This window comes from Leptospira kmetyi serovar Malaysia str. Bejo-Iso9, assembly GCF_000243735.2.
Lineage (GTDB): Bacteria > Spirochaetota > Leptospiria > Leptospirales > Leptospiraceae > Leptospira > Leptospira kmetyi.
Genome location: NZ_AHMP02000003.1, coordinates 3,545,343 through 3,660,685 on the forward strand (window position 1 = coordinate 3,545,343; position 115,343 = coordinate 3,660,685).

Here is a 115,343-nt window from a genome sequence, read left to right on the forward strand (position 1 = left end):
TCTCGCCGGGTTTACTCCTTCTGCGAAAGGACGTCATATCGTTTCCGCAAACACATTAAAGTTTTTGGATGTAGCAAAGATCATTCGGGAGAAATACGGAAATCGTTTTCCAACGCCGAAAAGTTCTTTGCCTAAGTTTTTGACTTATATGATCGGGCCGTTTTTCGGATTAACCTGGTCCTATATTTCGCGTAACGTGGGAATTTCCTTCGAACTCGATCATTCCTACAGCAAAAAAGATCTGGGTTTGAATTACAGACCGATCGCCGAAACGTTCATCGAACATATAGAACAGATCCTTTCCTCCAAGATGCTTTCTAAAAAAAGCGCCTAAGGGAGAATGGACTTCCGAAATCGTTTCGCTTTCGACAAAGGCCGGTTCTTAGCAGGCGTCTCCGCCCGTTAAGAACATGGTCTGTAGTTGTCCGTTTTTGATTCTTGCAAATTCGTTGATATAACCGTCGTAGCCGTTGTGATGGAGAATGATTACGGGAGTTCCGTTTTCGTCCAGATCCAGCGCGTCCATAAAATGATATTGCCCGCCGTACATCGCCTGTTCGTTCATTAGAATATCAAATTTTTCGAATATTTTCTTTCCGATTTCGCCGTTGTCGAATTCGAAGATCGCCGCGTAATACGATTTTTCCTCGACTTCCAACTTAACCGCGTAACGGACGAAAAGATAATTTTTACCGGGGGATTGGATCGTGTAAAGATCGCCTCGTTTTAGGAATTTTAACTCCGCTTGTTTCGGGTGTTTCTTTTTGAAAACCGCGTTTACGGAGGAATCCAACAATTTCGAAATTTTTTCGTTCGGATTGTATTTTTCCGAGCGCACCTTGTCTCCGATTTTGGAGCCGAAGATCGCGTACACCGAGTTCTCAAGAGTATTGATTTTTTTGAATGCGTTGAAGTTTCCTTTTACGACTCGGATTTCCTGGCATCCGGTGATTTCTTTTTTTTCGGGGAAGAATTCTCCCGCGATCGAAACTCCTTCGTATGCGGTCGCTTTTTCCTTTGCTTGAATCGCTTTCTTTTCGAGGAAATAAGCTTCCGCGGAATATTCGCTCGCGGCAAACCACTGGTTTTTAATGCGAATTGCGAGGGAACGGAACCAACTTCCTTCCGTGCTCGAAGAAACGGAGCCGAAAAGTTTCGCTTCTTCCAATTCTTCCGGTCGTTTTTTGCTCAGAAACTCGGCCGAAGCGAATCCCTTTTTGCCCGAACTCGTTACGATCTCCTGCCATTCTTCGTATTGAGAGCCTTCTTTGATCGTTACCGCGTCTCCCTTTTCCAGTTGTAAGATCACTTTTCCGTCTTTCGGTTTTTCTCTTACGTTCAACTTTCCGTCGGAGGTGATCACGTATCGTATGTTTTGTTTTTCTTCCGCCGAAACGGAACGGATCGTTAAACCGGAAAGAATCAGAAGAATCGATCCGGTCCGAAGAATTTTCGAGATAATGGAGTTTTGTTTCATGTTCGTTACTTTTTAGAAGGAGGATTGTTAAGCGACATTGCTTTTTTCTGTTGGTCGTTTTCCCATTCTCCGATGAAAATGATGTTTCCGGCCTCTCCGAAAAGGGTTCCCTTGCCGTGTCTTTTGCCGTTCAACCATTCTCCCATGTATTTGCTTCCGTCGTCGTAGATATAAATTCCTTTTCCCTGATAAACGACGCCTTTTTTGTAATCTCCGATAAATTCTATTCCATTAGAAAGTCTTAATATTCCTTTTCCTTCCGGTTCTCCTTGAACGAATACCGCGCTCAATTTCGTATTATCGGGCCAGGTAAAAAGACCCAGACCTTCTTTAACGTCCTCTACGAATTGTCCTTCATAAGAACTTCCGTCCGGATAAAGATATTTTCCTTTTCCATGTTTTTTACCCAGCTTCCATTCTCCCTCGTAAGAATGGCCTTCCGGATTTCGGATCGTGCCGGTTCCGTTATAAAATCCGTTGTAGAATTCTCCCGCATAACGGGTTCCGTCTCTGAATTCTTTCGCACCGAATCCGTATTTGCAGTTGCCGTAGATACATTTAGATTTTCGTAAAGTGAAGAATAATGTGGGCAGAAGTATGGCCGTAAAAAGAAGCGAGACGGATACGATAAAAAGAATTCTTCTGGTTTTTGCGAACGTCTTCACTGCGTTATACGCTTTAACGCTCGAATTTATTAAACCGAAGTAAATTTTTCTTAAGCTTTCGAGAATTTTATGTCCCATTCATTACGCCTTGGCTTTTATTTTTAAACTTGAATGAGAATAAGTTTTAGAAGAGTTAAATTTATGAAATCATTTTTTCGAAAATTAGTTAGGAATCCAATATTCGTCTAGAATGTTGGCCAATAGGAAGATAAAAAACGAATTATGAATCAAAAAATGTTAATTATTCTTTTTGTGGTTATTTTCGGAATTTCCGCAAACTGTTTTGGAGACAGCATACCGACGATGGAAGAACAATCAAAGGCTTTCGACTTCAATCAACAAGGAGTTGCCTTGTTGGGCAAAGGCGATTTCATTCAAGCTCGTTCCTTTTTTGAAAAAGCGGTCAAACTCGATCCTCAATCTCCCGAGTATGTGAATAACGTAGGCGTTACTTATCTCAACGAAGGCAAACTCGATCAAGCAATCATATATTTTGCTAAAGCGACTGAAAGAAATCCTTCCTATGGAAGGGCTTTCTATAATCTCGGTGTCGCTTATCAAAAACAACAGAACAACGAAAAAGCGATTCAGAGCTATGTAAAAACTGTTGGAATCGACGATTCCATTTCGGAAGCGTATTTTAATTTAGGAATCGTTTATACTCGCGTAGGAAACAAAAAACAGGCGATCGAAAGTTATCAGAAGTTCATCGATCTCGCTCCCGCGGAATATGAAAAACCTAAAAAAGACGCAAAGGCTAAAATCGAAGAGTTGAAGAAGGGATAAGAATGTTACGAAACAAGTTCGGATTTTCGATTCAATTCTTCGTATTGTCTCTTTGTTTTTTCTTTTTCGTTTTTTGCGGTAAAAGTTATCCGATCGAAAAGGTCGTCGAAACGAAGTTGGATCGAAGAGAAGGCAAGCCTGAGTTGTTTCAGCTCAACGGAGCGGCCTATTCGGCAAGCGCGTTTAGGGACGAACTCGTTTTCGAAAGATCCCACTTCGAGTTGAAGCAGGAATTTCCTCCTCCCGAAGAACTTGAGAAATATCTAAACCGTTATATCGAAGATACCGTGATCTTGAAAGACGCGGTCACCGAATTGGATTTGAACAGTCCCGAAGCGGCCGCTTATCTTTGGCCGTATCTTCGAAAAGGAATCATCGCTTACTATTTGGATAAAAAATCCGGCGTTTTCGAGATCAATAATAACTTTCCGGACATCGAGATTCGGGACAAGGATATTGAGGAATTTTACAAAAAGAATAAGGGCAAACTGCCCGAGGGTCTTTCGGAAAAGGAAGCAAAGAGAAAATTGGAGAACACGGCCCGTTATCTAAAATGGAAAAAAATCTACGAAATCCGGAACGATAAAAAGAAGGAAGTAGTGGGCGCGCTGAAAAAAAATAATTCGGTTCAGATAAAATACAATGCGATCAATAAAGTCATTCAAGATTAAACAACTTTACATTTTTATAATATTTTTTTCTTTGTCGACCTTCTGCTCTTCGCAGGAAGAAGCCCTTGCTTTTTATAAGGAAGGAATTCAGGCCTATTCCGAAAGAAATCTCAAAACAGCGATCGAAAAGTTCGAGTCCGCTTCCAAAAAGGATAAAAAACTGATCTCTTCCAGGATCATGCTCGGGAAGTCGTATTATTATTCCGGAAGATTCGAGGACGCGAAAAAGACCTTCGAGGAAATCGTGGATGATTTTCCCGGAAATTCGAACGCGCATTCCTGGTTGGGAAGAATTTTGTTAAACGAAGGCAACAAAAAGGAAGAGGCGAAACAACATTTGGTTTATGCGACCCAATCGGACGACAGTCAAGTGGATGCGTTGTATTATCTCGGAAAGGCCTACGAACAGGAAGGCAAGATCAAGGAAGCATTATTAGAATATCATAAAGCCCTGGAGATTAAGAGAAAGTTCGATAAAATTCATAGGGATTTGGCGGATCTGTATAGAAAAGCCGGTCTCGAAGAAAGAGCGAACGAACACACTCAGAGCAGGGAATAGGATTCTTATGTGGAAGCGGATTTGCGCGAAAGGAATCCGTTTTTCTCTCCGAAAAACTTTTCTTTTAGCCTCACCTAAGTTGAATTGAATATGAAAACAGTATCTCCGATCTCTCGAATTCTCCCTTTGCGATTTTCCATCTGGATCAGACTCGCGTTCGGTTTATTTTTTTCCGTCGTTTTGATTTCCTGCGGTCACGACGGCGAGGATAAACTTCTCGCCCAGCTCGGTCTGGAATGGAAAAGTTATTACGCTTATCCGCAAGTGGTTGCGATCAGTCCTCCGGACAACACGTATAACGTGTCGAAGGATTCCACGATCATAATCGACTTTAACAAACCCATGGATAAGATTTTTACGGAGGCTTCGATTTCGGTTTCGGCTAACGGAGGTAATACGGCCTTTTCTCCGAGTTGGGTTTTCGATACGAGACTCATTCTTGAATTTAAAAGCGGTATTACGGAAGGCAAAAGATACGAGATCAGCATCAATAAGGGCCAAGTAAGAGATCAGGACAACAATTTTATGGCTAAGAATTTTCTAAGCCATTTTTACACCGAAGGACTCGGTCAGGTTCCGAGTGTGGTCTCTTCCTTGCCCGCTTCTACGGGAAGTATCGTTACCGGTTGGGGAGCATCCAACAGTCCGGTCATTAATTTTTCGGAACCGATGGACGAGGCTTCCGCGAACTCGGCGATTTCCATTTCGGGCGGTCCGGCCGTGTATCTTCTCGTTTGGAACGCGACTCATACGACGGCTACTTTGCAACTGAAGTCCGACTTGGAAATCGGAACCACTTATACGTTGCGTGTTTCTTCTTCCGCAAAAAGCGCTTCGGGAATTCCTCTTGCTAAAGATTATCTCGTTTCCTTCAGTGCGGGGACCGCTTCGGTCAGACCGACCGTACGTCCAAGTATGCCCGGTAACTTTCCCGCTTGGAACATATCATTCCTACCCGATCCTGCGATTAATGCCGCCGTAACCGGAAACTCTAAGAACGACACTTTTGATTTCGATTTTTCAGATCCGATGGACAAACAATCCGTTTTGAGTGCGATCACCTTTTCACCTGCGATATCGGGTCAATTTTCTTGGAACACATTGGGAACCTCGGTTAGTTTTACTCCGTCCGCTCCTTTACAATCGGAAACCACTTACCGATTGAAGATTTCGAATTCAGCAAAAAGTCTTCAAGGACAGAATCTTTTGGAAGGTTATATCATCGATTTCTTGGTGGACAATCCGAATGACAGCCGTGCCATCGCGTTTGCCGGAGCGAACGGAAATACGATCGATGTGACTTGCAGTTCGCTTTCTTTGGATATTACGGTTCCGGCCGCTCCGAACTTGAACACGGTTTATCCGATTCAACCACAACCCTTATGCACCAGTCCCCAATACGAGTTCGAACTTTTGCTCAATACATCGGGAGGAAGAGCTCTGAAGACTTTCGGAGACGGGGATATTTTCGCTCCCGGAAACATTTCGATCGATTATTTTTCGGGCGGCCCCACCACGAGCTCTCTTCGAATCGATCAGATCAATTATATACCCACTGCGAATCCGCAAAGAGTAAAGGTTCGAATCCGCGGCGTTTCCGGAAACCAGGTGAGGTATAAATTCACTTTGAGGGGCGGGGCCTCCGGTATCCAAGACATCAACGGCAATATTCTGAAGAATGATTTGGAGTTCTTATTCTATGATCCTTGAGTTTCGCTTTTTAATAAGACATTGCAATATCATTCAATTCTTATGTAAGGGATTGGTCTTCGCGTTTTTGGGTTTATTTTCGATCGGTTGTTCCCAACTTTTGGACAACGCACAAGGACCTTTCGACTTTCTTCCTGCGGTTCATCTATTGGGGGATTCCACACCTCCGAAGGTGGAGATGAGTTCTCCTGGACAAGGAATGAGCGGAGTGGATCCGAATTCGGAGATCGTCGTTCTTTTTTCAAAGAATATGAATAAACCGTATACGGAAGGCGCATTCTCCCTAAGCAACAACGGAGTTACTCAAGACGGAACCTTTCGTTGGGTAGATCGGGCTATGATTTTTAAACCGTCCAAGGCTTTGACTGCGGCCGGTCTTTACACCTATGTCGTTTCTAAGTCGAGAGCGGAAAGCGATATGGGAGTGAATCTCATCGACGACTTGCGCGTGAATTTCAGTTTTAATACGGACTTAGGAACTCCGAAGGTGATCACTACGATCCCTCAGGACGGAGCGACCGGCGTCGACCCCAATACGAAGATTACGTTAGAATTCAACAAGCCGATCGATATCGCTTCTCTTTACAGCGGAATTTCGATTCGTCCCGATGTTCCTTTGGATTTTTTGAGCGTTGCCGTTTCGAACGGAAATACTCGTTTTGTTTTTACTCCTAAGCAGTCTCTTGTGTTCGGTACGATTTATACGATCACGATCGCCAATTCGGTTCGAGACGAATCAGGAAACACTTTGGCCCAACCGGTGAACATCAGTTTTACGGTGGGGAACGATTTTCAGGTTCCGGATCTGACTCAGGTGAGTTTTCCGAATACTTCCGTTTCGAATCCTGCCGCCGCGGACATACCTGTTCCGACCGAATATACGATCACTTCCGGTTTAAATAAGGATAAGCCGATCTTTTTAGATTTTACGGAAGAGGTGAAACTTTCCTCGGTCTACGACGGGGTTCAGATTTCTCCATCCGTGCCTTTTACGGTTACGTCCGCAAACGCGACGAACACGAGATTCCGTATCGATTTTCTACAAACATTAGATGTTTATAAAGTATATACTCTGACGATCACCAATAATATCGTCGATCTTCAAAATAACAAATTGAGAAGAGGTTACGTCTACTACATCAAGGTCGATGGAAGTTACAGTCAAAAAATTCGAGTGCAGGGAATTTATTCGGAAGGCGCTTTTAGTAACCAGTTTTTCACGAATCAAATCAACTTGAATCCGGGCTCTCCGCTTATTGCAGGAACCTGCGTCGCCGATGTTCCCGTAGATCGATGTACTCAACCGATCTATGTACTTTTCTGCTACGGCGAATTTAGTACGACCGCCGCCTGTGTGACTTCTGGGAGTGTTGCAACTTTAACGGGCGACGTTCAATCGAAGATTCTTTTAAGTTCCGTTCAACTTTCCTTAACGAGAGAATTCGGAAGCGGAACCTCGGTTACCGAATACGTCAATAACCTCGTGGATGCGACCCCGATTGCCTTAGCGCCCGGAATCATAGCTTATGGAACCACCGCTTTTGGACTGGGCCGAGGAGCGACGTATTTGCTTCGAGTGAAAGGCGGCGCGTCCGGAGTAAAGGACACATACGGAAACACGATGGATAACGACTATACGATTCGGTTCCGGTTTTGATAGTATTTGAATGACCGCGTTTTTTCTTAGAAATCGGGTAACCACGTTAGTTACCTTTCTTTTGATTCTTTTGCTGGGTGGAATCAGCGTAAAGGATCTGAAGATTGATCTTTTACCCGATATATCGTATCCGACTCTCACGGTGATTACGGTTTATGAAAACGTTTCTCCTTCGGAGATCGAAACTTTAATCACAAGACCCGTCGAGGAAATCGTATCCTCCGTGAACGGAGTCGATCGAATCACTTCGGAATCCTTGGAAGGAGTTTCCATCGTTAAGATCCGTTTTCGATGGGGAACCAACATGGACACCGCGTCGATTCAAACGAGGGAGAAAGTGGATCTCGTAAAGGGAAGTCTTCCGATCGACGCCAAAAAATCGGTCGTATTAAAATTCGATCCGAACGACGCACCTCTCTTACAGATCGCGGTCGTGCCCACCGGAATCAATCCCAAAGAACTCCGTTATTTTCTAAAGAAGAACATTGCGCCCTATTTCGAAAGAGTCGACGGAATCGCCGCAGTTTCGATTACGGGCGGTTATGAAAAACAAATTCTCGTGAACATAGATCGGGGCAAGTTGAACTCATACAGTCTGAGTCCTTCCGAGATCATACAACGAATCGGAGCCAACAACTTCAACTTTCCCGCGGGCAACATCAAAAGAGAAGATCGCGAAATCTTAGTAAGAACGATGGGCGCTTACGAAAAAGTCGATAGTATCGCCGACTTGGTCATCAATCTTTCCGAAGGAGGGGCGCCCGTTTATCTGAGAAGTTTGGCGGAGGTCGTCGATTCTTATAAGGAAAGAACCAGCGCGAGTTTTTACGATTCGGAAGAATGTGTCGCCGTCGTATTAAAAAAAGAAGCGGGGAAGAACAGCGTGTTCGTTTCGGACGAAGCGAAGGAAGTCGTAAATTTCGTAAACGAAGAATTCGGTTCCAAGCTGAAACTCATCATCGTAGCGGATCAGTCCGTTTTTATCCGCGATTCCATCGGAGGAGTCGCTTCCTCGGGATTACAAGCGATCATCATATGCTTTTTCGTGTTATCGTTTTTTTTGGGAACGTTTCGAGAATCGATCATCGTAACCCTTTCGATTCCGGTATCCGTTTTGGTTACGCTCGTGTTTATGTATTTTCAGAAAATGACTTTGAACACGATGTCTCTCGGAGGACTTGCGGTCGGAGTCGGTATGATGGTGGATTCTTCCATCGTAGTTTTGGAATCGATCTTCGCGTTTAAGAAAAAATATCCGAACGATTCCTTTAAGAGTTCTATGGAAGGAACCAAAGACGTGGTAGGTTCGTTGTTTTCCTCAACGTTGACGAGTATCGTGGTATTTCTTCCGATTCTTTTTATCGAAGGGATCGCCGCTTCCGTTTTTAAGGAGTTTGCTCTTTCGATCACGTATTCTTTGATTTCGTCCTTTTTCGTTTCCGTAAGTTTTATTCCCGTTTTATGCACCTTACCTTTCTTTTCCAAAGAACAAACAGGCGGCGGACGTCTCGCATTCTTTTGGGCGTTCCGAGAGAAGTCGCTTAACATATTAGAAGAATTGTATGTATTTTCCGTAAAGTTCGTCATCTCCAATCGAAGAAAGGTCACTCTTTCCGTTTTGGGTTTGATACCATTGACTATTCTTTTGTTTAAACTTCTTCCTGTGGAGTTGATGCCTCAGGTCGAAAAGGCGGAGATGTCCGCAAAGATCGTTCTTCCCGCGGGCTCTTCTCTGGAAAGAACGACCGAAATTTCCAAACGGGTCGTCGATATTCTAAATCAATCGGGACTGGTCGCGCGAACCTTCTTAAAGGTCGGCTACGAAGAAAAGGATCTCATCATCAATCCGAAAGGCGACTTCGGATTAAACAGATCGGAACTTTTTATAGGACTTACCTCTTACGACGTCGGAGAGGATCTGATCGAAAAGTCGGAAACATCTTTGAGCAATCTGGAAAACGAAACGGGCGCTCAGGTTCTATTCTTACCCGCAAAGGATTTGTTATCCGACATTCTTCCCGAATCGGGAGAAGGACTTACGCTCGAAGTTTCCGGTCAAGATCTTGCACTACTCAAGGAAGTCTGCGAAGAGATTCGAAAAGAGTTGAGCGGTTTACCGAATTTCACGGAAGCGACTTCCTCCTTTTCCGAAGAAACTCCGGAGCTTCGCGTTTTGATCGATCGGGATAAGATGGCCGGTTTCGGTTTATCGGTCGAGAACGTCGCAAAAACTTTGAGAGCGGTGATCAAGGGAGAACAAGCGACTCGATTTAGAAGGAACGACGACGAGATTCCCGTTTTGGTAAGACATCGTTTGAGCGATCGAACGGGAACGGAATCTCTTTCCGATACGTTGTTTAAAATTCAATCGGGAGCTTTTATACGTCTGCGCGATTTTTCGAATATCGTATCGGGTTCTTCGAATAGAAAAATTCTTCGTTACGACGGAAGAAGAGTCGGTATCATCAAGGCTCAGTTCTCGGATATCAAATACAGCGAAGCGGCGTCTCTTGCGGAACCGGTGATTCAAAAATATTCGGATCGGAAAGATATTTCCATTCTTCCCGGTGAAACGCAAAAGATGATGGAGAAGTCCATAGACTCTCTAACGTTCGCGATCGCACTTTCGATTCTTTTGGTTTATATGGTCTTGGCTTCGAACATGGAGAACGTCGGTCTTCCGTTCGTGATTCTTTTTTCGATCTTCGTTTCCGGAGTAGGAGTCGCCATGGGTTTGATCGTTACCGGTAAAACGTTGAACATCATTTCCGTTATGGGAATGATTCTTCTCGCCGGAGTTGTTGTGAATAATGCGATCATTCTCATCGAGTTCTATCAGTTGCACGCGGCTGATTTTCGCACAACGGAAGAATTGGTGATCGCGGGCGGACGCAGAAGATTGAATCCGATTTTGAGTACGACCGCGACTACGATCCTCGGACTTCTGCCGTTGCTCATCACGTTCGGTCCGCCTTCTCCGCAAGGACCGATGGCCGCTTCGGTCATGGGAGGTTTGATCGTATCCACAGTGTTGACACTCGTTTTTATTCCGATGGCATACGTGACTTACGTGGAACAGATCTCCAAGTTGACTCGTAAAAAATGAATTCCCTTCTTTCCTTTTTTCTTCGAAGAAGAATCACAACGTTCATGTTGTTCTTCGGATTATTTCTCTGGGGAATGATCTCGGTTCGTCTTCTTCCCGTGTCGTTGATGCCGACGACTGAATCTCCCGCGCTGACGATCGTAACGAAATATCCGGGCGTCGCTCCTTCCCGTATCGAAGAAATTCTGACGAAGCCGATCGAAGAACAGATCGTCGGAGTCGGCGGTATCGAATCGATCTATTCCACTTCGGAAGAAGGAGAATCCAGAGTCAACGTCGTTTTTTCAGAAGTGAGGGATCTCACGTTAAAGGCGGTGGAATTAAAATCGAAGATCGATCTGATCCGCGATACGTTCCCGAGAGAAGTCGAAGAACCCGCTGTGATTCGTTACGATCCGAGCGATCGTCCCATCTTTATCGTTAAACTCGAATCTTCCAGTTATTCGTTGAAGGATCTCAGAGAAATCGCCGAGAACAAAATCAAAAAACGTCTCGAACGCGTCGATGGAGTCAGCGAGATCCGAGTCGGCGGCGGAAGATATAGGGAAATCACAGTAGAAGTAAATCGTGATATTCTAAATCACTTGGGGATTCCTCTTTCCGAAGTGATGGAAAGAATCAGAACCGCAAACGTGGATCTTCCCGCGGGAAGAATTCAATCCGGAGAACATTGGATCAACGTCCGTGTGCTCGGAAAATTCTCGGCCATGAAGATCATGGAAGAGATCACAGTTCGTTCTCCCGCTCAGGACAAACTCATCAAACTCAAGGACATCGCGAACGTTTACGACGGTCATCGGGATCGCGAAGATATTTCAAGGGAGAATGGAAACGAAAACGTAACCATTTACGTTCAAAAGGCGGGGGAAGCGAATACACTTTCCGTTTGTGAAGGTTTGCGCGAAGAGCTTTCGCAGATTTCTTTTCCGTACGTTAAAACGGAAGTCACATACGATCAATCCGAGTTCATCAAAATTTCCATCGATCGTGTTTCGAGTTCGGCGGCGACGGGCGGATTGATTGCAATTTTGGTAATGTTCTTATTTTTAAGAAACTTCAGAGCGACTCTGATCGTGGGCGCTTCGATTCCGCTATCGATCGTAATCACGTTCGCGGTGATGTTCTTAACCAAAACGGGAATCAACGTAATGACCTTGGCGGGACTCGCTTTGGGCGCGGGTTTGCTGATCGATAACTCGGTTGTGGTTTTGGATCGTATCTTTTTTCTTAGACAACAAGCCGATGCAAAGGCGGAAGCCCTTGCGAAGTTGAAAGGCGAGGTTTCGAGCGAACCCAAAGAAAAGAAAAAAAAGAAATCCAAAAAAGAAGAATCGAACACGAAGGATTCGGAGTCTCCGAAGCAAGAACCGATCGTTGATCCGGTCGATCAATCCGTGTTGGGTTTATACAAGGAACTCGCGGCGTCCACGTTAACCAACATCGCCGTATTCTTTCCTTTTTTTATCGGTTCCAAAGAATTGAAACAACTCTACGGAGGAATGTCCTATACGGTGAGTTTCTCCATTCTGATTTCCTTATGTGTTTCCCTTTTCTTTTTGCCTCAGCTCGCGAAAATATTCCTATCCAAATCCGAAAACTTTAAACCGTTTCGTTTCGATTCTTCTTACGTTTTGGGCATTCCTTGGATCGGAAAACGTCTGAATTTTTTGGTAATCATCGGAAGTAGAATCGGAGATTTTTATACTCGCTATTTTTCTAATAAATTCAATCTGCATAGACTGAGAAAATTCTATCTCGCGTTTTTAAGCGGATTGTTGCGGAAGCCTCAACTCGCTTATCTTTCTTTAATCGGGTTGATCGTTGCAGGAAGCGCGATCACTCCTTTTTTAAAACAGGAATACGTCGATCCCGTCGATGCCGGAGAAATCCGTGCCAGCGTGGAATTGGAAACGGGAACCCATTTGGAAGCGACGAGCGATCGGGTAAAACGAATCGAAGATCTGATCAAGACGGTTCCCGACGTGGAAAAGATCAATTCTAAGATCGAAAAATGGCACGCCGACTTATACATCAAATTGAAACCTCCGGATAAAAGATCCAAAAGTTCGGACGAGTTGATCGCGAGTTTCAAGGGATTGACGGAACCGCTCAAGGACGTTTTCGTTTATTACGTTGAAAACGGATCGATGGACAGCGGAAGAGAATTGGATATAGAATTTATCGGAGACGATCCTTCGAAGTTGAAGGACATCGCAAGAGAAGCCGCGGGAAAAATAAAGTCGATCACTGGAATTCAGGAAACGGTCTTACGTTTCCGAGACGGTAAACAGGAATTTCGTTTAAACGTGTTTCAAGATAAGATGGCGCTTACGGGTTTGAGTTCGCAGGAAGTGGGAAACTACGTGCGAACCGCGATCCAAGGATCCATTCCCACTAAGTTTATAGAAGAATCGAAAGAGATCGATATACGAGTCCGTTTTCGGGAAGTGGATCGAATCGACATCAATCAAGTGGCCGCATATAAGATTCCCGGAGCCAAAACTTCCATATCGATCGCCGAACTTTCCGTCCCCGAAGAAAAGGAAGGAGAAACGAAAATCTATCGAAAAAATAAACGAAGAATGGTGACGATCACCGCGAAACTCGGAAGTTTGGATCTCGGTTCCGCGGTTGTAAAGATCGGAGAGGTGTTGAAGGAAATTCAGATGCCCGATAACTATTATTTCGAGTTCGGAAGCTCCTATAAGAAGTTGGAAAAGAATAAGAAAGAAATGGGTTTTATGATCTTTCTTGCGATCTTTTTGATCTATTGTATCCTCGCTTCGCTTTTCGAATCGTTGAAGATTCCTTGGATTCTTTTGGTTTCGGTTCCTCTCGGCGTGTTTGCGGATCTTATTCTTTTGTTCGTTTTTAGAATGTCGCTTAACATTTCGGTTTATATTGGATTTATTCTTCTCGCGGGAATCGCTATCAACAACTCGATCATGCTCGTGGATCAGACGATTCATATTCTTCACGAAAGTAAGGCGGTTGATAGAAACTTCGCTTTGATTCGAGCCACGTTGAAGTCGGCTTCGGAACGATTGAGGCCGATTCTTATGACGACTCTTACGACGGTCACCGCCTTGGTTCCGACGATGTTGGATTTTGGAGAGGGAAGTCAGTTGTGGAGACCTCTCGCGATCACCGTTTTTTCGGGACTCAGCATCTCCACCGTCTTAACGTTGTTATTCGTTCCCGTGTTGTTTTTCGCGTCCGAAAGAAAGGGAAACGGAAACAAAAGAAATTGGATCCGAATGATAAAGGAAAAATTTAAGAAGCCTCAGGAATTCAAATCCCTACCTTTGAACGACTGATTTTATTTCGGAGTCGTTTCCTTTTTTAAGATCGGTTCGGGAGCTTTTTCACCTTCCTTCAAACCGGCTACGTTTCCGATCGCGACAAGTTCTCCTTCGTTTAAATCTCCGGTGATTCTCGAATTTTCTCCGCTCACACTTTCAATCTTAACCGGTTTTTTAAAGAGAAGATTGTTCTTCGATACGAAAATAAAACCCTCGTTCTTTTCCTTTCCGGGAAGAATACTCTTTGCGGGAATAAAGAATGCGGGCTCCGGATTCAAGTCCTTGATTTCCGCTCTTGCGAACATTCCCGGTCGAAGCAATTCTTCGTTGTTTTTATAAATTACCTTCACTTCCGCGGTTCTACTTTGCGGATCGATGATCGGGCTGATGATCAAAATCTTTCCGATTAATTTTTTCTTCGGCAATGCGTCGACGACGAACTCGACTTCTTGATCCGGTTTGATTCGATTGAGATCCGATTCGTTTACCGCAAACTTTAATAAGAATTCGGAATCGTCCACTACCACGTAAATCGCCTGACCTTCCTTAACCGCTTCGCCGGGGAAGATGGATCTTACCGCCACGATTCCCTTTAAAGGAGAAAGAATGGTGGATTCTCGGATCAAAAGATTTGTCGAATCGATACTCGCTTGAATACTTTTTAAATTTGCGATCGCGATATCCAGTTCGGATTTTTCTACGATCGTATTCAGATCGACGAGCGCTTCGTGCAGTTTGACTTTATCGGTGGGAACCTTAAAGCCCGCGCGTTTCAAATCCTCCGGACGATAACCGACTTGCAACGTGTCCAAATTCTTCTGCGCTTTGAAATAGTTCGTTTGAGCGGATACGATTCCGGTTTCGATTCCTTTCAATTCGGTTTCGGAAACGGCTCCGATTTTAAAAAGCTCCTTTTTGTTTTCATACGTCCTGTTGAGGTTATCGTATGTCGCTTTAGAATCTTTTAAATCCGCTCTCGCTTTTTCTATATTCGCTAATTCCCGCTCCACTCTTTGTTTGGATTGGATGTATTTCGCTCTTGTAAGTTCGATTTGTTTGTTCTGCACTTCCAAAGACGCAACGTCTTTTTTGAGTTGGATCTCCAAGTTTAAGGTTTCGACTTTCGCCAGAGGTTGTCCTTTGGCGACTCTGTTTCCTTCTTCCTTGTAAACCTTTTCGATTCTTCCCAGAACCTTGGACGTGATTTCGGCCTTGTTGTAATGCGAAACGCTTCCGAGAACGCTGATGACGGATTGTTGTTTTGTAAGCGTCAACGGGATCATTTCATACGGAGGTTTGTTGTCGTTTTTGTTTTCGTCCTTTTTCTTTTTGCCGCAGGAAACGAAAGCCAAAGTTGCAAGTATGAAAAGTCCGATTAAGAATTTATTTTTATTCATTTAATTTTTTCCGGTTTTGATTAGTTCCAAGGAGTCGAGACTGGCTCCGATCGCCATTTCCAATTGGGAAACCGCGGTTAAATACTGAACTCTGGACGAAATCATCGTGTTGATCGCTTCCAAGTAAAAAATTTCCGTTTCGGCGAGATCGGTTCTTCTCGCGTCGCCTAAGCTCACTTGTTTTTCCTTGATGAGAAGTCTTTTTTCGAAAACTTTCGCGTTTTCGTCGGCGAGTTTCAGGGATTCCCAAGTTAGTTTATAATTTTGTAATGCTTTGGAGACTTCGATGCGGATGATATCGTCGAGTTGTCTTCTCGTGATCTGAGCCTGTTCGGCGGCGATTCCCGTCTGCGCGATCTTTCTCTTATACTGCATGTTGTCCATGATTCCGACAGTCGTTGTGGAAGTAAGGGAACGGTTCGCGTCTTCGTTTCTGGAGATGAAATTCGAAGTGTCCTGAATCGAGTTCGGACCTAAGGCCATACTGAATTTGAAATTGAATCCGTATTCCCTTTGTTTCGGATCGTAACGGTCTCCGGAAGAAGCGTAGAAACCTCCCACGGATACGGTGGGAATATAGAATGATTTTGCGATTTCGTATTCCGAAGTCGTTTGGATTTCGGCGGCTCTGGTTCTTGCGAATTCGATTCTCGATTGAAACGCAAGGCCTACCAAGTTTTCGAGCGACAGTTCCTTGTATGCGAATTTGATTCCGTGAAGAATGTCCGCGCTCAACGCGAGTTTCGTCGAACTCGGTAAACGCAAAAGAATTTTAAACTCTTCGATTCCGGATTGATACGCGGTTTCGGTTCTTTTGTTTTGAAGAATGATTTCGTTCAATCTGTTTTCGATCTGTAAGAGTTGAACCTCGGTCGTTTCTCCCAGTTTTAATTCTCTTTGAGAAAAACGAAGCTGATCCTTTTGTCTTTGAATGGATCTTGCTTGAATCTCGAGTTGCGCTTTATTGCTGAGAAGCGCGTAATAGGCGTTTCTTACCTTGAGTTTGAGGTTGTTGATCGAAATCAAAAAGTCGAATTTGGAAAGATTCAAATCGTTCAACGCGGCTTGTAGAGCGAGAGATCTTCTTCCGCCGTCGAAGATCACCTGATCGACGTTCAACGCGATCCTTTGCGATCTGCTGTCCGATTCGTTTTCGACGACGTTCGTGTTTCTAAACCAGGAAACCGAAGCGGTTGGAAAGTAGGTTCTCCAACTTTCCTTTACGATTAAACTTTTGATCATCTGTTGGCTTCCCAAAAGACGAACATCGGGGCTGTTTTCCACGGCGATATCTTCCGATTTTCTCAAATCGAGAATGAGATTTTCGCCTGCGGTTCCGTTCAACGGTTTTCCGAAAGAATACAGGAACAACATGGATCCCACTGTTAGGAACGATATTTTCGGGAAAGAAAACTTCTCGAATTTCATTTTGAAACTATAATATTGAAAAATTCTTAAGTTATTCCCAAAACTTCCAGTTGAAGGATGAGGAGCGGGTTTCTCGATTGAGAATGGATCTGATTCTTTCCGAAGTCATTTCTGCGAGTAGTGCGTTGTTGTCGAAGATTTCCATCGTTACGCCGGAACTCAGTTTGATCTGGGCTATCATCGCTCCGGAAGTGTTGTAGATTCTCACGAAAATTCCGGTGGTAACGTTCTCGTCCAAAATGTTGCCCGTTTTCTTTTCGTATATATAACCGTCGATGTACACGTTGCAGTTGGAAACGTTACACGCTTTTTGAATGTTTTCTTTCGACGGTTCCATCGGCTTTTCTCCGGATTCGGTCACAAGTCCGGAACCGCCGGTGGAAAGATTTCCGTAACCGAGTAAACTCGTACTACTTTGAGGAGGACTTCCCGTTACGGGAGAATTTTCGGACGGATTCGTTTTCGGCGGATCGGGTTGAATTTCCTGAATGGAAACATCCAGACCTTCTTTGGTTAAAAAGAATCTTAGGCTGTTCGTAAAATTCTCCGCTGAAAATCCTCCGAAGTTGGAAGGTTTTGCGGTGAATCGATTGATGCTGACCTTTTTGATCGTTCCGATTTTTTCGGTTGGGCTTCGAACATCCTCAACGTTTGAAATCCAATGAACCTTGGTTCTTTGAATGATCGCGCAGTTGAAGAGTAAGAAAGGAAGAAGAATCAGCGTTAGAAAAGGTTTATTTGATGTCATTCGTCAACTGCCGTCTCGTTTTGTACTACTATCATTCATTTCGGATTAATTTTGAAATTCTACATTATAAAAATTTCAGTTTTGCCGAATTATATGGTATTATTATATTAGAATTTGAGATATTGTTTATAGAATTAGAATGAAGTTCCTTTTTGCAGTTTTTATTTCTTTAGTTTTCGTTTTGATTACTTCTTGTCAGTTTAAGAACGACAAGGATGAGAATCAGGATTTGCTTCGAAGGCTCGTAGTCGGTAGCAGCACTCCTTCTTCGGCCAACAAACCTCCCGGCGATTCTCAATATTTTAGAATCGGCGGAAGTATTACCGGCTTAACGACGGGAGCTAACTTGACTTTGGCGGTGAACGGAACCGATCAAACGATCTTTAATACGGGTGGTCCGTTTCTATTTCCGTTTCCTTACCCGGATCACACGAGTTATGTGATTACGGTTCTATCTTCTCCTCCCGGTTTGACATGTACCGTGATTGCAAACGCGAATGGTGCGATTTCCGGCGCCAATGCTACGAATGCGATCGTGAGTTGTTCTTAATTTTCTAAGAAAGGTTGTTGTAGATCGATTTTTGTCGAGAAGGTCTGTGAACTGAGGAATAGGGCTTCCTTTGTGGTAGTTCCTACATTTCCCCTTGAATCACACCGAAATTCCCAAGGCGTCCTTTGAGATTTGATCGATTTGTAAGAGTTCCCACATTTCATTCTCAGCAGATTCTTCCTCCATTTTCCGGAATTCCTCCTTTCATTCTCCCCAAATCTATATTATGTCACATAACTAAAAGGACCAAGCAAAGGGCGAAAAATGTCAAAGAGCTCGGAAGTTTTGCCTTCAAATGGAAAAAAAACTTGTCAAAGATCCGACAGAAGTTCATTTTTAGCCCAAATTGCGGACTCTTTCCAAGGGAATGCATTAAGAAGAAAGGGTTTGCAACTGAAAGGAAACGGAAGCCAAGCGAAGCGTTTATTGTCGGTAGAATTTTCCAAATCGAGAAGATTCTGGACCGCGTTCGCATTTTTGGTTACGTTAGCCGGAATTTCTCAGTCGTTTTTCGGCCTTCAAACCTCGCAATTACACGCAAACATCCGAACACAAGCCCTTAGAATCGAAAGCCCGTCTTGGGAAACGATAGACGAAACCTCTCTCAACCAAGTCGACAAGGCGAGAATTTTCAAAACGGAATTTAGAATCGACGCCATTCTCCAATCCCGGATCGAACTCGGATATCAAAGCGGCTTATCCGGATTGCCTTCGGATCAAATTTTCGAAAACGGCCACGAAGACAAAATCGTTCAACTCGTAAGACTCGGAATTTTGGAAGAAGGAATATTCGAAATATCGAATATTCAACAATCAAGCAATACTAAAACACGCTCCTTAGAGGACACGAACGCAATCCGCCTTCTTCTGCTCGCGACAAATGGCGAAGAAGCGAAGGAAAGAACGTCCGTAAAATCGAAAAGAATGACCGGATCGGTGGGAACATCGACGGCAAAACGTTCCATAGGTTTTGTGGTGGTGGAAATCCAAAGAGCGGCAAAAAGAAAAATCACACGTTATTATGCCCGGTTGACTCATAGCGATCCGGAAAATAGAGGAAACATTTAAAAATATGAAAAACTCCGTTAGCAAACTTTACTCCGCAATTTTTTCAACGACTTCCTTCTTCACCGAATTCTCCTTAAATCGCTCCAAAGAATTTCGACGCACTTGGGATAACCCGAGAAAACGAAGAAAACTTCTCAAACGATTCCGATCTTTTTTCACGAAAGCGATCAAATCGATTCTACTTTTATTTCTAATATTCGATTTCTCTCTTGCTCCTCTCATGGCGCAACCGACTCTCTTCCGCGATCTTTGGAAAAACGGATCCGATGGAAAACTGGAGCGTCAATACCAGAACGCCGAGAATTCTACAACGGAAGCGGATTGGGACAAGTCTCTCAAAAGAGGAAAGGACTTACTCAAAGCGGATTGGGAAGCGAGAGCCGATGAAGAGATCGACAGAGAACTCGCGAAAAACGGAAAGACGAACGACGCGACCGCAAAAGCAGATTTAGAAAATGAAAAACAACTGAACCTTCAACAATGGGAAACCGAAGTTCAGTCCGAAATCGATTCTCGCAAAGGAGAATGGAAGGCAAGAATCGCAAGTTCCAGTCTTACCGATTTGATTTCCAATCTGGATCGTGAAACGTTGAGACAAGCCGTGTTGGGCGCAGAGAACGCTTCCAAAACCGGAACCAATGCAACGGAGAAGGTTCAACTTTTTGATCAGTCTCTGAACGGAGTGTTGGGTGCGTTTCGCGCGAACTGGGAAGACCAACTGGATACGAGAATCGGCGGTTTGGCGGGAGCGCTTACGTTTCAAAGTGCGGCCGAGTTCAATTCTTTTCAAAAGGCTTTAGGCGCGGTTAAGAATTATTTTTTATCAGAATATTATTATGAAGAATCTTCGATCGTCGCCGGTTATCGTGCGGGCTTCGTCGCAAGAGAAAATCAAAACGACGACTTAAGCGGTCAGATCGCGCAGGAAACCGATCCTTCGAAACTAGCGTTGCTTTTGATCGATCGTGCCAAAAGAAGCATCGATCAGAATTTTGCGGGAGTGATTCCTCAAAACGGAACCGTCATCAATCAACCGAACTTAACGGTGGAAGGTGCGGATCAATTTCAGACACAGGCTCTGAAAGCGCTGGAAGACGGACAAAAACAATGGCAGAGCGCGATCGACGATCTCTTACTTGGAAAGTTAAGATTCGATCGTCAATCGGAACTGGAACGTAAAAACGGAGAAGCCGAGTGGACGGACGCGTACGGAAAACTTCTCAAGGCGAGAGAGGATTGGTCCTTAGTCGTTAAGGCGCAGATTCAAAAGGGACTCGAAGCTTGGGATACGTCCGAGAATAATCTTCAACAGAATAAACAAGCCGCTCTTGCCGAGTTGGATAGAACTCTTGCAACCGGAAAGGAACAGTGGCAGGCGCACGTACGTGGAGTGGAAAGCGTCGTATCGGGCGGCGCGGATACTCTGACCACGATCGAATCGAACAAACAATTCTTTCAAGAAGCGCTGAGTCGTGCGCAACAACCGAACAGCGGTTACAACAGTACGATCATCGCGGAATACAGTACGCAGCTAACGTATTGGACAAACTTAGAAGGAAGAGTGAGAACTCTCGTAGCGAACGCTCAAAATTCTTTGCATGATACGGACGTAAGAGGAACCGGAGTAGGTCAGGGACTTCTATACGACGCGGGCGGAGCGGATAAGTATATTTATACGAGCACGGAGCTCGAGTTAAGAATCGCTCAAGCCGAGTTGAAAGTTCTTCAGGATAAAAGAGACAGAGCGCAAAGCGTATACGACTACGCGGTACAAAACGTAGCGCAAAAAACGCAAGAGCAGTTAGCCGCGGATCTTGCTACGATGAAGACCGACTTTCAAGCGAAGGAACAGGCTTATCTGAATCTTCTGAAGGAATTGAACGGGGGCGGAACCGGAACTAGTTATTCCACTCCGGGAATGGATTCGAATTCGACCGCGTCCGCGGCCGTGGACGGTGCGGTTGCGGGAGCGAATTTGTTAAGCGACTTGGAAGCCGCAAACAAGTTGATGGAAGAAAAACGTAAGGCTCTTGAGACCGCGAGAGCCAACATGGAAACTTCCAGAGCTTCGTATGATAGCGTCGTAAAGATGCAGGTGTTGATCAACAACCCTCAGTTGCTCGGTCAAATCGGTCAGTTGAGTTCGGACGGAGAGAAAGCGGAGAATACGGGGCTTAGAAGCGATATAGCAAACGCGAACCGCGAGCTCGAAGAAAAAAGGGAAGTATTGAGACAACAAGAGCAGAAGATGTACGAGCTTACGTACGAAAAAGCGAACGCTCTTCGGACTCAGACTTTCTACAACCAGACTCTCCAGCAGGTTTTGGCGTTCGAAGCCTTAAAGGATAACAAGGCTAAGATCGAAGGAATCATCGGCGGAACGGGAACGTTAAACGACAAAATCGACTCTTTGTTGTCCGGCGATAATCTTGTGACCGTATACGGCAACGATCTCGCATTACAAATTCGTAATAATCTAACCCAGTTAAAAACGCAACTTGTCGATCTCGATACTCCCGTGATGAATTCAGCGACCGGATTCGACGCGCAAGCAACCGGAATCAAAAACGCGGCGGATCAGTTTCCAACGATCGACTACGCTCAGAAGAAGCAGGACTTGACGAATTATCTCAATCAGATGGTCGCCGCGCGTAATAATCTCGCCAATATCAACAATTTGGATACGAGTTACTTGGCGATCGATCGACTCGATCAGGGAATCGATTATTTGGAATCCCTCCTCGCGAACTGGGATGATGTTGCGGACGGAATGACGGATGGATTGGATGCGATCCGAACCAGTTCCGGAGATTATCTTACTTATTCCGCTTCTCATGCCGCGGACAAAGGAACTCTTTCTTATTCCAATCAGATGCTTTCGTTTAGCGGACAACTGCAGAACGGGGTGAATGGAGTCGGACAATTCCAAAGTTATCTCGCGGAGATCGGTCAGACGAAACAATTCTTAGATACGGCTTTATTGGATTCGATCCAAAGAGGGGGCGTACTCGTCGAGACTACTCTTACCGGCGGAGACAGGACGCTTGCTCAACAATTTTTTGCCAATATCAAAAGTGGAGCGGATCAAAACGGGAAAACGCTTCAGAATTCTTTTACGAGCGTAAACGAATCTTTCAACGGTTTGGGTGCGAGCCTCGGAACGTTCGGTGAATCTTTGAAGGGATTCAGAAACAGTTTGGAAACAAGAAACGGAAAGGTAAGCCAAGTATCCGCTGCGTTGTTGTCTTTGTATGAAAGTCTTGAATCGGAGTTTCAAGGAAGAAAAGCCCAACTTGAATTCTTATTGGATCAAAACGGAAGCGAAACGAGCTTAACTCAGATTCAGAAGAATTTAGAGAACACTCGTAATTTGGAAGGCGCGAAGATCAACGAGATAGCGATGGAGAAGTTGATCGATTATCTGAAAGATTTACCCGCGTCCGAACGAAACATCGATTCGATCTATCTGAAAGTCCTCAAGGATTCGGATGCCAGACTCGCGGATCTTAAGTTGGGTCCGAACGAATTGGAAGATAGAAAAGCGACCGAACTCGTACTTGCGTTTATTAAAAATCAAAATAGCGCTTTAGCGAGAAGTCTTGCTTCTCCCGATTACGACGACTTTATCGAAAGTTTGGAAACACAACTCGGTTCCGCGACTCAGATTCGTTCCTTCTATGAAGGCGGAGGAACGTTAACCGATACACAACGCAATGATATTCGAGAAAACGGAACGGCGGAGCAAAGAAGAACCTTAAACGAGTATTATTCTTTCGGTAGCACTTTCTTTTTTGGTCAAGAAGCGGTATCTAAAGTCGCTACTATGGATGCGACGGTCCAAGGTTTCGGATCTTTTGCGAATTCGGTAAGAACCGGTCAGGTGCTTTCCACGTTGAGAGACGATTATTTCAAAGCTCAGGAGAATAAAACCAACGGTCTTTTGAAAGAGCTTCAAACCTTGATTCCCGGTTTTAACGATTTAACCGCGTCCGCTCTTTATCAGGATTCGTTTGTGATCGGAGATCAGACCGATCATGATACTGCGGAAGAGGATCGTAGAAAGAATCTATTACAAGAATTGTTGAGCGGACTCAATACGAACGAATCTCTTTTAACCGGGCTCGGTGACTTGGACGTTTTGAGAGCGTATTACGGGGACGCGACTGCGGTTAAGATTTATGGTGAGACTTTAAACTTAAGTTCCGAGTTGGAAGCTAAGAAGGCGGATTATGCATCCGTGATCGGGAATATCGGTCCTGTATTGGATTCCGCGACTTATCCTGCGGAGGATTTGCTGAATTTTCTTACACCGTCATTGAATAGTTATTATGCGGGACAGCTAAACTCCTATTCCAGTTTGCTTGGGATGAAGAATTATATGGATCCAAGCACTTCGGTTCAGACGTTTAATGGAATTGATTTTAGCGGGATCGAACCCTACGTTGCTAGTTTACAGACGAATGTAGGCCTTTGGGATTCAAAGCGAAGTTCTTTAGACGCTAGTGTTACTGCATATACCTCTCTTAAAACAGAGCTTTCTGCTTTGACAGCGGGTACTCCCGTTTACGAGGCGAAATTATCGGAAGTAACAAACGCACTCATTTCTATGAATGCCGTTTACCAAGAGGTTAAGAGTTATTTCTCAATTGTCTCTGCGGACTCTGTACAATTGAGCGCAAAATCTCAATTGATTTTAAAAGATATGAAGACGAGTATTGGCGCGCCTAATGACAAAATCATTATTGATACGACAACATTTAATACCTTACCTCCAAGTATCCAAAGCGCTTACTATAATGATCCTAGTTCCTTTTATGTGGCGGGTGCTGCTACTTCAAACTCTGTAGGTTATGTAGTTCAGTGGGAAATGGTATTTGCTCAAAATGGAATGGCAGTTCTTCAAAATCAAGATTCTTTTAACACTGCTTTGAATGCACGTTCTAGTTCTGCCGGTCTTTTTCTAAATCAACTTGCCGCATCCAAAGCCGACTTGGACGCAACGAATACGAAAATTACGAATTTCAAAAACGGTTTAGAAAATCGGATCCAAGTTTTTATGAATCAGGGAAGTCAGAATCAGATTTCCAGAGAAACGTTAGCCGTAACGGTAGAAAATCTTAGAAATTTCTTTTTGGAAAAACAATACAACGGAGAAGAAATCAATCCGGCTATCTTGGAAGCATTGGAAAACGCCGGAGTATTCACCGATGAAATCGAAAAACTGAATTATTATAAAAACATTCCCGTCGCAGACAGAACCGAAGCCAAATTAAACGCTTCTTTAACCGATGCGAAATCGTATACAACCGCGCTCGGAGACGCGGAAAAATTGTTCCAGAGTTTGAGAAGTACGATCGGTAGCATCGAGCAAACCGGAAAGCCGCTTTCCTTATCCATCGATCAGATCAACGATTCTTTGAAAAAATACGAGGATCTAAAAACCAAGCTGGACGGAAAGGCATTCGCACTGGATTCGAACATCGTTTCCGGAATGGAATCTTTGAAAGAATTCTCATGGGAGAATCACAAATCCACTTTGGTTCAAGCGTTCTTGACTCGAACCGGAGATAGCTTTAACGTAAATCAATTCTTAAACGAGATCAAATCGGGCAAATACGTATTGCCCGGAAGCAACGGGACCACCGTACAGAAGGACGCTAAATTCTTAGGTAAGGATTTAACGGCGGCACAACTTGCGGAACTGACCGAACAACTCGATTATTATGCGGATCAATCAACGATTCAAAACGTAAGTCTTGCATCCGGACTCGACGCCTTTCTTTCCACCCAGGATCCGACTTTGAAAGCGGAGTTGCAACAGAAAGCTGTTTCCGTAGGTTATCAAAGAATTTTAGCTTCTCTCAATCAGGGAGTGTTTTCGGACGTATCTTCTCTTCCCGCAAGTCTTACCAACTTCGCGATCATTTCCAATTACAATGCGTTCTTAGCTTCCAAAACGAATTGGAACGCGAATAACGCGGCCGATAGAGATGCGGCAAAATCCGAATACCTCTTGCGAGTGGGAGGAGATCATGGAGAGGCCGCGATTCTTTCCGATTATCTTTCGAATTATTCTTCCAGAAACTCTTCGTATTATCTGCCCGATTTTTTAAAAGAAGCGGAAGTGCTTCAGTCTTATTATTCCAGACAGGCGACCGATAATCTTCAACCGGATGATTTGGCTTCGTTGACTACTTGGTTGCAGAACAAAAAATACGAACCGAGTTTAGTGCAGGCATTGAACAAGGCCGTTCGTATGGATACGATTCTTTCCAACTATTCGGGAGAGGATACCACCGAATATTTGAACTATTCAAACTCCAAGCTCGCAGGCGGTTTGAGCGATGCGGAGAAGGAAGGATTCTTTCTCAATCAATCGGGCGCTTACAATCCGTTCGGAAATTTGAATTCCGCATCCGAGATTCAAACGAATCAGCTTTTGCGCGATTTTCAATTTAAGACCGGCTTTAAAGAATTGGCGGACACGTTTGATACGGACGGTTTACGTTTAGCGAAGGCCAAGGCTCAGGCGCAAAGGGACGAGAATACTGTCAAATATTCCTACGATTTGGTAAAAGGAAACATCATTGTAGAATCTTATTTAAGTTATTTGAATATAGGTCCGAAAGGTCAGCTCGAGCCGAGCCAGGATACCCAAATCACAAATCGACTCAGAGAACTTGAGTTCCAAGCGGAACATAGACTCGGCGGGTTTATGAATCTTGTGGAAGGTTATAAGAGTTTCGCATTCGATCCGGATAAGGAAGATCAAAACCCTTCCATTCGAAGAGCCTTGGAGGATTTTTCAACCTCCGGTTATACGGTTCGAGACGAGGTTTATACCAAGGATGGTTCCGGCAACTATACGTTCATGGCGGGAATCAACAATCTCAAAGGCATCATTGATAACTATGTGGACAATAACCTTCCGGGTCGTTCTGCCAATGAAGATCCTTATTCCGAGTCGGGTAGCGCTAAGGGAAGTATGTCCGGTTCCGCAAGTGCGATCATCGATGCGGGAAAGAGTATCGGAATCATCACCAACATCAACAACACTCTTCAAGGTTTAACCGGGGATAATCTTACCAACAAACTTGCGGAACAGTTAAAGACGGTTAAGGATAATTTTTTGGCGGCTGAGAATACATTCGAAGATGCTCAGACCCAATTAAATCAACAAAAACTAAACGTGGACAACGCGCAAGCTTCGTATACGGCGAAACAAACTCAGGTTACCGCCGCATATGGGGCTTTCAATGCAGCTCAAGCCAGCCTCTCCAATCTAAGCGCGGTTTACGATTACGCGGTTCTTGCGAATTATACCCAACATCAAAGTGATGCCAATGCAGATAGTACGGTGACGGTCGGGAAACCGATCGATCTCGCCAAACAACGATTAGACGAGGCGAACGACGCCGTGAACGCGAAACTCAAAGAGGTTCAAGATTTACAAACTCGCGTAAACAACCAAACCACGCTCGCGTCCTTACAAGCGGACCCTAACGTAGCCTTGAACAAACAACAAACGGAAGAATGGGCAGAAAGAGCGCTTCGATTCAGCCAAGCAGAAACCGTGATTAAGGATCGGATGCAGGATTTGAAGAGTCAGATCGCGGCGAAACGAAGTGAATTGCAATCTGACTTAAAAGGAGTATTTGTTCCGAACGTATTATTGAATGAAAATGGTTTGGATGGTCTGATTGATCCGAATACATCAAGTTACAAGAGTTTAGAAACTAAGCTTCGCGGAGAATACTCGATTATGGAGGGGGTTCTCGGTGGGAAAATCGGTTTTTGGGATTTTGTAAACGGTGGAAGGGGAGATACAAATCCTCCACGATACGGTGGGGGATTAGCAAATCAATATCCCGAATACGATATTCTTAGCTATATCAGAAGTTTGAACGGTGGCACGTCGCTGGCTGGTAATATGAAACAAGCTCAGGACAGTTTTGACGGAATGTGGGTTTGGAACGCGGGAGTTTGGGGTGAATATTCCGCTGGCTTGCGTCTTCAGAATGGAACCTATGCAGATTATAACAATGCGATGTGGAACAAATTCAACCAAGACCAAGGGGCTCAAGCGCTTACGATCGCTCTTATGGGCTGGGGAAGTCTTGCCGTTGGTATCGCGGCAATCGGTAAAGCGACCGCATGGGCAAATGCACAGAACAGTTTGAATGCGGCAATCAACACTGCCACTGTTAAAACCAACGAACTCAAAGCGCTTCAAGAAAAACTCAATTATTATACGGACATTTCTACAGGGGATCAGTTAAAAAGTGTTCTTCTTGGAAACGGTTCTATCGATTCTTTGAATACGGGGCTCAACGCATCGGATCTTGATTATCTCGTGGGCACGGGCGGAAAGTTAACCGCCGACAGTTTGAAATGGAGTACCGGAAGCGGACAAGATCTGAACCTGGATCGGATCGCAGGTAAGAATGGAAATACCGTCGTACAAGAAAGTTATGTTCATGACGCATACGGTTTGTTGGTCCGTCAGGGACAAACTGTACCCGGCGGCGCTAGCGCATCTTCGACCACATACAATAGCAATGGAATTTTAGTTTCTTTTATGACGAGTGCGGATCAGTTTTCTTCCGCGCTTGCCGTTCTTGCAAAATCTCAATACCAAATCGAGAAGCGAGAATACTTCGCGGCTCAAGAAGCGTATGTGGGTCCGGGCGGACAGAAAGCGGATCAGAAAATGATCCTCGACGACCGTGAAGGTTTTTATTCAGGACTGATCCAAACGCTCAGTCAAAACACAGGTAAGAACATAGAGTATGAAATGTATCAAACCGTCGTCACGGATTATATGGGCGAAGGTCAAATCGTAGATCAGTTGTATGAGATCAACGGAGAACAACAAAAGCAAACTCAGTTAAAAGTCTGGGAACAAAAAGAAAAAGAATTCAATGACAAAAAGCAAGAATGGGTGCAAAACATCGAGTTCTTGCAGAATACCGGGAACGCGCGTTTTAACGATATGCTCAGTTTGATGAACAAAAACTGGGATGCGTGGAGAACGGATTTTAACGCGAAACAAAAAGAAGGCGAGCAGGCCCATATCGATGCGATTGCAAAAGCTTTGAAATCCAAAGCCGATTGGGAAAAGGATGCTATCGCGAGTCTAAAAACCCAAGGCGACGGATATGAAATCCGAAGCGCTTACGATCAGATTCAGAATATTTTAAATTCTATGTCTGCGAGCTTGCCGACCGACGTCGGAATCGCAGTAAACGCGAACACGATTCTCAACCAGGTGTTGTTAAACAGACCTGCGGAATTGGATGCGTCTCTACTTCAACAAGGTGCATATGCGAACGTTCAATTCTTTGTGGATCAACTTCAGAAAACAAAATTAGACGATTCTTCTATTAAGAATTTTGAAAGTCTTCGTAAGGAGATGGACGAATCTTCGAAGAAGGTGGTAGTTCTACAAACGTTAGATAGTTTGTGGAGTTTGCCGGTAAGTTTTGAAGAAACGATCAATGGTGCGAATAAAGCTCTATCGGATCAGTTGACTTCTCAGCTTGCGAACGATGAATTTATTCCTGCGGGAGGCGGATATATCCGTAACGTAACCGGACCGACAGGGGAAACGGAAACACAGGTTCTTCCCGGTTATAATTCGTATAAATATATAAAACCGGACAAGTTGCCGACCTTGATGGACAGCAACAATCGCGCTTGGGATTTGACCGATTACAATGCGTTAACAAAAGACGGGGGCCCCACAACGGTCGAGCTTCAGTCCATGGTAAAACTGGCTCGAGAAAAGATGACCCAGGACTTCAAGAAGACATACGATCCTGAAAACACATCCAACCGTGAAGTCGCGGCGATCGCGTTGGATCCGATGGCTCAAGCGAAGGTATTTCAATCTGCGCAGTCGGCTTTACAAAGGCTTTTTACGGATCCTCAAACTGCATTAGAATTTGCTCAAGCGGATGACGAAGGCAAGGCGGCTATGAAAGAATCCGCTATGAATTCGGGTTATTTAGTCGGTCCTACCGAAGGTGGAGCTTTCGGAGATCATCACTTCACTCAATTCTTTACCATCTTAAAGATGAAGGAAAAATACAACGAAATCAAGAACAAGGGAGAAGCTCTCCAAAAAGATCCGTTGTATAAAGGTTTTGAAGGTGTGGGTGGAGCTGGAGCCGCTAAATTCTATGTTCAGAATAAGAGCACGATCAACGCTATAGATTCTGTATTATCCACAATTCCGATCGTAAACAGAATCAATCCACTTGCGATCATGAAGAGTGTCGTGAATGGAGGAATCTTAGGACTCGTAACGAATGTCGCTTCGGTTGTGACGGAGGCAGTAAGTACGGTCGTTTCTACTATTGCTACGGCTGGAACTGCGACAACAATCGTAAGTATGGATTATTCCTATGAACAAGGTTTCGGGGCGAAAGTAGACGTCGGGGTTGGTATCGGTCCCGCGAGAATTTCGTATGCGACGATTGGTTATTCCGAGTTTGGAGGATTTGAAGCCAGCATAGGAGCTACCGGAAAGATCGGTCCTGTGGAGGTAGGTGCAAGGATTACCTACAGCGAGAAGAACGGCTTCGGTGCATCGGCCAGCGCTGGAGTCGGACCTTTTACCGCCGGGTTGAATTATTCACAACAAGGTGGATTATCCGCAGCGGTCGGTTACAAGAATTCGGATGGCGCCGTTATCGGCGTAAGATGGTCCGAGAAAGGTGGTGTTAGCGCTAGCATAGGTATGGCAGGTAAAAACGGCTACGAAGGTGGACTTACTTTTACAAAAGACGAAGGCTTTGGTGCATACGCTGCTAAGAACGAATATAATAAAAACAACCAACTCACGGGTAGCAAGGCTGTGACCTTCAATGAGAGGGATGGTCTGGGTGCTAAGATAACAATGAAAGATCCAAGCAACGCCAACAGCGCACTTGGAATTGATCCTCATACATCTTTAGCGATCTCTCAACGCGGTGGAGTCTCCTTAGACTATGAGAGCGCAAACGGTTTTGGAGCTTCTGTCAATGTAGGCTGGGATGGAAAATATTCAGGTTCAGTAACTCAGAAATATGATAGCGGCAATAAATCCAATGGAAAGGCAGTAGGCGCCAGTGCTACAGTCAGCTTTGACTCCGAAGGTAATTTCAGTGGAAGCAATAATTGGAACGGAACGAAAGCTGGTGAGGATTGGCAGAATGGAATCGCACTGGGTCAAGGTTCTTTGATGGGTGCAATGGAAAGTGTGAGTGAGAACGTTGCTAAAAACTATGCTGAAATGGATGCCGCGAAGAAAGCAGCCTTAGTTGCAGCTTCTAAAAAACCTGGTAGCAGTATCAGTCCTGAAGATTTGAAAAATTGGGACGAACTTTCTGATAAAAAGAAAGAAGAGATGGTCCAGAAAAATTTAAGTGGGAATGAAAGTGGTCAACATGAAACACGGACGGGAGTTTGGAATCGTCTGAAAGGAAGTGTAGGAGATTTTGTCGGTCAGCTATCTGGTAATTATGCAGATCATTCTGGCGAGATGATTAGGGATGACGAAACTAAACAAATGGTATTCAAGAACCGAACTTGTTTTGTGGCCGGGACGTTGGTTCATACGAAAGATGGTCTGAAAAAGATCGAGGAAATTCAGGTTGGGGATATGGTTCTTTCTAAAAGTGACGTATCTGGGGAAATGTCCTATCAAAGAGTTGCGAATACATTTGTTCGTCAAGCAGATGCAATTTACAAAGTGTCTTTCGAAGACGGGACAGAATTAAAGACCACTTGGGATCATCCATTTAGAATTCTAAAGGAAGATTCAAATAGCCAAGAATTCAAAATGGAGAATTCAAGGTGGACTCAAGTAAGAGATCTCGTTGAAGGTGATATTGCTATAACTGCTGAAGCAGCAACTCTAAAAGTAATTTCGATTCAGATTGATCAAAAAATAGAAACCGTTTACAACTTCGAGGTTGTGGTAAATCATACGTATTTTGTTGGGGAAATTGGGGTTTGGGTCCACAATAACGATACGGTGAAATATTCTGCAATAGACCCTAATGTAGGGTTAAAATACGGATTGTTTTTTCCAACGTTACGTATGGCTGCTGACGAAGAGCATATAAATAAAATGGGACAAGCTGCTGAGGCAGTAGTCGATCATTGCTCAGGTCTTTTGGGGACTATTGGCTGCGGTCTCGATGCACTAAGTCTTACAGGATTACCACCTATAGGGTCTTTATCCACGAAAACGCTAGGTTTTTTGAAGAATTCACCTAAACTACTTAATTTAGCGAATAAAATTTTAAGAAATACTGAACCTGATATAAACCCTGGTGAGCGAGAAACAGGTATTAAAATTGCAGATGTTTTTAAAGTTGGGGTTGGAGTTGATGGAAAAACTGGTAATGGTAAAGTATATTTCGGGATCGGTCAAAAAGATGCGGCTGAAGTTAAAATGAAGGTTTTTTCCTCGGGGGATGTTGAAGCAGGGTTTAAAATTGATCCCCTAAAGGCAGGCGCATCGCTTTCAACTCATGAAGGAATTAAATTCAAATTTATACCAAATAGTAATTTGGAAATGTCAGTTGTTCCAAACTTTGGACAATCGACTCCGTGGAAGCTTGAAGTGAAAGCTACAAATTCTAATAAAGGACAAGTAAAAATACCAATATCACCTTATTACGATAATGATCGACAAATGTCAGTCTATCCATATTAGATTGTTTTATGAAGTATATTTTATTAATTGTAGCAGTATGCATAGTGACATCTTGTAAAGACCAGCGTCAAAAAGCAGTGTACCTATATAATTCTGGAAATTATGAGGAGGCATTGAACCTATATGATGAGGTTGAGAAAACAAGTAAATTAGATTATATTGATTACTATCGAATTGCTGCAATATACCGTTCTTTGAAGCAAAATGAGAAGGCAATCATTTACTTTAACAAATCACTCGAATTAAATAAGGATAATCCAAATACGTTATTGGCATTAGGAAATATTTATGAAGATGATGGCTATTATCAAAGGGCAATCGATCTTTATTTAAAAGCTTTAAATACTAAAGGTAAACCATCTGATTTTGTTTTATTTTTTAGATTAGGTAGATGTTATGAGGAAACAAGGGATGTTGAAAAATCAATTGTATTTTTTACAACTTTCTTAGTACAGGCGTCTGAATTTGAAAAAGCTGGAAAGAAATTGGATGGTTATGAAAATTTGCTTGAATATGCAACGAAATATATAGAGACCAACGCTTCGAAAGTTAAGTCGTTGCACTTTGATTCGCAGATTTTTGACGAAATAAATAAAAAGAAAAAATAATGACTGCCTCTTATAGAATTGGTGTGTAGCGAATTTTAATGCAATGATGATATATTGGGAATATATAATATACAAAGAATTTGATGCATCTGCAAGCTTTTTTATTGGAATATTGAATTTAAAATTTGTTCTTAGTTGTATTCCAAGATTTAATAATCTGTCTCGTTTTATTTAATATAGAAAAGATAATTGTATGGTTTTAGAAATAAGAAACTTAGACAATCATTCCGGTTTTATACTTATGGGGCAAACTGCGTATGGTCTGGTAATCGCATTATTTGCCTGGCAATCTTTTTGATAGAGATTGACGAATCTTTTGGGCTAAACGTATAGGGCAAACGACGAACTACGGTGAAGGTCACGATTATGATTCTATAGACAAGTTGTCGATAGAGTGCTTCATATCGAGCGTATAGTGATGGTTATGCAGAGATAGAAAGTATTATAAAATTTCAAGAAACTAATGTGTTTGGAAGTCTGATACAACGCTACTGGATCCTGGGTTTAAGGTTCCTGTAATTACGGTTAATTCGGCGTTACTAAATATTCAAAAATCATATTTAAATTATATGAATGCCCGAGAGTAAAATATTCGAAACTCAAAAAAAGCAATTGTGGAGACAGGAGATATAATAGTGGCTTCCTAGGGTCCCGGTCTGTTTTAATAATTAATTTCATTTTGTTAGTAGCAAATAGTTGTTGTAATATAAAAAAGAGAGTTTAGAGCAGCCCGAAATTAGAGAGAATTTTATCGGTAATGTTGATTTTGCAAAAGCAGAGTATGATAAAGATATGCTATTTTAATTTGTTTCTTTTCGTAATATTATGTTCTCCAGCAGATACAAAAGAATGTGTTATGAAAGAAGCGGAATGGGCGGTTAATATAACTGATAGTGTTCCTCGGTGGCTAAAAGGAAAAGTCGTTAAAAAATCTACAGAACTGTTTAGATATAGAACTTCACGCGTTTCTTACTGCTATGAACCAAATAAATCAGAAGTTAAGGTCATTAACGATGGTTATGTTGCTCTTTTTACTCAAGATGAATTTCGAACCTTTTTTGCAGCTAAAGAATTAAAGTATCCCCTTGGAAATCATTATGGTTACTACGGTTACAGAGGGGCTGGAGACGATTCCGAAGATATTTTTTTCCAGCAGGATCTCTTCAAGGTTTATATTGGTGGAAATTGTATAGTAGAAAATGGAAATGTTAGCTGTAACTCAACTCGTTCAAATACCTCCGAGTATTTAGTCGGTCAATATGTTATTTCAGGCGAGCGAATTAGAGCCGTTGCTGATCATTTAATTAATGAAAGAAAGAATAAAAGAATTAAAATAAGTAATCCATTGTCATATGTATTACACCGTTGCGGGCCCCAACAACTTTGTACCGAAGGCGGTTTAATTTATCATTTTATTAAACCTTAAATTGTAAGAAATTAATCAGCTTGATTTCTTACCCCATTGTTTATTTCTATCATGAATATTCTATTTTGTTAAGGGTTCAATAACGTGAGTTTCTAAAGAATCGAGGAAATAGATCCCTTATTATCCGAGGGCTTTTGGTTTGCTTTTTCAATACGTGATAAATTCAGCCGAAATGTGTAAGAAAAATCGATACCTTAACCATTAACCACAAGTTTAAAGCTTTGCACAAATGAAAAAATTCGTAAAAATAAAAAAACCCGGTCTTTTAAACCGGGTTTTTTTATTCGAAGTAAAGTCAAAGTATCTCTTCTTAGTTTAACTGAAATAATCCAGTTCCGTTATTGGAAGTGATAATAAGAGTGTAGGCTCCTGCAACGTTAAATTTGATTTGTGCAGTACTTGTAACTGTCGAAGTTCCAGAGACAAAAGAATAGTCCACACCAGCCACGGCAAGTGTACTAGATGTAGAGAGTGGACAATTTCCTTTATACACTACGACTGAAAGCGTACCTGAATTTGCTGTAATCAATCCAAGGCTATTTACTGGTGCGGATGCAATTTGGACCGCTCCAAGACCAGTCGTTCCGCTAGTAGTAAAGCTAAGAGTCTGAACTCCGCCATTTTGAGTCGCACTAACAGACGCAATAGGAAGTGTAATTCCAGAGGCAGTGTAAGCACAAGTAGTCCCGCCGCTCAACGCAAGAAGCAGAGCAAGATTTGTGTTATCATCCTTTTCATCTTTTTTGCACGCAGACAGAAGGCTGATCAGAGCGAGACAGACTCCAATTTTTTTAACTAATTTCATTTTAAAAATCTCCATCAATTTTGAAATATTACATCGATTTGGCGAAGGCAGGTCAAGTTTTTTTAATGTCGGATCTTTGTCTTTTTTGTAGTGGGAAAATGCCGATCGTTTTTAATTCAAAGTTGAACGAAGTCGAGCGACAAGAACGGGCATCGTATAAACTCAAAGGTAAGAAATAAAAGAAACTTGGAAAATTTTGATTGTCGCTTTTGCTTATTTTTTACTAAGAAAAATTTGAATTTTATGTCCGTAGTGAAAGAAGGAAAGGATAAAACCAAAATCGTAAATTCTTAATTATTGTTCATGCTTGTTCTTGTTAAGCAACGAATCGGAGTGAATTTAGTTTTTTATAATTTAACTTTTAGAAATTTTTAACCGGCTTTCCTTTTAGTATTCTTAGATTTTATCGTCGACATACTATATTCTTTACTTTTTTCAATAGCGCCTGTGGTGGAACAAGACTTTCTCGATTCACTGTGAAGAAGATTGACTTACGCTATTATATTTTCCAATTAAATTGTTAAGCGACAAGTAAAAGTTAGATCGAGCCGAAGTGATTGAACTCGAGAGAGGGGATTTGCAAAAATTCTATTTTCTACAAATCGAGCCTTATAACTAAGTGCTTCCGGGAAAACCGAGCCTTACGAAGAAAGCGCTTAAAAAAACGAACGGCGCAGGTAAAACATTCCAAAGAAAAGTTAGGAAAGCCGAAACTTGTAATAATCCACATCAACCAAAAAGCAAACTCGCACAAGTCCCTTTGTGCTTCTCGCTTTCTAAACGAAACTCAACGTCCGTCAATCTTGAAAAATCCCTGCAGAGTTTGACTCCGAGACCGGCGCCGCTTTCGTTCAACGTGCCGGGAGAAGAATAGGATTCCTTGGAAAAAACTTTTTGGAGTTCTTCGGAGGACATGCCTACGCCTTCGTCGATGACCGAAATCAGTTGTTGATCCGAGATCACTTTCGCCTTTAAGAAAACGGTTCCGCTCGGTTTTGAAAACTTAAGGGCGTTGATAAAAAGATTTCTCACGATCACTTTGAAAATTTCACGATCACTGAATATTAGAATATTCTCATCTAAATCCATTTCAACACGGATTTGTTTCAGTTTGATGAAGTCGCTGTACAGAGCGGTCAGTTCTTCGATGATGGGAACGGGCGAAAAAGAACTTTTGCTGACGGAAATGTTTCTCGAATTCGCTTTGACCCAGTTCAAAGTGTTGTCGATCAAGTCGATCGTGAGATAGGTTTGAATGTTTAACTTGGAAAGATAGGGATAAAGATCCGTGGTGGAAATCTCTTCGTTTTTAAATAAGGAAATGAGAGAAATGATTTGTATCAAAGGAGTTCTTAGATCGTGCGCGAGAATGGAAAGAAGTTGTGACTTAGTCGAATTGTTGTGAGCCAACTCGAGATTCGAAGTTTCTAAATCGTGGATATCTTGAAAGGCAACCGCGTTCAATTCTCCGAACTCCGTGCTTCGGATGTGAAACCATCTTTCTCCGTTCGATTTGGTTCTGATCTTCGCTTTCATCGAAGTGCTGTGTCGGCCGCTGGTTCTTCCGTGACGGACTCCGGCCCACCAATCCGATCTGATTTCGCTTCTGTAAACCTCGTCCGGATATGCCTGAATAAACCAGTCGTCCAAGGTTGGAATTTCCTGGATCTTATAGCCGATCAATTCCCGAAAACTTCGATTGAGATAAAGGGTTTGAAAACGGTCTTCTTTGACCTGTGAGAGCAAGACGGGACAGGGGATAAACTCCACGAAACGTATTTTATCTCCGATGTTGTCTAAAGCTTCCTGAATCAATTCCATCTTTTAAAATCCGCATCCGATTCGAAAACATGGTTCGAATCTTTCTAATATAAAGAATGTCTAATAGTATACTCTATGAATAAGATTCTCCAAATAAAAAAATAATTTCCATCGTTAAAAACTAATTTCGAATTGTGTCAAAAGTTCGGCGCAAAATATTAAACGAACATACTTTTCGAACGAAGCGAAACGACAAGCGAACCCAACAACCCGAGTATATGCTCGCATTTGTTTCCCATTCTTCCCAAACACATTCAAAAATTATGATTCTTTTTTATTTCGGTTTCTCCGCGCGAAAAAACGAATCTTTGTAAGCGGAATATAAGTCTTTTGAAACGCAGTTCCGTTAAGATCTGCTTCGGTGAAATTCCTCGTTCGGGGAAAAGCAAAAACATAGAAAAGGTGAAACATATGAAGAGAATTTTAACGATTCTCATCGGTTCTCTCTTGTTGGGAACCGTGGGAAATCTTTACGCAAGCCGTGGCGCGGTGGTCGAAAATCCGATCGACGTTTTCGAAAAATCTTTCGAGAACAAGGTTCTTTCCATTCAAAGAAAAACCCAGGTCAACGCAAACCTTCCGGTGCATCGGGCTCTTTTTTACGGAACCCACAATTCATACAACAGCAAGTCCTATGCGGGTCCGTTTTTTTCTTACGCGTTTCCGAATCAAAAATATTCCATCGGTGAACAACTTCGTTTAGGCGCGCGTTTTATCGAACTGGACATTCATTGGACTTTGGGCACACACGCTCGCAAAGAACTTCTTCTTTGTCACGGTCAGGACAGTCACGTGGGTTGTAACGTTTTCGACAGACCTTTTTATAAAGGTTTGGAAGAGGTTCGCGATTGGGTTTCCAATTCCGCAAACCGCAACGAGGTTTTGGTTCTTTACATTGAAGATAAGATCGACGGTCATTCTTCGGAAGCTCTTCAAACGTTGAAGGACTATCTCGATCCTTGGTTGTATCGTTACTCCGGCAGTTGTTCGGACATTCCTTCGCCTGAGAATATGCCGAAGTTGGGCGACATGGTCGCTTCCAATAAAAGAATTCTTCTGATGAGCAACGGTTGTTACGATTCTCAGTGGAGCGGTTACTTCAAAAGAATTTTCTTCGGTTCCACCACGAGCAGTCCGAAGGATTTTAAAGGTTATCCGGATTGTAATTACTCGAGAGCCACTTACAATTCTACGATGGTGCGTTTCTTCAACGATACGACGAACTACTTCGGTTTTTACGACGGCGTAAAAGAAAGCGGTTCATTCACGAATTCTAATATAGCTTCCATGCTTTCCTGTGAAGTGAACGTCTTCGGAATCGATCAGTTCGATCCCGATTTCGCGAAACAGGCGATCTGGTCTTGGAACGCATCCGAACCGAACAACTGGGCGGGCAACGAGAACTGCGCCGTTCTTTGGAGCAACGGACGATGGAACGATCTCAACTGCGGCGCTTCCAATCGTTTCTCTTGTAAGGATTCATCCGGTAATTGGTATGTTACTTCCGGTAGCGGTTCTTGGGGTTCTGGTAACGCCCAGTGTTCTTCCGAAACCGCAGGTCGCTTTAAATTTTCGGCGCCGCTTACACCTTACGAAAACAAAAAACTTTTGGAAACTAAGAACTCGGTCGGAGCGGGGGATCTTTGGATTAACTTAACGGATCAGTATTCGGAAGGAAATTGGGTTCCGGGCAACTGATAAACTGCACGCCACTCTTTTAAAAATCTATTCCCGGGACGGATGAGAATCCGTCCTTTTTTTTGTTTCGAGGTTTTATCGAAATCTTTCCGCTTTTTTAAACCGAACATAAATAATTAATTTAGAGGGTAAAAATGGATGGAAATTTCCTAATTTTATGACAGTCTGATGACCTAAATTTTAGGATTTAAGCGAAATCGCTCTTCAAATAAACTCGATGATACCGGACACGATTGAAACCAAGGAGGACACTCTACGTCGTTTTAACAAGGAGCTGATGTCCTTGGCGAAAAATCCGGTGATCGACAGCGGGGATCTGAACGCCGCGTTGCACGTTCTTACCGAATCCATTTCAAGAGCGTTGAACTGCGAACGATGTAGCATCTGGTTTTATAAGGAAGTGAAGATTTCCATCCAATGCCTCGATCTTTTTATTCTCTCCGAAAATTCCCATAACTCCGGAATGGAATTGTTCCAAAAGGATTTTCCCCATTATTTCGAAGTGCTTCAAAGTCAAAGACTGATCGTCGCGGACGACGCGGTGAACGACGAAAGCACGCGGGAATTCGCCCAAAATTATCTGAAACCTTTGAACATCGTTTCGATGCTCGACGCTCCGATCCTGATGGACGGCAAACTTCTCGGAATCATCTGCAACGAACAAGTCAGCGACAAACGCGCTTGGACTTTGGAGGAACAAACCTTCGTCGGTTCGCTCGCAGATATGATCCCGAGAATCTTTCAAGCCGTGGAAAGAAAAAAGGCGCAGGAAGAATTAAAAAAAGCGAACGAACGTCTCGAACAAACCGTTAAGGCAAGAACGAGAATCATCCTGAATCAAAAGGAAGAATTGGAACATCAGATCAAGATGGCCAAAAAAATCCAAGGCGCGCTTCTTCCTTCCGTTCTTCCGAAATCCGAATACGTGGATCTGCAGTATCTTTATACTCCGATGATGGAACTCGGCGGCGACTTCGTTGATTTTCTTTACGACGAGGAGAATCACACGCTCGGCTTTTTTATCTGCGACGTTTCCGGTCACGGAGTTTCGGCGGCGCTTCTCGCTTCCATGGTCAAGATGTCTTATCCCAATTGGAGATCGTATATTCAAAATCCGGAATATGGTTTGACTCAAATCTACGAATCCCTTTGCGGAAAATTCGCGGGTCATTTTATCACGGCCATTCTCGGGACGCTCAACGTCAAAACGGGCGAGGGGAGAATGACGAACGCGGGTCATTGCCCTCCCGTGTTGTTGAAAAACGGCAAAAAGCCCCAGGTTTTCAATCGAACCGGCGCCTTGCTTACGGATCTGATCGCTCTGAAACTCGAAACGATTCCGTTTCATTTGGACGAAGGCGACAGGCTCGTGTTGTACACGGACGGAATCATAGAAGCGTTTAGCGAACGTAAGGAGATGTTCACCGAAGAACGTCTTCTCGCTCTTTTGGATTCCAGCGAAAACAAAACATTAAGCGAACTCTGTCAAAACGTATTCTCCGAAGTGAACCGATTTATGGGAACCGCCCACGACGGATTTATGGACGATCTTACCATTCTCGCTCTCGAAAGAAGAATTCCTTTTTCCTAATAAACCGAAACGTGTTTTTCGGTTTATTTCCGGCGCTGGGCCGCCAAGCAAAACCCTCCGATCGATTCTTAAAATAAATTGTCAAAAAAAATAGTTCGGATAGAAGTGTAAACGTCATTCACGGGAGATTATTATCTTATGAAAGTCGCAGCGACTTATTCTTTGTTATTGGCCGAAGACGACGAAAGCAACGCGGAACTTTTGATCCGTCATTTGGAACGATACAACTTCGACGTGGATCACGTCGTCGACGGAATCGCCGCGGAAATCAAACTGAGAAAGACGCGTTATGACCTCATTCTAACGGACAACCGTATGCCGAAGTTGAGCGGTTTGGATCTTTTGGAAAGAATTCCCGAAACCAACCGTACGACTCCGATCATTTTCCTGACCGTAAGCAACGAAAGAGATACGATCATACAAGCGGCGCATAATAAAAGACTTGTGGCTTATCTTTTAAAACCGATCGACACTCAGGTTCTGATCGAAAAAATCTGCAGCGCACTCGGAGTTCGAGTGGATTCCCTGATCGATAAGAAGGAGTATCCCTTCGAAATTCTTCCGTTTACGAACACGGATCAAGGAATCGGAGTGGGAATCGAACTGAAAGGTTGTCCTTACGGAAGAAGTATCGAAAAACTCGTTCAGGAAATTTCTTTTTTCCTAAAGGAGCTTCCTTCTTTACGAAGCATCTTAATCAAAGTGAATCCCGAATTCTTTTATTTTAAGAACGGGGGACAATTACTTTCTTCCCTTCGCGATCGTTTAGCGATCAAATACGAAATCAGAAAAGAAGACATCATCATTCAGGCGGAACATTAATCCGAACTTCCTTTCGAACTTCCGTGAAAAAAATGGAACCTCGTTTATCGCTTTTGGTCAGAGGTTTAGAAAATGGGAGGAATCCAATGAAAGGATTTTTAAAAGTTTCCGGTCTGATTCTTGTAGCGGCCGCATTGTTTGCGGGAGGTTGTAGATATTACAAGTCTCCCGAAAAAAGAGCGGAGTTTGTGGTTAAGAAGATCACTTCGGAATTGGATCTGAACGATTCTCAAAAGCAAGTTCTCAACCGCATCAAGGACGAGATTCTTACCAAGAGAAAAGATCTGAAATTGCAAGGACCGAGAATTCCGGCCGAAGCGCTTGCAGAATTTCGTCAGCCCGCTTTGGACGAGAAAAAAATAAACAAGTCGTTCGAACTTGAGATGAACAAGATGACCGAGATGAGAAGTTTCATGACTAAAAAGGCGATCGAGTTTCATGCGGTTCTCACTCCGGAACAAAGAAATAAACTAGTGGATTTGATTACAGAGTTTCAACAGAAACACCGTCATCATGATGACTGAATCTGAGTTTACAGAAATCGTAAGTTCCACAAGGGACATTGTCCTCTCTGCGATAGAAAAAAATCTCGCAGAGAGGTTTTCTTATGCCATAGACGACGTGGCGCAAGAAACCTATTTTCGCGCGTACAAAGCCTTAAAGAAGGATCAGTTTCGCAAAGAATCAAAACTGAGTACCTGGTTGTACGCGATCGCCAGAAACGAATCCCTTAGAATGAACGATAAACTGCGAAGAGAGGAAGAGAGAGCTGAGAAACTGGCCAAGTCGAAAAAAGAGGAAGACTTCCTCACGGGCCATTCTAACCTGAACGGGAATTCGAAATATTCCGAACAGAATTCTCAGGAAGTGATCGGGATGTTGCGCTCTCTTTTGGTAAAAATTCCCGATAAATACAGAAGGGTTCTCGAATTCTATCTTGCGGGCTATTCCGAAAAACAAATCGCGGAAACGATGGGCGTAAAACCCGGAACCGTCAAGTCGAGAGCGGCCAGAGGAAAAGAGATGATGAAACGAGTTGGAGCAAAGGAGAAATTTTATGACTAATAAGAACACTTCTCCTATGGAGGGAGAAATCCTGAAAAGAAAAAAGGATCAGGATTGGGTGAACAACATCACTTCGAACGTGATTCGAAGAGATAAAAAAGAGACGAGAAACAAACGCATGTTAGGCGCTTCTCTCGTTTTGTTTTTGGGACTGAGCGCTTACGCGGGTTTTTGGTTCCAGGATTCCGATATGGATATGCGGGACTCCGATCTTTTGAGCATCGGGGTTTTTGAGGAGTTGGAAAGCGCACTGAATAAATGATCGGTGCGTTTTTGTAAGATTACTTTTCGAAATTTCCGGAAGGATCTCGGATGATTTTTTCCTTCGGCCATACGCTTGGGAACGTATAACCGGGGCCTTTGACGTATTTGAATTTCCCGGATTTTCTTTCCTTGAGAATCGAAATAGACGCGGTGTTCCATCCACGATCCGTTCACCGCTCCACCTTCCGCAAAAATAAAAAGTAACTTTAACGTATTTGCACTCCTTCCGTGATCCCTTCTCCGGGAAACAAGACTACCTCGTCGCCTTCTCCGAGTCCTTCCCGGATCAACGCGTTCTCTCCGCTTCTCGATTCTAATATTACTTTTGTCTTATGAACCTTGTTCTTCGACACTCGAAACACGAACCAATCCTCTCCCTCTCGAAACAAGGCCGCGGTCGGCGCGATGATTTGATTCTCCTTTTTTTCGCTTACGATTTTGCACCGGACTTGAAACCCTTCTCCCATTTCCGAAGGAGGATTAAAATCCACGATGGCTCTGACTCTTTGTTCTTCCACGCCTAAGGAGGAAACTTTCGTAAACGCGGCGGGTTCCACGAGTTTGAGTTTGCCTTCGAGTTTTTCTCCGCCCCATCCTTCGATTTCTACGACGTTGCCCGGATGAAGATGAACCGCTTCTTGTGTGAGAACTTCCACGGCGATTTCCATCTGATCGGTGTTGCCCACTTCGAGAAGAGGACCTCCCATTTCGATCGGACCTTCGCTTTCTCTGAGAACTTTCAGCACCTTACCGTTGATAGGCGACGTCACGGTCCGATCGTAATCCCATTTTACGACCGCAAGAATTTCTCCTTTTGTAACGGATTCTCCCGCGTGTTTGTGGATTCTTTTTAGAACTCCGTTTACGGGAGAATAGATCGTAAACTTTTCACGAACCCTCGTGATCCCTTCCTCTTCCACGATCTGTTGATACGTTCCTCGGATCACTTTTGCGGTTTCCGAAACGACCGGTTTGGGTCTGAGCAAAAACCACAGGAACAAGATCACAATCAAAACGATCGCGCCGATTCTGAATCTTCGATCCGAAAGAATTTTATCCAATGTCTGCTTTAAGTCCATGATTATTCCCTGATCTTCAATACGCTGAGAAGATCCATCGTTTTTATCTTAGAATACAATATGAAGTAACTGAGAACCGCGGTTCCCAAGGTCGTAAAAATCGCGATGACATAGGTTCGATAGGATATGATCAAAGGAATTTTAAAACCTTCCGTTTCGACCGTGTTCATCAGAAGATAAGCGCACGAATAACCCAATACACATCCGATCGGTAAGGACGCGAGAATTTCGAAACCCAATTCTCCGGCGAGGATCCGAAACACTTCTTCTTTAGTAAAACCTAATATTCTTAAACTGCCGAGTTCGAAAATTCTTTCCGAAAGAGAGATCATCGCCGTATTGTAGACGACCCCGATCGAGATGACCGCCGCGAATACGAATAGAATCACCGTGGTTGCGAGCGTGCTTCTCGCCATCGTATCGGAAAAAACTTTTAGACTTCCTTCTCTTGTGGAGATGCCCGAGATTTTCGGAACTTCCTTCAGTCTGGAAAGAAGATTCGATTCTTCCTTTGCGTCCGTTCGGAGCGCGATGAGGTTTATACTTTCGCCTTCTCCGAGAAGTCGGTTGACCGCGAGGAGATCCATGTAAGCGCCTTGACCCAATAATTCTTCCACGAGTCCGTCCACGCGAACGACGATCTTCTTTCGATTTCCTTCGAGGACTTCCATTTGGATCTGTGAGCCGGTTTTGATTCCGAGTTTTTGGGCCACGTTCTCGTTTAAGAAAATTCCGGAACTTGGCGGCGTTAATATGTTTCTTTTTTTTCCAACGAGTCTTCTGAGTTTTGCGTCGCTCGGAATTCCTTGTAAGGAAATTTCTTTCGAAAGATGACCGACTCGGATTCGGATCGGAATCATTCTATAACCTTCGGCGGAAAGAACACCCGGATCGTTTTTGAATTCGTCCACCGCAGTTTTGGAAACCGGCCCTAAAAAGGAAACGGTGACCGATTCTCTTTGCAAAAGATTGAATTGAATTTCGATCATCGCGTTGACCGCGTCCGTGGAAAACATTCCCAATACCATGATCATAACGGATGTGGAAATTCCCAGGATCGAAATCAAGGTTCTCGCGGGACGTCTCGTCAGGTTTCTAAGAATCATCCTGGATTGTGTGGAAAGAAATTTCGTATAGGTTTCGATCGGATTCTTTTTAAAACTCGCCGGAACGGGAGGTCGCATCGCTTGCGCGGGATCTAATTTAAGAATTTTGAATATGGAATACGAGGTTCCCAAGGCGCCGGAAAAAATTCCGATTGCGATTCCGATCAACGCCAAACTGGGATCGAATCGAAAATCCAAATGCGGAAATCGGTAATACTCCGAATAAAGATTCGTCATCGCTCCTCCGAGCCAAAATCCGATCACCACACCGAGAACGGAACCGAGTCCGCTGATTACGGATATGATCTTCAGATAATGACCCGCGATTTCCATATCAGAATATCCTAATGCTTTGAGCGTCGCGATCTGTTCGCGTTCCTGCGCGATGATCCGAGTGGAAACGATATGCAAAAGAAATGCGGCGACTCCCAAAAAAATCATGGGAAGAGTATAGGCCATGGTTCTCAGTTGTTTGAACTCGTCCCTCAAAAAAGAATGGGAAGGAAGTTTGTCCCGATCATACGCTCCGAATCCTCCATAGGGTTCGAGAATTTGATCCATTCTTTTCAAGACGGAGGTTCTTTTCGCTTCGGGTGCGAACGTAAACACAACGTCGTTGAACGCGCCGATCATCCCGAAGGCGTTTTCCATTCCTTTGCGATCCATCCAAAGAATTCCGAAGTGTTTGTCGTCGGGAAGAGGATTGGTTCCTCGAAAGATATAAACGTATTCGGGTGACAAAGCGATTCCGACCACGGTGAGAATTCTTTTTTCTCCTTCCAAAATTCCGACGATCTTGTTTCCGGGCACGAGTTTGTTGGAGATCGCAAAGGCTTCGCTTAACAAAACCTCCGATTCTCCTTTCGGAAGTCTGCCCGATCGAAGATAAGGAACGTTGATTCCTTCGGTCAGAGAAACGAACCTTCCCGAAGTGGGCAAGGTTTCATTCGGAATATCTAATACGGCTTCCTGAACGATTCTCGTGCGCGCCGCGCCGATTCCGGGAATGTCGGAAAGATCTTTCAGGATCGATTCGGGAGCGCGCTTTAAGGAAACGAATCCTTGTGCGAAATAAGAGGAGGCGTAGAATTTTTCCCGCGCGGAAAACAAAGAATCATACGCGCTTCTCGAAGCGATAAAAATTCCCACACCGGCCGCGACGACCAACGCGATCGTGATCCCTTGCGTCTTTAAGGTTCTCATTTCCCGAAACACTTTTCGATCGAGAATTTTCACCAGTTCAATTCTCCCGATCTTTTTTTACGGGAATTTTTTTTGTTCGAGATCACGGAACCGTCCCGCATCTCGACGACTCGATCGGCCATCTGCGCGATGATCGCGTTATGCGTGATTACCACGGTCGTCGTCCCGAGCTCCGAGTTCACTTTTGAAATCGCGTCGAGTACGATTCTCCCCGTTTTAAAATCCAAGGCGCCCGTGGGTTCGTCGCAAAGAAGAACGTCCGGTTTTTTCGCGATGGCTCTTGCGATCGCGACCCTTTGTTGTTCTCCTCCGGATAACTGAGCGGGAAAATGATCCTTTCTTTCCAAAAGATCCACGAGCCCCAACGCCTCTTCGGCGTTCATCGGATCGGAACTCAACTCGGTCACGAGGGAAACGTTTTCCAAAGCGGTTAGACTCGGAATTAGATTATAAAATTGGAATACGAATCCGATATGATTTCTCCGGTAAAGAGTGAGGTTCGTATCGTCCGAAGAGAATAGGTCTTGATTTTGGAATTTTACCGTTCCCGACGTGGGCGTGTCCAATCCGCCGAGAATATTCAAAAGAGTGGATTTACCCGAACCGGAAGGCCCTAAAAGAACGACGAATTCTCCCGAATTCAATTCCAGATCCACGGAGTGAAGCGCGGGAACTTCGACTTCGCCCATCTTGTATATCTTTCCGATGTTGCGGGCTTGAAACACGATCTCGGATTTTTTCCGTTTCTGGGTCATCGTCGGGGCCAAGTTGATCCTTTTTCGGAAAGAGAAAAGAAAAATAATTTCTTTCAAAATTGATTTCGATCATAAGAATTTTGTTTTGTAATCCTGGATTTGGTTAAAATATTCTTTCCTTATGCCGCCGATCGGTCCTCCTCATCATCCGGGTCTGCCCATTCCCGAGATTTCGTTTACGATCACTTTTTTTTCCATCTGCATTCTTTGGTTTAAAAGAAACCGATTTTCCTTCGATCGATGGTTCGTCTTTTTTCTTTTGGCCCTGAGTTGTCTTCACTTGGCGCATCTGCTTCGAAGAGGTTTCGGTAAGGCCTATTTCGATTTCTTTCATATTCCGCAACTTTTGTTCGGGCCTTTGTTCTTTTTATATCTCAAGGACATTTTAGGAATCGGGGTCAAAAAGAAGGTCTGGATTCATTTTATTCCGTATCTGTTTTTTACGGTTTTGTTTTTGATTTTGAAAATTCTCCCCGATACGGACGGCGCCTATTCGTTGTTTTTCGGACCGGAAGGTTGGGGTTTGAAAATCTCCACGTTCGTTTCTTTGATCGGTTATTCTATATTCAGTTATTGGAATGTTTCTCGCGTCGAACGGGAGAATGTGGACCCGGTTTTGGAATCTCTGCAATGGACTTGGCTCAAGATTTTGATCGTCCTAGTTCTGGGAATCGTTACGTATCACGGTTTGACTTTTTTCTGGAACGATTCTCGTCCGTCTCCGCCTTTGTCCCCGCAGGGATCGGGATGGGATGGATCTCCGCTTCCACCGCAGGGCGCGGGACCGGAAGGACATCTTTCCGGATTTCCGCCGGGTCTTGGGTCGGGAGGACCGCCGCGGGGAGGAATTCCTTCGATCCGAGGTTGGGACGTTCTTGTGTTTACGATTCTATTCTCCCTTTTTGGAATCCGTCAGAGTATGATTCATTCCGCGTGGTTGCTCGGACAAAATCTCTCTTCCGATCTTGTCAAAAAAAGAAAGTATGAACGTTCCGGTTTGGAAGAAGGAAGGCTTAAGAATTACGTTCAAATCGTTCAGGAACATATGAAGACGGACAAACCCTATCTCGACAGCGAATTCTCCCTCGATCATTTGGCGGATCGTTTGAATTTTCCGAGGGCGCATATCACCCAGGCTCTGAGCGAGATTTTGGAAACAAATTTCTACAACTTCGTGAACGAATACAGAGTGAACGAATTCATTCGGCTCGTGGATTCTTCCCCGGAAGAAAAAATCGCGGTTCTCAGTTTGGCTTTTGACGCGGGGTTTAATTCCAAATCCACGTTCAATCAATCCTTTAAAAGAATTATGGGAACGACGCCTTCTCTGTATTTGACCGAAAAAAGACAAAAAAAAGAGTCTTAGCCGATTTGTTCGGTCGACGATTTTCGTCCCTTGCCTTATACTCAAGTGCCATTGAAAAGGGCGTTCGCATGTCCGGACGTTCAAAAAAAAGGAGAAAACATGATTCAAAAAGCGATTCTAATATTACTGATCACGGCTTCTTTCGTAGTCTGCAAAAAGGATTCCAACAGCAACGACGATCTTACGATCGCGACCTTAGGAGTGATTGCGGCTACCGGATTCTGTAACGGAAATCTTGCAACGACGGGAACGACCGTTTCCAAAAGTAGCGCGACCGTGGATTCCACTTCCGGTTGTGTGACCGGCGTGACGACTTGTATGGATACCGCTCTTCCGTCTTGGATCAAGGATAACTTCAAATGTTCCACGGCTTTCGTTTCCGGTTCGAGTTACGTATTCAAATCTCAGAATGTTCCGAATACGAAAAGTTATTACTATGGCACGACTTCCCCTTTGTTCGAGGCCCTTCCTTCCGGTAACACTCCCGCAGGAAACAATTCCATCAGCGCTCAAAAATTGGTTTATGTGATTCCTTCCTCTCCGACAAAAGGAACGGGAACCGTGAGCACACAAGGCGGACTTGTGGCGATCGGAATCACCGTGAACGGTCTTGCAATCTTCAACAACGCCGCGGCTCCTCCCGATAATCTTTCCGTAGAAGCGATGACGTTCGACAATTTCGGCGGTCACCCGCAAAACCAAGGTGTTTATCACCACCACGCGGCCGTTACGAAAGTTAGTAACAACGACGCGAATCTGATCGGAATCATCTTAGACGGTTATGCGGTTTACGGCGAAAAATGCGACAACGGAACCGCTGCGACGGGAGACGATTTCTTTCCTAATGATTTGGACTCTTTACACGGCCACACAAAAGTTACGACTCACTTTTCGACTCCGACCTATCACTATCATTACGTATTGGATTCGACCGCAACGATCAAGACTCTGATGGGTTCTTATTTTTACGGTGTCATCGGAAGTGTTTCCAACTAAATCTCTTTTCGTTCTTTCGATTTTCTTGACTGTCGTTTTCACGAGCGGCTGTCAAGAAGGGGAAACGATCGATCAAACCGACCCGAACCTGATCGAATATCAGGATCGGGTTTTTTATAAACAAAAACCGTTCACCGGTTTTCTCAAAAACGAAATCCCCGCGTTAGGAGAAATCCAAACGACCCAGTTTCGAAACGGATTCGCCGATGGAGAATTTATTTCCAAGAACAGGGAAGGTTTCGTTTTAGAAAAAAGATATTTCAAAAAAGGTCTTAAGGAAGGAATTCACAGATCCTGGTTTCCGAACGGAAACAACCGGATGTATTCCGAATTTCGTTCCGGTAAATACGTAAACGATCGTTGGGAATGGTACGATACGGGCAAACCCTATCTTTACGAGAAGTTCGACGAAAACGGAAAGTTGATCGTCGCCAAAAAATGGAATCGAAACGGACAGATTTATATGAACACCGTGATCGCGGTGGACGGAAGTTCCGTGGGTTTGCCGGGAAGTAAAATCTGCGAACCGATCCGAAAGACGGAATGATTTCTATGAAACAAATTATAAAATTAGTATATTCTATTTTTTTGTTATTCTTTGCGGTTTCCTGCGGAGATCAACAGGAGAAATTCTATCCCGAGTTGACGTATTCGTCCGCGCCGAAGGCGGGAATTCTCCCTTATTTTAAAAGCGAAGTCATGGACCCTTTTTGGCCCGAAGAGAACGGAAAACTTCCCGAGGATCTCAAAAAGGTTCCCGAGTTCTCGCTCGTTTCCCACGAAAACCGGGAATTCAACAATCGAAATTTCAAGGATAAATACACGTTAGTCACATTCTTCTACGCGAAGTGTAAGGGGATCTGCCCGATGATTACCCGAAACATGATGAATTTTATTCCGAAGATCGAGGATCAATCGGATCTTCAGATCGTTTCGATTTCGGTGAACCCGGAACTCGACACCGTGGAGGTTCTTAAAAAATTCAGAAACCAATATAGAATCCGTCAGGAGAATTGGGTTTTTCTCACGGGTGCAAAGAAAACGATCTACAACATGGCGCGGAACCAATTCGGCGCGGACATAAAAGTCATCCAAGGAAAGGACGATCTCAACGACTTCGTTCATACGGAGAACGTTTATCTTCTCGATAAGAAGAATTATCTGCGCGGAGTTTATCGCGCCAAGGGTTCGGGGGATTTGGAAAGACTCAAAATCGAACTGAATACTTTGCGGGAATCCGATCGGAAAAATCTTTCGATGTTGTAGTCGGGGTTTTGCCGCCTGCGTTCTTTCGTTTCTTTGCGGTTTCGAACTTGGAACGTTCGACAAGGTTCTCAGTGAAAAATAAAATTCTTTCCGTTCTTTTTCCATTCTTCCGAAAAAAAATCTTAAAAAACGTTCCGTGCGATTCTTCCCCGGAACCGTTTCCAGCGAGGGAGAGTTTTCCCCTCGCAGGAGTAAGAAGAATGAAAAACTTAGCGCATATCATTCTGGACGGAAATCTCACTTCCGATCCGGAAATCAAAACTCTCGGCAACGGCAAAAGCGTCGCGACCTTTACTTTAGCGGTCAATCACGACTATCGATCCACGCCGGAAGATCCCGGCGATGTTTCCTTTGTGGATATAGAAATTTGGGAGCGTCAGGCGGTGAACGCATTCCCCGTTTTTATTCCCCAAACGAAAAAATCCCACTCCCCAACACGTTTCTTCGAAACGTCCTTGGCTCGTCGATTTTTTCCCATGTCCATAAAAACGGGGAATGCGTTGACCGCCTGACACCAACTAAAGAGCCTTCGCCAAAAGTATCCTCCACCAAAAACAAATCTTCTAAACTAAAACCTTTCACAGCTAAAGATCGTTTTAACTCTAAGTTCCCTCATATTAACATTAACTACTATACTAATCTTACAAAGTCTCTATTAACTAACTTCTACCCAAAGACTTGTCCTACCTGTAATGTTCTCTTAACTAAAGATATCTCTACTAGAGAGAATGCGATTCTTTGTCCTGAATGTAACTATCATGGATCGAGAACTGTTGGAACACCATTACATCATCTGAAAGTACCTTTATGGACTTTCTCTTATATATTAATAGAAGCTATCCAAAGATTTCCATTAGGTTTATCTTCTGCTGAGATACAAAGGAAATTGTGTGTAAGTAATACAACTGCACTTCTTTTAAAACGACGCTTACAAGTGTTTCTTTCCGAAATGATTCCTTCGGTAAAAGCTCTTATGGTAGAGGATATTAAGAAAGCCTGGAAAGGTAAAAATCTGCCAGAATCAGGCGATTTAAGCAAGTTTATCGAAGGTAAACCAGTTGTTCACACCGATACTTTAGCTCTGTTTAGCGCAACACAACGTAGTAATGGTTATTTAGCTAGAAGGAAGCACAATGGACAAACAGCTAGTATCTATTTAACAGACAAGGTAGCTGAGAAGAAAGGTGTTTATCAAATTGGAAGTTTAATCAACACGATCGCTATTAAAGGAAGAGGTATTATTTTAAATTCTGTTCCTGATCAGAAACAAGCGACTCTACATCCTCTCTTTGATTTTCTTCCTGAGAATACTCCTTTGTTCGCTGATGAAGGTTATCCTTGGATGAATCGATACAATAGAAACTTCAGATCAATTAACCATTCTGCTAGAGCTAAAGACGGTAAGAGAAGTATATGGGCTAAGAATCGTTGGAGTAAAGATGGGATTAATAACCAAACGTCAGAGGGTACACAACGTTCCATCAAATATTCTTTCTTAGCATCATACAGTTATTTTAAACCTGAGAACAGTCAGCTTTATTTAAATGAATATTCAGCATTAAAAGCTATTCGAGTGTATGGTTTAGATGAGCTAATTCGGGTTTATGGTAAATCAAAATCAAAACCTCGCTCCCTTAGACTACAGAAATTGGGGAATGTAGAAGAGAGATGTGAACGCGCACGAATACTTAAAAAAAGGGAAGAAGGCGACCGTCATCGGAGAACTTCGTCAGGATCGTTGGAAGGCTCAGGACGGAAGCAATCGAAGCAGAATGAAAGTGGTGGGTCATACGGTTCGGTTCGACGGTCTTCCGAGCAGAAAGGAAAGGGAGGCCGCGTAGAAAACGGCAAATCGATCGTAAGGGGAGAATCGGATTCTCCCCTTGTTCGTATGTGCGCCTGCGCGTTCGTATGTTTGCACTCGAGCTTCGGTGTTCCGATATATTATAAAATCGGAATTCTTTTCCAACGGCTCCAAAATAAGGAAGCCGGAAATGCGATCAAATACATGATAAAACCGTAAAGTAAAATCGAAATCAAAACCTTCGGATCCCCGGATTGTTCCTGCGCAAGCAAAAGCGCCAGGGAAAGATTTCGAATTCCGCTTACGATTCCGATACTCCTTCTGTCCTCGGATTTTTCCCGAAAGAGATAAAGTCCGCTCGTAAAAGAAATTCCGATCAAAAGAAAAAGAACGATCCAAACCGGGATTCCGAATTCCAGAATTTCCCGCCAATATTTGAATCCGAGATAAAAAATGGAAACGGCCAGAGATATATTACTGATTCTTAATAGATAGGGAAGAATCTTCAGCGCTTGTTTTTCCTTTTTTCTACGAAGCCAAATTCCGACCCCGAGCGGAAATCCGAAAAAAACAAGACCGATCGTCAATAGTTTCGGTAGAGAAGAAAAGGTTTGTCCGAGTTCCGAAAACGAACTTCCGGAATAAAGGGTCAATAAAAGCGGCGCTGTAAAAAGACTTATAAAATTCAATAGGCTGAGTAGAACGGCTCCGGTCGCGGGAGCTCCTTTCGCTTTGAGAATAAAAAGTCCCGCCGAAGCTCCTCCGCCGGAACTGGCGCTGAGAAAAATTCCCAAGCTGACCGAGTAAGAAAGCGAGAATATTTTACAAAGAAAAAACGCAAGAATCGGGAGCGCGATTAAGTTGAGCAGACAAACTCCGAAGCCGGTGAGCGCGGTTTTCCGAATCGAATCCAAGGATTCCGGGATCAATTCCAATCCGAGAGAACTCATGGAGGAAAGCGCCAATACGATGAGTGCGGCTTCTAACATGTTTTTGTAAGATTCTTATGTTCCTTAAAAAAGCAATCAAAGATGATCTTTGGACCGATTCGGTAGTCCAAGAAAGTGGGAGTTCCTACATTTTCGAAGAGGCTGGGGAGCCTTTGTGGTAATTGTTAAAAACGAAGGAGTTCCTACACCGGTTGGAACGACAAATTCTCCATTTCCAATGGACTGGAGTCGAATTTCAAAAACCTTGGTTCTAGGAGTTCCCACATTTTCCGGTAAGGCGACAACTTCGGTTGTATTCCGGCTGTTCTTCCCGAAAACGAAGGAGTTTCTACATTTTCAAAAACGCTATGAGTTCTCGCAAAATTACGATCCTACAAATCCAAGAGCCGAGCCGCTCGATTTCTTCCTTAACCCGAATTCCAGAAGAAGAATTGTCCGGGTACAGAAGCCGACTTCCACAAGGATCCAAAGAAGAAGTGGACTGCGACGAGGATACGGTTTTGTTTGTTCACCCCGGATTCAAACCTTTGAACTTTGAAAAAACGCGGGAACTCCTCGAACTCCCCGAAAACGAAATGATTCCCGTGGTCGCCGTCGACGCCCAAGGACAAATTCTCATGCAGGCGTTCGGAAACAAAGAAAGTCAAAGGCTTACTTTGGAAACCGGATTCGCCCATTACTTCAGCCGATCCAGAAATCAACTCTGGAAAAAAGGGGATACCTCGGGACATACTCAAAAAATTCTCGGGATTCTCACCCCGCCGGATCGCAGTTTTTTGGTCTATCAAGTGGAACAGGAAGTGGCGGCCTGTCACGAAGGATACTACAGTTGTTTTTTTAGGGAAAGAACTTCCGGAGGAGAATGGAAACCGCTTCCGGTTCCCAGAAATTTTCTTCCAGAAAAGAATTAAAATTACATTCTGACCCTGGATCGTTTTGAAAACCTGTCGAAGGAATAAATGGAATTATGAATCTTAAGAAACTTTTGATTTTCTCCGGACTTACGCTCGGAGTTTTACTTTTGATCGGGATCACCACCTTCTTCGTCGTAGACGAACTCAAAGGAGGAGCGGTCGGATCCGGTCAGACCAAAATCGATCTTCTCATCGAATCCGGCGACACCCCCGGAAAGATCGTGGAAACTCTTTCCACACACGGGATGATCAAGTCCACGAAATACTTTCTTTACTTGGTGCGTTTTACCCGAAGCGCGGGAAAGATCAAACAAGGTCTTTACGAGATCAACGACGGAATGGATTCGAGAAAAATTCTTCAGGTGATTACCGAAGGAAAAGTCAAACTCGTAAACTTCACCATTCCCGAAGGTTATAACAACCGTCAGATCGGAGATCTTCTCGCATCCAAAAAGATCATATCCAAACGTCAGGATTTTCTTTTGGCCGCGAGCGAACCGGAACTCTTAAGAGAATTTAAAATCCCCGCTTCTTCCGCGGAAGGATATTTATTTCCGGAAACTTACAGCGTTCCGATCAATTTTCCCGTGGATAAAATCGTAAGAATGATGATCAAAAGATTCTATGTTAGATCCTCCAAGATCGACAAAGCAAAGAATCTTTCCCCTGCGGAACTTCATAAATTCGTAATTCTCGCTTCGGTCGTAGAAAGAGAAGCGAAACGAAACGAGGAAAGACCTTTGATGGCGGGAGTATTCAACAACCGTCTGAAACGCGATATGCCCCTCGAATCCTGCGCGACGATTCAATATCTTTTTGACAAACCTCATAGCCGTATTTTCGAAAAGGACCTAAAGATCGTTTCTCCGTACAATACGTATTTAAACAAGGGATTCCCGCCCGGACCGATTTCCAATCCCGGATTTCCCGCGCTCGAAGCCGCGTTTTATCCGAAAGAATCCGAATATCTATTCTTCCTTTTGAAAGGGGACGGGTATCACTACTTCGCAAAAACCCTCAAGGAACATTTGGAAGCGAAGAAGAAATACATAGACGTTCTTTACGACTGAAATCGGAAATCTTATACCAAGCCTGAGATTCCGAAAATTCTTCTGTACAGAAAAGGGATTTTATGACCGAATTTCAAATTGAGAGTACAATACGATGAATTCGGATCTTGAAATCAAAAACGTCACTCAAGAATTGATGGAAGTCCAAAGGGCTCTGAACGTGTTTCGAGAGAAACAGAAAAACAGGGAATCCTTGGACGACGCGGCGATCGAGTTCGTGACCAAGGCGGACTTGGTCATTCAAAGAGCCGAAAGAAACGAAATCTTTCTTTCGGACGATCAAAAGAGAAGAATCAAAAACAATCTTCTCCGAATCCGCGCTTCCTTGGTACGCAATCAAGCCTCCTAAATCCTTTTTGACACCGTAGGCCCGTAAAAATAGCGTATCTCCAGTGGAAAAGATTGAAGTTGGAGTGATCGCGGCCGCGGGAAAAGGGACGAGAGCCTATCCCAGAACTACCTTCATTCCCAAACCCTTATTCGAATTTCAGGGCAAAACGATCCTAGAACGCAACGTCGAGCTGATGCAGAGCACGTTCAAGGTCAAAAAGATTTACGTTTTAGTCGGTCACCTCAAAGAGATGGTGATTTCCGAAATCGAAAAAATCCAAAACAAATATAAGAACATAGAAATCATTCCATCCCCTTGGACCACAAAAGGGCTCGCGAGCGATATCGCCAGTCTCGAATCTCAAATCCATTCTCCGTTTATCACCATTCTCGGGGACGAGTTTTACTTTCATCCCGATCATAAAAAGTTCACGGATACGTTCCGCAAATATCCGAAGCTCGTCGCTTCCATCGGAGTTCAAAAGACTTCTCTTCTTTCGAGAATCAGAAAGAATTATTCCGTGGAACTCAAAGGGGATCGAATTCTCGAACTCGTGGAAAAACCTTCCGATCCTCCGAACGATCTTTTGGGTTTGGGAAGTTATCTTTTTACTCCGGCCTTTTTCGAATATTTCAAGAAGACTCCGCCTTCCGCAAAAAGCGGAGTGATCGAAATCACCGACGTGATCGATCATATGGCAAAGGACAGCGGAAAGGTCTACGCGACTTCTTTGAACGTGGAATACTTCAACATCAACTCGATGCAGGATTATCACCACGCGGTGTATGAGATCCGTAACGAGGAATTCGCCCGTTTTAAAACGACTTTGATCGTTCCTACCAAGAACAACGAAAGATCGATCGCGGACGTGATCGTGGATTTTCAGGGAAAGGTGGACGAGATCATCGTGGTCGACGCGGGTTCGACGGACAAAACATTAGAAATTTCTAAAAAAGAAAAAGCTAAAGTGATTTCCTATCGACCCGAAAAGGAATCGGCGGAAAACGCGGATCTTTTCGGCGACCAGATACGTCGAGGGATCGACGCCGCGTCGGGGGATATCACGATCGTCGTCACTCCGGACGGTTCTTACCGATCCAAGGATTATCCGAAACTTCTGGAATACTTAAAAGACTCGGACATGGTGATCGGGACGAGAACCACAAGACAGATGATCGAACAAGGTTCCAATCTTCTGCCCGGAGTCCGCGTAATCAATTTGATTCTCGGCAAACTCATCGAGGTTTTTTGGTGGGGAATGGAGCCGCGTTTTACGGACGCGATGTGTTCTTACTTTGCGATCTGGAAAGATTCTTATAAAAAGATCGAGCCGGATCTGGAAATGAAGGATCAGAGAATCATTCCCGAGTTGATGATGGAAACGGTTCGTTCCTATATGCGTTGTATCGAAATTCCGATTTCGTATTATCGCCCGATCGAATCGGTGAAAAAGAACATGACCCGGGAATTCTTTTCCGTAGTTCGTCTGATGCTCAAGAAAAAATGGTTCTGAAATTGAACCGCAAATCGATTTAGAATTTCGTAATTTTAGAATATAGAAAAGGGATATTTATGGCAAAGAAAGTTTTAGTAACCGGCGGTTGCGGATTTTTAGGATCTCACGTTTGCGAAACGTTTCGTAAACAGGGTTGGGACGTAATCAGCTACGATAGTATGACCAAATACGAACTGAAAAGAACCGGTTACGGCACCGAAGCCACGAGAGAATACAACTGGAATTATCTTCAGGCGCTCGGAGTCACAATGGTCAAGGGCGACATTCGAAATCTGGAACACCTTTTGGACCGCACCACCGGTTGCGACTTTATCGTTCACACCGCGGCGCAACCCGCGATGACGATTTCCTGGGAAGACCCCGAACTCGACTTCAGCACAAACGTATTAGGAACTTTTAATGTTCTTGAGGTCGCTCGTAAAAGAAACATTCCCGTAGTAAACACGAGCTCCATTCATGTTTACGGAAATTCCATCAACGACACTTTGAAAGAAGGCGCGACTTCTTACGAAAGAACTCCCGTCGCGATCGGCGAGGATCAACCCGTGATGGTCGGAGAGATTTCTCCTCTGCACGCTTCCAAGATGAGCGCGGAACATTACGTGAGAACGTATGTAGACATGTATAAGGTTAAGGCGGCTTCTTTCCGTTTTACCGGAATCTACGGCGAACGCCAGTTCGGCGGAGAGGATCACGGTTGGGTCGCGAACTTCGCGATTCGTTCCGTGTTCGGTTGGCCTCTTCGAATTTTCGGAACCGGTAAACAGGCTCGCGATATTCTTTACGCGGCGGACGGAGCGGAAAGTTATCTTCGTTGGTTTGAAAATCCGACTCCGGGCGTTTTTAACATCGGAGGCGGTCCGGATCACAAGATTTCTTTATTAGAATGCATTCATATGATCGGAGACATTCTCGGCAAAAAACAGGAGATCCAATTCGACGTGGAAAGACCGGGAGATATGCGCTACTTTATCTGCGATATCACTCGTGCGAAGAAGTTCGGATTCGATCCTAAGTTTAAACCGAAAGAAGGCGTGGAAAGATTGATTCGTTGGATCGAAGCCGATAAGTCCGTATTCGAAGTTAAAAAATGAAGAATCTGGTCGTAATTCCGGCTTACAACGAAGAAGAAACCATTCAAGAAGTCGTGGAGAGGGCGCTCGTTCATTCGGACGTCCTCGTCGTCGACGACGCGTCCAAGGACAAAACTCCGGACATCCTAAAGAAGCTGATCAAAAAACATCCTAAGAAGTTGTTTACGATTCGCCACGAGAAGAACACCCATATCCCCGGCGGTATTCAAGACGGGATGAAGTTCGCCGTCGAAAAAAAATACGATTCGGTCGTTACGATGGACGCGGGTCTTTCGCACGATCCTTCCAAACTTCCGGAGTTCATTCAAACCGAAGCGGATCTTGTGATCGGAAGCCGAGTAACTTCGGACGGGGTTCCGCTTTACAGAAAGCTAATCTCTTTTCTCGCCGCAAAGGTGATGAACTATTGTATCTCTCCCGGTCTTTTCGATATTTTCGGTTATCGTCTCAAGGATTGTACATCCGGTTATCGAAAGTATTCCAAAAGGGCTTTTACTTGGATCGCACAATCCAAACTCGAGTCCATCGCTTTCGATTTTCACATGGAAGCGCTTTCGATCGTCGCCAAAAACAAAGGAACCATACGCGAAATCGGAATTCATTACGTGTTTTCCAATTCTTCCTTCAATCGAAGAGTTTTGAAACAGGCGATCGGATTCGCGCTCAAACTTCTCCGTAGAAAACTCGGTTTAGCAGGTTAGAATATGCAGAAATTTGAATCTTTGCTTAAAAAGGTCGATTCTCCCTTAAAGGGTTTGATTCTTCTTTTGGGTCTTTACGGTTTCGTGACGTTGTCCCTTTGGTCCCGTTACGAATGGAATCCTTCTTCGATGGTCAACTTCGGGGAAGAATTCATCAAAAAGAACGAAGCGGAATCTCCGGGCGGGGTGATCGCTTTTAAAGGCAAAGAAGGCGATCTCGGCGCCGGTTACGACGGTCAGATTTTTTATTACTATTCGAGATCGATTTCAAATTTCAGTTTTCAATGGCCCGAAGGTTTCGACGCGACTTACCGCGCCCCTCGGGTCGGTTATCCTTTGCTCATTTCCGTTTGGGGAATTTTCGGCAAATGGGGAAATATCGCGGGGATGTATATTCTCAGCATCGCTCTTTTGTATCTTTCTTATTTGGCGCTTCGCGTTTTGTTGAAGGACAAATCGCATTGGGCGATTTTATATCTGATTTCTCCGTTTACGTTGGCGAGTTATTCCGTTCTTGTCAGCGACACGATTATGGTTTCTCTGATCGTTCTCGCGATTTATTTTTACGAGAAGGAAAGTTATATTCCGTTTTATCTTCTTTCCGGTTTGGCCTTGGTTACGAAGGAACCCGCGTTATTTTATCTTTTCTCTTTAGGGCTCGCCGCGCTTTCGAGAAAGGACGTTAAGAAGATGTTGATCGTAGGTTCCACTTTGCTCGTTCCCGTTCTTTGGCAGATCTATCTCAAATACACTTTGCCGAACTGGACTCCGACGAGACTTGCGGTTTTTATGATTCCTTTCGAAGGAATTTTCAAATATCTTTTGGAGTTGGCCGGAAGTTTTACGAGCGGAGGAGGAATCAAACAAATCGTCCGTTCCTTTTCCAAGTTTCCGCTCGTACTTCAGTTTATTACGATGTTCTTAATTCCTTTTACGGGTTCCTGGAAAAAAGGAACGTTCTACAAGGTCGGTTTTTCCCTGGTGATTCTGATGATCGCGATCGCGAACCACTATCACTTCTGGTCCGAATACATCAACACGATCCGTCTTTTTACGTTTTCGATTCCTTTATATCTTTTCATCAAGGCCGAAGACGAGAACATCGTCGATCGTCCGTTTTTGATTTTGTTTTTGATCAATTTGGCTCTGATCTTGGCGAGACTTACGGTCCTGTATAAGGTTCAGGATTACGTGGTTCGTTAAAACCGAATTATAGAATTTTTTTGACAAACAAATCCATAACGTAAAACTAAGGCCCGAAAAGGAAGGGCCGTATGACGTTCAAATCGAGAATCCTATTCTTAATTATACTTTTCTGTTTTTCCACTTTTTCCGTGGGATCGGAACCGGAAGCCAATAAAGAATCTTCCAAAAAAAAGGATCAATGCGGCGATCTTTATAACCAGAAAAAATTCGAACAGGCTTTGGATCTCTGTAGCCAAGCGATCAAGCTAAACCCGAAGGACGATAACGCGATCGATTTCAGAGGTTGGATCAAGGTAAATCTATATAAATACGCGGATGCGATCGTAGATTTCAACGAAGCCATTCGTTTAAATGCAAATAACAGCCAAGCGATTTTCCACAGAGGATATACGTATTACTATATGGGAGAATACAAGAAGGCTTTAACGGACATCAACGAATCCATTCGTCTCAATCCCGAATTCAATCGTTCTTATTTGATGAGAGGAAAAATCGGTAACGAACTTCAGGCTTATTCTGAGGCAATCGAGGACTTAAATCGTTGTATCGAAGTCGATCCGAATTGGGTGGAGGCTTTGGTGGAACGCGGAGCAGTTTCGATCCGAATGAGTAAATTAGGGGACGCTTATCAAGACTTCGATAAGGTCATTCAACTCGATCCTAAAAATCCCCGTGCGTATTACAACAGAGGAATCATTTTGGTTTCGGTCAATTCTACCGAAAATCCTGATTTTAAAAAGAACGGTTGTAAGGATTTGTATCAGGCCTATACCTTAGGACACGATAAAGCCGCCAAAGCATTGGATCATTTTTGTTCCGAATTCTTAAAGAAGTAACCGTCATTTCGACATAATCCATCGAATTCTTCGCTGAGAATGCCCCTCAAAAAGCAAATGACACGGGGACAAGCACTGATTTTGTAGGTTTCAGATTCGAATTTTTTACTTCAGGATTAAAAACCCATGAGCGCAACCAAGACCGCCGTTGATCAAGCAACCGCGAAAAAAGCACTTTCTGTTTCCGCAGGAGTGATCGAGGAAGTTACTAAAGCACTTGCTGCACGTTGCAGCGTAAACGGAAAAGTTTCCGTAGAAAAAATGGACGAAAACCAACTCGTTCAGTACCAAATCGCTTGGCTTACATCCGAACAAAAAATCGCAGAGAAGTTCATTGAATACGCTTGGGATGCTTCTCGTGGAACGGGTGATCTCGAGCAGGAAATGGCGATCGTATTCGCGGCAGAAACCGTGAACCACGTTCGTTCCGAAATCAGTTCCCGTCCTTCCGAATACGGAATCAAAGCTTCCGATCTCGTTTCCAAAATCTACAACGATGAAATCAATCAATTCTTAGAAAACGCGATGGCGATTCAAAATTACAATGAGATCGCCGACAAGATCGTTGCAAAAGGTCATTTCGGAGCCTACGGCCTGGACGACGATCACGAGATGTTCCGCGAGACTTTCAAAAAGTTTGCGGAAGACGTGGTGATGCCTCATGCGGAACACGTTCACAGACACGACGATATCATTCCCGAAGACATCATCGGCGGACTCAAGGACATGGGATGTTTCGGTCTTTGTATTCCTGAGTCTTACGGTGGAATTCAACCGAACGATAAACCCGATAACCTTTCCATGCTCGTCGTAACCGAAGAACTTTCCAGAGGCGGTTTGGGAATCGCGGGATCTTTGATCACAAGACCCGAGATCATGTCCAAGGCTCTTCTCAAAGGCGGAACTCAGGAACAAAAAGACAAGTGGCTTCCACTTCTTGCAAGCGGGGAAAAAATGGCGGGCATCATGGTGACCGAGCCGAATTACGGTTCCGATGTTGCCGGAGTTTCCGTTACCGCAAAACCGGCGAACGGCGGTTGGGTAATCAACGGAGTAAAAACTTGGTGTACGTTTGCGGGTTATGCGAATCTTCTTTTGATTCTTTGCAGAACCGAATCCGATCCTTCTTTGAAACACAAAGGTCTTTCGATTCTTCTCGCTGAGAAGCCGAGCTTTCCGGGTCATGAATTTACTTATACGCAGCCCGAAGGCGGAAAGATCGAAGGAAAAGCGATCGGAACCATCGGTTATCGCGGTATGCATTCTTTCGAAGTCTCCTTCGACAACTACTTCGTTCCCGCAGAGAACCTGTTAGGCGGAGAAGCGGGAAGAGGAAAAGGTTTCTACTTCCAGATGGAAGGTTTCGCGGGAGGAAGAATTCAGACCGCGGCGCGCGCTCACGGCGTGATGCAAGCCGCTCTGGAAGCCGCTCTTCGTTACGCACAAGAAAGAGCCGTGTTCCAAAAACCGATCTACGAATACAACTTAACGAAATACAAAATCGCGAGAATGGCGGTGATCTTACAAGCGTCCCGTCAGTTCGCAAATCACGTTGCGAATCTTCTCGACGATCACAAAGGTCAGATGGAAGCGACTTTGATTAAATTCTACGCTTCTAAAGTTGCAGAGTGGGTAACTCGCGAAGCGATGCAGATTCACGGCGGTATGGGATACGCGGAAGAATATGCCGTTTCCCGTTACTTCGTGGACGCGCGCGTATTCTCCATCTTTGAAGGAGCGGAAGAAGTTATGGCTCTCAGAGTAATCGCGAAATCTCTGATGGATCAATACGCGGCGGGTTGATCGAAGAAAACGAGCGCAGTTCGACGTCTTAATTCAAAAAGTTGAATGCCGATGTCGGGCTCGCGCGAAGCGACTCGTGCGAACGACTGCGTAAATTAGGTATATTCAAAAGACTGAATATTTTTGGGAATTAGAAAAAGTCCCTCTCTGCAATACGACCTGCCGTTCGTGAACTCCATACTCTAACTCAGCTTCCGAAAATGATTCAAAAAAGTTAGAAAGAATCGGAAGATTGAATCGATGAGTATATTCAAAATATATATTAGATTACTTATTTTCTCGATCTTCGTTATTTTAATGTATCTAATGGCAATGTAAGTCGTAGGTAGAGATACTTGCGGAAAAAGTCTTCAAAGACTTTGGTATTCTTTCTACAAAGAATCGTTGCGTTCTTGCTAACGAATTTTTTTATTTCAGAAACGGTTTGTCGGCGTCAGATGCAGCTGATTACTGCGAAAGATTGTTGATCGGCGAAGAGAAGAAATATGTATATTTACAGTTGGGAATGCCCACAAGAGTAACGAATCAGACTGAATGTTTTAACGGGGGCGCGATGGCTATTCGGGAAATATCCGTTGAATTCAATCATGATCTGTTGGTAAAGAAAAACTGCCGATCAAAGGAATAGCTTATCCCATTTGTATATGAATGGATGGCATGATTTACCGAGTGGAGGCACTGTTGAAATTAAGGCAGGAATTCCGTTTCAGGTTTCGGACAAAGGATTCTGGAATCTGGAAGAAACGCAGATTCTTACGGAGGCAGCGACGTTCACAAATACGCGACTTGAATGGGCTACTGCTGAACGTTCGAGTCGCTGGAAGAGCGCGTCGATTTGGGCCCCATTTAAAACTCCTTATGAACAACGCCACTGGGCCTTTGCCAAAGTACTTCGTGCTGGATGCGAGAAGTGCGGAAATGAAGTAGGTGTGCGCTTTCATACGTCTCGTTTGGGTGAAAATGTCGAATGGGTTTGCGACAAATGCTGGAAAAGAGTAACGGAAATTTTTTCGAATGAGTCGGATTCGATCTAAGTTTGTGAAATCCGAATTACGCAGATTCTTTTCAAAAATTTGGTTTTCGACTGTGAATTATCAAAGGTCCCGTAACAACTCGGGTCGAATTCAGAACGTATTCAGAAAAAATGAACCCTATTCCAGCGGACAAAATCACAGTACGAAAAAACGAAATCGAATCGTATATTCCTACGATCGCTTTCGATTTTCTTCTCTTTTGGGAATCCTTCTATCTCTTTTAATGATGGGATCGCTTTCGATCGATTTTCTGAAATACGATCTATCTTTTTTCACGCTTATCAAAATGTTATCCTTGTTCGTTCCGGGTTTTATATTGTATTATCTGATTATAGATTCGTTCAATTCTACGAACATTCGGATCGATGTCTGGCACATTGCGGTTTACGATCTTCCGATTCCGATCTACGGAAGAAAGTTGATTCGGAAAGGCGACGTCAAATTCGTAAAGACGGAAACGGAAGATCATTCCTATAGGCGCGACTCCAAGAAGTTACATTCCGTTATCGTGATATTGAACGACAATAAGCGGGTTAAGGTGATCCAACATGTCGCCGATTTCTCGGATGCAAAAGAGATTGAAAGAATGATCCGAGATAATTTACAAACTCCGCGGACTTCGGTTTAAATTCCATTCTTGATTTAGAGCGGGGATCAATTCATGAAGGGGTTGTCGGAACTCCGACGTCTTCCGTAAAACGAGCGCCCCACCCTGATTTTGGGTGGAGGGGAGAGGCGGTGGGAGAACTCGGACGATCTTTCTCTATCGGAAAATTCTGTTTTTGTAAAGTAAAATCCCGATTATAGATGCTGTCGGAACTCCGACAATTTTGCGATTTCATTCTTCTTTTTAAAATTCTTCCGTCCTTTCAGTTCCGAGGAGAATAGATATTTCTTTCTCCCGTGATTCCTTTGAGTTGTCGCGCCCCGAGAAGTTCGAAATTTTCCATTCCGGTTTTGTTCGCGAATTCTTCCGTTGTCAGAATATTCTCCCCGAAATCCTTACACAAAGATTCCACACGGAACGCCTGGTTGACCGCGTTTCCGATCACGGTAAAGTCGAGTCTGTCTTTGGCGCCCACGTTCCCGTAAACGACGTCTCCCACGTTCAACGCCATACCCAAATGAATCTGAGAATCGGGATGTTCCGTATTCCACTGTATTACGGAATTCTTAATCTTACGCGCCGCGCTCAACGCCGCCAAACACGCCTTATGCGAATCTTCTTCCGCGGGAAAAACCGCGAGGATCGCGTCCCCGATAAACTTGAGAATTTCTCCCTTCTCTTCCTGAATCGGTTGGGCCGTGAGTTCGAAATAGTTGTCCAAGACTTCCACGATTCTTTTCGGAGAATTGTTTTCGCTTAAAGAGGAAAAGTCTCTTAGATCCGCGCAAAGAATCGCGGCGTAGATGGTTTCTCCGGTTCCTCTTCTGAATTCTCCCGATAAAACGCGTTTGGATGCGTTCGGTCCGAGATAGACTTCGAGCAATTCGTTGACCGCGAACTTTCTGGATTCCAAATCCAAACGCAAAGAAAGAACGCTTCGAATCGAATTCAAGGATTCGATTTGTTCTTCGGTAAATCCGCCGGGCGCATCGGTCGTCCAAGAAATCGCGCTTCGTATATCGGTGCCGAAAACGGAAACGAAGATACAATAATCGGTTCCGCCTTTCTCTTGTAAGTCGACGCAGATAGGATAGGATAAGTCCGCGTCGGGTCCGGTCAACTTGCAGCGGATAAAATCCTTTTGCCCTTCCCGAATCAAAAAGATGGGACTGTCCTTATATTGCTGTTGTTGTAAACCGTCGTGAGGAATTAATACGACTTGAGTTTCTTCTCCTCTCGTCCAGATGATCGATCGCACCATCACTTCGGGATGCATCGTGGGGATGCTCGTAAAAAATCTCCAGACTGGAATTCCGGCTTCTATGATTTTTTGATTGAGGGTTTCGATCAGTTCCTTGGCTTCCAAGGCTCTCGACGGCGGGCTGGACAACCAGTTTAGAATTTCTTTCATTCCTTCTCTTCGTTCCGATATTGTATTTTGTGTTAGACGATTCACGTTCTATCTCTTACGTTATTTGATTCCCGGAGAAGAGGAAACGTATTCGATCCTAACGTCCGGAAAACCGGTGACAAACTGTATCTTCGTATCGGCGAAAGATTCAACCATTTTCCATCTTCCGCACGAGTCCGGGAAAGAATCCACGACCTTGACTCTTAGATCGGGAAATGAATTGACCACTTGCACTTTGACGTCCGGAAAACTCGTAACGACTTTTATTTTTCCGAATAATTTTTTTCCTTTGAAAGTGCAGTCGACTCCGAGGTTTTTATTCTTCGCTTCGATTCCGTTTTCGATCGCTAAAAAGAAAAGTAACAAAGAGAATATAATATATTTCATACGCGAGGGCTCCGGGGCGTAATTCGGGAAATATACGTTGGAACGATCCAAACCCGAAGCGGTTCCATAAGTTTCAGAACGAATCGAATCGTGTTTCTTTTGTCGAAGGGAGAACGGATTTTGAGAGAGGATTTTGTTTTGATCTTAGGTTTGAATTCCGATTTACAAAAAATGATTTCTTGTAAATCGAATTTCATTTTTCCAAACGATGGACTTAATTTTCTCCCGGAAAACTAGTCACGTATTGGATTTTTATATCCGGAAAGCTGGTTACGAACTGAACCTTCGTATCCGGAAAGGAATCCACGATCTCCCATTTACCGCAAGAGTCGGGGAACGAAGTTACTTTTTGAACTTTGAGATCCGGAAAGGAAGTGACTTCCTGAACTTTTACGTCCGGGAAACTCGTTACGATCTGAATCTTTCCGTAAAGTTTTTTACCTTTGAATGTACAACCGGATTGAACGTTTCCGGCGTACGTCGTTCCGACCGTGATCAACATGATGATCGAAAAAATCATCAGCAATACTTTTCTTGTCATTCGATTCTCCTTTGGCATTCGAATATAACCTGGAAATTAATTATTGAAACTAATTTTTGACGAACGATATCAAAATGGCAATGAACGGATTATAATCGGGATGATTCTTTAGGAACGGATATCGGACGGATTCCGCGATCGGTTCGTCGTTCTTCGTCCATCGCATCGGCTTTTTGTTTCGAAATTGAGTTGCTCAATCGACTCTTTTTTTCGGTATAGTGGATCGAGGGAAAACGATCGAAACCCGAAACGGGAATCGTCGACGACGTCTATGAGCGATTCTTCAAAGAACGGAAAAAACAAACTGACCATCGAAGAGATTCAGGAATGCCTTCGATTTCTGGAATCGCTGACCGAAAATCCGGAACTTCTTACTTCCATTCCCGAAAAAGAAAGAATCGCATTGATGATCGTCGCCGGAAAAATTTCCCGTCCCGATCGAAACGAAATTAGAATCCGTAATAAAACGATCAAACATTCCAGAAAAAAAGAAATCGTAACTCTGGAAAAAAAGGCCCGCGCGTTGACCGGAATCCGCGCCGCAAGAACCGCCACGGTATTCAAAGCTCCTTTGCAAATCGCAGATCAAACCGATATATGGAGAAGCGAAAACGCGCCGGAACTTTCTTCTCCGCGTAATTGTTACGTATGTAAAAAAGAATACACGCGTCTTCATTTCTTTTACGATGCGATGTGCCCCGAATGCGGGGAATTGAATTACAAAAAAAGATTTCAAACCGCGTCTTTGCACGGCCAAGTCGCGTTGATCACCGGATCGAGATTGAAGATCGGTTATCAGGCGACTTTGATGTTGTTGAGAGCGGGCGCGACCGTGATCGCGACTACCCGTTTCCCCGTCGACGCCGCATTACGTTTTTCTAAAGAAGACGATTTTAAACATTGGTCCGATCGACTTCAGATATTCGGGTTGGATCTGAGACATACTCCGAGCGTTGAACTTTTCGCGAGTTATATAGAAGAAACCGTGGATCGTCTCGATATTCTCATCAACAACGCCGCACAAACGGTAAGAAGACCGCCCGGATTCTATTCTCACTTGATGAAGTCCGAAGCATTAGAATATCATGATTTACCGAAAGAAGCCGCTTCTCTTTTGAAACTCCACAAGGATTGTAAGGATCGTCTTACTTCTTTCGGAGGAGTCAATCTCGCCAACGAAGCCGCGTTGCCGGTCAGTTGGAACGGAAAGGTTCCCGGAGTGGGAATCCGTTCCTCCGCACAACTTTCTCAAATTCCGTATTCTCACGATAATTCTTTCGAATTGGAAACCGTGTTTCCCGAAGGTCAGATGGACGCGGATCTTCAACAAGTCGATCTCAGAAAGACGAACAGCTGGAGACTCAAACTCGGAGAGATTCAAACCTCGGAGATGTTGGAAGTTCAACTCGTAAACGCGGTCGCGCCTTTCGTTCTTTGCAATCGTCTTGTCGGCGTTATGCGAAGGGAGAATACGGGACAAAAACATATCGTAAACGTTTCCGCGATGGAAGGAAAGTTTCATCGTTTCAAAAAAGAGGACAGGCACCCGCACACGAATATGGCGAAGGCCGCGTTGAATATGCTCACTCATACGTCGGCGAGCGACTTCGCTAAAGACGGAATTTATATGAACGCGGTCGATACGGGTTGGGTGACCGACGAGGATCCGATCGAGTTGTCTCAGAAAAAGCAGGATCTGCACGATTTTCAACCGCCATTGGATATCGTGGACGGGGCCGCAAGGGTTTGTGATCCGTTCTTTGACGGAATTCTAACCGGAAAACATTGGTGCGGAAAATTTCTAAAGGATTACTTTCCGATCGATTGGTGAGAATGGATCGCCGCCGATCTTTTTGCGTCCGACTTTAAAGTCGTAGTAAATTTTACAAGCCCGGGTCGCCGCAGGTTTTTTGTATCGCGTTCAATGTCGACGCCGTTTTCTCGAGCTCGCAACGAGCTACGTCTTTTTATATATAAATTTTTTAGAATATCATTCCAGATCCTCCGCTTCCACGTTTCGAATCCGTTTGAAATAACGAAAGAATTCGTTTTCGATCGTTTCTCTTCTCGAATTCTTAGCCGCTCCTAAAATCAACAAACGATCCTCCGCTCTTGATAAACCGACATAGAGAATTCTTCTTTCTTCTTCGATCGTTTCCTGCGGAGAATCGGGTCTTGCGTTCCAACCGTCCGCGAGATCGACGAACACGGTGTGAAATTCCAAACCCTTGCTCGCGTGGATCGTCATCAGAAAATCTTCCGGAATCCCCGCTCGTATATATTCGCTAATTCTAAAGTTCGATCTGCACAGAATTTTTACGTCGCCTTGAGAAGAAGGAATGGCGCGTGCAAGATAGGGAATCAGATCCGCTGCTTCTTCCATCAAGATCCTGCCCACGAAACCTTTTCCTTTGCGGGAAGGCAGAACTTCCTTTTCGATTTTTTCGGAATTCTTTTCGATGGGGATTGCGGAAGCTCGAATGATCTCGGGTAGGGAACGGTAGTTCGTGCTTAAAAAATGAATCGTACAAGGATCGAATAACTTTTGAAAATTCAAAAACGCTTTGGGAGCCGCGCCACGAAAACTGTATATACTTTGATAATCGTCCCCTACGACTACGATCGAAGCGCTCTTCGATAATAATTGGAGAAACTTGAGTTGTTCCAGGTCCGTGTCCTGAAATTCGTCCACGATGATTTTTTGAACGGAACGTTTGGCCTCGTAAGTCCATTCTTCCTCGTTTTGCAGACCTTCCAAAAATCCGCTTACCAGGTCCTCGAAGTCGAGATAACCTTCGTTTTTCTTATACTTTTGATAAGCGACATCGAGATCCTTTTTGATTTCGAAAAAATGTTCCTGGATATAAGGCACGTTCTCCGCCCAAAAAAGTTCGTAAGGAATTCCTCCGATCTCGTCCCGTTTTCGTTTTAGATATTCCTTATAAAAACGATTCTTTTCCTCGGGTGGAAGAATTTTCGGTTTTTGTTTTTTGAACTCAGGATGCCAACGTGTGAGCGCATACAAACAATACGCGTGAAACGTTTGAACGCGGATCGAATCGTTGCCGGTCGTGTTTCGGATTCTATCCGAAATTTCTGCGGCCGCCTTTTTCGAAAACGTCAGCACAAGGATCGATTCTTCCGGAAATAAGTTTTCGACTAAGATTCTTTCGATGATCCCGACCATCGTGCTCGTTTTTCCGGAACCCGCGGCGGCCACGACCTGAACGAATCTCGTATTCTCCTCGATCACGGCTTTCTGCGCCTGACTGTAACGGACTTTCTTTTTCATTCTTTCTCCTCGTTCGAGTACGGTTCCGGCTTGCGTTTCGAAACGAGGGAGAATTCAATTTTTTTGATGTTTGAAAGGGATGAAGAAAGGGGAAAAATGCTGTACTTTTACGAAACAAAATCGGAAGTTAGGAGATAGGATGATGACTCAAAATCCGGTCCATATTCTTCCCAGAAAACGAACCCGTTTCCGTGCGACGGTCGCGTCCGTTCATCATCACAAAAATCCGGAACAATCGAGAATTCTTCTCCAGGACATTTGTCTTTTGATTTCGGGAAAATCGGTGATTCAATCCCAGTTGTTTTACTTATCTCGAAAATTCCAATCCATGAATCTCAAGGCGGGCGACGAAGTGGAGTTCGACGCGAGAATCAAACCGGATCGAAAAGGACTTTCATCGAATTCGATCCGACTGAATTATCCCACGAAAATATTTCGTTATAATCCGGGAAAAGAACGTCTTCTTTTTTAGCCTTTTACGCGTTTGACTTGCCCGCTCGTCGGTAAATTCTATCCTAAATTGAATTTATCATAGAACCTCGCTCGTCGGAGCAGGGGAGGCACTTTGGAAACCCTTAAGTTTTTTCTCGATTTTTTTCTCAACTTGGAAACGCATTTGGATACGATCATTCAAACGTATCAAAGCGGAACTTACGTTATTCTATTCTTGATCATCTTTGCCGAAACCGGTCTCGTTGTGACTCCTTTTCTTCCGGGAGATTCTCTTCTTTTTGCGGTCGGCGCGTTTATCGCAAGAGGTTCTTTGGATTTGGGAAGCACGCTGATTCTTCTCATCATCGCGGCGATTTTGGGCGATACGGTGAATTATTCCGTGGGGAATTTTACCGGGGAAAAGATATTAGAAAAAGAGAAAATACCTTTGATCAAAAAGGAACACTTACAAAAAGCCCATAGTTTTTACGAGACCTACGGCGGAAAAACGATCATCATTGCGAGATTTATTCCCATCGTGCGCACTTTTGCTCCCTTTGTGGCCGGAATCGGGACGATGACTTATGTTAAATTTATTGCATATAATGTGATAGGTGGAATTCTTTGGATTTCAATTTTCATTCTCGGCGGGTATTATTTCGGGAACCTGGAATTCGTAAAAAGGAATTTTAAAATCGTAATATTCGCGATTATTATTATATCCGTTTTGCCGGCGGTGATCGAATACCTTAAGGAAAGAAGAAAGAGCAGAGCTTAAAAATTTTTCCGAATCAAAAAAGCTCGCTCGGGTTGTTGCAAAACGATGAACTTAAGAGAAAGTTTTATTTCCAAATTCGCAGCGAGCTTCGTGAAACCCAGATTCGAAATCTGGTTCGCGGCCATTCTCATTCCCGAAAACGATCAGGCTTTTTGGGTAAGATATTCCACTCTCAATCCGAGGAACAACCGCGATCTCTTTCCTACGGGCGCGCTTTGGGCTTCTTTGTTCGATCGTAAAAATCCGAAAAATCATAGAACCGCAGTACAATGTTTTCCTTATGAAAACGTTTCCATCGGGGAGAATGCGATCGAATTTCCGGACGCTTCGGTCGGTCCGGATCATATGCGCGGTTCGATCCGGACTTCCCAATCGGAAACCTTGTCTTGGGATTTGGAATTCAGACACAAACTGGAACCCGCGGGACATCTTCCCCGTTGGTTGGAAAAAACTCCGATCCCGAAAACGAGAAGTATCGTTTCCTCTCCGTTCACCGAAGTCGCGGGTGAAATTCAACTCGCAAAGAAGAAATTCACATTCCAAAAGGCGAATGGACATTTCAATCATATCTGGGGAACCAATCGTGTTGCGGAACTGTTTTGGATTTTTGTGCCTAAGTTCGACAAAGACCCGGATAATTGGTCTTTGGAAATCGTTACCGTTCGTCCTCAACCTCTTTCACCCACTTTGACCTTCGTCACCCTTTTGAAGGACGGAGTTCCGATTCATCAACATTCCATCTTTCGTTCCTTACGAAGCAAAACCAAGGTATTATATCCGAAACTTTCCTTTCAAACCCGTCTCGACGATTACGAAATTACCGTGGAAGGGGAAATGGATCGGGATCAAATCGCGGGTTATATTTATCGAGATCCGGACGGAAGCCCTCGATTTATCGAACAAAGCGATATAGGAACGGTTCGTTGCGTTATACGACACAGTGGAAAGGAAATCGTTCTCAACGCGAAACAGGCCGCGGGCGTGGAGTTTCACGGAATGCGTCCTTGGAGAGCGGATCATAAGTATCTGGACCCGTATCAAACAAAATTTTAGAATATTCTAATATTCATTCCTGGTTTTTCCAAGTCGGTTGGTCTGCGCTCATTAGGGTCGAACTCGGTTTTCAAATCGGCGTTTGATTACAGTTGACCCTTGCTCAAAAGGTTGATGTTCGATTCGTATCTCGCTCTTTCTCCGGGTAGGTCCGATTTTCCGGTCAATTCTATCCCGAGAATGAGGTGATTGTTCGCGTCCTTCGTAAACCAACGAATCAATCCGTGCACCGTAAACGGCGCCTGCATTCTAAAGAAAATATCGAACACAAAACCGTCCTGTTTCGGAAGAGTTTCGATCAAATGCGGATGATCGATTTTTACTTTGATTCCCCCTTTGGAGGCTTCCAAAATCTGAAACCGCTCGGGCGTTTTCATGGTGTTCGATTCCTTGATTCTTTCCACCATGTCCTTTGCCAATACCTGAAGTTCTTGCGCGTATTTTTCGGTAAGAGCCTGATCTTTGCTTTGAACCGAAAAGTAGCCGATCGGAATCCGCTCCTCTGCGTGGTTCACGTAAATGATCGGAACGATCAACTCGGAAACGATTTTTTGATCCTTGTATTTTCGTATGCAGGAAGACAGATCGTCGTCCACTTCCTTTTCGTAATTGATTCTTTCCTGTCCGTTGTTTTTATAAGAATTCGGATCCTGCGTGTTTTCGATGAGAAGATATTTGAAAGTCTTTTTGACGATTTCGAATTTACGATCCAAGCCGGGACGGAACGTGTCGATGTTTACGATGTCCTTTGTTCTTTGTTTGAGTCTGTTTTTATAATCTTCGAAGTTCACCTTAACCAAGGTGGGAATGTTGAACATATTCGCTTCGATGATCGTTTTCGAAGAGATCACGTTGGTCATATAAACGGCGCCGGGTTTGACCGGAAATCTTTGGTTGTCCCGATTCTTTCTCGCGATCGCGAGTTTTTCTACCTTAAGTGCAAAGACGGATTTTTCCAATTTTTGAAGGAGAATACATTCGAGCTGAATGTATTTCGCTAAGATCATATAAAGAATGAATCTGTTTCCTTCGGGAGATTCTTCCACGTTCGGAAGTTGGACGAGAATTTGTTCTCCGCCCTCGAGAATCTTTTTGATGACCGCTTTTCGATCGAAAGGATCGATCTTGAAAGTGAGTTCTTTTTCCAGTAAATACTTCGTAATGACGTGATTCTTTTGTTCGATGGATGTGATGACGTCCATCTCCCGTTTCACTTTCTGCAGATATTCCATTGCGTAATGCGTTCTTTCAGGAGGATTTTTATGTGAGAATTTGCTCCGGGAATAATTCAGTAAACGAAAAATTGAACATGCAAATTATAAAAAGATAATGCTTCTTATAATGTTGAGGAAAAGGCAAAGAATTGTCATAAAATAATTTACTGACCCTCTTTCGAGTTCTTGAGCGAAGTTACAACGGGTCTGCGGAAGGGCAAATATTGAATTCGTGAAAAAATTCCATTCTTCCGATACAATTCGAACGGATTCCTTGCTGAAAAAATGAGCAAATCCCGAAATGAAATCGGTCTAAGAAAAAGATTCGATCCAGTTATAACGAGAATTGATTTGCCTGGAGAAGCCCTCTCATTTTGAGTTTCCTACGGGCGCTTGAGACACTTTCAATTCTCCGGAAACGAGATCGAATCAGAGCGACCTAATTCGAAAAATTATGAACTTTCTTTCTTACTTTGAGCGTAAACTCTTCATTCTCTGTAATTCGTTTTTGATTCTCCTTTGTTCGGTCGTTTTGATTCAACCCAGCGGATTCTTTAAAAACGATTCCCCGGTCGCGGCCGCCGCCACAAACGAATCCTCCGAAACTCCCGAGGCGGGAACGGAAAAGGAAAAATCGGCCGAACTGAAATTGGAGGATCTCGCTTCTCAAGAAGATGGATTCTCCCTTTGTTACGATTTGGAAGCCGCGTTTTACGGCGACTCTTCCGAATGGATCGTCATTCAACATTTCTCCGAAGTAGAAAACCCCCCACCGGAACTCCGCATTTCGATTTAACGTTTCGAAATTTTCGGGCCTCGGCCCGCAGGAGTTATCATGAATATCTTTCATTCCTTTCCTCGTGTCTCTTGGGACGACCTGAGACACGATTTGTCTTCCAGTTTGGTCGTCTTTTTAATTGCGTTGCCTCTTTGTATCGGCATCGCGTTCGCTTCGGGCGCTCCGATCATCGCCGGTTTGATCGGCGGAATCGTGGGCGGAACGATCGTTTCCTTGATCAGTAAATCTCCCTTGTCGGTCAGCGGTCCCGCCGCGGGTCTTACCGTGATCGTTTTTGATTCCATTAGAACATTAGGAAGTTTTAATGTTTTTCTGTTTGCGCTTTGTATTGCCGCGGTTCTTCAAATCCTTTTGGGTTTCGTAAGGGCGGGAATTCTGAGCAATTTTTTTCCCTCCTCGGTGGTAAAGGGAATGCTCGCGGCGATCGGAGTCGTTCTGATTTTGAAACAGATTCCGCACGCGATCGGTTACGATATGGATTACGAAGGGGACATGGACTTTTTCCAAAGGGACAGGGAAAACACGTTCTCCGAGATTTTAACCGCGTTCTATCGTTTTACTCCGGGAGCCGTGGTCATTTTTGTCGTTTCGATGGTTTTGATTTTGGTTTGGGAAAAACTGAAATTACATAAGAAATTTATAATACACGGTTCGTTGGTCGCCATTCTCGCGAGCGTTTTGTTAAACGAAGTGTTTATGACTTTCGGTTTCGGAATCGCGGTGGGTCCGGAACATTTGATCCAACCGATTCAATTAAACGGTTTTCAGGATCTGTTTTTGGACGATTATTTCCCGAGTTTCTCCCAATGGAAGAATCAAGCGGTTTATATCGTCGCGATTAAATTGTGTCTTGTCATGAGTTTGGAAACTCTTTTGAATTTGGACGCGATCGAAAAATCCGATCCTCAAAGACGAATCGCATCCAAAAACCGCGAGTTGATCGCACAAGGCACCGGTAATTTATTTTCCGCGATTCTCGGCGGTCTTCCGATTACTTCGGTGATCATTCGAAGTTCCGCAAACCTGCAAGCGGGCGCAAGAACGAAACTCTCCGCTTTTCTTCACGGTTTGTTCATCTTGTTTTCCTTGATTTTGATTCCGAGTTGGATCGCTAAAATTCCTTTGTCTTCTCTCGCGGCCGTTTTGCTCGTCGTCGGTTACAAACTTACGGATTATAAAATTCTCAAGGCGCAGTTTAAAAAGGGAACCGATCAGTTTCTTCCGTTTATCGCGACCTTGATCGGAATCGTTTTCTCCGATATTCTCATCGGAATCGGGATCGGTTGTTTGTTTTCGATTTTCTTTATCATGAGAAGAAACGTTCTCAATCCGTACGAGTTCAACAAAAAGGACAAGGCGTACGGCGTCGAAGTAAGAATCGATCTTTCCGAGGACGTTTCCTTTTTGAATAAGTCGAGTATGTTGTATAAACTCGATAGGGTTCCGGATAACGCGCATCTGATCATCGACGGTTCCAAGTCCAAGTATATCGATCCGGACGTTTTGGAGATCATCGAGGATTTTAAGATCAGCGCGGAGTCGCGTAATATCAAACTCGAGATCATCGACGTGACCGCTTCGTATGAGAAGATTAAGAACAAGCCTTTCGACTTGGTCGCTCAACAGGATTACAAAAGACTGTTTGAAAACAATCGTATCTGGGTTGAGGAGAAACTTCTTAAAGATCCGGATTACTTTAAGAATCTTGCATTGGGTCAAGCTCCTCAGTATCTATTGATCTCCTGTTCGGACAGTAGAATTTCCGTGAATGAAATGACCGGAACCAGCGCGGGAGAACTTTTCGTTCATAGAAACATCGCGAACCTCGTCATCGACACGGATATGAATCTGATGTCCGTGCTTCAATATTCCGTCGAAGTATTGAAGGTGCGTCATATCGTCGTCTGCGGACATTACGGTTGCGGAGGAGTGAAGGCCGCGATCGACGGTAAGTATCACGGTTTGATCGACGCTTGGTTGAGAAACATCAAACAGGTTTATCGAATGAATCGAAAGGAACTTTCCGGGATTTTGGACGAGGACGAAAAACACGAACGTCTTGTCGAACTCAACGTGAGAGAACAGGTTTACAATCTTTGTATGACCACGATCGTTCAAAACTCTTGGAGTCAGGGAAGCGATCTGCAACTGCACGGTTGGGTTTACGATATCAAAGAAGGAAAAATTATCGATCTAAACATAGACATCGATAAGGATTTTCACGATTATGATATCTTCCGTTATCAGTTCGAAACGCATTAGAAAAATTTAAACCGTTTTCAGGGAACCGGACGTCCCGCTCCGGCTTCCCAGATACGGAACCATTCTTCCCGTGTCAATGCAACGTCGATCGAGGACGCCGCGGAGCGGATTCTTTCCAAGTCGTTTGTGCCCAATACGGGAATCAATCCCACGGGGTGTTTTAAAAACCACGCATAGAGAATTTGGTCCGCGCTTTTTTGTTTTTCGGAGCCGATTTCGTTTAACGTTTTTAGAAGTTGAATTTGATTTTCCGTTTTCGGTTGGAATATTCTTCCGCCTGCGGTCGGCGACCAAACCATCGGTTTGTATCGATATGCGAAGGCTTGATCGATCGTTCCGTCCAGAAACAGTTCGAGACGAAGAGGGTTTAATTCGATTTGATTGGTGGCGAGAGGAAAGTCCAAACGACTTTGCAGAAGTTCGAATTGCGAAGTCGTATAATTGGAAACCCCGAAGGAAAGAACCTTTCCTTCTCGTTTTAATTTGGAAAACGCACTCGCGATTTCGTCCGGATCCGAAAAAGGATCGGGTCTGTGAATCAACAATAGATCGATTTTTTGAATATTCAGTTTTTTTAATGAGTTTTCCGCGGAACGGACGACGTAATCGGTCGATGTATCGTAGTGTTTTACGGAAACTCCGGGTCGGTTTGGGCCGGGAAGTTGGATTCCGCATTTCGTTATGATCTTGATCTCGTCTTTGAGGTTCGGTTTGAGTTTAAGGGCGAGTCCGAATCTTTCCTCGTTTCCGTAATCTCCGTAGATATCCGCGTGATCGAAGGAATCGATTCCGAGTTCGAGACAGGTCGTGATCTTCGCGAGAATTCTTTCGGGAGAATTTCCTTGCGGGTCCTCGTGCATTCTCCAGCAGCCGTATACGAGCCGAGATAAGGTCGGACCTTGGGAAGTCAGCGAAACGGACGGAACTCGAGAACTCATTTTCTTTCTCCCGTTGTCAAAGGAGTTACCGGCGTTCGATCGGGGATTCTTCCCTGCGCTTTCGGAAGGGAAATCGTATTCAAAAACGGTAATACTTTTTCGGCGAAAATTTTGCATTCTTCCATCAGCGGATATCCGGAAAAGATAAAGGCGCGGATTCCCATGTCGATATAACGGTGGATTTTTTCGATCACCTGCTCCGGCGTTCCGACGATCGCAGAACCGCAACCCGATCTCGCGAGTCCGATTCCTGACCAGATAAACGGTTCGATAAAAAGATCGGAATCGGCTTGTTTTCTAAGTTCGTCCTGACGTAAAACACCGGCGGATTTTGAATCGAGCGCTCTGTGTTTGAGTTCTTCCGCGACCTTGAGATCGAGTCTGGAGATCAGACGTTTGGCCGCGTCCTTCGCTTCTTGTTCGGTGTCTCGTACGATGACGTGGATTCTCAATCCGAAGTCGATCGTTCTTCCCACGTTAGACGCTCTTTTGCTCAGGTCGGCCATGGTCTCGGAAAGTTTTTCCTCGGTTTCGGGCCACATTAAAAACACGTCGCAAAATTCCGCGCAGAGTTGTCTTGCGTCCTCGGAAATTCCTCCGAAGTAAAGAAGCGGTCCTCCGTTGACTTGATAGGATTTGGAAGGTTCCGTAGATAGATCGAAGTTGTAAAATTCTCCCTTATGATCGATTTTTTCTCCGTTCCAGCATTGTTGTAGAATTTGAATCACTTCCTTCGATATGCGATAACGTTCTTTGGAATCGCGGACGTTTCCCGGTAGATCCGAAGAGATGATATTGATATTAAGACGTCCTTTTAACATGTGATCTAACGTGGAGATTGTTCTTGCGAGCATCGGAGGATGAATCTCTCCGCATCGAATCGCTGTTAACAAGGAAATATTTTTCGTAAACTGCGAAGCCGCGGCCGCGAACGTCAGCGTGTCCTGTCCGACTTGATACGAAGAAGGAAGAAGAATATTCTGATAGCCGAGTTGATCCGCGAGGCGGATGATATCGGAACAATGTTCGAAGCTGGATCGAAGTTCGCCGTCGGGTACGCCTAAGAATTCGTAGTCGCCGTTGCATAGATCGCAGAACCATGCGACTTCGATTTTGGGATCTTCGGAACGGATCGCGATATCGGATATGCTCATGATCTTCTATTGCGTTTCGGATTCTTTCCGAGACAAGAGAATTTTTATAATACTCATAATTACTTGTATGATGAAGCGGGGCGTTTATGGATGACTTCTCGAGAATGAAAAGATGTTCACTTTGATAGATGCATTGTTCTTTTTGATTACTATCTTACTCGTTTTAGGAATCGGCATCTACGCCGGACGAAAGGAAGAAACGGGCGAAGATTATTTTTTAGGAGGGCGGAGTCTTCCTTGGTGGGGAGTTGCCGGCTCTCTTTTCGGCACGAATGTTTCCGCGAATCATATCGTGGGCATGTTGGGGATAGGATATTCGGTAGGCTTCGCGCAAAGTCATTATATGTTCGGAGCGATTCCCGCGTTGTTGTTGCTCGGGTACGTTCTACTTCCGATCTATCGCCGAAAAAGAATCTTTACGCTTTCGCAATTTTTAGAATATAGATACGGTCCGAACTCGCGCCTCTTATATTCGGGAATCGTTCTCGTTCTGATTTCGATTCAACTCGCGGCAGGTTTGTATATCGGTTCCCGATCTTTGCTTCCCTTCTTTAGAGATTTGGGTTGGCCCATCGGATATGTGGAAGGGGTTTTGTTGCTCGCAATCGTATCCACGGTTTATACATGGTTCGGAGGTTTGAAAGCGGTCGTTTATACGGACGTGATTCAGTCCGTCTTTATCTTGTTAGCCGGTCTGATTCTCGCGTATCTGACGCTCAATCATCCGGCCGTGGGAGGTTGGGAAGGATTGTTGCAAAAGGAAGCGATCTTATCGCCGACCGATCGGAGAATGACTTTTTTTCTTCCGAGCGATCATACTTCTTTGCCTTGGACGGGGGCGCTCGGAGGTTTGTTTTTGTTGCACGCGTTTTACTGGGGAACCAATCAATACGTGGTTCAAAGAACGTTAGGCGCTTCTTCCTTGCGATCGGCTCGCGCGGGAATTTTAGGAGACGGATTTTTAACCTTAACGATTCCTTTTTTTACCGTGTTGACCGGAGTCGCGGCGTATCATCTTTTTCGTAATTTAGGAGAATCGAATCCGATCGATCCGGACGAAGCGTTTTCGAAGTTGGTCGCTTTCGTAATTCCGGGCGGTTACGGTTTTGGTGGAATCGTTCTTGCGGGTTTACTCGGAGCGATTTTTTCCTCCGTGGATTCGATGTTGAATTCTGCGTCCACGTTGTTCACCATCGACTATTATTCTAAATTTAGAAAAACGGAATATGCGAAACGTTTCTTTTCGACGAGTGAAATGCAGGAAGCGGAATCCGTGAGCGTGGGCCGCGCGTTTTTACTTTTGTTTTCCGCGTTCACCGTATTTCTCGCGTTAGTCGCCTATGACCCTTCTTCGAAAGGAAATTTCTTTTTGGAATTATCGGCTCAGAGTTCGCATCTGACTCCGGGACTTTTGGTCGTGTTCTTAACGGGAATTTTGTGGAAAAAAGCGAACTCCTTATCCGCGACCTGGACGATTTTGATTTGTCCTTTCGTTTCCTGGGCGCTTCCTTACGGTTACGAGTTTTGGATCGGAATTCATCCGCAAACGATTTCGATTTTCGGAGCCAAGCTCAACTTTTTACACAGAGTGTTTTTGGTTTTTCTTTTCGGTTTGATCTTTCATATAACGTTGAGTCGCAGATTCTTTTCCGAGGGAGAATGGAACCGTAAGACCTTAAACGTGCGCGTTCGAGTTTTTTGGAAAACGAAGCTACGGATCGCGATCGGAATTCTTTGGATTCTTTTTTGCGTAGCATTGTCGTATTATGATGTTACGGATAACGTGACTGGAGCCGCGTTTTGCGGAGGCGGGACGTTTTTGTCGTTTTTAACCGTGTCGATTGCAAAGACGCTCCGGTTTTCCGCTTCGAAAAGGATCAAAGCGTTTCTTAAAACGGACGAATGGGCTTTCGGTTTGCTTCTGGGAATTACGATCGGACTCTATTTTTATTTTTCCTAATCCGGTTCTTATCTCTTAAGGGCCGGATTGCATTCAAAATATTGAATGTGTTTTGCGGTTTTTCGTCTTGTATTGGATCGATACTGCGAAGCACTCTCAGTCTAATTAAAACGAACGATCCGATTCGTTTTTGTTTTCGATCTGCGGTGGTCTTTTTGATAAGTAAGTTTCAATAGATGAGAGCCAACGAATCGAGCTCGGTTTTCGAAAACGGTTTTTCCGTTGACAAAGCCTGAGACGCATTAAGCTGGACTTATGGGTTCTGCACTTTTCAAAACTTGGATCGGATGCACTTTGTTGTCCGTTCTGATATTGACTTTGAATTGCGGACCGATCTGTTGTCTTCAAACCGAGTTTGAAAAACACGATTCCGTTTCGACAAATCCGATTCCCTGTCAACAGGAACAAAATTCTCAAGGAACTCCGAGTTGTGATTGGGACCCGGGCTCGCTCGCGTTGTCCGAAAACGATTCTCCGGTTTCGAAACTCATACGGATCTTTCTTCCGTCTCATTTTTATTCCGCAAACGTATTCTTTTCATTTTTGATTTCCATAGAACGGGTCGAATTCGTTTCTCAAATCGTCTTCCCGGTTTCCGACTTTACGGATTCACTCGAAACGATCCGACTTCTGATTTAAAATCGCCTCCGAATTTCTCGAATTCGTTCGATCACGGATCGGAACGAACCGTAGTTCTTACCTTTTGAACTACGGAGAATTTTCGTTTTAAGGAGGTTTTATGCGATTGAAACGAAAACTTGCGCTTGAACGTTGCGCGAGTATATTCATTATTTATAAAGTATTTGCGGGAGCGAAAAGCTGGATTTTCCGTTCCGCGATTTTTGCGACCTGTGTATTCTTGTTTCTTTTTTCGGATTTTGTTAAGCGAACTCAGGCTCAGTCTCGTTCCGAGTTGGACGTACAAGGCATCGTGGGTCTGGCGGAAAAAAATTCTCCCTTGCTTCTTTCGTTGAACGCGGATCTGGAATCCCTTTTTTATCAGCGCAAACAACAGGGTAAGACGCAGAATCCTTTGATGACTTTGGATTACGGACAAAGAAGCGCCGCGAATCAAATCGGTTCCGAATACGCGCTTCAATTCGAACAACCCGTGTATTTTCCGGGAAGAAAGGAACTCCGTCAACTTCTCGTGGATAACGATTCGAGAATTAAGGAGATTCAACTTGCGGAAGCGAGTAACTCGATTCGGTTTAACGCGGTCAAGTTCGCGTATCGTTATTTGGTTTCCGCCGGTAAAAAAAATCACGTTAAGGAACGTCTGAGAAGATTGTCGATCTTGGAAAGTTATATCCGGGCGCGACCGTTTATCACTCCTCAGGCGAAGACGGATCTGTTCATCATTCAGAGAAGAGTGTTGGCTCTTCGAAAACATTTCAACGATCTTGAATTGGATGCGAACAAACAATACGAAGCGATGAATTTGTATCTGATGTTGGAAGCGGTGCCTTCTTTGAGGATCCCTTTTTTTTCCGAGGGAGTTAAGTTCGATTTTAACGAACTTCAAACCAAGGCCGTATCCCAAAACCTAACGTTGATGGCCGCGAAAGGTGAGATCGAAAAGGCAAAGACCGAACTCAATCTTGCGAACTTGGAAAAATATCCGGACTATTCCATCATCAGTCAGGTGGGAGAGGATAGATCGGGGGTTGCCAACCGATTTTACGACGTCGGATTAAAATTTAGGATTCCGGTATGGGATCAGTTTCAGAATAAGATTTCCGCCGCCGAAGTGAACGTAAAATCCAAACAGGGAATTCTTCATCATCAGGAGAATCTCGTTAAGACCGCGTTCAAACAGGCCTATCTGGATTACGAACAATCGAAGACTAATCTTAAACTGTTCAACCTTTCCAAGTTAGACGACATCGAGAACGATCTGATCTACGCGGACGTTGAATTTAAAAAGGGAAGAATTCTGATGATGAGTTATCTCGAACTGGAGAATCAGCTTCACGAAACGCATCACGCGATTTTGGACGCGCAGATCGCACATATCGAGGCTCTGCTCAACCTTCTCCATATCACCAACGAAAAAGAAATCATAGGAACTTTTAAACATGCTGTCCAGACTTTTGAATATCAGCTTAAATAATCCGATTCTCTCCGCGGGAATCGTTTTTTCTCTGTTCGTTTATTCCTTCTTCACCTTGAAGGAGGTTCCTATCGACGCGGTTCCGGACATCACGAATACGCAGGTGATCGTGATCGCCAAGACCGGTTCCTTGGATCCCGAGCAAGTGGAGAAGGTGGTCACCTTTCCTCTCGAAACCGAGTTGATGGGAATGCCTAATCTGATCGACGTTCGTTCCGTATCTAAATTCGGATTATCTAATATTTCTTTGATCTTTAAGGAGAACACCGATATATATCAGGCTCGAAGTATGGTCTTGGAAAGAATCGCAAGCGCAAAGGAAAAACTTCCGAAAGGAATCGCGCCCACGATCGTACCGAACACGACCGGACTCGGAGAGATTTTCTTTTATACGGTCGAAGCGAAACCGGGAAGCAAACTCGCATCGGTTCCCGAAAAGGATCGTTTGCTTTATCTGAGAACGATTCAGGATTATACGGTTCGTCCGCAGTTGAAGGCGCTCGTTCCCGGAATCGTGGAGGTGGATTCCAACGGAGGATACGAAAAGGAAATTCATATCGATCTGAATCCTTCCAAGATGAAGACCTGGGGAATCACGATCGATCAGTTGATCGGAGAATTGTCCACGATCGGAGAAAGTTTCGGCGGAGGTTTTATCGAAAACGAGGGAAAGGTCGCGATCGTTCGAGCCTATGGAATCAAAAAGAATCTAAATTCCCTTTCCGAAGTAACGGTACGAAGAACGTTGACGGGCGCTCCGATCCGGGTCGGGGACATCGCCGAAGTAAAGGAACACGGCAAACAACGATTAGGCGGCGCAAGTTCCGAAGGAAAGGAAATCGTCTTGGGAACCGCGATGATGTTGCGCGGAGAAAACAGTTATCAAGTCAACGCGGATTTGAACAAGGCCGTTTCCAATCTGAATTTACCCGAAGACGTTCAGGTTCGGGTCTTACTCGAAAGATCCTTTCTGATTCATTCCACAATCCGGACCGTACTTCGAAATCTTTCCGAAGGCGCGATCTTGGTCGTGCTTACCTTGTTTTTTATTCTCTTCAACATAAAGGCTTCGATCATCGTCGCGATGATCATACCGGGATCGATGTTGTTGACCGCGATCTTTATGAAAATTTTCGGCATCTCCGCCAATCTCATGAGTTTGGGAGCGATCGACTTCGGTCTTCTCGTGGATGCGTCGATCGTGATCACCGAAAACGTTCTGACTCGATTCGAAAGGGAGAATATTATCGGCAAAGAAGAGAAGATCAAAACGATTCTAAGCGCGTCCTTGGAGGTATTAAAACCGGTTTCGTTCGGGGTCGTCGTGATTATGCTCGTTTATGTTCCGATTTTAACGTTAGACGGAATACCGGGGAAGATGTTTCGTCCTATGGCCGAAACAGTTTTGTTGGCTCTCGGGTTCAGCCTTTTGTTGGCCGTGTTTTTTCTACCTCCGCTTTTGTATTTTTTTATCAGGCCGACAAACGGTCATAAGGCGAACGAAAAGATCAAAAAGGGAAAAATCGTCGCGTTGTATGAAACCTATCTTCCGACTTTGCTCGACAAACCGAAACCGATCATACTCGGATCTCTCGCGTTTTTTATTCTTACCTTGTTAATCTATTTGAGAATGGGAACCGTCTTTCTTCCCAAGTTGATGGAAGGCGATTTGATGCTCGTAGTCGTACGGGAAGGCGACATCAGCACGGAAGAGAGTTTGAAGGAACAAAAGGAAGTCGAAACTCTTTTGATGGGAATGCCCGAGGTCAAAAGCGTTTTTTCGAGAATCGGAACGAGCTCCGTCGCGAACGATCCGATGGGGACGTTTAACGCGGATACGTTTATCGTTTTAAAAAAAGAATCGTTAAACGACTTGATGAAACCGGACCAATGGGAGAATTTTTTAAACCGAATTCATCAAAAGGTTCAGGATCGATTTCCGAGTTCGGAGCTGACTCTCAGCCAACCTTTGGAAGCGAGATTCAACGAACTTCTCGAAGGAAGTCGAGCGGATATCAGCGTACGAATTCTCGGTAAAAACCTAAACACTCTTTTGGATCTCCAAGGAGCCTTAAAGGAAACCCTACACAAAATTCCCGGCGCTGCCGAGGTGGAACTCGATCCGATCATGGCTCTGAGAAAGTCGACTGTGATCGACATATCCCCCGATCCGAGTAAATTAAAATATTATAATGTATCTCTTCCGTTGTTCAACAGCGTGGTCGAGGCTTCCATGAGCGGGTTCGAACTCGGAGGATATTACGAGGAAGAGGTTCGATTTCCGATTAAAATATGGCTCTCCGAGGACTTTAGAAACAGAGAATCCGAAATATCGAACATAGGAGTTGGAACCGCGGACGGAGGAATGATTCCCATCAAGTTACTCGCGTCGATCGAAAAAAAAGACAAGGTCATGACGATCTCCAGGAATAAGTCCAGAAGATTCGTCGCCGTTTCGGTCAATCTTCGCGGAAGAGATCTCGAAGGTTTTTATTCCGAAGCCAAGGAAAAAATCTCGGGCATTCATATTCCGAACGGTTATTCGGTTTTCTGGGGAGGACAAATCGAAAACTTAGCGAAGGCGAAGGAAAAACTATCCGTGATTCTTCCCGCTACGTTTTTGATGATCTTCGTGGTTTTATATCTCGGACTTCGATCGGTTCGACAAGCCTTACTCGTGTTCTTCTGCGTTCCGTTCGCATTAACGGGAGGGATTTGGTTTGTCTTTTTAAGAGGAATGGATCTAAGCGTTTCCGCTTTCGTCGGATGTATCGCGTTATCCGGAATCGCGGTTTTAAACGGACTCGTGAAACTCGATACGATTCATAGAATCCGAGAGGAAAAAAATCTTTCGGTACGAGACGCGGTGTTGGAAGGGGCGACGAGCAGGATTCGACCCGTGATCATGACGGCTTTGGTGGCCTCTTTCGGTTTTATACCGATGGCTTTCGGAAGCGGACTCGGATCGGAAGTGCAGAAACCGTTGGCGACGGTGGTGATCGGAGGAATCGTCTCGTCCACGATCTTGACTCTGGTGATTCTTCCGGTTTTTTACTATTGGATAGAAAAGAATTCAGAAAATTAGAATATTCTAATATTTAAGCGACGATCCACGAAACTTCCCGAAACCGAAGCCGTTCTCGGGAAGTTTTAAACGGATTACTGATTCGATTTTGCGTTGGACGCCATTTTCAAAAAGTAAGCGTTCGTGTCATACCAGAGTTGACCTAGATACAGCGCGTTTGTCGCTTCGAGGTGATCGATCCCCGTCGTCAAAAGAGGAATCGAAGGTCCACCTTTCCAAGTTCCCCATCTTTGAGAAGAATCGGGAACCACACCGTCGTTCGCAACGCTCATTCCGTAGAAAGGAGCTCCGATCGCGCAGATCGGTTGTAACAATCCCATCGCTGGATGTTGAATCAGATCGGCCACGGTGATGGTTGAACCGTAAGAAAAATACTTCACTCCGGAAACGTTCGGCACGGAAGCGTTAAACGTCTTTGCTCCGTCGGTTGTGAGCAATTTTAAAGCTGCCGTTGCGTTTTGGCTGGAATCCCCGTAAACCACACCCGCAATCGCTTCTATAATCGTGGAAACGTAGGGAAGAGCCCAGCTTGGAATCACCGTCAAAACGATGTTCGCAATCGGACTTCCGTAGTGCGGAGTGTTGAGAGTAGTCACGGTCGCAACCTTGCTACCCATGGAAAGGTTGGAAACCATATAACGTGCATCCAGTCCGCCTTGAGAATGCCCGATGACGTGAACCTTTCCGGTATAATTGTTCGCGGCCATCGCCGTAAGAATTGCGGTTTTTAATTGTGCGGCTCTGCTTGCACTTGAGTTCAAAGCAGTAACGGACGGAGTTAAAACGACCGCACCTTGACCGGTCAGATACGCCGCGTTTCCGCCCCAATAGTCGATCACGGTAGAATTGTTTCCCCAACCAAACAGGCCGTGAGCCAGAACGATCGGATAACTACCGGAAAGAGGTTTGCTGGAAGAACCTCCACCCGATGCGGACAACACACTTGTTAACAGAAAAACAAGCGAAACACTTAATATTCTCATCACACTTTTCATTTGTATTTACCTCATGCGCTCCTTATGAGCGCAGAAAGCAAAATACAAAAGAACGAACGGCGTTCAAGAATAAAATGTAAAGCGACATGATTTTGCGTATAAATTTTATTCGATAACGTACGTCCGTTATATAAAATAGATTTAGAATATTCTTAGAGCTGTATATTCTAAAAGTAAAATATGCTTTCTAATCAATGTCGAAGTCGTGGATTGACGGGGACGTATGCGCGGATTCTTTTTAAGAGGAAGAATTTTTTCTTTGCGGTAGTGCGGATTCGAAAACATCCGAAAAGACGTCCCGTGGCATTCGGAACCACGGGCGCGAAAAATCAGAGGAATTGATCTACGTTTTCTCTCGGAAGAACCAGGTCATCGATTGAGGATTGAGGACGACGCCATTCTCCCTTGAGTGCAAATTCTGAAATGCGAATGCTATTGATTACTGATTCGATTTTGCGTTGGACGCCATTTTCAAGAAATAAGCGTTGGAATCATACCAGAGTTGACCCAGATAAAGCGTGTTAGGCGCTTCGAGGTGATCGATCCCGGTTGTCAAAAGAGGAATCGAAGGGCCACCTTTCCAAGTTCCCCATCTTTGGGAAGAATCGGGAACCACACCGTCGTTCGCAATGCTCAATCCGTAGAAAGGTCCTCCGATCGCGCAGATCGGTTGCAACAATCCCATCAGAGGATGTTGGATCAGATCCGGAATCGAAATCGTGGAACCGTACGAGAAATACTTCACGGAACCGTTGTTCGGAGTGTTTGCGTTGAAGGTTTGAAGATTAGCCGTAGTAAACATCTTCAAAGCCGCCGCGGCGTTTTGATTGGATTGTCCGAGAACGACTTGAACTACGGTTCCAACGATCGTGGAAACGTAAGGCAAAGCCCAACTTGGAATTACGGAATACATAATGTTCGCAATCGGACTTCCGTAGTGCGGAGTATTCAGAGTGGTCAAGGAAGCGATCTTGCTCGCCATTCCGAGGTTTGCGATCATATAACGGGAATCCAATCCACCTTGAGAATGTCCGATGAGATGGATCTTTCCGGTGTAATTGTTTGCTGCAAGTCCCGCTAAGATTTGAGTTTTGAGCTGAGTCGCTCTTGCAGAGCTGGATTCAAGCGAAGTAACCGTCGGAGTAAAAACGGTTGCACCTTGGTTTCTTAAGTAAGCGGCATTTCCACCCCAATAGTCGGTGATCGTGGAGCCGTTTCCCCAACCCAGAGTCCCGTGAGCCAGGACGATCGGATAACTGCCGGAAAGAGGTTTGCTGGAAGACCCTCCACCGGAAGCATACGTAACGTTCGTTATTAAAAACGTCAACGCTAACAAAATTCTTAAATTCACTTTTCTCATTTTCTTCACCTTATTTATTTTCAATTCGAAACGCAGTGGAACGTAACGCGAGGGAGGAATCGATCAAGTAAAAAAATAAAAATGAACGGCACTTATACGGAAATTATTTTCCGTTTATATAATATTATATCGAACGTTCGTGATGTGAAAGGTGCGTTTGCACGCAAATTCTAAAATTACAAGGCTCCTGAAACGAAGATATATTAGAATCATCTAAAATTCTAATGGACTGTTTCGTCTTATTTGCCGCTGCAATCCCGGATTTGCCGGACGTTTTTGGTTTTGGGAGAATCGGAAAAGGTTTTTTGAGGATTCTTTTCCATTGGAGAAGGGCTTTCGTCGGACGGGCTGATTCCGACGGGACCGAAAGAGGTCGCGGGAGTAAAACAAACCGGGAACTCGGTCGCTTTTTCCAAACGATTCTTTTCTTTGGAAAGAACGAAAACGGATTCAGAAACTTGAATATAGATTTTGTCCGATTTGGAAGCCCATCTGATTTTATGAACCGGCGTTTCCTTCCACTCGGGAAGATCGGTTTTTGAAGTCGCTTTAAATTCCGAATCTCCATTCTTACTCAACCATAGAAGTTGGGGTTTTAAAAATTCAAGATCGTTGTCCAGAACCGCCGCCACAAGCGCCAAAGAATTTCCATCCGGGGAAGGAATCAGTTGAATTGCGATCTGACCGGGTTCGAGATAAGAAGACAAAACGAATTCTTTTTGATGGATCGTGTTGATCCCGGATGGAATCCGAGAATAACTTCCGTATTCGTCGTCCTTTCCGCCGATCCAATAAACGGACTTCGTATCGGAATGGTAATAAACCGTACCGGGTAAGATCCAGGATGAAAACCGAATTTGTTCCACGGGTTGCGAGGATCGAATCGGATCGAAGATTCGAATTACGGAATGATAATTTCTTTTGAGAGTGGTTCCCATGAGAGGATTCCAAGAATCCTTTTCTTCGTAGAGGGTTTCCAATTGTACCACTTCCTTTCCGGAGGAAGACCAGCCCCTTTCCAAGGACAGGGAAGAATTCTTCCACGTCAAAAACGAACAAGAGGATAAGGAGAATGCGGCGATCGTCGCGAAACCGCAAAAACTCGTAGAAAGGAATGTATTTGCAAATTTCATAATATAGTTGTAAACGTTCCGACTTGAGGAGGGTTTTAGGAAATAGACGCCAACGAATTCTTTTTCGTTCCGATCAGGGCAACCCCGCTCGGGCTGGAGCGGAATTGCGCGTATCGATCGAAAGCGGATTATCTCCAGCCTTCGTTTTTTAACTCACTGTGGTTGAGATACAATCCTGAAGTTCCAACGGAAGGAGCTCTTGTATGTCCCTGAAACTGAGTGTAAGTTACATTCGAGTTAAAGGGCCAGATTCCTTCGCTCTGTGTCAGGGAAGACTGGCATTTACTCACGCCGCCCGCCTTGTTGTAAGCGCAGGAAGAATGAAAAGCAACCGCGTAGTCGTCTTCACCGGGAAGAATTGCAGAAGCTCCGATCATTCCCTTATATCCAGGAACCTGGTATACGGTAACACCCGCAGTGTTGTTGTGATTGTATGCTCCTCTTGCAGTAGAAACGATCAGGGATTTATCCATCGCGTTTCCACCAAACCCGAAAGTGATTCCGTTCAGAGCCGAAGCAAGTTCGGATCCTCCGGACGCGGCAGCCAGAGCGGTAACTTTTGTGAAGTTATATCCGCGGCTGGAAGCGCTCGCTCCCAAGTTAGCAAGCCAATACTCGGTTACGTAACAACCCGCGCTATGGCAAACGATCTTGCAAGAGTTTGAACCTTTGCAATATGTGTTCACCACGGTCGTAAAGTTGGTTTGCGCTCTCGCGCTTCCGTAACTTCTTGGATCGGAAGTTCCGTCGTAACCCACAAACGCCTTAGCTCCTGAAACAGAATTTACGCTGCTTCCCCAGTAATTATTCACATCCACAGTTCCGGTTCCGTTGTGGTTCTTGTCAGACTTTCCGTGAACGAACACGGTATAAGTTTGAGCGGAAAGAGCTCCCGCAAAAAGAAACACACAGAGGGCCAGTCCCATCATTCGCTTTGTTTTCCAATTTCTCATCATTTTTCACTATTCTCCATTTCTTTGGAGAGAAGAGATCTTCTCCCGCTCTAAAGATTTGACTCTTTTGATTTTAAGTCAAGTGCAAGTAGCGAATTTTATAAATAACGGACAAAATAAAATAATTAATTTAAAAAAACGCTAATTATAAATAAAGACAAATGTGATTGCCCTTGCTTGGGGAGAATTTACCCTGTTCTCCCAAAAATGAGAATTGAAATGCGTTAGTCGCTCTTTTCTGGGAGTAAAGGAAGAAGAATTCATGAAAACGGGAAATAAATATGTGATCTATGGGCTGATTGTGTCAGTGATCTTAATTCTAACGGTGTTCGTTTTCTGGCCGGAAGAAAGAGGGGGATCTTGGTTCGAGTCGGAATCGGAAAAGAAAGAAAGAGCGGAAAGAATGGCGAAGAATTCTCCGCCGGGCGGTTCGGGCAGCGCCTTTGATTCCGGAGGTTCGGGGGGCACCTTACAGGACATAGACGATTCCGTTCCCATAGAAAGAATATTAGAAGATTATAAAGAATGGTCTCAATATCCTCCAAACTCGAGACCTCTCACCAAATACAACGAGGATTTGATCAAACCATTCTACATACAAACGTCCGCGATTCCGATGGCGGATTCCGCGGACTCGAAAGAAGCGAACGGTTATACCTGTCAATTACAACCTCTTACTTGGGCTGTGATCGGATCTCAGGATCAAATGCGCATAACGTTCGAATGCAGAGGGCCCGAAGGAAAACGGATTCCTGTCGACATCAAAGGCGCCCGTATTTGGAGAGAGTTCGACGGCGAAAAATTCGGAGCCTTAAGTCCGGACTACGGAGACAACGGAGTAAACGGGGACGATCTCGCCAAGGATTTGCTTTATACCTTTCAATGGAAACCGACCGGGAAGGATTGGGGCGATATGATTTTGGAAGTGGAATTCAGATACGCTTCCGGCTTTAAGAAAACGGGAAAGCTGAACATTTCGTTCTATTCTTCTCCGGGAAAACCGGCCGAGTTGAGCGGAGCGTTTTCGGATACGACCAGCGACGGTTCGCTCGTAGTTCGTGTAGGCGTGAACGTTTATAAGGCGGGGAATTATCATCTCGAAGGAAATTTAAAACACGCGGAAACCGGAGAATACATCGCCTGGGCTTCCTTCGATTCCAAACTTCCATCGGGTTACGGAGAGGCGGAATTCTTATTTTACGGAAAGCTAATACGCGATTCCGGTTTGGACGGGCCTTACGTATTGACGGACGTAAGAGGTCATCGGGTAAATCTTGCGATCGATCCGGAATGGTTCAGTCAGGGAGAAGCGGGTTTGAAAAAGATTCAAGCGGCTAAAACGGTGGAACCCGATCGGGAATTGATTCTTCCTTATAAGGATTTTTTTAAAACGAAGTTCTACGACGTGAAACAATTCACTTCCAAACTCTGGGACAGCAACGAAAAACAGAGAAGGATCAAGGAATTGGAAAGTATGGAAAGATAAGAATATTCTAAAATTGGAATGTTTAGTTTGACCGGGTTTCGGTCGAGAGGCAATCCCGCTCGTAGGAGCGGGATTTTTTTTCTTAAAAAACGAATCGGAGAATTATCTCCAGCCCTCGTTTTTAAGTTCGCTGTGATTCAGATACAAACCGGAAGCTCCAACGGAAGGCGCTCTGGTATGTCCTTGAAACTGCGTGTAGGTTACGTTCGAGTTGAACGGCCAAACTCCTTCGCTTTGAGTCAAAGTGGACTGGCACTGGCTGAGTCCGCCCGACTTGTTGTAAGCGCAGGAAGAATGGAACGCAACCGCGTAATCGTCTTCGCCCGGAAGAATCAAAGAAGCTCCCGCCATTCCCTTATAACCCGGAACTTGGTAGAACGTAATTCCGCCCGTGTTGTTGTGGTTGTAAGCTCCTCTTGCGGTGGAAACGATCAGAGATTTGTCCATCGCGTTTCCTGCAAATCCGAAAGTCGCTCCGTTCAGCGCGGAAGCAAGTTCCGATCCGCCGGAAGCCGCCGCTAATGCGGTTACTTTCGTGATGTTATAACCTTTGCTTGAAGCGGTCGCTCCGAGGTTTGCCAACCAGTACTCGGTTACGTAACAACCCGCGCTATGACAAACGATTTTGCAGGAATTGGATCCCTTGCAATACGTGTTCATCACGGTCGTAAAGTTGGTTTGCGCACGAGCGGTTCCGTAAGTTCTCGGATCGGAGGTTCCGTCGTATCCGACGAATACCTTAGCTCCGGAAACGGAATTTACACTTGTTCCCCAGTAGTTGTTCACGTCGGTTGTTCCTGTGCCGTTGTGATTCTGATCGGACTTTCCGTGAACGAACACGGTGTAAGTCTGAGCAGAAAGCGATCCTGCCGTAAACAATAGGGCGCATAAAATCAACCCTATGCTCTTCGTTCTTTTGTTTTTCATTCTCTTCACTATTCTCCTGATATATAATTTAGGAAGGAGTTCCGCAGCATTGTTCAAAACTTACGCGAGTTTAGTCAAGTCCAACTGAAATCTTTTTTAAATAACGGGTAGAATAAAAAATAACTCCTCGATTTTACAAATCATCAGCTAAGACGAGGCGAGTTTCTATAAAACGTTGTTAGTTATCTTTGTTTTTCCGAAAATTGTTAAGCGAAGTGGATGGGGAGCAGGTTCAGAACAAAGTTTTTGTCAAAGAATTAGAAAGAATTCTTTATCTATGTCACCCGAGTCCCGGAATCAGGGATTCTCCCTTTGTTAAGCGAATTCGATAAATGTCCGGAATACGGAAAAGATTTTTGTTCAGAGACATTCTGTCCTCCAGCTCGAGGCGCTTTCGCGCGGTTAAAAAACGTTTCCAAAGCATTTCGGCGTAATTTCCGCTTCCGATCATCCGGGTTTTATAATCGGAATCGTAGAGTTTTCCGCCTCGGGCTTGTCGTATTAAATTTTCAACCTTGTCCTTTTTCAGGGGATAATTCTTTTCCAGCCAATCGATAAACAAAGGCGCGACCTCGTAGGGAAGTCTTAAAAAAACCATCCCGGCGCTTCTTGCCCCCGATGCTTTAGAATTTTCTAATATTCTTTCCAGTTCTATATCGTTCAGTCCGGGGATCATCGGAGCGGCCATCACTCCGGTCGGAACTCCGATTTCGGAAAGTTTTCGAATCGCTTCGAGTCTTCTTTCGGGACTTGCGGTTCTGGGTTCCATTCTTTTCCACAACTCGGAATCGAGGGTTGTGACGCTTATGAAAACCTTCACTAAATTTTCGGATGCGAGTTTTTCCAAAAGATCCAAGTCGCGCGTGACCAAATAGGATTTGGTGATCATCGCGACCGGTTGTTTGAACTCGAGAAACACTTTCAAAAGTTCTCTCGTGATTTCCAATTTTCTTTCCGCAGGTTGATAAATATCAGTAACGCCCGCGAGCTGAATTGTATGGACTTCTCCCTTTTGTTTGGAAAGATATTTTCGTAAAAGTTCGGGTGCGTTTTTCTTCGCGAAGATTTTGGTTTCGAAGTCGATTCCGGGTGAAAGATCCACGTACGCGTGATTCGGTCTCGCGTAACAATAGATACATCCGTGTTCGCATCCTCGATATGGATTGATGGATTTCGTAAAATACAAATCGGGGACGTCGTTTTCGGAAACGATCGTTTTGGCCTTTTCTTCCATCAGAACGGTTTGAGGCGACATTCTATCCTCTTCGAATTCCGGATCGGCTTCTCTGGTTCTGGATTCGAAACGTCCCGGGATTTTGGATTGGGTTCCCCGGTTGATTTTGGGTTTTTCGATCATATTCTTACCAAGGTAAGAATATGCTAAATATAAAAATAGTAAACAAAAAATAAGTATATGAATTCAAAATCGAAACGTTTTTTATTAAAAAAAGAATTTCTCGGAATCCGATTTCGTTTTAAAAAGTCTATAGTATAGGGGGGTATGGTAATGACAAAACCGAAACACAAACTTCATTCGGATCCGAAGGTTAAGGAGAATCTGATTCTCCGGTTGAAAAAAATCGAAGGGCAGGTCCGAGGAATCCAAGGAATGATCGAAAGGGAAGAATACTGCGACGACGTTTTGAATCAGTTGTCTTCCACGAAGTCGGCGTTGGACGGCGTTTCGAAAACCCTTCTCAAAAGCCATATCCAAACCTGCGTTGTCGAAAGATTTCAGCAGAACGATTCCAAGATTCTGGACGAGTTTATGACGACCGTGGATCGCATTCTTAAATAAATCGGAGGAAAACTATGAAAGAGATTAAATTATCCGTGGAAGGTATGACCTGCGCGCACTGTTTGAAAACGGTGGAATCCGCTCTTAAGGAAGTCGGATTAACGGGGAAGGCAAGTTTGGAAAACAAGGAAGTCGTTTATCAAGGGGAGGGAACTTCGGAGGAATTGTCCAAGGTTAAGGCCGCGATTCTCGAAGAAGGTTATACTCCGGGCGAAGTCAAATGAGTTCCGTGAAAGATTCTCCGTCGGAAGGCGTTACGCTCGATCTGATCGGTATGACCTGCGCGAACTGCGCGCTTCGAATCGAAAAAGGTCTTAAAAAAGTTCCGGGTGTTAAGGACGCGAGGGTCAACTTCGCGATGGAGACCGCAAAGGTGGAGTTCGATTCTTCCGTAGACGAACAGATCCTTTTGGATAAGGTGGATTCTCTCGGTTATCGCGCTCTCGTTCACGAAGAGTTGGAGCTTCACGGCGAAACGGAAAAGGCGCACGAAAAAGAATTCAAAAACTTGAAAGTTCGTCTCGCGGTTTCCGCGGTTTTGTCCCTTCCTCTCCTTTTGAGTATGATCGGACACTTCGGGAAGAATCAACTTTCCGAATATATGACTTTTCTAATGAACCCTTGGCTTCAATTCGCGTTGGCGACTCCGGTTCAATTTTGGATCGGAGCTTCCTTTTACAAAGGCGCGTTTCGAGCCTTAAAAAACGGAAGCGCGAACATGGACGTTCTCGTTGCGTTGGGAACTTCGGCGGCGTATTTTTACAGCGCGTATCAATCGATTCTTACCTTCGGCGCGCATCATCACGGGGACGTTTCGCTTTATTACGAAACTTCTTCCGTTTTGATCACTTTGATTCTTTTCGGAAAATTTTTGGAACATATCGCAAAGGGAAAGTCTTCGAAAGCGATTCAATCCCTCGTCGGTTTGCAACCGAAAAACGCGAATATCATCCGCGACGGAGAAATCCAAGAGATTCCTTTGCTCGCGGTGAGACCTGGCGATCTTCTTTTGGTTAAGGCGGGTGAAACCGTTCCAGTGGACGGAATCGTGGAAGAAGGAAACTCGTCCGTCGACGAATCGATGTTAACCGGTGAAAGTATTCCCGTGGAAAAAACGATTTCGAGTTCTTTATTCGGCGGTTCTCTCAACCAAAACGGAATTTTAAAACTTAGAGCCTCCAAAGTAGGAAAGGACACTTTACTTTCGGGAATCATTCGAGTCGTTCAAGAGGCGCAAGGTTCCAGAGCTCCGATCCAGAGGATCGCGGATCGGATTTCCGGAATCTTTGTTCCCGTTGTGATTTTGTTTTCGATCGTCACTTGGGTTCTTTGGTACGTTTGGTTGGATCCTTCGAACTTTGCGGGAGCTTTGGAAAAGGCGATCGCGGTTCTTGTGATCGCTTGTCCGTGCGCCTTGGGTTTGGCGACCCCGGTTTCCATTCTCGCGGGTTCGGGCAAGGCGGCAACGTTAGGCGTTTTGTTTAGAACCGCGGAAGCATTAGAAATTGCTCATAGAGTGAAAACGATCGTTTTCGATAAAACGGGAACTCTGACTTACGGAAAACCGGTTCTGAAACGTTTGGAAAGTTTAAACTCGACGGAGGAGAATTCTTATCTGGCTCTGGCCGCATCTGCGGAACAAAACTCGGAACATCCTCTTTCCAAGGCGATCGTTGCGTTCGCAAAAACAAAAGGAATTTCCCTTTCGATTCCGGAACGTTTTGAAACGATTCCCGGTGGAGGAGTTTCCGCGATCGTCGACGGAAAAAATATTTTGATCGGAACGGATCGTTTGTTTCGGGAAAGAGGAATCGATTTAAAACCGGAACTGCTCGAACTAAAACAAAAAAGGGAATCGGAAGGTTCGACCGTGGTTCATCTGAGCGTAAACGGAATCCATTCCGCGATTCTTTCTTTGGCGGATACGATCAAGGATTCCACTCCGATCGCGATCGAAAAATTAAAATCCCTCGGTATGGAAATTTATATGATCACCGGAGACAATCGAAGAACCGCGAATTCGGTCGCGAAGAGTTGCGGCATTAAACACGTGTTAGCCGAAGTTCTTCCCGAAGGAAAATCGAACGAGGTTAAGAATCTGATGAACTCGGGTAAGGTTGTCGCGATGGTCGGAGACGGAATCAACGACGCTCCCGCTTTAGCCGTCGCGGATCTCGGAATTTCGATGGGAACCGGAACCGACGTCGCGATGGAATCTTCGGACGTGGTCATCATGAACGGGGATTTGATTTCGATCGCGCACGCTTTTGCGATGAGTCGAAAGACCGTTTACAATATCCGTCAGAATTTGTTTTGGGCCTTGTTCTACAATGCTCTCGGAATTCCGATCGCGGCCGCGGGTTTTTTGGCGCCTTGGATCGCGGGAGGAGCGATGGCTCTCAGTTCGGTTTCGGTCGTTTTAAACGCGCTCCGACTGCAGAGAAAATAAACGATACAAAATAAAAAGAAAAACGGAAGATTAGAAAATTAAAAAATTCTAATCTTCTGATTCGTTATTTTTTTAAGGCTCCGTCCACCCATTCTTTGTAAGAATAAAGATTGCTGATCTTGGAAATATAACCGGAGGCTTCGGGGCCGAGTTCGATTCCGTATGTGAGAAATCTCCCCACAACGGGCGCGTAGAAAGCGTCCGCGATCGAAAATTCTTTCCCGAAAAGAAAAGGTCCTTTGTAAACGGTCAGACATTCCTTCCAGATGGATTCGATTCTTCGTATATCTTTCCACGCTTCGTCCGGAAACGTTTTGCCGTGGAGTTTTTCCACGATGTTCATCGATAAATTCTTTCTTAGATCGGAAAAACCGGAATGCATTTCCGCAGCGATGGAACGAGCCAAAGCCCTCGCGGCCTTGTCTTTCGGCCAGAGATTTTTTTCGGGAAAGGTTTCCGCCAAATATTCAACGATGCTCAGAGTGTCCCAGACCTTGACGTCGCCGTCGATTAGAACCGGAACCTTGCCCGCGTTCGAATAGAGTTTTATCTTTTCGTAAAACTCGGGTGTGTTCAACGTTAGAGAAATTTCGGTAAAAGGTATTTTACTTTCTTTTAATAGAATCCAAGGCCGCAAGGACCAAGAGGAGAATTTTTTATCTCCGATCACCAGTTGAAGGTCTGCCATAGGACCAATTTCGCTTAACGATTGGATCTTGAAAATTGAAATTCAAAATTCTTCGGTTCAAAAAGAACGCTTCAAGTCCGTCGACGAACCCGAAGCGTTCCGCCGATCGGGTTTATCTTTTTTCGGAAAGATATAACTTCACTTGTGTTTCCGGAGTCGCGGTGAAATCCATCGGATAGATTTCGTAGTCCACCGCAAAGGCGCGTTTGTTTTTCAGATCTTGGTTCGCCCATACTTCCTGCCAAAGTTGAATCACGATATCGGGGCTTTTTCCCGATGCGGTGTTCAGTTCCAAATAATTTCCTTCCGGTAATTGAAACGTTTCAAAGGAACCTTTTTCGTCCGATGGAATTCCGATAAAGTAAGAATATTCTCCGTTCTCGTCGCTTTCGTAATTCGAATATACCGCGTAGATGGAATCTCCCGCGTTCTGAACCTTTGGTAATACTTCTTGAAAGAATTTTCCCCAGACTTCCGGGATTTTTCCGTCGGCTCCCATCTCGTCCGCGTTTTTAGTGCGGCTTCCGACTCCTATGAGATTCTTTTTCGGCATCGTACATTCTTTCATCGTTTCCTCTCGATTTGGCCGAATATCGGCGGTCCTAAAAAATCGTCTATTACCTAACTAATCCGTTTTCCTGATTTTTATCAATCCTCGAAAGGACATTCGGAGGCCGCTTAGGTTTGACGGATCCAAGACTTGGTATGAATACTTAGGTATGTTTATGACGGTTCTTTACGAAGGAGAATCGTTTATCTCTTAAGGGATAGGGAGAATCTTTATGTGTGTTGAAAATCAAAACGGAGAAGGCGCGGGGAAAACGAATCTTTCCTCGATATTAACTTCTTACTTTTATCAATATCCTCACGCGATGTTCATCACGGATCGGGACGGAACGATCGAATATATCAATCCGGTTTTCGAGAATCTTTCCGGTTATAAACGAAACGAATTGATCGGAAAAAATCCGAAAGTATTTCAATCGGGAACGCACGGTTCCGAATTTTACGAAGAGCTTTGGAAAACCATTCTTTCCGGAAAGGAATACGAAGGAGATTTTTTAAACCGAAATGGTTCGGGGGAAACGATTTCCTGGAAGGAAAGAATCACTCCGCTTCGCGACGAGACCGGGAATATTTCAAATTTCTTATGTAGAGTGGATCTACCTTCGAACGGATCGGCGACGGCGATTTCTTCCCAAGGAAGTTTCGTTTCGACCGAGGCGGTTCAAAGCGGTAAAATCAGAGAATCCCTTTTCCCGAAACTTCAAAAAGAATACGGTCTTACCTATCAGGAAGCGAAGATCTGCGAACTTCTCGTTGCCGGCCAGACGAGGGACAATCTCGTCCGTCAGTTGGGCGTACATTCAGGAACTCTAAAGAACCACCTCAAGGCGATTTACAGAAAAACGATCGAAAAGGATTTGGAGGAACCGGGTCAGGGCAGGGACAAACTGCAAAGGCTTACGATGTTTTTGATTCGTCTTTGTTAAGCGACATTCTTAAATATTAGAATTTTATAAAGAACGGATCGGGTCCGAAAGGATTCCGGTCCGTTTTATTTTAAACGGTCGCGGATCGCGCGTAAAATCCGGAATCCGTTCTCCTTTTCATGCGTTGTGAACGGCGCGGAGAAACAAAGTCGCCCGACTTTTGTCAGTGTTTGCCCCAGAGATTTTCGAGATACGCTTCCCTTCCCGAACCTTTACGATACGCCTTATAATGATCGGGGTTCGTTTTGTAGTAGTTTTGATGATAACCTTCGGCCGGATAAAACGCGGTAAAAGGAATGATTTCCACCACGATCGGAGCGGAGAATTTTCCGGATTGTGCGATCTCTTGTTTGGATTCTTCCGCCGCTTTTTTCTGAGAATCGTTGTGATAAAAAATTCCGGTTCTGTATTGATTGCCTCGATCCGCGAACTGACCTCCGTTGTCCGTGGGATTGATCTGTTTCCAAAAAACTTTTAAGAGATCCGCGTAACGAATCTTGGACGGATCGAATTCGATCTGAACGCTTTCTCTGTGACCGGTTCTTCCGTAACCTACGTCTTCGTATGTCGGATTCACTTCCTTTCCGCCGGAATAACCAGATGTTACGGAGATCACGCCGGGAAGAGATTCGAAGGGACCCTCCATACACCAAAAACAACCGCCCGCAAACGTGGCCTTTTCCGTTTTAGGAACCGCGAACAAAGAGGAAAAAAAGAACAACGAAAGGAAAAATGAAAACAAAACTTTAGAGTGGAACATTCCGACCCTCCCGGAATGAAATTCGATCCCTTAACGGATCGGTTACACTAGGAATACGAAACAAACTCTTGTTTATATGTTTTTCATTTCGAAAGAAAAAAATTCCTATGTTTTCTTTCGGAGAATCTAATTCTAAGAAACGAAATATGAAAATCGCAATCTTAGGAAGTGGAATCGCGGGACTCAGCGCTTGCTGGTATCTGAGTAAAGAACACGAAGTGGTTTTGATCGAACGTCATTCTCTTCCGGGAATGGACGCGCACGGAACGGATGTCGCGTTAAAGGATAAGATCTTTCGATTCGACGTTCCTTTCCGAGCTTTCAAACAAAATTATTATCCTTGTCTGATCGAAATGTACAACGAAGCGGGAATCGAATTCAGACCCGTGGATTATTCCTTTTCACTCAGCGAAAGGGACGGCTCGACTTACTTTCAATTCTCCACATTCGGACTCGGCGGAAATTTTTATCCGTTCGTTTCTCCGGTTTGTTTTCAAAGCGGAGAATCCAGAAAAATCTTTTCGGATTCGATTCGGTTTTACGGAGAATCCGCAAATCAATGGGAATCTCTCAAAGGAGAACAACTTACGATCTCCGCGTTTCTGCAAAGGTTCGGATATTCGAAAGCCTTCGAGGAAAAATATCTGATTCCGATGTTTGCGACGATCAACACCTGCACTCTCAAAAGCGCCAAAAATTATCCGGCGGAAGCGGTGATCCGTTATCACGCGCGGGGTTTGAAGTTTCTTCGTTTTTTAACCGCGAGCCACGGAACGAGGGACATCACCGAAAGACTTTCCGTCAAAGCCAAAGAGGTTCGATTGAAATCCAATCCCAGAAAAATCGAACTCAACGGTAAAAAAGTTTTTGTTTCCTTCGACCAAGGTAGGGAAGAATTCGATCGGGTCGTGGTCGCAACTCCGGCCAACCAGGCGATCGAACTTTTACCGGACGAGATGCAAAGGGAAAAGGAACTTCTCGCAGCCTTTCGTTACGAAGAATCGGAAATTCTGATGCACACGGATTCTTCCTTTATGCCCAACAAAAAAAGACATTGGGCGCCTCTTTGTTTTACTCTTTCGCCCGAAACGGACAAACCATCGGCTACGATCCGTCTGAACAAGGTTCTTCCCGAAATCGGGAAGGCCGAAATCTTTCAAACCTGGAATCCATTGGAAGAACCGAAACAAGGAACCCTGATTTCAAGATCCAGATTCGAAAGACCGATCATCGATCTCAAAAATCAAAGGACCATCGACGAACTCAAGTCGCTTCAGGAACAACCGGGAAGAAAGGTTTGGTTCTGCGGATCGTATGCAAGATATGGAATTCCTCTTTTGGAAGCGGGCGTTTCCACCTCTTTGGATGTGACTCGTTGGGTTGAGAATTCGTTACGCTCGTAAGAATCTAATTCGTCTTCGGCTTCACGGCCGCATACAAAACGAACTGAAAGTAGCGGCTCATCCTCGGGCCGCCGAGAAAATCCGCGAAGGCCGCGTACTTACGCGCGATTTTTTTGGGAATCTTCGCATCCTTCGTCTTGTGTTTCAGAAAATTCGAAAACCCCGAGAACATTTCCGTTTCTAAAAAATCGAAACCGTCTACGACAAACCCGGAAGACTTTAAGATTTGAGAAAGAGAATCAGTTGTGACCCGATTTTTTTTCGGGATGGAACTTAACGCGCAGATCCGATCCCTCAACCAAGAATCGAACAAACCGAGTTTGGAATTCTTCAAGATCAACTCGGCGGAGATCAAAGCCCCGCCGGGTTTCAAAATTCGAAAGGCTTGTTCGCAAAATTCTTTTCGGTCCGTAAAGAAAACAGTGCTGTCCAGACAAAGAATCTTATCAAAGGACTGATGCGTAAATGAGACGATCGTTTTCTCGATCGGAGCGCAGATCAGTTTCGGGGAAGAATCCGCCCGCAAGTCTATCAGATTTTTTGCAAATTCCACTTGGACCGCGGACGAGTTGACTCCGGTAAGATCGGAAAAGTCCACGGAGAATTCTTCCTTCCATACGAAGAATTGATCTCCGCAACCGAAGCCCAAGTCCAAAACCTTAAGACCCGGTTCGAGTTTCGCCTTCTTGCCGAGAAGAATCGCTAACGTTTTACAAGCCTCGGGATAATCGTTCGTGTTCTTCCAATAACCGAAGTTGGCCCAGGAGGAATTCTCCGGATTGAGATAAAGATGTGCGATCGTATCGGGGGCTTCTTCTTGTTTTTGATTTTTAAAGAAAGACATCGCTGAAAATTCTCCCTTGGAAAGTGTTAAAATTCTTAACCGAATCGCCAATTCGAGGCGTTTTACAAAAACCCGTTCCCTTTTCAAAAAGGGTTTCGTCTTAAAAAATTAAGTTGTGGTTCCGATGTCGCATTAATAAATAGCTAAACATACATTAAGTTCCGCCGATAGGTATTTTAGAACCCGCACTCGGATTCGGAAAACGGAAACGTCGAAATCGATCATGTTGATAATCACACTTTTAGATCCGACCCAAGCAAAGAGCAACTTGTTGTTGCGTTGGAAAAAGAAACTCAATCGTAAGAAGGTCTATCCCGTTCTTATCTTTCCCGAAGCTTCGATCCATCTTGAGAGGCTTCACACTCTCGCAAAAATTTCTTCCAAACAGAAAATTTCAACCTCGACTCCTGTTTTCTTTCATACGGACTCCGTTTTGAAGGCGGGGGACTTTCTTCTTTCGGATAGAATTCCCAAGGGAGAAAAAATTCTTCCGATCTTCGTGGACTTCGGATCTTCTCCCAAGGATAAGAAGGGAAGGGACTTCGAAGAACAAGTGGAACTTCTCAAAGGAAGAATCGGAGATCGATTCTCGGTCTTGTGTTTTTTAGAGACCGGCAAAGCGCAGTCTAACCTCGAAAGATCCGGAAATCGGAACTGGCTCTTTCACAAGTCTTCTTTGGTCGTGGAGATGGGCGGAAAGAACTTTAAGGTTTTAAGAAAGGATTTGCCTCAAGCGGAAGAAGGAGATTCTCCTTTGGAGACTTGGATTCCCGGAGGTTTGCTCGAAGGCCGGTCTTAGGAAATTTATTTACGTTTTCGGAATGGGATTTTTTTTTCAAGGACCGCTAGCGGAGACTCGCATTAAATATTACTCGAATTTAGTATTTTAATTGAAGTTTTTTTTATACCATTCTTGATAGATAAAAATTTTGCCATTGGCGATAAACGCAGGGATCTTCTGCATGATCGAGAAACGAATCAACAAATTCGGGGAGAACGGAACCTTCGCAACGAAGAACATCCCCAAAGGAACTTTGCTGTTCAGCTACAGCGAGTGGATCGAGGACGAAGAATTTGGCTGGAAAGTTCTGACGGTCGACGAAGCCGAGTCGCTTCCCGATTCCGAAAAGGACATCTTCATGAAATACGGATACGACGTGGACTTCGGTTTAGTAACCGGACCTACCAGCGATCAGTTCGTAATCAACCATTCCAACTTCATGAATCATTCCTGTGATCCGAATATGTGGTACGATCAGGACGACAACATCGTAGCGAAACGTGAAATCCGTGAAGGCGAGGAACTTACCATCGACTACGCGAATTTTATCGTGAACTTCGATCAAACCTTCGAGTGCGGTTGCGGATCGGCGAGCTGCAGAAAATTCATCCGGAAAGACGATTGGAAACTTCTGATCAACGAGTATCAGATGAACTTTCCGAAATTCATCCAAAAAGAAATCAAAAAACTCTACGTTAAAATTCCAGTATAGAACGACCTTAAACGAAAATCCTACTTTCTAACCTTGAGAATTCTTTCCAGGATTCCTCTTCGGAGAAGTCCTGGGGAATCTTCGGACACCGACGTATTTGTGCTTCGGGCGTTTTCGATCGAATAGAAAACGTCCGGCTCCACATTCTTGACGATTTTCATCGCGTGAAGAATCTTCTTTCTTTTTAAAACCGTAAAAACGATTTTCACGGGGCCGCGGCTTCCTTGTCCGTCCATCGTCGTGACCCGATAACCCGCTTCGGAAAGTTTGTTCGCGATCTCTTGTCCGTTTTGAGGAGAGATGATTCTCAAAAGAGAAAAGCCGATGGCCAATTTTTCTTCGAGAAACATTCCGATAAAAGTTCCCGTCGCAAAACCGCCCGCGTATGCGAGATAACAAAACACGTTGTTGAGATTTTTAATGACCTGAGTGATTACGATCACCCAAAGAAGAACTTCCAAAAATCCGAGAGAAGCCGCGATGGCTTTTTTTTCTCGGGTAAGAAGAATGACGCGGATCGTTCCGATCGATACGTCGGTCACTCTCGAAAGAAAAATAAAACAAGGAAGAAGAACGTAATCGAAGATAGGATTTCCGGGAGAAGGAAAGCTCAGTTCCATACAAGACAAGAATTATCGAAAGAATCAAACTCGTCGAGGAGAATTGATCCGTTCGTGTTTACTCGGCGAACCTTGTTCGATTTTTTATGCAAGCGGAATTTTAAGAGGAACGTTTGTCGGAAGAATCTTTAAATCCTCCGAAAACGAAAAAACGCCTTACCCCGAGGGCATGATAAACCACTTATAAACGGATTAAAAAGCGGGAATAGATGTGAAAAAATAAATTTTAGATTTCGTTTAACGTTCCTGTTTTTATTTCAAAATTTCGATTTGCGATTTCTTTTTAATACGAAGACGAGAGAATCCCTCTTCATGAAAAAGTCCGCGTTATTTCTTCTTTCGATTTGCGTCTTCGTTCAACAAAACTGCGGGACGAACGATTCCGAACAAAATCAGATTCTTCCGTTTCTTTCCAACGGATCGAACGTTTCCATATCGGTTCAAAATTCTCAAAGCACGAATGTAACGTTTCTAAGCGACACAAGCTTCGGAATTTCTCACAGTTTCGATTATAGAAATCTTCCGGAAGCGAGAAGGATCGTGATCGGAGAAAAAACGTATCTCACGAAAACGGATCCGATTTTTTTGGACGCGCTTGGAAGAGAGGCGACCTTTCGAGGTTTTAACATTTCCGGAAACACGAAGTTGGTTCAACACGGATTTAAACCGTTTCAAAACGAATCCGACGCGGAGATCGCGTTTGCAAGACTCGGTAAAACCACCGGTTCGAATCTGATCCGATTTACGATCGCTTGGGAAGGAGTTCACACCGCGGTCGATACGATCGATTATTCTTATCTGGATGCGGTGATCGCGCAGATGAAGAAGGCGATCGCTTTGAAGATGTATGTTCTGGTCGACTATCATCAGGATTTGTTTTCGAGAAATCTTTTTAATAAGAGTTCCTGGTACACGGGAAACGGCGCGCCTCGTTGGGTGACGCCTTCGGGAACTTATCCGAACGAATACTGCGGGATCATTTGTGCGAATTGGAGTCAGAACAATCTCACCAACGAAGCGATCCGAAAGGCCTTTCGGAATTTTTGGAACGACGCTTCGTTTAACACTTCTGCCGGCCCGAGAAACATGCAGACTGAGTTTTTGTGGCAACTGGGAAAGGCCGCAAAGTATATTCAAGAAAGATTAAGTACCGAAGAGTTCGATTACGTTTTGGGAATGGATCCGTTTAACGAGCCGGTCGACGGAGGAATGGAAGGACTTTCCGCGGCGCAATGGGACAATCAGAAGTTATGGCCTTTTTATAGAAGGGTTCGTCAGACTTTGAGCGCGAACGGATGGGAAGCAAAATCCGTATATGCGGAACCTCTTGTATTCTGGAATACGAATGTAGGAAGCGCGATCGTACCTCCGACGGGAGGAGGACATTTGACGACGTTGCCCGGAGCGGGTTTCGTTTTTAATTCTCATTTTTACGACGCGGGGAGAATGGGAACCGATCTTACCGGAATCGACAATGCGACCTACTTTAAATACTTGGACGAGATCCGCAAAGAAACACGATTTCTAAAAATTCCAGCGTTCTTAAGCGAGTTCGGAATGTGGTTGAACGGAACCGGAGCCAAGGACACTCCGAGAATGATCTCCGCCGTTTATCAGGCGATGGAAATTTCAGACGTGGAACAACCGACTAAGACGCGTTATGCGGACTTTTATTCTCTTTTGGTTTCGGGGACTCAGTGGCATTGGGATTATTACTATGACAATCATTCCGAATTTATGAACGGGAACACTTCCAAGTTGATCACGAAAAAGGACGCTTGGAACGACGAGAACTTTTCCGTGATCGGAAACTACGGAACGACCTGGAACGTGGACTCGAAGGCGATTCAACGCGCGTATCCGAGGAGATCTCAGGGAAGAATTCTCAGCTTTTATTACAATACGTTAGGCGCCGATTCCTGGAACAACGCGTATTCCTGGGGTGGAATTCGTCCTAAAACCGGAGGAAACGTTTACTTCGGAGATAGACGGTTTGCGATTTTAATTTGGAAAGGAAGAAGTTCGGAAGCGCCGAGCGAGATTTTTCTTCCTCCGCACTTTTCGAGTTCCAATCTGATCGTGGTTTCCGATTCCAAGATTTATAATAAGAATTTGTCTTCGACGATCCAAAACGTTTCGAACGAATCGGTTTTGATTTCCGATCCGGATCGTGTCGCCGATTCCGGTTCGCTCTTCGTTTCTTGGGACGATCCGGATGCGGGAGAAGATTCCGAAAAAATACATTACGTTTTGATTGTGGACGGAAACGGCGTTTCCTACTCGGACGATTTTCTTGCGAGTCTGCAGTTCGATTTGAATCAGAGAATTCTCGCGGAGAAAAAAAGCCCCGTGTATCTGATCGGGAAAATGACGTACGGCGGTTATCCCGCGCAGTGAAAGCGGAGCGGATCGGCGGGTCGTGAAGGGAGAATAGAATGAAAATGGAATGTTTTCGGGTGTGGATTTGTCGGAGTTCCGACGAGTTTGAGCTGAGGAATTTTGTTGTAAAGTTTGTGATTTTCTGATATGAGGGATTTGTCCGTGATTTCCCACGAAGCCCACCACCGCCACCCTAACTCGGGTGGGGGCTTTTTCGTTTTACTGCGGACTTTGTCGGAACTCCTTGCGCGCTCGAACTACGAGATTTTTTACTTCTATAAAAACTCTTCACAGTCCAAACACCGACTAACGCAAGCGCGATGCGACATCGGCGCATTCTTGTTTAAGAATTTCGATTCGGCTTTTCTGCATTTGGTAAAAGATTTGACAAATTGAAACACTTTGGTGATGAATTCTTTATCCATGTTTAGGAAAGGAAATCGAATTTTGAAATCAAAATTAAATTGGCTATATGTATTTTTTCTAATGTTCTTTCTGCAAAATTGCTCTACGCATTATTTCGTAATTCCGAAAGAACAAGTTCAAGCGGAGATAAAAAAGGTCCTCGTATTACCCGTATATGTAAATTCCGATTTTACACCTTCCATAGCGAATGTGAGTCCAAATTTCCAATTAGATTCAAAAGAGGCAAATGAACTTGCTAGTGTTTTCAGAAAGAGGGGAATTTTTCTTACGAAATTCATAGATACAATTCTTAAAGAAGGCGAATATAAATTTGAAACGGTTCCGTTTACGGAAGATTTAAACGGTTACGATAAAAAGTTTACAAAGGTAGAATTGTTCACGACTCAAAAAGGGAATAACGGAATTCGGACCTTCGTTTATAGGCCTAAAAAGGAGCTTATCGTCGAACTATCTAAAAAGTATCAAGTGGATGCAGTGTTTTATCATACGATCTACGGCGTTTTAGATAAAAGCGTAAGAATGGGCGTAGCATATAGGAAATACGCTTTTCTACCTTCAATCAAAACGCTTTACGAGCCTTCAATTTATAGGGCCTCCGGAGAGCCGATTTACAATGATAAATTCTTATCTTCGCATTTTGCGTTTTTGCATAAAGGAGAGTTGATTCCTGAAAATCCGAGTGCAGCGAAAAGTGTTAAAGCGACTCCTAATGAAATATTGGAAGCTTTATCAAAACAAAATTTGATGTACACGATGTTTGCGCTCTTTGAGAATCCGGATTTTCCCGAAGAAAGGGAAAGGGTTGTCGTTAACCTTTGTAGCGGCAGATTTTCCTGCGAAATGTCCTACTTCGGCACGAAGGACGAAAATTAAGAATTCTTTAGGGCGGCGTTCGTATTACGCCGTCCTTATTATCGTAAAAAGGATCGATTGCTCGATTTTTTAAGTACTTATTCGACTCAAAAACTTTTGCCGACCCAAACTCCAAATAAAGCCAATCCGATTCCTCCCAAGACGCTAATTACAATATATGCAAAAAATAGAATATAATTTCCCGTTCTAAACATCTGTAAGGTTTCGTAAGAGAATGTGGAAAAGGTGGTAAACCCTCCGCACAAACCGGAAGCAAGAAAGAATTTCAACTGCGGATCGAATGCGGGAAAACGATCGAACATCGCGTAGACGATTCCGATCAAAAAAGAACCGAAAAGATTGGCGGTCAACGTTCCCCAGGGAAGAGTAAAACCCAAAACGGTTCCGAACCAGTATTGCAAAAGATAACGAAACACACTTCCGAGCGCACCGCCGAGACCGATCCACAATAAGGTTCTTTCTAAACTCATAAATGATTTTGAATATAATTCGATTCTAAAGTAGAATCGAGGCGGACTCGACGCTTTCTAAGTTCAAGAAGGGCTGTCCGAATTACCGGGCGCTGAGCCGTGATTCTCCGTTTCTTTTTCCGGCTTTCGTTCCTGAAAATAACGATAGATCTGATAGATCCCGACTCCAAGCGTAACGATCGAATCGTCCACCGGTCCTGGAAGCAAATTCGGCGCGATCCAATAGACGATGATGATCAAAACCGGCCAAAAGATTCTAAGCGTTTCGATCGGTTTGGAATCCTTGATTGCAAACCAAAGCCCGAGAATCATCGCGAGTGAAACGGCGATTACGATCCCGCCGAACAAAAGAATATGTTTTCCGGCGAGTAAGGTCCAATCGGTAAACGACTGAGCCCGACCGTAATCGTCCTTTAGAACGAAAATCGTAATTCCTACGGCGAGAAACAGAGTCAGAAAGGGGGTCAACATTCCCCACAAACAACCGTATTTGATTTTTCCAGAAGTTTCTGACATATTCCGTTTTTCTAATGTTTCGCTCGAATCGAAATCGATTCGAGTTGAACGATCCTATATAGGGCGATTTACAACGTTTTCAAAAAAGCGAGAATAAACGGTTCGATATCTCCGTCCATCACCGCCGCGACGTTTCCGGTTTCATGATCGGTTCTATGATCTTTGACGAGGTTGTAAGGATGAAAAACGTAACTTCGGATCTGAGAACCCCAAGAGATGTCTTTTTTCTCGCCGGATTTCTTTTCCAATTCTTCCTTTGCTTTTTCCTGTTCCAACTCGTAGAGTCTCGCCTTTAACATCTTAAACGCGGTATCCCTGTTTTTGATCTGGGATCTTTCGTTCTGACAAGCCACCACGATCCCGGTCGGCATGTGAGTGATACGAACTGCGGAGTCGGTCGTGTTGACGTGCTGACCGCCCGCGCCGGAGGAACGATAAACGTCGACTCGGATGTCCTTCTCTTCGATTTTGATGTCGATATCGTCGTCGATTTCAGGACTTACGTGAACCGATACGAAGGATGTATGTCTTCTTTTGTTCGCGTCAAACGGAGAAATCCGAACGAGTCTGTGAACTCCATTCTCCCCTTTCAAAAAGCCGAAAGCGAAATCGCCTATCACGTGTAAGGTGGCGTTCTTAATTCCCGCACCGTCCCCGGCTTGGATGTCTATTAGAGAATATTGATATCCTTTCTTCTCGAAATAACGCATATACATTCTGAGAAGCATTTCCGCCCAGTCCTGACTTTCGGTTCCGCCCGCTCCCGGATGGATGTTTAAGAACGCGGGTTTTAAGTCTTCCGGATTTTTAAGAGCGCCTAAAAGTTCCAGTTCTTCGAACTTTTCCTGAAGACGGTTGTATTCCGTGGAAAGTTCGCCGACTCCGTTTTCGCCTTTTTCATCCAGAGTCAGATCGACTAAATCAGGAAAATCTAATATATCTTGTTGGATCGTAAACCAAGGAGTTAGTTTTTTTTCCAGTTCGTTTTTCTTTTGACTGACGATTCTCGCTTCCTCCGGATTGTTCCAGAGGTCGGGATCTTCCGCCTTTTCGCTGAGCGCTTTCAGGCGATCCTTGTCCTGTTCGAGGTTTAAAAGTTTCCAACGATTGAGAAAATTCTCCTGTAATTCTTTGGAGACTCTTTTGAGTTCTTTTGCTGACTTTACTTCCATAATCTTTGCTTATAACCGAATTTGATAGGTTCCGAACGTATAGAACGAGCGGACTCATTGAAAAAGAAAATCTTCTTTATTCTCTCTTTCTTGTTCCCAGGAAAAAACCGTGTCCCTGAGTTGCGGAGTATTGCCTTCCACGGTGGCTACTAAGATGTATTCTTCTTTTTTTCTGAATTCTTCCGGATTCTTTTTGAGTATCAATTTGCCGGAACGGATTAGATCGAGAATATGAAGTAAAAACGGATCTTTTTCCGTTCTGGAAAGTTCTTTCATCGCGGAATAGAACGGTGTGATTCCCTTGTGAAACCAATCCACGATTTCTTTCTTACCGCTCGGCCAAAGTTGATTCAACTGAATCGTTTCCTCTCGGAGCAGGGACTTTCCTTGAAACGGTTTTTGAAGATGTCTGCACTGAAAATAAAGCTCGTGATTGATCTCTCTCGGAAACGTTTTTCCGTAACCGGAGCCGATCCATTCGATCCACGCTTTTTTTTCTTTGGCGGGTAGGGAAGGGATAAGAGCGAAAAGATAATTCTGATTTTTGAATATTCGAGAAGTTGAAAGATGATCCAGCACTTCGTACGGAATCATATATTGTCCCTTTTGCCATTCCAAAACCAAGGGAATTTTTTCGACGTCCAGATATTCCACTGGAGTTTCGGCGCTAACGACGTCCCCGAATTGCGTAAGAATGTAAATAAAGGAAAGAAGTTCCTGACGATTCATCTTTCGGATCAACGTATCGGGATCCAAGTTACGATGCAGAGCGTGTCTGAGTAGATTGTATTGTTCTACGGGAAATTGTACGGGAGAAAGAATGATCCCAAGAAATTTTTCCATTTTCTTGAGGCTATGTCTCTCCACGAGATCCAAATTTCCGGAAATCAAAAATGGCATAAGTTAAAGGGCTCTGTGTCCGATGTCTTTTCTATAAAACGTTTTGGGAGCCTGGATTTTTTCCAGGAAGGAATAAGCCTGGTCTACCGAACTCTTTAGATCGGTTCCTTGAGCTACTACTCCGAGAATTCTGCCCCCGGATGAAAAAACTTTTCCATCTTTTTTTAACGTTCCCGCATGAAAAAGATAAACGTTTTGACCAGACGTTTCCGGAAGGTTTAACGGAATATTTTTTTCGTAAGAATCGGGATATCCTTTCGCCGCAAGCACCACTACCGTCGACGCGCCGCTTTTTACCGCCGCTTTTACGTTTTCGATTTTGCCTGTGGAAGCTGTATAAAGAAGTTCTAATAGATCTCCGTCCAGCATCGCGAGTACACACTGCGTTTCGGGATCTCCGAATCTGCAGTTGAACTCCACGACTCTCGGTTCGCCGTCCGAAGAGATCATCAAACCCGCGTAAAGAAGTCCTCTGTAAGGATGTCCCTTTTTGCGGAAAGTCTCGAACATACGATCGAATACGCGTTCTTTCACTTTTTCTAATATAGTTTCGGTGACCACCGGCGCGGGACAATACGCTCCCATTCCTCCGGTGTTCGGTCCTTGATCTCCGTCGAAAGCCCTTTTGTGATCCTGAGCCGCGGGAAGAAGAAAGTAGGAATCTCCGTCCGAAACGGCGAAGATGGACGCTTCTTGTCCGTCCATAAATTCTTCGATAACGACTTGGTTGCCGCTCTCGCCGAATTTTTTGTCCTCGAAAATTTCCTTGAGCGCGTTGACCGCCATCTCCTTGGTCGTCGCCACGGTCACGCCTTTGCCCGCGGCCAAGCCGTCCGCTTTGATGACGATCGGAATCGACTTGGATTCCAAGTATTTTAAAGAAGATGAATATTCAGTAAACGTTTTATACTCCGCGGTGGGGACGTTCGCTTCCACCATCAGGGATTTTGCGAAATCCTTGGAGCCTTCCACTTGAGCGCAATAAGAATCGGGTCCAAACGTGGGGATTTTCAATTCCGCGGCCCAATCCGCAAAACCCGCGACCAGCGGATCTTCCGGTCCGACCACGATGAAGTCGAAAGGATTTTGTTTCAGATAGGATTGAACCGATTGTTTATCCAAAACTTGAAACGAATTCGAGGGAAGAATCTCCGAATCCGGAAAACCGCCGTTTCCCGGAAACACCTTCAATTCGCTTAACAACGGGGATTTACGAAGATGAAACGCGATCGCGCTTTCTCTTCCGCCGGAACCGATCAGAAGGACTTTCAACTTAGCTTGCAAGATTTTGAATCCCCTTTTTGAGAACTTCCACTTTGTCCACGAGCGTATTTAGTTTTTCCCTTTCTTTCTCGACCACGTCGGGAGCGGCTTTCGAAAGAAATCCTGGATTGGCCAGTTTCGCTTCGAGCTTTTCCTTTTCGACTTCGGATTTTTGAAGTTCCTTTTCAAGACGCGCTTTTTCCTTTTCGACGTCGATCAGTCCTTCCAAAGGAAGAATGATTTCTCCCTTTGCGAAGTGCGAAACAGAATCCGTTTTTTGAATCTCGTAGGATTCTTCGATTCGAATCGATTCGAGACGCGCGAGTTGTAAAAGAGAAACCTCGTTTTCGCGGATCGAAGAGATCGCAAGATCGTCTCCCGATTTTACGATCGCCTTACACTTCTTATCCGGTGTGACCCCGTTTTCGGAGCGCATAACGCGGATTTTGGTTACGATTTCCTGAAGAAGATTCAGCTTCTGAACGCCTAACGCGTCCGATGCGATCGGATAAGCGCTCGGATACGGAGTTGTTGCGATAAACTGATCCGAAAAAACGGAGTGAACTTCTTCGGTTAAAAACGGCATAAACGGATGCAAAAGTCCTAATGCACGAGTGAGCACGTCCACGAGAACCTGTTTGGCGACTTCCGCAGAACGCGGAGAAACTTTTCCATAGGCTCTCGGTTTAACGAGTTCGATATACCAATCGCAGAAATCTCCCCAAACAAATTCGTAGATCGCCGCGGCCATTTCGTAAAAATGAAATTTAGAATGCGCCTTGTCGTATTCTTCCAAACAACGATTGAATCTGGAAAGAATCCATTGGTCCATCGGTTCGAGATCTTTTTGGATTTCAGGAGTGATTCCGGTCGGTACGAAGGATTCTTCCAGGTTCATAAGAATGAATCGGGACGAGTTCCAGATCTTGTTGCAGAAGGAGCGATAACCGTCTAACCGCGATTCGTCGAAGAGGATATCCTTTCCTTCGGGAAGTGTGGCCGCGAGGAAGAATCGAAACGAATCCGTTCCGTATTTTTCCATCATCACGAGAGGGTCGATCACGTTGCCCACGGACTTGGAGAATTTTTTTCCGTCCTTATCCCGCACCAAACCGTGTATGAGTACTTTATGAAATGGTGGAGCTTGCATGAACTTCATTCCCATCATGATCATTCTGGAAACCCAAAAGAAGATGATGTCGAAGCCGGTCACAAGAACGGAAGTAGGGTAGTATTTTTTTAAGTCCTCCGTTTGATCCGGCCAACCCATCGTCGAGAACGGCCAGAGCTGCGAAGAAAACCAAGTGTCCAAAACGTCCGGATCCGGTTGCACTTCCTTAGAACCGCAGGAAGGACAAACGGTCACGGGAGTTTCGGAAACCTCGATGTGTTTGCAAGTTTTACAATGATACGCGGGAATTCTATGACCCCACCAAAGTTGTCTGGAGATACACCAATCTCGAATGTTGTTCATCCATTCGAAAAAAGTTTTTTCCCACATTCTCGGGACGAATTCCACCTGACCGCTTTGAACCGCTTGCACCGCGAGGTCCGCAAGAGGTTTGATTTTTACGAACCACTGAGTGGAAAGATACGGTTCGATCACCGCTCCTCCTCTCGAGTTGTGACCGACCGCGTGCACGTGGTCTTCGATTTTTTCGATCAGACCTTTCGCTTCCAGATCGGCCACTACCTTTTTGCGGGCGTCGAAACGATCGAGACCCTTGTAAGCGCCCGCGTTTTCGTTCATCGTTCCGTCCGGGTTCATCACGAGCAAAGGTTTGAGTCCGAGTCTTTGGCCCGCTTCGAAGTCGTTCGCGTCGTGAGCCGGAGTGATCTTAACAAGACCGGAACCGAATTCCTTATCCACGAAAGAATCGAACAAAAGAGGGATTTGTCTGTTCGTCAATGGAAGATCCAACATCACGTCCTTAAAGGACGCATAACGTGCGTCTTCCGGGTTCGCACAGACCGCGACGTCTCCGAGCATGGTTTCCGGTCTTGTCGTCGCAACGACTAAGAACTGATTCGGTTTTCCGTGAATCGGATATTTGATATGATAGAGCTTGCCTTTTGTTTCTCTGAACTCGACTTCGAGATCGGAGATCGCCGTTTGAGACGCGGGGCACCAGTTGATGATTCTTTCGCCGCGATAGATCAAACCTTCGTCGTATAGGGATTTAAAAACTTTGAACACGGCCTTGGAAAGACCTTCGTCGAACGTGAATCTTTCTCTGGACCAATCGACGGATTCTCCCAAAAGTTTTTGTTGGCGGGTGATCATACCACCGGAATGGTCTTTCCATTCCCAGACCTTGTTTACGAATTCTTCTCTCGTAAAATCGGTTCTCTTTTTTCCTTCTTTGGCGAGTTCTCTTTCGACGACCATCTGCGTTGCGATTCCGGCGTGATCCATACCGGGAAGCCAAAGAGTCGACTTGCCTTTTTTACGTTCGATTCGAACGAGAATATCTTGAATCGTATGATTGAGCGCGTGACCGATGTGCAACGATCCCGTAACGTTGGGAGGAGGGATTACGATGGAGAAAGATTCTTTCGAATTCGGATTCGGTACAAAGGACTTCTTTTCTTCCCAGAGTGAAATCCATTTACTCTCGACTTCTTTCGGTTCGTAGCGATCGCCTATTTGCTTTTTCATGGCCGTTAAAAAACAGGTTTTCCTGCTTTTTCCCGGGGTCAAGAGGATTCAAACGGAACCGTCTATCGGAAGCGAAAAATTGACCCCGAACCTAGTTTTTAAGCGAACGAGTATTTTGTCTCAAAGCGCTTTTTTTAGAGGGAGAATTTCTTTTAATCGCGATTCTTTCCTTTCCGTTTAAGGACTTCGTTTTAGATTTTAGAATGGAACGGATCGAACTTCGAATTTCCTTCCAAGGAATCGGGTTCTCGTCTCGAATCGTAAAACGGAATTTGGCGTCCACAAGGCTTGGAAATTTCTTTCTGATTTCGGTCAATGGAGCGGATTTACAGATATGAATCGAAATCGAATTCTTTTGCGCGCCGATCGCGATCCAGTTTTCGTTCAGATGATACGTGGGAATTTTCTGGTCCATAGATTCCAGAATTTCGGGAAAGGATTCGATGATCCACGCGCGGATCGAAAGGATTCTTTCCTTTTTGATTTCCGCCTGAGAATCTATATAACGCGAAATCCCGGAGGACATAACGAACGTTGGAACGGGGATGAATGAAAAAAAACACATAGCGAATCGGTCAAAAAATAAATTCCAAAACGAATTTCTATTTTGCCTTTCCTCCTTTAGAGTTTGAAGACTTTAGAGGATTCCGTTTCGCGTTGTTTTTATTCGATTGTTGTTTTTCAAATTCACGGGAAAACTTTCGAAGGTTTTCCACGGAGGCCATCAATTCTTCCTTGGGAAAGGGAAAATCGATCGGCACTTTGATTCCGAGTATGGACGAGAATAGTTCGTGCGAATTCTTTTCGTTTTCGTAGATCAGATCGGGGTCGGCGTCGCTCAGGCCCAACATGTAAAGTGCGAACTTTTCGTTCTGCACGTTGCTCATCGCGATGATGGCTTCCGCCAAAAAAACGGGAGGCATCTTGTTCGAAAACGATCCGTCCTCTTGTCCTTCGCGAATCAGATCGGTGAGAAAAGCGATGTCCCTTTTGATGACTTCCTTTTCCAGATTCGATTTGAGGATCAGGTTTTCGGGTAGATAAATCGCCTTTAAAAAAAAGAATATCATTTCCGGATTTTTTTGAATCCAATCGAAATGAAGTTCGTGAATCAGTTTCAATTTATCTAATGTGTTTTTCGGTTTTCTCGCGGCCACCGATTCGAGCAGATCGCGGGTCAGTTCGTCGGAAAGCGTTTTGATCAGTTCCATCAGAAGTTCTTCTTTGGAGCTGAAGTGATGATAGAACGTGCCTTTGGCGATTCCGAGTTCGTCGATGATGTCGTGAATCGAAGTGC

General features: G+C 44.4%; 91 protein-coding genes and 2 pseudogenes (2 of these 93 cut by a window edge). 56 read left to right on the forward strand and 37 right to left on the reverse strand.

Features of this window, described 5'->3' with window-relative positions; genetic code table 11:
• A protein-coding gene (locus LEP1GSC052_RS19110) for an NAD-dependent epimerase/dehydratase family protein (protein WP_010572657.1) crosses the window boundary here: on the forward strand, window positions 1–334 show its 3' end. Its footprint begins 743 nt before the window's first position; 334 of the gene's 1,077 nt are visible here — the last part of the coding sequence; the start codon falls outside the window, past its left edge; it ends in the stop codon at window positions 332–334.
• A 48-nt stretch (window positions 335–382) separates the two neighbouring features.
• On the opposite strand, the gene LEP1GSC052_RS19115 is transcribed toward LEP1GSC052_RS19110, so the two are convergent.
• A complete protein-coding gene (locus LEP1GSC052_RS19115) occupies window positions 383–1,477 on the reverse strand; it encodes an SH3 domain-containing protein (protein WP_020986751.1) in 1,095 nt (364 codons plus the stop codon).
• Between the two features lie 5 nt (window positions 1,478–1,482).
• A complete protein-coding gene (locus LEP1GSC052_RS19120) occupies window positions 1,483–2,220 on the reverse strand; it encodes an MORN repeat-containing protein (protein ID WP_010572656.1) in 738 nt (245 codons plus the stop codon).
• Between the two features lie 144 nt (window positions 2,221–2,364).
• On the opposite strand from LEP1GSC052_RS19120, the gene LEP1GSC052_RS19125 reads away from it, so the two are divergent.
• From LEP1GSC052_RS19125 to LEP1GSC052_RS19155, 7 genes are all read left to right on the forward strand, one after another.
• The gene (locus LEP1GSC052_RS19125; RefSeq protein WP_010572655.1) at window positions 2,365–2,928 is read left to right on the forward strand and encodes a tetratricopeptide repeat protein; all 564 of its coding nucleotides are present in this window, start codon (window positions 2,365–2,367) and stop codon (window positions 2,926–2,928) included.
• 2 nt (window positions 2,929–2,930) lie between these two features.
• Window positions 2,931–3,599, forward strand: coding sequence for a hypothetical protein (locus tag LEP1GSC052_RS19130; RefSeq protein ID WP_020985875.1), 669 nt, complete (start codon window positions 2,931–2,933; stop codon window positions 3,597–3,599).
• A gap of 31 nt (window positions 3,600–3,630) precedes the next feature.
• Window positions 3,631–4,158 carry a tetratricopeptide repeat protein gene (locus LEP1GSC052_RS19135; protein ID WP_020986497.1) on the forward strand — a complete coding sequence of 176 codons (528 nt, stop codon included), beginning with the start codon at window positions 3,631–3,633 and terminating at the stop codon, window positions 4,156–4,158.
• A 90-nt stretch (window positions 4,159–4,248) separates the two neighbouring features.
• The gene (locus LEP1GSC052_RS19140) at window positions 4,249–5,868 is read left to right on the forward strand and encodes an Ig-like domain-containing domain (RefSeq protein WP_010572652.1); all 1,620 of its coding nucleotides are present in this window, start codon (window positions 4,249–4,251) and stop codon (window positions 5,866–5,868) included.
• On the forward strand, window positions 5,858–7,525 hold the full coding sequence (locus LEP1GSC052_RS19145; protein WP_020986494.1) for an Ig-like domain-containing domain: 1,668 nt from the start codon (window positions 5,858–5,860) through the stop codon (window positions 7,523–7,525). The genes LEP1GSC052_RS19140 and LEP1GSC052_RS19145 overlap by 11 nt, the downstream gene beginning before the upstream one ends.
• Window positions 7,526–7,535: 10 nt before the next feature.
• A complete protein-coding gene (locus LEP1GSC052_RS19150; RefSeq protein ID WP_020986066.1) occupies window positions 7,536–10,631 on the forward strand; it encodes an efflux RND transporter permease subunit in 3,096 nt (1,031 codons plus the stop codon).
• Window positions 10,628–13,948 (forward strand): efflux RND transporter permease subunit, encoded by a 3,321-nt coding sequence (locus LEP1GSC052_RS19155; protein ID WP_010572648.1) that lies wholly within the window; start codon window positions 10,628–10,630, stop codon window positions 13,946–13,948. Before LEP1GSC052_RS19150 ends, LEP1GSC052_RS19155 begins: the two co-directional genes overlap by 4 nt.
• 2 nt (window positions 13,949–13,950) lie before the next feature.
• Here the strand turns inward: LEP1GSC052_RS19155 and LEP1GSC052_RS19160 are convergent, their stop codons facing one another.
• The 3 genes from LEP1GSC052_RS19160 to LEP1GSC052_RS19170 form a co-directional block, all read right to left on the reverse strand.
• Window positions 13,951–15,330, reverse strand: a complete 1,380-nt coding sequence (locus LEP1GSC052_RS19160; RefSeq protein WP_020986821.1) for an efflux RND transporter periplasmic adaptor subunit — start codon at window positions 15,328–15,330, stop codon at window positions 13,951–13,953.
• Window positions 15,331–16,704 (reverse strand): TolC family protein, encoded by a 1,374-nt coding sequence (locus LEP1GSC052_RS19165; protein WP_051185375.1) that lies wholly within the window; start codon window positions 16,702–16,704, stop codon window positions 15,331–15,333.
• 85 nt (window positions 16,705–16,789) lie between these two features.
• Window positions 16,790–17,506 carry a lipoprotein gene (locus LEP1GSC052_RS19170; protein WP_010572646.1) on the reverse strand — a complete coding sequence of 239 codons (717 nt, stop codon included), beginning with the start codon at window positions 17,504–17,506 and terminating at the stop codon, window positions 16,790–16,792.
• 139 nt (window positions 17,507–17,645) lie between these two features.
• Here LEP1GSC052_RS19170 and LEP1GSC052_RS19175 point away from each other — a divergent pair, with 139 nt between their 5' ends.
• From LEP1GSC052_RS19175 to LEP1GSC052_RS19195, 5 genes are all read left to right on the forward strand, one after another.
• Entirely contained in the window at window positions 17,646–18,056 is a 411-nt protein-coding gene (locus LEP1GSC052_RS19175) for a hypothetical protein (protein ID WP_010572645.1), read from the forward strand.
• Window positions 18,057–18,482: 426 nt separating this feature from the next.
• Window positions 18,483–19,124 carry a hypothetical protein gene (locus LEP1GSC052_RS19180; protein ID WP_167593885.1) on the forward strand — a complete coding sequence of 214 codons (642 nt, stop codon included), beginning with the start codon at window positions 18,483–18,485 and terminating at the stop codon, window positions 19,122–19,124.
• Window positions 19,125–19,128: 4 nt separating this feature from the next.
• A complete protein-coding gene (locus LEP1GSC052_RS19185; RefSeq protein ID WP_010572643.1) occupies window positions 19,129–31,830 on the forward strand; it encodes a polymorphic toxin-type HINT domain-containing protein in 12,702 nt (4,233 codons plus the stop codon).
• An 8-nt stretch (window positions 31,831–31,838) separates the two neighbouring features.
• A complete protein-coding gene (locus LEP1GSC052_RS19190) occupies window positions 31,839–32,438 on the forward strand; it encodes a tetratricopeptide repeat protein (protein ID WP_010572642.1) in 600 nt (199 codons plus the stop codon).
• Between the two features lie 856 nt (window positions 32,439–33,294).
• Window positions 33,295–33,864, forward strand: a complete 570-nt coding sequence (locus LEP1GSC052_RS19195) for a hypothetical protein (protein WP_156892134.1) — start codon at window positions 33,295–33,297, stop codon at window positions 33,862–33,864.
• Window positions 33,865–34,174: 310 nt separating this feature from the next.
• On the opposite strand, the gene LEP1GSC052_RS19200 is transcribed toward LEP1GSC052_RS19195, so the two are convergent.
• Entirely contained in the window at window positions 34,175–34,669 is a 495-nt protein-coding gene (locus tag LEP1GSC052_RS19200) for a hypothetical protein (RefSeq protein WP_040913212.1), read from the reverse strand.
• Window positions 34,670–35,398: 729 nt separating this feature from the next.
• Complete coding sequence (locus LEP1GSC052_RS19205) at window positions 35,399–36,490, reverse strand: PAS domain-containing sensor histidine kinase (RefSeq protein ID WP_010572639.1); 1,092 nt, start codon at window positions 36,488–36,490, stop codon at window positions 35,399–35,401.
• Window positions 36,491–36,901: 411 nt separating this feature from the next.
• On the opposite strand from LEP1GSC052_RS19205, the gene LEP1GSC052_RS19210 reads away from it, so the two are divergent.
• From LEP1GSC052_RS19210 to LEP1GSC052_RS19235, 6 genes are all read left to right on the forward strand, one after another.
• Window positions 36,902–38,188, forward strand: a complete 1,287-nt coding sequence (locus tag LEP1GSC052_RS19210; protein ID WP_040913735.1) for a phosphoinositide-specific phospholipase C-related protein — start codon at window positions 36,902–36,904, stop codon at window positions 38,186–38,188.
• 277 nt (window positions 38,189–38,465) lie between these two features.
• A complete protein-coding gene (locus LEP1GSC052_RS19215; RefSeq protein WP_020985559.1) occupies window positions 38,466–39,779 on the forward strand; it encodes a GAF domain-containing SpoIIE family protein phosphatase in 1,314 nt (437 codons plus the stop codon).
• Window positions 39,780–39,917: 138 nt separating this feature from the next.
• Entirely contained in the window at window positions 39,918–40,601 is a 684-nt protein-coding gene (locus LEP1GSC052_RS19220) for a response regulator (protein ID WP_010572635.1), read from the forward strand.
• A gap of 86 nt (window positions 40,602–40,687) precedes the next feature.
• The gene (locus LEP1GSC052_RS19225) at window positions 40,688–41,125 is read left to right on the forward strand and encodes a Spy/CpxP family protein refolding chaperone (protein ID WP_010572634.1); all 438 of its coding nucleotides are present in this window, start codon (window positions 40,688–40,690) and stop codon (window positions 41,123–41,125) included.
• Window positions 41,115–41,666, forward strand: coding sequence for an RNA polymerase sigma factor (locus LEP1GSC052_RS19230; protein ID WP_010572633.1), 552 nt, complete (start codon window positions 41,115–41,117; stop codon window positions 41,664–41,666). Before LEP1GSC052_RS19225 ends, LEP1GSC052_RS19230 begins: the two co-directional genes overlap by 11 nt.
• Entirely contained in the window at window positions 41,659–41,928 is a 270-nt protein-coding gene (locus tag LEP1GSC052_RS19235) for a hypothetical protein (RefSeq protein ID WP_010572632.1), read from the forward strand. The genes LEP1GSC052_RS19230 and LEP1GSC052_RS19235 overlap by 8 nt, the downstream gene beginning before the upstream one ends.
• Before the next feature lie 208 nt (window positions 41,929–42,136).
• Here the strand turns inward: LEP1GSC052_RS19235 and LEP1GSC052_RS19240 are convergent, their stop codons facing one another.
• From LEP1GSC052_RS19240 to LEP1GSC052_RS19250, 3 genes are read right to left on the reverse strand one after another with little or no spacing between them, the layout of a single operon-like run.
• Window positions 42,137–43,009, reverse strand: coding sequence for an efflux RND transporter periplasmic adaptor subunit (locus LEP1GSC052_RS19240; RefSeq protein ID WP_010572631.1), 873 nt, complete (start codon window positions 43,007–43,009; stop codon window positions 42,137–42,139).
• Window positions 43,010–43,011: 2 nt separating this feature from the next.
• Window positions 43,012–45,351 carry an ABC transporter permease gene (locus tag LEP1GSC052_RS19245; RefSeq protein WP_020986566.1) on the reverse strand — a complete coding sequence of 780 codons (2,340 nt, stop codon included), beginning with the start codon at window positions 45,349–45,351 and terminating at the stop codon, window positions 43,012–43,014.
• Window positions 45,348–46,073: an ABC transporter ATP-binding protein gene (locus LEP1GSC052_RS19250; protein WP_040913737.1), complete on the reverse strand. Its 726-nt coding sequence runs from the start codon at window positions 46,071–46,073 to the stop codon at window positions 45,348–45,350. The genes LEP1GSC052_RS19245 and LEP1GSC052_RS19250 overlap by 4 nt, the downstream gene beginning before the upstream one ends.
• Window positions 46,074–46,194: 121 nt before the next feature.
• On the opposite strand from LEP1GSC052_RS19250, the gene LEP1GSC052_RS19255 reads away from it, so the two are divergent.
• From LEP1GSC052_RS19255 to LEP1GSC052_RS19280, 6 genes and pseudogenes are all read left to right on the forward strand, one after another.
• Window positions 46,195–47,439 carry a helix-turn-helix domain-containing protein gene (locus LEP1GSC052_RS19255; protein ID WP_020985565.1) on the forward strand — a complete coding sequence of 415 codons (1,245 nt, stop codon included), beginning with the start codon at window positions 46,195–46,197 and terminating at the stop codon, window positions 47,437–47,439.
• Window positions 47,440–47,538: 99 nt separating this feature from the next.
• Window positions 47,539–48,435, forward strand: a complete 897-nt coding sequence (locus LEP1GSC052_RS19260) for a YHYH protein (protein ID WP_020985914.1) — start codon at window positions 47,539–47,541, stop codon at window positions 48,433–48,435.
• Window positions 48,422–48,982 (forward strand): toxin-antitoxin system YwqK family antitoxin, encoded by a 561-nt coding sequence (locus tag LEP1GSC052_RS19265; RefSeq protein WP_010572625.1) that lies wholly within the window; start codon window positions 48,422–48,424, stop codon window positions 48,980–48,982. Before LEP1GSC052_RS19260 ends, LEP1GSC052_RS19265 begins: the two co-directional genes overlap by 14 nt.
• Window positions 48,979–49,701: an SCO family protein gene (locus LEP1GSC052_RS19270; protein ID WP_010572624.1), complete on the forward strand. Its 723-nt coding sequence runs from the start codon at window positions 48,979–48,981 to the stop codon at window positions 49,699–49,701. Before LEP1GSC052_RS19265 ends, LEP1GSC052_RS19270 begins: the two co-directional genes overlap by 4 nt.
• A gap of 200 nt (window positions 49,702–49,901) precedes the next feature.
• Window positions 49,902–50,213 (forward strand): single-stranded DNA-binding protein, encoded by a 312-nt coding sequence (locus LEP1GSC052_RS21755; RefSeq protein WP_084492279.1) that lies wholly within the window; start codon window positions 49,902–49,904, stop codon window positions 50,211–50,213.
• Window positions 50,214–51,362: 1,149 nt separating this feature from the next.
• A pseudogene (locus LEP1GSC052_RS19280) lies at window positions 51,363–51,542 on the forward strand (single-stranded DNA-binding protein); the annotation flags it as partial.
• 103 nt (window positions 51,543–51,645) lie between these two features.
• On the opposite strand, the gene LEP1GSC052_RS19285 reads toward LEP1GSC052_RS19280, so the two are convergent.
• Window positions 51,646–52,494, reverse strand: coding sequence for a bile acid:sodium symporter family protein (locus LEP1GSC052_RS19285; RefSeq protein ID WP_010576034.1), 849 nt, complete (start codon window positions 52,492–52,494; stop codon window positions 51,646–51,648).
• 308 nt (window positions 52,495–52,802) lie between these two features.
• Between LEP1GSC052_RS19285 and LEP1GSC052_RS19290 the strand changes: the two genes are divergently transcribed.
• The 11 genes and pseudogenes from LEP1GSC052_RS19290 (at window position 52,803) to LEP1GSC052_RS19345 (ending at window position 63,588) form a co-directional block, all read left to right on the forward strand.
• The gene (locus LEP1GSC052_RS19290; RefSeq protein ID WP_040913741.1) at window positions 52,803–53,366 is read left to right on the forward strand and encodes a phosphoribosyl-AMP cyclohydrolase; all 564 of its coding nucleotides are present in this window, start codon (window positions 52,803–52,805) and stop codon (window positions 53,364–53,366) included.
• A 56-nt stretch (window positions 53,367–53,422) separates the two neighbouring features.
• On the forward strand, window positions 53,423–54,439 hold the full coding sequence (gene mltG / locus LEP1GSC052_RS19295) for an endolytic transglycosylase MltG (protein ID WP_010576032.1): 1,017 nt from the start codon (window positions 53,423–53,425) through the stop codon (window positions 54,437–54,439).
• Between the two features lie 94 nt (window positions 54,440–54,533).
• Window positions 54,534–54,788, forward strand: a complete 255-nt coding sequence (locus LEP1GSC052_RS19300) for a hypothetical protein (protein ID WP_010576031.1) — start codon at window positions 54,534–54,536, stop codon at window positions 54,786–54,788.
• A 64-nt stretch (window positions 54,789–54,852) separates the two neighbouring features.
• Window positions 54,853–56,283: a sugar phosphate nucleotidyltransferase gene (locus LEP1GSC052_RS19305; RefSeq protein WP_040913215.1), complete on the forward strand. Its 1,431-nt coding sequence runs from the start codon at window positions 54,853–54,855 to the stop codon at window positions 56,281–56,283.
• 59 nt (window positions 56,284–56,342) lie between these two features.
• Window positions 56,343–57,380 carry an NAD-dependent epimerase/dehydratase family protein gene (locus tag LEP1GSC052_RS19310; protein WP_010576029.1) on the forward strand — a complete coding sequence of 346 codons (1,038 nt, stop codon included), beginning with the start codon at window positions 56,343–56,345 and terminating at the stop codon, window positions 57,378–57,380.
• Window positions 57,377–58,081, forward strand: coding sequence for a glycosyltransferase (locus LEP1GSC052_RS19315; RefSeq protein ID WP_010576028.1), 705 nt, complete (start codon window positions 57,377–57,379; stop codon window positions 58,079–58,081). The genes LEP1GSC052_RS19310 and LEP1GSC052_RS19315 overlap by 4 nt, the downstream gene beginning before the upstream one ends.
• Before the next feature lie 3 nt (window positions 58,082–58,084).
• Window positions 58,085–59,284: an AZOBR_p60025 family cell surface glycopolymer formation protein gene (locus LEP1GSC052_RS19320; RefSeq protein WP_010576027.1), complete on the forward strand. Its 1,200-nt coding sequence runs from the start codon at window positions 58,085–58,087 to the stop codon at window positions 59,282–59,284.
• Between the two features lie 71 nt (window positions 59,285–59,355).
• On the forward strand, window positions 59,356–60,123 hold the full coding sequence (locus tag LEP1GSC052_RS19325; protein ID WP_020986434.1) for a tetratricopeptide repeat protein: 768 nt from the start codon (window positions 59,356–59,358) through the stop codon (window positions 60,121–60,123).
• Window positions 60,124–60,249: 126 nt separating this feature from the next.
• The gene (locus LEP1GSC052_RS19330) at window positions 60,250–61,926 is read left to right on the forward strand and encodes an acyl-CoA dehydrogenase family protein (RefSeq protein WP_010576025.1); all 1,677 of its coding nucleotides are present in this window, start codon (window positions 60,250–60,252) and stop codon (window positions 61,924–61,926) included.
• Between the two features lie 297 nt (window positions 61,927–62,223).
• Window positions 62,224–62,554, forward strand: a pseudogene (locus LEP1GSC052_RS21760) (hypothetical protein).
• Window positions 62,555–62,964: 410 nt separating this feature from the next.
• Window positions 62,965–63,588, forward strand: coding sequence for a hypothetical protein (locus LEP1GSC052_RS19345; RefSeq protein ID WP_156892135.1), 624 nt, complete (start codon window positions 62,965–62,967; stop codon window positions 63,586–63,588).
• 241 nt (window positions 63,589–63,829) lie between these two features.
• On the opposite strand, the gene LEP1GSC052_RS19350 is transcribed toward LEP1GSC052_RS19345, so the two are convergent.
• The 3 genes from LEP1GSC052_RS19350 to LEP1GSC052_RS19365 form a co-directional block, all read right to left on the reverse strand.
• Window positions 63,830–64,978 carry an adenylate/guanylate cyclase domain-containing protein gene (locus tag LEP1GSC052_RS19350; RefSeq protein ID WP_010576021.1) on the reverse strand — a complete coding sequence of 383 codons (1,149 nt, stop codon included), beginning with the start codon at window positions 64,976–64,978 and terminating at the stop codon, window positions 63,830–63,832.
• A gap of 60 nt (window positions 64,979–65,038) precedes the next feature.
• Window positions 65,039–65,365 (reverse strand): 7(1) septoil knot domain-containing protein, encoded by a 327-nt coding sequence (locus LEP1GSC052_RS19355; protein ID WP_010576020.1) that lies wholly within the window; start codon window positions 65,363–65,365, stop codon window positions 65,039–65,041.
• Window positions 65,366–65,579: 214 nt separating this feature from the next.
• Window positions 65,580–65,906, reverse strand: coding sequence for a 7(1) septoil knot domain-containing protein (locus LEP1GSC052_RS19365; protein ID WP_010576018.1), 327 nt, complete (start codon window positions 65,904–65,906; stop codon window positions 65,580–65,582).
• A 271-nt stretch (window positions 65,907–66,177) separates the two neighbouring features.
• Here LEP1GSC052_RS19365 and LEP1GSC052_RS19370 point away from each other — a divergent pair, with 271 nt between their 5' ends.
• Window positions 66,178–67,737 (forward strand): SDR family NAD(P)-dependent oxidoreductase, encoded by a 1,560-nt coding sequence (locus LEP1GSC052_RS19370; RefSeq protein ID WP_010576017.1) that lies wholly within the window; start codon window positions 66,178–66,180, stop codon window positions 67,735–67,737.
• 159 nt (window positions 67,738–67,896) lie between these two features.
• Here the strand turns inward: LEP1GSC052_RS19370 and LEP1GSC052_RS19375 are convergent, their stop codons facing one another.
• Window positions 67,897–69,198 (reverse strand): UvrD-helicase domain-containing protein, encoded by a 1,302-nt coding sequence (locus tag LEP1GSC052_RS19375; protein WP_020985822.1) that lies wholly within the window; start codon window positions 69,196–69,198, stop codon window positions 67,897–67,899.
• A 139-nt stretch (window positions 69,199–69,337) separates the two neighbouring features.
• On the opposite strand from LEP1GSC052_RS19375, the gene LEP1GSC052_RS19380 reads away from it, so the two are divergent.
• From LEP1GSC052_RS19380 to LEP1GSC052_RS19390, 3 genes are all read left to right on the forward strand, one after another.
• Window positions 69,338–69,670, forward strand: coding sequence for a TOBE domain-containing protein (locus LEP1GSC052_RS19380; protein WP_020985626.1), 333 nt, complete (start codon window positions 69,338–69,340; stop codon window positions 69,668–69,670).
• A gap of 93 nt (window positions 69,671–69,763) precedes the next feature.
• Complete coding sequence (locus LEP1GSC052_RS19385) at window positions 69,764–70,408, forward strand: DedA family protein (protein WP_010576013.1); 645 nt, start codon at window positions 69,764–69,766, stop codon at window positions 70,406–70,408.
• A gap of 45 nt (window positions 70,409–70,453) precedes the next feature.
• Window positions 70,454–71,461: a hypothetical protein gene (locus LEP1GSC052_RS19390; RefSeq protein ID WP_010576012.1), complete on the forward strand. Its 1,008-nt coding sequence runs from the start codon at window positions 70,454–70,456 to the stop codon at window positions 71,459–71,461.
• An 86-nt stretch (window positions 71,462–71,547) separates the two neighbouring features.
• Here LEP1GSC052_RS19390 and LEP1GSC052_RS19395 read toward each other — a convergent pair whose 3' ends face one another.
• Window positions 71,548–72,693, reverse strand: a complete 1,146-nt coding sequence (locus tag LEP1GSC052_RS19395; protein WP_010576011.1) for a DUF1577 domain-containing protein — start codon at window positions 72,691–72,693, stop codon at window positions 71,548–71,550.
• 436 nt (window positions 72,694–73,129) lie between these two features.
• On the opposite strand from LEP1GSC052_RS19395, the gene LEP1GSC052_RS19400 reads away from it, so the two are divergent.
• Both LEP1GSC052_RS19400 and LEP1GSC052_RS19405 read left to right on the forward strand, forming a co-directional pair.
• Complete coding sequence (locus LEP1GSC052_RS19400; protein WP_010576010.1) at window positions 73,130–73,471, forward strand: hypothetical protein; 342 nt, start codon at window positions 73,130–73,132, stop codon at window positions 73,469–73,471.
• Window positions 73,472–73,510: 39 nt separating this feature from the next.
• Window positions 73,511–75,736 carry a carbonic anhydrase gene (locus tag LEP1GSC052_RS19405; RefSeq protein WP_010576009.1) on the forward strand — a complete coding sequence of 742 codons (2,226 nt, stop codon included), beginning with the start codon at window positions 73,511–73,513 and terminating at the stop codon, window positions 75,734–75,736.
• A gap of 17 nt (window positions 75,737–75,753) precedes the next feature.
• On the opposite strand, the gene LEP1GSC052_RS19410 is transcribed toward LEP1GSC052_RS19405, so the two are convergent.
• On the reverse strand, window positions 75,754–76,674 hold the full coding sequence (locus tag LEP1GSC052_RS19410) for an aldo/keto reductase (RefSeq protein WP_010576008.1): 921 nt from the start codon (window positions 76,672–76,674) through the stop codon (window positions 75,754–75,756).
• Window positions 76,671–77,828, reverse strand: a complete 1,158-nt coding sequence (locus LEP1GSC052_RS19415; RefSeq protein WP_010576007.1) for an LLM class flavin-dependent oxidoreductase — start codon at window positions 77,826–77,828, stop codon at window positions 76,671–76,673. Before LEP1GSC052_RS19415 ends, LEP1GSC052_RS19410 begins: the two co-directional genes overlap by 4 nt.
• Before the next feature lie 112 nt (window positions 77,829–77,940).
• Here LEP1GSC052_RS19415 and LEP1GSC052_RS19420 point away from each other — a divergent pair, with 112 nt between their 5' ends.
• The 4 genes from LEP1GSC052_RS19420 (at window position 77,941) to LEP1GSC052_RS19435 (ending at window position 84,986) form a co-directional block, all read left to right on the forward strand.
• The gene (locus tag LEP1GSC052_RS19420) at window positions 77,941–79,788 is read left to right on the forward strand and encodes an SLC5 family protein (RefSeq protein ID WP_040913217.1); all 1,848 of its coding nucleotides are present in this window, start codon (window positions 77,941–77,943) and stop codon (window positions 79,786–79,788) included.
• A gap of 297 nt (window positions 79,789–80,085) precedes the next feature.
• Complete coding sequence (locus LEP1GSC052_RS19425; RefSeq protein WP_244265287.1) at window positions 80,086–80,427, forward strand: hypothetical protein; 342 nt, start codon at window positions 80,086–80,088, stop codon at window positions 80,425–80,427.
• 220 nt (window positions 80,428–80,647) lie between these two features.
• Window positions 80,648–81,901 (forward strand): TolC family protein, encoded by a 1,254-nt coding sequence (locus LEP1GSC052_RS19430; protein WP_425268413.1) that lies wholly within the window; start codon window positions 80,648–80,650, stop codon window positions 81,899–81,901.
• Window positions 81,867–84,986: an efflux RND transporter permease subunit gene (locus LEP1GSC052_RS19435; RefSeq protein WP_020986323.1), complete on the forward strand. Its 3,120-nt coding sequence runs from the start codon at window positions 81,867–81,869 to the stop codon at window positions 84,984–84,986. Before LEP1GSC052_RS19430 ends, LEP1GSC052_RS19435 begins: the two co-directional genes overlap by 35 nt.
• Window positions 84,987–85,060: 74 nt before the next feature.
• On the opposite strand, the gene LEP1GSC052_RS19440 is transcribed toward LEP1GSC052_RS19435, so the two are convergent.
• The 4 genes from LEP1GSC052_RS19440 to LEP1GSC052_RS19455 all read right to left on the reverse strand — a co-directional run bounded on the left by LEP1GSC052_RS19440 (window position 85,061) and on the right by LEP1GSC052_RS19455 (window position 89,427).
• Window positions 85,061–85,981 carry a lipase family alpha/beta hydrolase gene (locus LEP1GSC052_RS19440; RefSeq protein WP_010576004.1) on the reverse strand — a complete coding sequence of 307 codons (921 nt, stop codon included), beginning with the start codon at window positions 85,979–85,981 and terminating at the stop codon, window positions 85,061–85,063.
• A gap of 439 nt (window positions 85,982–86,420) precedes the next feature.
• Complete coding sequence (locus LEP1GSC052_RS19445; RefSeq protein ID WP_010576003.1) at window positions 86,421–87,341, reverse strand: lipase family alpha/beta hydrolase; 921 nt, start codon at window positions 87,339–87,341, stop codon at window positions 86,421–86,423.
• Window positions 87,342–87,580: 239 nt separating this feature from the next.
• On the reverse strand, window positions 87,581–88,474 hold the full coding sequence (locus tag LEP1GSC052_RS19450; protein ID WP_010576002.1) for a hypothetical protein: 894 nt from the start codon (window positions 88,472–88,474) through the stop codon (window positions 87,581–87,583).
• A 128-nt stretch (window positions 88,475–88,602) separates the two neighbouring features.
• Window positions 88,603–89,427 carry a hypothetical protein gene (locus LEP1GSC052_RS19455; RefSeq protein WP_040913748.1) on the reverse strand — a complete coding sequence of 275 codons (825 nt, stop codon included), beginning with the start codon at window positions 89,425–89,427 and terminating at the stop codon, window positions 88,603–88,605.
• Window positions 89,428–89,689: 262 nt separating this feature from the next.
• Between LEP1GSC052_RS19455 and LEP1GSC052_RS19460 the strand changes: the two genes are divergently transcribed.
• On the forward strand, window positions 89,690–90,913 hold the full coding sequence (locus LEP1GSC052_RS19460) for a hypothetical protein (protein WP_020986788.1): 1,224 nt from the start codon (window positions 89,690–89,692) through the stop codon (window positions 90,911–90,913).
• Between the two features lie 102 nt (window positions 90,914–91,015).
• Here the strand turns inward: LEP1GSC052_RS19460 and LEP1GSC052_RS19465 are convergent, their stop codons facing one another.
• Window positions 91,016–91,840 carry a hypothetical protein gene (locus LEP1GSC052_RS19465; protein ID WP_010575999.1) on the reverse strand — a complete coding sequence of 275 codons (825 nt, stop codon included), beginning with the start codon at window positions 91,838–91,840 and terminating at the stop codon, window positions 91,016–91,018.
• A gap of 280 nt (window positions 91,841–92,120) precedes the next feature.
• Complete coding sequence (locus tag LEP1GSC052_RS19470) at window positions 92,121–93,197, reverse strand: PA0069 family radical SAM protein (RefSeq protein WP_010575998.1); 1,077 nt, start codon at window positions 93,195–93,197, stop codon at window positions 92,121–92,123.
• Between the two features lie 150 nt (window positions 93,198–93,347).
• On the opposite strand from LEP1GSC052_RS19470, the gene LEP1GSC052_RS19475 reads away from it, so the two are divergent.
• Genes LEP1GSC052_RS19475 through LEP1GSC052_RS19485 form a run of 3 tightly spaced genes read left to right on the forward strand, consistent with a single transcriptional unit; the run spans window position 93,348 to window position 96,087 of the window.
• Window positions 93,348–93,638, forward strand: coding sequence for a metal-sensitive transcriptional regulator (locus LEP1GSC052_RS19475; protein WP_010575997.1), 291 nt, complete (start codon window positions 93,348–93,350; stop codon window positions 93,636–93,638).
• A 14-nt stretch (window positions 93,639–93,652) separates the two neighbouring features.
• The gene (locus LEP1GSC052_RS19480) at window positions 93,653–93,862 is read left to right on the forward strand and encodes a heavy-metal-associated domain-containing protein (protein WP_010575996.1); all 210 of its coding nucleotides are present in this window, start codon (window positions 93,653–93,655) and stop codon (window positions 93,860–93,862) included.
• Window positions 93,859–96,087, forward strand: a complete 2,229-nt coding sequence (locus tag LEP1GSC052_RS19485; RefSeq protein ID WP_010575995.1) for a heavy metal translocating P-type ATPase — start codon at window positions 93,859–93,861, stop codon at window positions 96,085–96,087. Before LEP1GSC052_RS19480 ends, LEP1GSC052_RS19485 begins: the two co-directional genes overlap by 4 nt.
• Before the next feature lie 64 nt (window positions 96,088–96,151).
• Here LEP1GSC052_RS19485 and LEP1GSC052_RS19490 read toward each other — a convergent pair whose 3' ends face one another.
• Both LEP1GSC052_RS19490 and LEP1GSC052_RS19495 read right to left on the reverse strand, forming a co-directional pair.
• Window positions 96,152–96,775, reverse strand: coding sequence for a glutathione S-transferase family protein (locus LEP1GSC052_RS19490; protein WP_010575994.1), 624 nt, complete (start codon window positions 96,773–96,775; stop codon window positions 96,152–96,154).
• A 112-nt stretch (window positions 96,776–96,887) separates the two neighbouring features.
• Window positions 96,888–97,343 carry a GyrI-like domain-containing protein gene (locus LEP1GSC052_RS19495; RefSeq protein WP_020985606.1) on the reverse strand — a complete coding sequence of 152 codons (456 nt, stop codon included), beginning with the start codon at window positions 97,341–97,343 and terminating at the stop codon, window positions 96,888–96,890.
• 214 nt (window positions 97,344–97,557) lie between these two features.
• Between LEP1GSC052_RS19495 and LEP1GSC052_RS19500 the strand changes: the two genes are divergently transcribed.
• Window positions 97,558–98,268, forward strand: coding sequence for a PAS domain-containing protein (locus LEP1GSC052_RS19500; protein WP_010575992.1), 711 nt, complete (start codon window positions 97,558–97,560; stop codon window positions 98,266–98,268).
• A gap of 163 nt (window positions 98,269–98,431) precedes the next feature.
• On the opposite strand, the gene msrA is transcribed toward LEP1GSC052_RS19500, so the two are convergent.
• Window positions 98,432–99,028, reverse strand: a complete 597-nt coding sequence (gene msrA / locus LEP1GSC052_RS19505; protein WP_020986195.1) for a peptide-methionine (S)-S-oxide reductase MsrA — start codon at window positions 99,026–99,028, stop codon at window positions 98,432–98,434.
• Between the two features lie 146 nt (window positions 99,029–99,174).
• On the opposite strand from msrA, the gene LEP1GSC052_RS19510 reads away from it, so the two are divergent.
• A complete protein-coding gene (locus LEP1GSC052_RS19510) occupies window positions 99,175–100,431 on the forward strand; it encodes an NAD(P)-binding protein (RefSeq protein ID WP_040913750.1) in 1,257 nt (418 codons plus the stop codon).
• 4 nt (window positions 100,432–100,435) lie between these two features.
• On the opposite strand, the gene LEP1GSC052_RS19515 is transcribed toward LEP1GSC052_RS19510, so the two are convergent.
• A complete protein-coding gene (locus LEP1GSC052_RS19515) occupies window positions 100,436–101,275 on the reverse strand; it encodes a class I SAM-dependent methyltransferase (RefSeq protein WP_040913751.1) in 840 nt (279 codons plus the stop codon).
• A 223-nt stretch (window positions 101,276–101,498) separates the two neighbouring features.
• Between LEP1GSC052_RS19515 and LEP1GSC052_RS19520 the strand changes: the two genes are divergently transcribed.
• A complete protein-coding gene (locus tag LEP1GSC052_RS19520; RefSeq protein ID WP_010575989.1) occupies window positions 101,499–102,074 on the forward strand; it encodes a hypothetical protein in 576 nt (191 codons plus the stop codon).
• Between the two features lie 163 nt (window positions 102,075–102,237).
• The gene (locus tag LEP1GSC052_RS19525) at window positions 102,238–102,768 is read left to right on the forward strand and encodes an SET domain-containing protein (protein ID WP_010575988.1); all 531 of its coding nucleotides are present in this window, start codon (window positions 102,238–102,240) and stop codon (window positions 102,766–102,768) included.
• A gap of 20 nt (window positions 102,769–102,788) precedes the next feature.
• Here LEP1GSC052_RS19525 and LEP1GSC052_RS19530 read toward each other — a convergent pair whose 3' ends face one another.
• A complete protein-coding gene (locus LEP1GSC052_RS19530) occupies window positions 102,789–103,388 on the reverse strand; it encodes a DUF2179 domain-containing protein (protein ID WP_020986047.1) in 600 nt (199 codons plus the stop codon).
• A gap of 312 nt (window positions 103,389–103,700) precedes the next feature.
• Between LEP1GSC052_RS19530 and LEP1GSC052_RS19535 the strand changes: the two genes are divergently transcribed.
• Together LEP1GSC052_RS19535 and LEP1GSC052_RS20790 are read left to right on the forward strand one after the other, a co-directional pair.
• Window positions 103,701–105,785 (forward strand): cellulase family glycosylhydrolase, encoded by a 2,085-nt coding sequence (locus tag LEP1GSC052_RS19535; RefSeq protein ID WP_010575986.1) that lies wholly within the window; start codon window positions 103,701–103,703, stop codon window positions 105,783–105,785.
• Window positions 105,786–106,214: 429 nt separating this feature from the next.
• On the forward strand, window positions 106,215–107,066 hold the full coding sequence (locus LEP1GSC052_RS20790) for a hypothetical protein (RefSeq protein ID WP_010575985.1): 852 nt from the start codon (window positions 106,215–106,217) through the stop codon (window positions 107,064–107,066).
• Between the two features lie 86 nt (window positions 107,067–107,152).
• Here LEP1GSC052_RS20790 and crcB read toward each other — a convergent pair whose 3' ends face one another.
• The 8 genes from crcB to LEP1GSC052_RS19580 all read right to left on the reverse strand — a co-directional run.
• Complete coding sequence (gene crcB, locus LEP1GSC052_RS19545; protein WP_010575984.1) at window positions 107,153–107,536, reverse strand: fluoride efflux transporter CrcB; 384 nt, start codon at window positions 107,534–107,536, stop codon at window positions 107,153–107,155.
• Window positions 107,537–107,599: 63 nt separating this feature from the next.
• Window positions 107,600–108,052 carry a hypothetical protein gene (locus LEP1GSC052_RS21710; protein ID WP_010575983.1) on the reverse strand — a complete coding sequence of 151 codons (453 nt, stop codon included), beginning with the start codon at window positions 108,050–108,052 and terminating at the stop codon, window positions 107,600–107,602.
• Window positions 108,053–108,120: 68 nt separating this feature from the next.
• A complete protein-coding gene (gene prfB / locus LEP1GSC052_RS19555) occupies window positions 108,121–109,224 on the reverse strand; it encodes a peptide chain release factor 2 (protein WP_010575982.1) in 1,104 nt (367 codons plus the stop codon).
• 54 nt (window positions 109,225–109,278) lie between these two features.
• Window positions 109,279–110,124, reverse strand: coding sequence for a hypothetical protein (locus LEP1GSC052_RS19560; RefSeq protein ID WP_020985705.1), 846 nt, complete (start codon window positions 110,122–110,124; stop codon window positions 109,279–109,281).
• A 3-nt stretch (window positions 110,125–110,127) separates the two neighbouring features.
• On the reverse strand, window positions 110,128–111,408 hold the full coding sequence (gene purD, locus LEP1GSC052_RS19565) for a phosphoribosylamine--glycine ligase (protein ID WP_020986830.1): 1,281 nt from the start codon (window positions 111,406–111,408) through the stop codon (window positions 110,128–110,130).
• A complete protein-coding gene (locus LEP1GSC052_RS19570; RefSeq protein ID WP_010575981.1) occupies window positions 111,398–114,046 on the reverse strand; it encodes a valine--tRNA ligase in 2,649 nt (882 codons plus the stop codon). The genes purD and LEP1GSC052_RS19570 overlap by 11 nt, the downstream gene beginning before the upstream one ends.
• Before the next feature lie 91 nt (window positions 114,047–114,137).
• Window positions 114,138–114,572 (reverse strand): DUF1801 domain-containing protein, encoded by a 435-nt coding sequence (locus LEP1GSC052_RS19575; protein ID WP_010575980.1) that lies wholly within the window; start codon window positions 114,570–114,572, stop codon window positions 114,138–114,140.
• Window positions 114,573–114,648: 76 nt separating this feature from the next.
• A protein-coding gene (locus LEP1GSC052_RS19580) for a TetR/AcrR family transcriptional regulator (RefSeq protein ID WP_020985744.1) crosses the window boundary here: on the reverse strand, window positions 114,649–115,343 show its 3' portion. 97 nt of this gene lie beyond the right edge of the window; only the last 695 of its 792 coding nucleotides appear in the window; its start codon lies beyond the right edge, outside the window; it ends in the stop codon at window positions 114,649–114,651.

Coding starts and splice junctions, on each gene's coding strand:
- LEP1GSC052_RS19115 (WP_020986751.1), bottom strand. CDS start 1,477: ATGAAACAAAACTCCATTATCTCGAAAATTCTTCGGACCGGATCGATT.
- LEP1GSC052_RS19120 (WP_010572656.1), bottom strand. CDS start 2,220: ATGGGACATAAAATTCTCGAAAGCTTAAGAAAAATTTACTTCGGTTTA.
- LEP1GSC052_RS19125 (WP_010572655.1), top strand. CDS start 2,365: ATGAATCAAAAAATGTTAATTATTCTTTTTGTGGTTATTTTCGGAATT.
- LEP1GSC052_RS19130 (WP_020985875.1), top strand. CDS start 2,931: ATGTTACGAAACAAGTTCGGATTTTCGATTCAATTCTTCGTATTGTCT.
- LEP1GSC052_RS19140 (WP_010572652.1), top strand. CDS start 4,249: ATGAAAACAGTATCTCCGATCTCTCGAATTCTCCCTTTGCGATTTTCC.
- LEP1GSC052_RS19145 (WP_020986494.1), top strand. CDS start 5,858: ATGATCCTTGAGTTTCGCTTTTTAATAAGACATTGCAATATCATTCAA.
- LEP1GSC052_RS19150 (WP_020986066.1), top strand. CDS start 7,536: ATGACCGCGTTTTTTCTTAGAAATCGGGTAACCACGTTAGTTACCTTT.
- LEP1GSC052_RS19155 (WP_010572648.1), top strand. CDS start 10,628: ATGAATTCCCTTCTTTCCTTTTTTCTTCGAAGAAGAATCACAACGTTC.
- LEP1GSC052_RS19160 (WP_020986821.1), bottom strand. CDS start 15,330: ATGAATAAAAATAAATTCTTAATCGGACTTTTCATACTTGCAACTTTG.
- LEP1GSC052_RS19165 (WP_051185375.1), bottom strand. CDS start 16,704: ATGTTGTTCCTGTATTCTTTCGGAAAACCGTTGAACGGAACCGCAGGC.
- LEP1GSC052_RS19170 (WP_010572646.1), bottom strand. CDS start 17,506: ATGACATCAAATAAACCTTTTCTAACGCTGATTCTTCTTCCTTTCTTA.
- LEP1GSC052_RS19175 (WP_010572645.1), top strand. CDS start 17,646: ATGAAGTTCCTTTTTGCAGTTTTTATTTCTTTAGTTTTCGTTTTGATT.
- LEP1GSC052_RS19185 (WP_010572643.1), top strand. CDS start 19,129: ATGAAAAACTCCGTTAGCAAACTTTACTCCGCAATTTTTTCAACGACT.
- LEP1GSC052_RS19190 (WP_010572642.1), top strand. CDS start 31,839: ATGAAGTATATTTTATTAATTGTAGCAGTATGCATAGTGACATCTTGT.
- LEP1GSC052_RS19195 (WP_156892134.1), top strand. CDS start 33,295: ATGAAAGAAGCGGAATGGGCGGTTAATATAACTGATAGTGTTCCTCGG.
- LEP1GSC052_RS19200 (WP_040913212.1), bottom strand. CDS start 34,669: ATGAAATTAGTTAAAAAAATTGGAGTCTGTCTCGCTCTGATCAGCCTT.
- LEP1GSC052_RS19205 (WP_010572639.1), bottom strand. CDS start 36,490: ATGGAATTGATTCAGGAAGCTTTAGACAACATCGGAGATAAAATACGT.
- LEP1GSC052_RS19210 (WP_040913735.1), top strand. CDS start 36,902: ATGAAGAGAATTTTAACGATTCTCATCGGTTCTCTCTTGTTGGGAACC.
- LEP1GSC052_RS19215 (WP_020985559.1), top strand. CDS start 38,466: ATGTCCTTGGCGAAAAATCCGGTGATCGACAGCGGGGATCTGAACGCC.
- LEP1GSC052_RS19220 (WP_010572635.1), top strand. CDS start 39,918: ATGAAAGTCGCAGCGACTTATTCTTTGTTATTGGCCGAAGACGACGAA.
- LEP1GSC052_RS19225 (WP_010572634.1), top strand. CDS start 40,688: ATGAAAGGATTTTTAAAAGTTTCCGGTCTGATTCTTGTAGCGGCCGCA.
- LEP1GSC052_RS19230 (WP_010572633.1), top strand. CDS start 41,115: ATGATGACTGAATCTGAGTTTACAGAAATCGTAAGTTCCACAAGGGAC.
- LEP1GSC052_RS19235 (WP_010572632.1), top strand. CDS start 41,659: ATGACTAATAAGAACACTTCTCCTATGGAGGGAGAAATCCTGAAAAGA.
- LEP1GSC052_RS19240 (WP_010572631.1), bottom strand. CDS start 43,009: ATGGACTTAAAGCAGACATTGGATAAAATTCTTTCGGATCGAAGATTC.
- LEP1GSC052_RS19250 (WP_040913737.1), bottom strand. CDS start 46,073: ATGACCCAGAAACGGAAAAAATCCGAGATCGTGTTTCAAGCCCGCAAC.
- LEP1GSC052_RS19255 (WP_020985565.1), top strand. CDS start 46,195: ATGCCGCCGATCGGTCCTCCTCATCATCCGGGTCTGCCCATTCCCGAG.
- LEP1GSC052_RS19260 (WP_020985914.1), top strand. CDS start 47,539: ATGATTCAAAAAGCGATTCTAATATTACTGATCACGGCTTCTTTCGTA.
- LEP1GSC052_RS19270 (WP_010572624.1), top strand. CDS start 48,979: ATGATTTCTATGAAACAAATTATAAAATTAGTATATTCTATTTTTTTG.
- LEP1GSC052_RS21755 (WP_084492279.1), top strand. CDS start 49,902: ATGAAAAACTTAGCGCATATCATTCTGGACGGAAATCTCACTTCCGAT.
- LEP1GSC052_RS19285 (WP_010576034.1), bottom strand. CDS start 52,494: ATGTTAGAAGCCGCACTCATCGTATTGGCGCTTTCCTCCATGAGTTCT.
- LEP1GSC052_RS19290 (WP_040913741.1), top strand. CDS start 52,803: ATGAGTTCTCGCAAAATTACGATCCTACAAATCCAAGAGCCGAGCCGC.
- mltG (WP_010576032.1), top strand. CDS start 53,423: ATGAATCTTAAGAAACTTTTGATTTTCTCCGGACTTACGCTCGGAGTT.
- LEP1GSC052_RS19300 (WP_010576031.1), top strand. CDS start 54,534: ATGAATTCGGATCTTGAAATCAAAAACGTCACTCAAGAATTGATGGAA.
- LEP1GSC052_RS19310 (WP_010576029.1), top strand. CDS start 56,343: ATGGCAAAGAAAGTTTTAGTAACCGGCGGTTGCGGATTTTTAGGATCT.
- LEP1GSC052_RS19315 (WP_010576028.1), top strand. CDS start 57,377: ATGAAGAATCTGGTCGTAATTCCGGCTTACAACGAAGAAGAAACCATT.
- LEP1GSC052_RS19320 (WP_010576027.1), top strand. CDS start 58,085: ATGCAGAAATTTGAATCTTTGCTTAAAAAGGTCGATTCTCCCTTAAAG.
- LEP1GSC052_RS19325 (WP_020986434.1), top strand. CDS start 59,356: ATGACGTTCAAATCGAGAATCCTATTCTTAATTATACTTTTCTGTTTT.
- LEP1GSC052_RS19330 (WP_010576025.1), top strand. CDS start 60,250: ATGAGCGCAACCAAGACCGCCGTTGATCAAGCAACCGCGAAAAAAGCA.
- LEP1GSC052_RS19350 (WP_010576021.1), bottom strand. CDS start 64,978: ATGAAAGAAATTCTAAACTGGTTGTCCAGCCCGCCGTCGAGAGCCTTG.
- LEP1GSC052_RS19355 (WP_010576020.1), bottom strand. CDS start 65,365: ATGAAATATATTATATTCTCTTTGTTACTTTTCTTTTTAGCGATCGAA.
- LEP1GSC052_RS19365 (WP_010576018.1), bottom strand. CDS start 65,906: ATGACAAGAAAAGTATTGCTGATGATTTTTTCGATCATCATGTTGATC.
- LEP1GSC052_RS19370 (WP_010576017.1), top strand. CDS start 66,178: ATGAGCGATTCTTCAAAGAACGGAAAAAACAAACTGACCATCGAAGAG.
- LEP1GSC052_RS19375 (WP_020985822.1), bottom strand. CDS start 69,198: ATGAAAAAGAAAGTCCGTTACAGTCAGGCGCAGAAAGCCGTGATCGAG.
- LEP1GSC052_RS19380 (WP_020985626.1), top strand. CDS start 69,338: ATGATGACTCAAAATCCGGTCCATATTCTTCCCAGAAAACGAACCCGT.
- LEP1GSC052_RS19390 (WP_010576012.1), top strand. CDS start 70,454: ATGAACTTAAGAGAAAGTTTTATTTCCAAATTCGCAGCGAGCTTCGTG.
- LEP1GSC052_RS19395 (WP_010576011.1), bottom strand. CDS start 72,693: ATGGAATATCTGCAGAAAGTGAAACGGGAGATGGACGTCATCACATCC.
- LEP1GSC052_RS19400 (WP_010576010.1), top strand. CDS start 73,130: ATGAACTTTCTTTCTTACTTTGAGCGTAAACTCTTCATTCTCTGTAAT.
- LEP1GSC052_RS19405 (WP_010576009.1), top strand. CDS start 73,511: ATGAATATCTTTCATTCCTTTCCTCGTGTCTCTTGGGACGACCTGAGA.
- LEP1GSC052_RS19410 (WP_010576008.1), bottom strand. CDS start 76,674: ATGAGTTCTCGAGTTCCGTCCGTTTCGCTGACTTCCCAAGGTCCGACC.
- LEP1GSC052_RS19415 (WP_010576007.1), bottom strand. CDS start 77,828: ATGAGCATATCCGATATCGCGATCCGTTCCGAAGATCCCAAAATCGAA.
- LEP1GSC052_RS19420 (WP_040913217.1), top strand. CDS start 77,941: ATGTTCACTTTGATAGATGCATTGTTCTTTTTGATTACTATCTTACTC.
- LEP1GSC052_RS19435 (WP_020986323.1), top strand. CDS start 81,867: ATGCTGTCCAGACTTTTGAATATCAGCTTAAATAATCCGATTCTCTCC.
- LEP1GSC052_RS19440 (WP_010576004.1), bottom strand. CDS start 85,981: ATGAAAAGTGTGATGAGAATATTAAGTGTTTCGCTTGTTTTTCTGTTA.
- LEP1GSC052_RS19445 (WP_010576003.1), bottom strand. CDS start 87,341: ATGAGAAAAGTGAATTTAAGAATTTTGTTAGCGTTGACGTTTTTAATA.
- LEP1GSC052_RS19450 (WP_010576002.1), bottom strand. CDS start 88,474: ATGAAATTTGCAAATACATTCCTTTCTACGAGTTTTTGCGGTTTCGCG.
- LEP1GSC052_RS19455 (WP_040913748.1), bottom strand. CDS start 89,427: ATGAGAAATTGGAAAACAAAGCGAATGATGGGACTGGCCCTCTGTGTG.
- LEP1GSC052_RS19460 (WP_020986788.1), top strand. CDS start 89,690: ATGAAAACGGGAAATAAATATGTGATCTATGGGCTGATTGTGTCAGTG.
- LEP1GSC052_RS19465 (WP_010575999.1), bottom strand. CDS start 91,840: ATGAAAAACAAAAGAACGAAGAGCATAGGGTTGATTTTATGCGCCCTA.
- LEP1GSC052_RS19470 (WP_010575998.1), bottom strand. CDS start 93,197: ATGATCGAAAAACCCAAAATCAACCGGGGAACCCAATCCAAAATCCCG.
- LEP1GSC052_RS19475 (WP_010575997.1), top strand. CDS start 93,348: ATGACAAAACCGAAACACAAACTTCATTCGGATCCGAAGGTTAAGGAG.
- LEP1GSC052_RS19480 (WP_010575996.1), top strand. CDS start 93,653: ATGAAAGAGATTAAATTATCCGTGGAAGGTATGACCTGCGCGCACTGT.
- LEP1GSC052_RS19485 (WP_010575995.1), top strand. CDS start 93,859: ATGAGTTCCGTGAAAGATTCTCCGTCGGAAGGCGTTACGCTCGATCTG.
- LEP1GSC052_RS19490 (WP_010575994.1), bottom strand. CDS start 96,775: ATGGCAGACCTTCAACTGGTGATCGGAGATAAAAAATTCTCCTCTTGG.
- LEP1GSC052_RS19495 (WP_020985606.1), bottom strand. CDS start 97,343: ATGAAAGAATGTACGATGCCGAAAAAGAATCTCATAGGAGTCGGAAGC.
- LEP1GSC052_RS19500 (WP_010575992.1), top strand. CDS start 97,558: ATGTGTGTTGAAAATCAAAACGGAGAAGGCGCGGGGAAAACGAATCTT.
- msrA (WP_020986195.1), bottom strand. CDS start 99,028: ATGTTCCACTCTAAAGTTTTGTTTTCATTTTTCCTTTCGTTGTTCTTT.
- LEP1GSC052_RS19510 (WP_040913750.1), top strand. CDS start 99,175: ATGAAAATCGCAATCTTAGGAAGTGGAATCGCGGGACTCAGCGCTTGC.
- LEP1GSC052_RS19515 (WP_040913751.1), bottom strand. CDS start 101,275: ATGTCTTTCTTTAAAAATCAAAAACAAGAAGAAGCCCCCGATACGATC.
- LEP1GSC052_RS19520 (WP_010575989.1), top strand. CDS start 101,499: ATGTTGATAATCACACTTTTAGATCCGACCCAAGCAAAGAGCAACTTG.
- LEP1GSC052_RS19525 (WP_010575988.1), top strand. CDS start 102,238: ATGATCGAGAAACGAATCAACAAATTCGGGGAGAACGGAACCTTCGCA.
- LEP1GSC052_RS19530 (WP_020986047.1), bottom strand. CDS start 103,388: ATGGAACTGAGCTTTCCTTCTCCCGGAAATCCTATCTTCGATTACGTT.
- LEP1GSC052_RS19535 (WP_010575986.1), top strand. CDS start 103,701: ATGAAAAAGTCCGCGTTATTTCTTCTTTCGATTTGCGTCTTCGTTCAA.
- crcB (WP_010575984.1), bottom strand. CDS start 107,536: ATGAGTTTAGAAAGAACCTTATTGTGGATCGGTCTCGGCGGTGCGCTC.
- LEP1GSC052_RS21710 (WP_010575983.1), bottom strand. CDS start 108,052: ATGTCAGAAACTTCTGGAAAAATCAAATACGGTTGTTTGTGGGGAATG.
- prfB (WP_010575982.1), bottom strand. CDS start 109,224: ATGGAAGTAAAGTCAGCAAAAGAACTCAAAAGAGTCTCCAAAGAATTA.
- LEP1GSC052_RS19560 (WP_020985705.1), bottom strand. CDS start 110,124: ATGCCATTTTTGATTTCCGGAAATTTGGATCTCGTGGAGAGACATAGC.
- LEP1GSC052_RS19570 (WP_010575981.1), bottom strand. CDS start 114,046: ATGAAAAAGCAAATAGGCGATCGCTACGAACCGAAAGAAGTCGAGAGT.
- LEP1GSC052_RS19575 (WP_010575980.1), bottom strand. CDS start 114,572: ATGTCCTCCGGGATTTCGCGTTATATAGATTCTCAGGCGGAAATCAAA.